The organism is Eubacterium album (genome assembly GCF_025336545.1).
Lineage (GTDB): Bacteria > Bacillota > Clostridia > Lachnospirales > Lachnospiraceae > Eubacterium_U > Eubacterium_U album.
Genome location: NZ_JAODBU010000002.1, coordinates 57,672 through 173,014, shown reverse-complemented (window position 1 = coordinate 173,014; position 115,343 = coordinate 57,672). Strand labels below are relative to the sequence as shown.

Genomic DNA, 115,343 nt, shown 5'->3' with positions numbered 1-115,343 from the left:
TAATATTTCTATTACAGGATGGCAGGCTAATTGGACAGCAGAAAGCGCTGCTCCGGAAGATGCAATTGTATTAAATGATAAAATCTGGGGTGAAAAACCATATCAGATTAAATCAGAAATTAATGCTAAAGTTGTTCCTGGAAATACATATAAATTAAAATTTACAGTTAATAACGGAATGATGGAAGCAGATACAACTACAAAGACAGAAAAGAATATTACAATTACTGTAAATAGTGGTATTGAAGGTGATAATGATAACACAATGTTATTTAAGACAATAACTGTTCCAGCAGGAGCAACAGAAACATACGAATTTGACGTTCCTGTAAGTCCTGATTATTTAAGTAATGATATTAAGGTTCAGTTAGCATATGGTTCATATTATTATTCATATGAATTAACACAGGCAGTTAAGGCTGGAAAAGTTACAGAAGAAGCAGCTAAGGCTTGCAAGTATGCATACGCATATGGAACATCAGAAAATGTAAATGCACATGGAACATTAGCATTCACAGACATTTCTTTAATGGGTGAAAAGTATACACAGAGCGTTATTCCTGAAAGACAGACAACAAAGGCTCCTGAAACAACAAAAAAAGCAACAACAACAACAAAGGTTCCAACAGGTAATACAAATACAGTAGCTCCTACAACAGCAGCTCCTGCAGTAGTAGCAAGCAAACCTGCACAGGTTAAGAAAGTTAAGGCTGTTAACAATGCTAAGAAGTCAGTTAAGGTTACTTGGAAGAAAGCAAAAGGTGCTAAGTCATATCAGGTTAAAGTTGGAAAGAAAAAATACAACACTAAGAAGACTAATGCTAAAATTAAAAAACTTGCAGTAGGTAAGACATACAAAGTTCAGGTTCGTGCTAAGAATGCTGCAGGATTTGGTAAGTGGAGCAAAGCTGTAAAAGTAACAATTAAAAAATAATAAAACAGAACAGCAAATATAATTTTCAAAAGTAAGTATGCGGCAATTATCAAAATATTGCCGCATATTAAACATAAGGACTGTAATTAGGAGGACAAATAAGTGAGATTATTTAAGAAAACTATGGCGGTTGCATTAGCATCTGTTATGACTATAGGAATGGCAGGCGTTGCTTCAGCAGCACCGGTTCCTGCAGGAACAAATGTTTTGGCAGGATTAACACAATGGACATCATTCTCTGTATGTACTAGAGAAGATGGTGGAGTATGGGAAGAAGCTTTAAAAGCCATCCCTCAGACAAAAGGTGTTGATTATGCAACTGAAGGATACATAACAGCAGGTTCAACAGTTTCTAATTTTGATTTCTTTGTCATTAATTCCGGATGGGATGGAGAATACAATAAGTTAACAAATGAATTAGTAAATGATAACCCATGGGGTATGACAGCCACACTTGAAAATGTACCTGTTGAAGCAGGACGTAATTACACAATTTCTTTTGATATTTCCAGCACATTAAAGGCAAATAAAAAAGATGCATTAGGAAATAAGATAGGGGATATTACTACAAAGCATATTTTATTCAAGGCATATAAGCCTGGTAATGGTGATGAAGCTTTAGAGTTAACTTCAACATCTAATATTACATCAGATGGATATATTACATTAGATTCTTCAAAGAAAGAAAGTATGAAGGTTTCAGCGGTAATCAATGTACCAAAGGATTATAAAAAAGGAAATATTGGATTAAAATTCGCTTTAGGTGCATTCTTAAAGACATATGCTGATGAAATTGGTATGGCAGGATATATTCATGTAAACAATTTTGTAGTTACAGCTAATAAACAGTACACTGTTAATTTTGTAAGCCAGAATAAGACAATGTCTACAAAATATGTAAATGAAGGCGAAAAGGTTGATACATTTGCAGCTAAGAGAAAAGGATACACATTAGTAGGTTATACAGCTAATGGTGTTTTATATAACTTTAATTCTCTTGTATCAAGTGATTTAACTCTTGTTGCAAAATGGAAGAAAACAGCTGCACCGGCAAAGGTTAAAATTGCTTCTGTAAAGAGCAAAAGTGCTAAGAAAGCAGTTGTATCACTTAAGAAAGCAAAGAATGTTAAAGGATATGCTGTTCAGTATTCAACAAATTCAAAGTTTAAGGGTGCTAAACAGAAAACATCTAAAAAGACAAAAATTATACTTAAGAAACTTAAATCTGGATCAATTGTATACGTAAGAGCTAAAGCTTATACAACAGATTCAGCAGATAACAAAGTATTTAGTAAAAAATGGTCAGCTAAGAAGTTAGTTGTAGTTAAATAAGTTTAATATTAGAATTAATCTTAAGCAGGTGAAAGGGTGTAGAGATTTTATATGAATATCATATAAGTCTTTGCGCCCTTTTTTTAAACAAAAATCTTAGATGCTATAATTTGATTTTAAATGTAGAAACATTTTATTTAGTTAGAGAGGATAAGAATATGAGAAAAGCAAAGAGAATATTAGCATTTGCATTATCATTAGTTGTTGTATTTTCAGGAATTAATTATGCTGCAATCACAAGCAATGAAGTAGCAGCCGCTACAGTTTCAACAACAGAATGGACTAATAATGGATTGATTAGTCCTGCTAACGGATCATTAATTGGAGCAGGATATATAGATGTAAAGTGGAACAATAACCTAGAAGGAGTTTCATCATATGCAGTTTATGTTGATAATGCTTTAATAGGAACAGTATCTCCAACATCAGCAGAAACTTTATCATGCGAATTTTACACAGTTGATGTATCTGCACATACAGCATACGTTTCAGCTACATTAACAAACGGAACAGTAGTTAATACAAATACAAGTACTTTTTATGTTACAAAGAAAGGAATTTGTATAAATGAAGATATGGGAGTAGGTATAGATGCTTCTTCATTAAATGTTGGTTGGTATTATAATTGGGGCTTTACAGCATATAATGAAAAAAATTTTAAAAACAGATCATTTGATAATATGGACTATGTACCTATGATATGGGGACAGGGAACAGTTAAAGAAGCAGCTTTTGAAAACGCAAAAAAGAATGGATACAAATATATTTTAGGATATAATGAACCAGATTTAACAAATCAGTCTAATATGTCAATTGAAAAAGTAATTAACAGATGGCAGGATTTTTGTAATTCAGGACTTAAAGTTGGCTCACCTGCAACAGCTACAGCACCGTGCTGGTCTGATAAATGGTTTAAACCTTTTATGGAAAAGATATCAGCAAATAGTTCGTTAGATGTTGATTTTATTGCGGTACATTGTTATTGGGGAACAGATTTAGATTCAACTAAAGGCGCATTACAGTTCTTACAGGCAATTGACCAGACATATGCATTATATCATAAGCCAATTTGGATTACTGAATTTGCAGTAGGTGAACAGCATATGAACTTAAGCATGGCTGATCCTACATGCGCAGCAAATACAAGAAACTTTTTAAAGATTGTATTAGAAGGATTAAATGCAAGAAGTTATGTAGAAAGATATGCATGGTTCTCATTCGACCCTGAAGACAATAGCAAATTTACAGACAGTGCTTCAGGTTTGTGGTACAGAAATACCGGAGTGTTAACAGAATTAGGAAAGTTATACGCAGAAATTGGAAATCCTGCAGGATATCCGGCAAAAACTTATGGAGTATATACTCCAAGTGGAGTTGATACATCAGCAGTTGCGTGTGCAGCATCAGTTAAACCTGTTATATATACTGCATTAGCAAATAACAAAAAGAAAACTATTAAATTAAATCTTAAGAGCGTAAATAATGCAGCAGGATATGAAATCAAATATTCAACATATAAGAATATGAAGAAAGCTAAAACAAAGAGTACAACAAAACTTACATATGTACTTAAAAAATTAAAAGCCGGAAAAAAGTATTATGTTCAGTCAAGAGCTTACTTTATTATGGATGGCTCAAAGTTGTATACAGGTTGGAGCAGCAAGAAAGTAGCAAAAATAAAGAAAGTTAAAAAAGTAAAAAAGGCAAAAAAAGCAAAATCAGCTAAAAATAGTAAGAAAAAATAATTGCATAAGTGATTGTTAGACAAAAGAAAAAGGAAATAGGGGTGAGTATCTTACCTATTTATTTTGAAAAGGTAACAGGAGATTATTATATGAGAAAGTTAAGAAAAGTAATTGCAATGGCTTTGATGTCAGCGGTGGTTATTGCCGGAACTCCTGCTTTTAACAATGATGTTAAAGCAGTTACAATAAATAGTGATGCAGGTGCAATAACACAGTGGCAGACAAATGCAATAACAAATCCGGTAGCAGGCAAATTAGCACCTGCAGGCTATGTTGATATAAAGTGGACAAGTGCAAATGATTTAGGAGAAGTAAAAGGTTATAAGTTGTATGTAGATGATGCTTTAGTTAATACAGCAACGTCTAATTCCACACAATTTGAATATTATACGACAGTAGTAAGCCGCCATAAGGTTTATATTATTGCTGAATTTACAGACGGCTCAAGTATAACATCATCTACATTCTATTTCTATGTTACTAAAAAAGGATTGTGCGTAAATAATGAAATGGGGAAAATGTTAATACCTGATGGTATGAATATAGGTTGGTATTATAATTGGGGAGTAAATCCATTTACATATAGTTGTTATACAGATATTGACTATGTTCCTATGATTTGGGGAACAAACTCAGAAAGATATATATCATCAATTGCATCTAAAGGATACAAGTATTTACTTGCATATAATGAACCGGATATGGGAGCAAATGTTGGCGGAAGTAATATAAACGTAAATACAGCGATTAATAATTGGAATAAATTTTTGGGATATAATTTCCATTTAGGTTCACCGGCACCGGCTTTAAGTCCATCATGGGGAATTGATAATAATACAGGTGGCAAATGGTTTAGAACATTTATGAATGGAATAGACCATAGTACAATAGATTTTATACCACTTCATTGTTATTATGGAACATATGGAGGAGTTGAAGCTGCAAATACTTTTCTTACAGATGTAGTAGATAAAACATATGAAATGTATCACAAACCAATATGGATTACAGAATTTGCTCCTAGTGGATGGGGATATAGTAACTCATATGGAAGAAAGCAGTGTAAAGAATTTTTAGAGGCTGTATTAAAAGGATTAGACGAGAGAAGTTATGTAGAAAGATATTCTTGGTTTTCTTTTGATACAACAGATGAAACAAATGGTGCAGCAGCATTATGGACAAATAAAACAGGTGTATTAACTGATTTAGGAAATGCATACGTTGCGAATGGAAATCCTGAAGGATATAGTTATGGAAATTGTACGACAATAGATAATTCTACTATGAATGTTGTGTATGCTTCATTACAGAATGATAATAATAACAATAATAATAATAATAATAATAATAATGCAAATGATGGTTTAGATGGTACTACTGTAAAGAAACTAAGAAAAACAGGTATTATATCTGTAAAGAGTTTAAAGAAGAAAACAGCAAAAATTAAAATCAAGAAGGTTGCAGGAGCGAAAGGATATCAGATAAAATATTCTGACAGCAAAAAGTATAGAGGATATATAACTAAAAATGTAACAAAAAGAACAGTTACAATAAAGAAATTAGACAGAAAAACAAAGTTTTACTTTAAGGTAAGAGCATATACAAAAGTTGGAACTAAAAAAGTATATGGCGCATGGAGCAAGACAAAATCGGTAAAAGTTAAATAATACAGATTTGAGTAAATATTTAAAGTCCAATAATATGTTACAAAGAATAAAACTAAAAGTTTTATAGACAAATTATGAATAAGAATAAAGCCATAAATACATATTGAAATTTATAATTGTATTTATGGCTTAAAAATTGAAGGGATTAAGGTATATTAAGGGAAAATCAATGAAAAATATTAAGAAATTAATTGCTGCAATTATTATGTGCTGTTTTGGAGCGGCAATAGGAATTGTGGGTATATTTGTAAATGATAATAGTAAAAAAGAAGATACACTGATTAAATGGAAAGAAAATGCACTTGTTAATCCAACCCCGGGAAAGATGATAGGCGCGGGAAACATAGACATTACAATTGCAAATTTAGAAGATATATATGAAAACAGTGAAAAATATGGCAAAGTAAACGAATATAATATTTATATAGATGGAGAAAATAAATTTACCATAAAGCCGGATGAATTTGCAAAAGAGGAAAAAGAAGATGAAGGTTTTGTTTCAGGAATGAAGCTGGAAGATATGACAAAAAAAGAAGAATCCATATCAGATATAGCATCTGTTGCTACAGTAGAATTTCACTGCACAAAAACAAATTCTTATGAAATATACATAGAAGCTGATTACGATAACGGAAGTAAAATATATTCAGATGTATTTACAATTTATATTTCAAAAAAAGGTTTATGTGTAAATAAGGATATGTCAAGAGAACTTGCAGCAGATAAGATGAATGCATCATGGTATTACAATTGGGATATTACACCATTTAATTATTATTCATTTGAAAATATGGAGTATATACCTATGATGTGGACTTATGGCTCAACAGAGGCAACTATGATAGAAAGACTAAAAAAAATGGGATATAAATATTTGTTGGCATATAATGAGCCTGATTTTACGGACCAGGCAAATTTAACAGTTGATGAAGTTGTAGATGCATGGCCTGATTTTATGAATAAAGGCATACAGATAAGTTCACCGGCAACAGCATTATGCCCTCCGTGGTCAAAAGACTGGTTTCAGCCGTTTATGGAGCAGATTGATGCAGATGATAATCTTAGTATAGATTTTATTGCGTTACATCATTATTGGAACTGGTATAGTGATGAAGGTGTTCAGGCATTTTTAGATTTGATTGACCAGACATATGAAATGTATCATAAGCCGATTTGGATTACGGAGTTTGCAATATCAGGAGACCCGGGAAAAAATCAGGAGCAGTTAGATGCTGTTATTGGATATATGAAAGGTGTAATACCGGGATTAGAAGAAAGAGATTATGTAGAAAGATATGCATGGTTTTCATTTGGAAGCAAAGATTCAAGAAATGGAGCATCAGCATTGTATGACATTTCAACAGGGGAATTTACTGAACTTGGTAAATTGTATTCAAGTGTAGGTATACCTGCCGGATATCAGGATGATTCCGTAGATGTAATAAAAGAAAATGATATTAAAGATATTTTGATAAAATGATAGACAATATAGCAATATGACCATATTATATAAGGAGGGGAAATATAATTTACCGCTATTTGTAAAGAGGTGAATTAGGTTGACTTATATAATGTGGAGTGCTATTATTGTTTTAAATGATAGTAGAGGTTGCGCTACTTATTAGTAAACTGTATGATGTCCCGGAGGCAGATGATTACAGAGGAAAGGATGTGGCGCCGAAAGGATTCATTCCGGAGATGAATTCTTGGGTATATGGTTAAGAGCCATATAACTGTCATTAGGAAGTACCCTGATGGAGAGCTACTTATAAGCATCGAAGCGATACTTTTAGGGAGCACACCACGTGGTCCCTTTTATTACGCATGTAACTATTAAATTTATTTTACAAAAGATAGTTACGGAGAGATTGTATATAAATAAGTGGTGTAAATAATGGGATTAAGATTATGAAGGAGGACATTAAAATGTCAATTTTTACAGGTGCAGGTGTAGCAATTATTACACCTATGAATGAAGATGGTTCAATTAATTATGATGAATTAGGACGAATAATTGAAAATCAGATTGCCGGAGGCACAGATGCAATTATTATTTGTGGAACAACAGGTGAATCTTCAACAATGAATGATGAAGAACATATTAAATGCATTAAATATGCAGTAGATAAGACAGCTAAGCGTATTCCTGTAATTGCAGGAACAGGTTCTAACTGTACAAGAGAAGCAGTCAACCTTGCTAAACAGGCACAGGAAGTTGGTGCAGACGGATTATTATGTGTTACGCCATATTATAATAAAGCTACTCAGGGTGGATTATATCAGTATTATAAGGATATTTCAGACGCAGTAAATATTCCTATTATTATGTATAATGTACCATCAAGAACAGGAACAAACATCCTTCCTGAAACAGCAGTTAAGATTGCAAAAGAAGTAAAGAATGTAGTTGCAATTAAAGAAGCATCAGGAAATATTTCACAGGTAGCTAAGTTAGCATCACTTGCAGATGGATGTCTTGATATCTATTCAGGAAATGACGACCAGGTTCTTCCATTGTTATCATTAGGCGGAAAGGGTGTTATTTCAGTTTGGTCAAATGTAGCACCTGCTAAAGTTCATGATATGGTAGCATCATATATGGATGGAGATATTGAAAAGGCACAGAAGATTCAGTTAGAAGCAATTGAATTAATTGATGCATTATTCTGTGAAGTTAATCCAATCCCTGTAAAAGCAGCAATGAATATGTTAGGATATAAGGCCGGTTCACTTAGAGCTCCTTTAACAGAAATGACAGATGCTAACAAAGAAAGATTAAGAAAAGCAATGGAGAATTACGGAATTTTATAAAGCTTTCATACGGAGGTAAGGATGACAAACATAATTATGAATGGCTGTAACGGTAGAATGGGAAGAATGATTACTGATATAGCTAATAAAGATACAGACGTACAGATTGTCGCAGGAATTGATGCTTATGACAAAGTGGCAAATGATTATCCTGTTTTCACAAATATTTTTGACTGTAATGTTGATGCAGATGTAATTATTGATTTTTCAACAGCTAGTGCAATAGATGATTTATTAAAGTATGCAGTAGAAAAGAAAATTCCGGTTGTTTTGTGCACAACAGGTCTTACATCAGAACAGTTAGATAATGTTCAGAAGGCAAGTGAAAAAGTTGCTATTTTAAAATCAGCAAATATGTCTTTAGGAATTAACACATTAATGAAGATTTTAAAAGTTGCAACAGAAGTGTTAGCCAACAGAGGATATGATATTGAAATAGTGGAAAAGCATCATAATCAGAAATTAGATGCTCCAAGCGGAACAGCATTAGCACTTGCAGATTGTATTAATCAGGTTTTAAACAACGAATATGATTATACATATGATAGAAGCAGCAGAAGAGAAAAGAGACCTGAAAAGGAAATTGGAATCTCAGCAGTAAGAGGTGGAACAATTGTAGGTGAACATGAAGTTATATATGCAGGAATTGATGAAGTAATTGAAATTAAGCATACAGCTTACTCAAGAGCAGTATTTGCAAAAGGTGCTGTTGATGCAGCTAAATATCTTGCTTCTAAAGAAACAGGAATGTATAACATGGCTGATGTATTAAATTAAATCGAATAAAGTTATGTATAAAAGAATGGAAAATGAAAGTTAAAGTTACTTTGCTAATGCTAAGAACTATGAACTATGAACTTTCGAAATCATGCCATTTTAATATTTTAAAAATAGAAATGATTTTTGCCGAACTCAATTTATATTGATTTCAAATTAAATTATTTCTATTTTTTTATATATTTTTATAATTTTTGTAAAAGTGTTCATAATAAATGATGTAAAAACTTTTATGGAGGTTATTATGAACAATATTAAAAAATACTTAGTAGCATTTGTAATGATGCTTTCAATGGTTGGATTTGTAGGCTGTGGAAATAATGATGCAGCAAACGATGAAATGAATGAATCAATGAATGAAACTGTAGAAACAACAAATGAAATGACAACAGAGACTACAACAAATAGAACAGACAGAAACGAAACAACAAGAAGATCAGGAAACGTAAATAGTTCAACTGATACAAATGGTGACGGAGTTGCAGATGATGTAGTGGATGATGTTATCGATGGTGTTGAAGATGCAGGAGATGACATCATAAACGGTGCAAGAGATAATCAGAACAATAACGAAACAAATGTAAACAAAAAATAAAATATAGGTATTTTTGGTAAGCCATAAGCATACTATATGATAACGAATTTGTTATTAAGGTGTTTATGGCTTATAAAATTATGTTGGACCCGGGACATGGTGGAACAGACCCCGGGGCCGTTTATGAAGGCAGACAGGAGAAAGATGATGCGTTACGACTTGCTACAGCGGTAGGGGAGATTTTAAGAAATAATGGATATGATGTAGAATTTACAAGAACATCAGATGTCTATGATACCCCATTTGAAAAAGCAACTAAGGCAAATAATACAGGAGCAGATTTATTTGTATCATTTCATAGAAATTCTGCGCCTACAGCAAATCAGTATAGTGGAGTGCAGAGTTTAGTATATGATGACAGTGGCTTAAAATCACAACTTGCCAGAAATATTAATGCAAATCTTACAAAGATAGGATTTGAAGATAAAGGAGTCGTTGAAAGACCTAATTTAGTAGTTTTAAAAAGAACAAAGATGCCGGCAGTATTAATAGAAGCAGGCTTCATTAATTCAGATAGTGATAATAAATTATTTGATGAAAAATTCTATGAAATAGCAAATGCAATAGCATGTGCAATAATGGAAACTCTTGAAAATTATGATACGAAGGATGCTGATGGAAACACATATACAGTACAGGTTGGTGCATTTAGAAACAGACAGTTAGCAAATAATATGGCGTATAAATTAAGACAACAGGGGTATCCGGCAGATGTCATATTTGAGAACGGATTGTATAAGGTACAGGTTGGAGTGTTTGATGATATTGATAATGCTGCGATGATGGAAATGAATTTAAGAAATGTAGGATATAACACATTTATTCCAAGAAGATATTAATATAGAGATGTTGGGGTCAAAAGTTTTCGACTTTTTTCCTGACGGATGCGATGCTCGGTTAATATATAGAGTTATTATGAATAGTTTTAAGACTTCTATATTTAATTTTTCATTTAAATAATAACTTATGGAAACGCTCTGATATCAAAAAATAAATTTGATATTAGGCGTTTCTTGTTCTGTTATTTATGACAAAATCATGAATATAACATAAAAAGCATTACGTTGAATGTATATTAAAAAATAGGTATACATTAAGATTATAAAAAATAGGTATATAATTAATTAAAATTGGACATTCATTAAATGTATATCATAAAAAGCAATATAAAAAGAGACAATTTACGTGAAATGTTGACAATAAATTTGACAATGGGGTATCATTAGAGGTAAGCGTGTATTAAAATATTAATTCACGAATATATAACACAGGAGATATGGATTGACATGAATAACGGATTTATAAAGGTTGCGTGCGCAACTCCTAAAATTAAAGTAGGAGATTGTGAATATAACGCTAAAGAGATATGTAAATTAATTGATGAAGTTTATGATAATGGAGCACAGTTTGTTGTATTCCCTGAATTATGTATTACGGGATATACATGCAGCGATTTGTTCTGGCAGCAGCACATGCTAAAAAATGCAAAGAAAAAGTTGGTGGCAATAGCAAAACATTGTGAAGATAAAGAAATTGTAGCTATAGTCGGACTCCCATTGGTATATAATGGCAAGTTATACAATGTTGCGGCAGTTGTTTATGATGGAGAGATACTTGGAATTGTACCTAAGTCATATATACCTAATTATTCCGAGTTTTATGAAGCAAGACATTTTGTATCAGGAAAAGGTGTTGAAGGATATGTTTCATTTGAAGTTACTAAGGATGAATGGAGTTTAGAAGAAAACTGCAAAGAAGGTTTTGATTATAAAATATATATGACAGAGAATGGCAAAGTTGATTTTAAACATAATCAGGATGACTTTGATGAAGACGACTGGGAAGATGATGAAGAAGATGATGAAGAAGATGATGAAGATTGGGATGATGATTATGATGATGAAATCCCATTTGGAACAAACATACTTTTTGACTGTGTAAATATAGAAAACTTTAAATTTGCAATAGAGATATGTGAAGATTTATGGGTGCCAAATCCACCTAGCACAAATTATGCTATGGCAGGAGCAACAGTTATAGCTAATCTTTCAGCAAGTGATGAAGTAACAGGAAAAGATAATTATCGTAAAAATCTTGTGGCAGGACAGTCAGCAAGAACAATATCAGCTTATTTGTATGCTGATGCAGGAGAGGGGGAATCTTCTACTGATTTAGTATTTGCGGCACATAATATGATAGCTGAAAATGGAACAATCTTAGCAGAGGCAAAAAGATTTACAAATGAAACAGTATATGCTGAGATAGATTTGGAAAAATTGGCTGCAGAAAGACAAAGAATGAATACATTTACAGCAGTTAGTGACGACGATTATGAAATATGTGAAATTGATTTAGAATTAGAAGAATTTGAACTTTCAAGAGAAATTGATAATACACCATTTGTACCAAAGGATGAAGAAAAGAGAAATAAGAGATGTGAAGAAATTCTTACAATTCAGACAATGGGACTTAAGAAACGTTTAGAACATACTAATTGTAAAAATGCAGTTATAGGAATATCAGGTGGACTTGATTCCACATTGGCACTGCTTGTTACCGTAAGGGCATTTGATGCACTTAATATTGACAGAAGCAACATAATTGCAGTTACAATGCCGGGATTTGGTACAACTGACAGAACATATAATAATGCAGTTACACTTGTAAAAGAACTTGGATGTGAACTAAAAGAAGTAAATATTGCTGATGCAGTAACACTTCATTTAAAACAGTTAGGACATAGTATAGATAATCACGACATTACTTATGAAAATGCACAGGCAAGACAAAGAACTTATTTGCTTATGGATTTTGCAAATGAATATAATGGAATGGTTATTGGAACAGGAGATATGTCGGAACTTGCATTAGGATGGGCTACTTATAATGGAGACCATATGTCTATGTATGGTGTAAATGCGGGAGTCCCGAAAACGTTGGTAAGACATTTAGTTCATTATTTTGCAGACACATGTGGAGTAAAGAAATTAGCAGACATTTTATTTGATGTGCTAGATACACCTGTAAGTCCTGAATTACTGCCACCTACTAAGAATGGAAAAATAGCACAGAAAACAGAGGATGTAGTTGGACCATATGAATTGCATGACTTTTTCTTATATTATATTTTAAGATTTGGATTTGAACCTAAGAAGGTATTATATTTAGCTGAACACGCATTTGATGGAAAATATGATAAAGAAACTATTTTGAAATGGTTAAAGACATTTTACAGAAGATTCTTTTCGCAGCAGTTTAAACGTTCATGCCTTCCTGACGGACCAAAGGTAGGAAGCGTTGCGGTTTCACCTAGAGGAGATTTGAGAATGCCAAGTGATGCAGTAGTACGTGAGTGGTTAGAAGAATTAGAGTAATTATAGCAAATAATATGTATGCGAAATTATTTGTACATGAATAATTTCCATAAAATAAAATTTTGTATATTAATAATAGAAATAGGATGGAACATAATTGTCTCATCCTATTTTTTATAATTTATTATGCTGATATTTTTATAAATAAGAGTGATATCAGCTTTGCAAAAGTGTTGTTGCAAATTAACTTTAAAGATTTGCAAATTAAAACCTGACACAAAAATATTTTATTGAAATTATTTGGCCGAATTAATTGTATCGCATATTGCATTATATAATACAGAATATGTATATTGGCTTTCGGGATTGTAAGATACGTTTTCTAATGACTGAGTTGATACAATCTGGTTAGCAATATCCTCAAAAGCAGGTTTCACTAAAGGATACATTGTAGCTACGGAATCGTCAATATTTTCAATTGTAATGGAATTTATGTGGTTATCATCTAAAACTACCTGAATTTCCATAGGATTTCCGTTTAACGTGATATAAGAGGAATAAACACCGGCCTTATAAGTGCAATCACTTGCAGGAGCCGAAGTAGTGGTGTCTTTTCTAAACATTAAAACTAAGGTTATTATTAAGGCTATTCCAAGGACAATTAATATAAATGTATATATAAGTTCTTTAAGATGAAAAACCATAAATTTAGGACTTTTACTCATGATGTGTGACCTCCGAAAACTGTATAGGTTTTTATAATTAAATCTATGAGCAAAAACATAAAAGTATGATGAAAAAACAGCAAAAATTATATATAATAATTTAAGAATGCCAGGGTCAAAAGGTGGGAACTTTTGCCCAGGCATCATTTAAGGAAATATAAAGAATGGAGACGGATATGTCATTAACATTTATTGTAGGAAGTGCAGGTTCAGGTAAGTCACATTTATTATATGAAAGACTTACAAATAACGCTTCAAAATATGAAAATAGAAATGAAGATTATATAGCTTTGGTTCCTGAACAGTATTCAATGGAAGCACAGAGAGAAATTTTGCTTGCTTCAGATAGACACGGAAGTTTTAACACTGAGGTAGTAAGTTTTCAGAGACTTGCAGTTGGTATATTTGAAGAACTTGGAATGACAGATATTAAGGTTATGGACGATTTGGGAAAAACTCTCGTTGTCCGTAAAGTATTAGAAAATTGCAAAAAAGACCTTAAGTATTATCATAACAAAGCAAATATGCCGGGATTTGTGGATAGAGCAAAAACTTTAATAACCGAATTAAAGCAATATAATTATAGAACACAAGATTTGGAAAAGATGATTGATGATGTAAAAGGTCATAACATTTTAAGAAATAAATTAATTGATACTAAAACGATTGCGGAAGAATTTGACAATTACATAAATGAAAAAATGATTACGATGGAAGAAGTGTTGAGCATTTTTTGTAATGTAATGGAAAAGTCAGAAAAAATAAGAAAAACACATATTTATATTGACGGTTTTACAGGGTTTACACCTATTCAGTATATGGTTTTAGAAAAATTAATAAAATATGCAAGAGAAGTTACTGTCGCAATAACTCTTCCTGAAAATGAAGCTGATTTTAACGGATATAATGACAGAGAATTATTTGCACTCAGCAAAGAAACAATTGTAAAGTTAAGAGAATTGGCAATAAGAAATAGTGTCGAAATCGAAAATACGGTTATTGTAAATAAAGGAAAAAGACCGATACGAATTGCTGATAATGATGAACTTTGTTATTTAGAAGAAAATATATTTAGAAATAGAGTTTTAAAACCTTATGATAAAGAATGCAAAAATTTAGAAATCCATGTAACATCTAATCCAAAAGAAGAGGCAAGATGGATTGCAAATGAAATTTCTAAGTTGATGATTACAGGAAATTATAAATATAAAGATATCGCTGTAGTAGTTTCTGATATGGAAGGATATTATAGATTTATTCAGGATGAATTTAGAAAATCAGGCATTCCGAATTTTATAGATTATAAGAGAGATATATCTAAAAATCCTTTTATTGACGGTATAGTAGCTGCAATTGAAGTGGTTGAGAAAGATTTTTCATATGAAAGTTTATTTAGGTTTTTAAAATTAGGAATTACGGATATTGACAGAGAAGATATTGATATAATTGAAAATTATGTAATTCAGTCAGGAAGAAGAGGATTTAACAGTTACAACAGAAAATGGGAAAAGCAGTATAAAAATATCAGCGAAGAAGAATTTGAAAATATTAATTTGATAAGAGAAAAAATCATAGAAATGTTTTCTGATTTGAGAAACGGCTTAAAGCTAAAAAACGTAGATATAACTGATTTTACAAAGTGCATTTACAAATTTATTTTAGATAATGACTGGCAGCTTAAGATACAAAAACATAAAGTGGAATGTGATGAAGCAGGCAGACTGGATGAAGCAAAAGAATACGAACAGATTTATGAAACCATTATAAAAATGCTTAATAAGCTTGTGGAATTTTTAGGTGATGAAATTGTGTCGGTAAAAGAGTTCAGACAGATTGTTGAATCCGGATTTGCAAGTCAGAAAGTTGGAATAATTCCTCCCGGTCTTGATACGGTAATGGTTGGTGATTTGGAAAGAACAAGATTAAAAGATATTAAGAAAATTATCTTTTTTGCAGGAGTAAATGACGGCCTTGTGCCTTCTGCAAATAGTGGTAGCGGAATAATTACGGATATGGAAAGAGAATTTTTGCGCTCAGCTAATTATGTATTAGCGCCAACAGCTAAAGAAAATATATATATTGAAAGACTTTATTTGTATGCATTATTTGCAAAGCCTACAGGTAAAATCTACTTTTCATATAGCACATCAGGCACGGATGGTGAAGTTTTAAGAAAATCATATATTCTGTCTCTAATAAAAAGAATGTTTCCATCAATAAAAGAAATAAAGGAAAGTAGTAAGGAAAATGTTCCGGGTGATATTACAAACATCACAGAGGCGTTAGAATTTATAACAAACAGAATGCAGGAAAATAAGAGCCTTGATGGGGATAATGAGACAAAGCAGATGATTGCAAATCTTGTTAAGAACAGGGAAGTAGAAAATGCTGTAAAGATGATAATAGAAGGAATATATTATACATCAAGACATCCAAAATTACTGCCGGAAATTGCGAGAGGACTGTATGGTAACAGACACAACATTGGTATTACAAGACTTGAAAGATATGCTGCATGTGCATATTCACAGTTTTTAGCTAATGGTCTAAGGCTTTCAGAAAGACGAAAATTTGAAATAGCTGCATATGATATTGGCAATTTATATCATTATTCGTTAGAGTTGTTTTGCAGAAAATTAAGAAATAAAAATCTGAATTGGAGAAATTTAACAGACGAAGATATACAAAAATTAGTTGAAGAATGTGTAAATATCGTATTTGAGGAATACGAAAATAATGCTATTTCAAGTGATGCAAGAAATAAATATATTGCAAATAAAATTTTAAAAACAACTATAAATACTACAGAAATATTAAAAAGTCATATCAATGCAGGAAAGTTTGAACCGGTTTATTATGAGTCAGTAGTTGAACATGGAAAAGTAGACAGAGTGGACTTATACGAGGATCCTGACGATGGGAAAGTGTATGTGAAAATTATTGATTATAAATCAGGGTCAAAGAAATTTGAAATCAGTTCTACATTTTTCGGCACACAGATGCAGCTTCTTATTTATTTAGGAGATGTAATAAAAAGAGAACAGGAAAAATATAAGGACAAACAGGTTTTGCCGGCAGGAGCATTTTATTATGAAATTAAAGACCCTTATACTAATGGACTGACAAAAACAGAAAAAAATAAAATTATGAACGATGGTTCATTGACAAAGGAAGAACTAAAAGAAAGACTTGCCTGTGAAATCAATAAGAAAAGATTTAAAGAGTATAAGATGTCAGGTATTTTTACAGACGATATCAACGTGCTAAAAAATATAGATGAAAATATGGAAAAATCTTCGGATATTATTCCTGTGAGAATTAAAAGAGATGAAAGTTATTACGCAGATGTAATGGCGATTGATAATAAGCATTTTGGTGAACTTATTAATTATGTTTCAGATATGGCAGATAAGTTTAAAGAAGAAATTTGCGAGGGAAATATTGATGTTAATCCTATAGAAAAGGCATGTACATATTGCCCATATGCAGGTATGTGTAGTTTTGATGTAAATGCAGGAGATAAGTATACGGAGGTTCCCGGATATAAATTGCCTGAAGTAATTTCTAAGTTAGATGAGATGTATGAAGATTCGGAAGGAGAAAAATAAATATGCCAAATTGGACTCCAAAACAAAAAGAAGTAATAGATGCAAGAGACCAAAACATATTAGTATCTGCGGCAGCCGGTTCGGGAAAAACCGCAGTTTTGGTAGAGCGAATTATAAATTTATTGACAGATGAAAATAATCCGGTAGATATCGATAATCTTTTAGTCGTTACATTTACAAAGGCAGCAGCTTCTGAGATGAAGGAAAGAGTAAGAAATGCATTAGATGATATTATTACTAATCATCCTGAAAATGAACACATACAAAAACAGATTAATTTGATAAATACGGCACAGATTACAACGATTGATAGTTTTTGCTCGTTTGTTGTGAGAGAAAATTTTGAAAAAATAGATTTAGATCCTGATTATAAAATCGGAGATGAAGGTGAAATTGAACTTTTAAAAGCAGATGTTTTAGAAGAAATACTTACAAAAAGATATGAAGAAGCTGAGCCTGAATTTATGAAATTTATCGAGCAGTATAAAGCGTCTAAGGCAGATGACAGTGTTACAAACCTGATAATGGAACTTTACACTGCATCTGAAAGTCATGTAAATCCTGAAAAATGGGTTAAGTCATGTATTGATAATTATATTGTTTCAGATGAAGAAGATTTAAATAGCAAGTCGTGGATGGTAAAAAATATTAATGACATTAAAAATATTATGCCTGACATATGTAAAAAACTTGAAAATGCCATAAATATATGTGAACAGCCGGACGGTCCCGTAAATTATATAAAGGCTTTAACAGATATGTATGGAACATGTAAACTTGCAATGGAAAAACAATCCTACAGAGCATTAAAAAATTCATTAGGAGATTATAAAATTCCAAGACTTCCAGGCAAACCAGAAGCCTTAAATCCTGAAAAAGCAGAACAGGTTAAGGCAATAAAAAGTGAAGTTGGAACAAAAATAAATAAACTGGTGGCTGATTATTTGTCATACGATATTGATGAAATTTTAGAAGAAATAAATGTAATGAAGGATCAGGTCCGGGTTATAATTGATCTTACGTTAGAATTTATGAATAGGCTAAAAGAGGTAAAGCAAGAAAATGCCATAATGGATTTTTCAGATTTAGAACATTATGCATTAAATATTTTAACATATGAAAATGAAAACGGAGAAATAGTTCCGTCAGATGTAGCTATAAGTATGTCAAAACAGTATAAAGAAATAATGATTGACGAATATCAGGATAGTAATACAGTGCAGGAAGCGATACTTACAAGCATTTCAAATGGAGCTGGAATTAATAATGTTTTTATGGTAGGAGATGTTAAGCAGAGTATTTACAGATTCAGACTGGCTAATCCAAATTTATTTTTAGAAAAATATGATACTTACAGTGAAGAAACGGATGCATCAAAGCGTAAAATAATTCTTGATAAAAACTTTAGAAGCCGAAAAGAGGTCATTGATAGTGTAAACTATATATTTGATACAATCATGTGCAGACATACAGGTGGAATTGAATATATAGACAACAACAGATTAGTATGCGGTGCATCTTTTAAAGAACTGCCTGATATACAGGATAATGCAACAGATATTGTTTTAATCGAAGGGGACAAAGAATATGAAATAGAACAAATCGCAAAGAAGATTAAAAAGATTGTAGACCCTGATTTTGGAATGAAGGTTCAGGATAAAGATGGAAATTTAAGAAATGCAAAGTATAGTGATATAGTTATTCTTTTAAGAGGTATAAAAGGAATTTCAAGTCAGTATGTTGATGTTTTAGAAAAATATGGAATACCGGCATACACTGAAACAAAAACGGGATTTTATGATGCAAAAGAAGTATTAACAGTACTAAATTTCTTAAATGTCTTAGATAATTCAAGACAGGATATTCCACTTGCAGGCATAATGCTATCACAAATGTTTAATTTTTCTGAAAGTGAATTGGCACAAATCCGCATTAATGATGAAGAAAGCGGTTTATATGATGAATTAAAGTCATACTTATATGATGGAGATGACGAGAAACTTGTTGATAAGATTACAAATTTTATGAATATTATTAATAACTTGAGAAAAGAAATTCCGTATATAACAGTATATGATCTTATTGATAAAGTACTTAAAATAAACGGATATGATAATTATATTATGGCACTTCCTTCAGGATTAAGAAGAATAAAAAATATTGAGCAATTGAAAGAAAAGGCAGTTGCTTATGAAAATTCCAGTTATACAGGACTTTTTAATTTTATCAGATACATTGAGAAAGTTAAGGTTGTAAGAGAAGAAGGAGAAGCTTTGTCAGTAGATGAAAGTGATAATATTGTAAGAATAATGTCAATTCATAAAAGTAAAGGGTTACAGTTTCCTATTGTATTTTTAGCAAATGCAACGTCAAAATTCAGACCTGAAAAAGATGCGATTGCGATTCATGAAGAATATGGAATCGGAATGGATTATGTTAATCATGAGTTGAAAATAAAAGATAGTTCACTTGTAAAAACTGTTATAAGAAACGCAATCACAAAAGAAAATAAAGCTGAATTACTTCGACTTTTATATGTTGCAATGACTAGAGCACAGGAAAAACTTATTATAACCGGTTCAGTAAAAGAAATTGAAAAAGAAGTTGAAAAAATTAACGGATACAGGAGAAATCCATATTTACAGGCAACAGGAAGTGAAATAACAGACATTAACAATTTTATGGACTGGATTTTGCTTGCTACGTCAAGAAATAAAGGCGCAGATGAATTATTGAAGCACAATGATAGTTTTACAGAGGCACAAAATGAAGAATTGTACAATATTGATGCAAGTGTAAACATAACAGCAATTTGTGGTGAAACAGAAGATGATAAACTAAAAGAGTATATTGAGTTAAATGATGATAATACTAAGAAACAGGAATTGCTTCAAATTGATGGTAAAAAAACATATGATAAGATAACAGAGGAGATTCTTAATAAAAACTTAAATTGGGAGTATCAGTATTATGAGGATGTAAATATAAGTGCAAAGGCAAGTGTTACTGAAATCAAGAGACAGGCATTACATGAATATGATGAGCAGCAGGATGGTACGGAAATGTTTAAAGAAGATTTGCCGGATATAATTCCTGATTTTGCAAAATCGGACGAACAGCTTCATGAAAAGCTAACAGGTGCAAACAGAGGAACAGCTTATCATAGGATATTTGAACTTATGGATTTAAATTTGCCTGAATATACAGTAGAGTCTGTTAATGAAATGATTAATGGTTATGTTAAGAGAGGTCTGATAGATAAGGCAGGAGCAGATTGTATAAATGAAAATGATGTTATTGCTTTTAGTAAAACAGACTTATTTAAAAGAATGAAACAGGCACATTCGAGAGGAGAGCTGTTTAGAGAACAGAAATTTCTTCTTGGAAAGAAGGCTTGTGAAGTGAATCCAAATACCGATTCAGAGGAACTTGTTGTAATTCAGGGAATTATTGACGTATGTTTTATTGAAAATGGAAGGTATTATGTAGTAGACTATAAAACTGACAAAGTAAGAAAAATGGAACAATTGTATGATAAATACAGTGTTCAGTTAGATTACTATAAAGAAGCAATTGAGCAGATTACAGGTAAAAAAGTTGAAGATGAAATAATATACTCTGTAACGCTTGGCGATGAAATAAGTTTTACTGAGCATAGACAAAGGAGACAATAATGATTTTTCCAAAGTATATAAAGAAAAATGACACTATAGCTGTTACGGCCCCGTCAAATGGAATAACAGATGAAATTAAAATAAAAAGATTTAACAAAGGGGTAGAGCAACTTAAAAACAGAGGATATAATGTTGAATTTACTGACAGTGTTTTTAAGACTGATAAAAGAGGCGTAAGCAATACCGCAAAAATTAGAGCAGAAGAATTTAACAGATTATTTGATAAAAATGAAGTTACAGGAATAATTTCTGCCGCAGGTGGGGATTATTTAATGGAGATGCTTGAATATGTGGATTTTGAAAAAATTAAGGCAAATCCAAAATGGGTTCAGGGATATTCAGATAATACAGGATTAGTATTTCCTATTATGACAAAATGTGATGTGGCATCTGTTTATGGATGTAATTTTGGAGATTTTGGTATGGAACCATGGCAAAATACAGTAAGCAATGCATTAGGTGTGTTAGAGGGAAATGTAAGAAGCCAGAAATCATTTGATTATTATGAATCCGACCGCCATGAATATGAAACAGGTTTTGAAGGATACTATAAAGATAAAGAAGTATGCTGGATAAACGGACGTGGTGAAGAGAAGATTGAAATGTCAGGAAGATTAATAGGTGGATGCCTTGATGTTATCTGCTTTTTAATCGGAACAAAGTATGACGGAACAGAAGAATTTATTCATAAATATAAAGATGATGGTATTATATGGTTCTTAGAAAGCTTTGATTTTAGCGATACTACGTTAATAACACATTTATGGCAAATGAAACAGATGGGATATTTTAAATATGTAAAGGGATTTGTATTTGGAAGGCCATTGATGTATAATACGTGGATAGAACAGTCATATAAAGAGGCAGTTATGTCTATTTTAGGTGATTTAGACGTTCCGGTTATATTTGATGCGGATATCGGACATAAAGGACCTCAGTTCTCAATGATAAACGGGGCAATTGCAAAAGTCAGCAGTGCCAATGGAAAAGGAGTTATACAATATGCTTGAGTTAAGAGACGTGAAGTTTAGCGTAAACGATGAAAATGGCAGTGTGAAAAATATAATAAACGGCATCAGTATGAATATTGATGAAAGCAAATTTGTAGCCATTACAGGACCAAATGGAAGTGGAAAGTCTACTTTGGCAAAATTAATCGTAGGAATTAATCAGCCAACAGAAGGAAGGATTTTATATAATGGCACAGATATTACAAATATGTCTATTACGGAAAGAGCAAAATTGGGAATTAGTTTTGCGTTCCAGCAACCTGTAAGATTTAAAGGAATCACAGTTATTGACTTACTTAGAATAGCGGCAGGAAAGCAGCTTACAATTAGTGAAGCCTGCGAATATCTTTCAGAAGTAGGACTTTGCGCAAGAGACTATATTAACCGTGAAGTGGATGCAAGTCTTTCAGGTGGTGAGTTAAAGAGAATAGAAATAGCGACAATTATTGCAAGAGGAACAGAACTTTCAGTATTTGATGAACCAGAGGCAGGAATTGATTTGTGGAGTTTTAACAGCCTTATTAAAGTATTTGAAAAAATGCAGAAAAATAATAAAAACTCAATTTTAATTATTTCTCATCAGGAAAGAATTCTTGATATTGCAGATGAAATTGTTTTGTTAGCAGACGGAGTTATCAAGGCACACGGAAGTAAAGAAGAAATTCTTCCGATGGTTCTTGGAGCAGAAAATAATGGCCCATGTGCCAAATTACAGTCATAAGGAGGAAAATCATGGACAAAATTCAGATGGAATTATTTGAACAGCTTACTGGATTACATGAAATTCCGGCAGGCGCATACAACATAAGGGCGAACAGCAAAAAAGACAGCAGAAATACAACTGCAAATATTGATATTGTAACAAAAGAAGATAAAGATGGCATTGATATTTATGTTAAACCGGGAACAAAAAACGAAAGTGTTCATATTCCGGTTGTTATTAGTAAGACAGGATTAGAAGAATGTGTATACAATGACTTCCATATTGGCGAAGGAGCAGATGTGCTTATCGTTGCAGGATGTGGAATACATAATGGCGGTGATAAAAAGTCACGTCATGATGGAATACACACGTTCTATATTGGAAAAAATGCCAGAGTAAAATATGTTGAAAAACATTATGGAAAAGGTGATGGCAACGGTGAAAATGTAATGAATCCTACTACAATTGTTAATATTGAAGAGGGTGGTTACATGGAAATGGAAACAGTTCAGATTAAAGGAATTGATTCAACAAACCGTATCACCGAAGCTAAATTAGACAAAGATGCAAAGATTGTTATTACAGAAAGAATTATGACGCATGGAAATCAGTTTGCAGAAACTCATTTCAATGTAGATATGAATGGAGATGGTTCAAGTGCAAATGTTATTTCACGTTCAGTTGCAAAAGGAAATTCAAAACAGGCATTTTATTCTGTAATTAACGGAAATGCAAAATGCACAGGACATTCAGAGTGTGACGCTATTATAATGGATAATGCTAAGATTACAGCTTTACCTGAAATTACAGCTAATGACTTAGATGCATCATTAATTCATGAAGCCGCTATTGGTAAAATTGCAGGCGAACAGTTAATCAAGTTACAGACATTAGGCCTTAGCGAAGAAGAAGCAGAAGAACAGATTGTTAATGGATTTCTTAAGTAATATGTTTATATGATTGGTAGGATTGCGGAAGTGCGTAGCACGGAACAATCCGTAGGCATCAAAGTTGGGGCCTTTTGCCCCAACATCTTTTTATAGCACAATTACAATTATGCATAAATAACTTCGACATAATAAATATGATAGTAACAATGATACTCTCTTTGCCGGATAAAACGGCAGAGGGAGTATTTTTATGTAGGACAAGTTTATGTTTATAGAACCAAATTAAAAAATAAAGTTAAAAAGCAAATAAATACGATGCAAAAGACAAATAATAGAGAAAACTTTTGTTGATATAAAGATAAATAAAACAACTTGACACATACCCTACAGGGGTATAAAATGCAAATGTAAAAATGAAAGACTAATATAATTAAAGATGTATGAAAGGAGTCGCTTTGGAAGAGAATAAAAAAGAAGTGCAGGCAACAGCAAGTGGAAAATGCAGTAAATGTTGTACAGTCGAAGACCACAATTGTTGTAGTCATAAAACAAAAGAAAGAACAGAAAAAGAATATAAAGATTTAATAAACAGACTTAACCGAATTGAAGGACAGGTAAGAGGTGTTAAAAATATGATTGAAAATGATGCATATTGCACAGATGTGTTAGTGCAGGTATCAGCAATCAGATCAGCATTAAATAGCTTTAGCAAAGTACTATTAACTAATCATATTAAAACGTGTGTGGTTGATAATTTAAAACAGGGAAATGATGAAGTAGTAGATGAATTAGTAGCTACACTACAGAAATTAATGAAATAAATATGTTAAGCTAAATTAAATAAGTAAATTAAGTTGAATAAGTGAATTTAGGAAACTAAATAAAACAATTGATTTGACGAAGTCAATTATAATAAATAGCAATCGAGGTGATAAACGTTGAAAAAATATTCAGTATATGGAATGAGCTGCGCCGCTTGCAGTAGCAGGGTGGAAAAAGCTGTTTCCAAAGTAGATGGGGTAGATTCTGTAGCGGTGAATTTACTTACGAATTCAATGATAGTTGAGGGTGATGTCAATCCTAAAGTAATAATGAAGGCAGTAGAGGATGCGGGATATAAGGCAAAACCACAGGAGAATGAAAAAACAAAATCAGAGAATGACCAGATAAAAGAACTTGATAATTCTGATGAAACAAAGAAAATACGAAACAGATTTATATGGTCATTAATATTTCTTGTTCCACTTATGTACGTTTCGATGGGTGTCACAATGTGGGGATTCCCGGTTCCGGATGCATTTGAAAAGAATCACATTGCCATGGGTCTTACGGAGATGTTATTTACAATTATAATAATGATTATAAATAAAAAATTTTTTGTTAGTGGATTGAAAGGATTGATAAATAAAGCTCCTAATATGGATACTTTAGTAGCACTTGGTTCAGGAGCTTCGTTTGGATACAGTTTGTATGTGCTGTATGCAATGACATTTGCACAGGTTGATGGAAATATGGAACTTGTACATCATTATATGCATGAGTTTTATTTTGAATCAGCAGCAATGATTCTTACATTAATTACACTAGGTAAGATGCTTGAATCATTTTCTAAAGGAAAAACAACAGATGCACTAAAAGGACTTATGAAGCTTGCACCAAAAACGGCTACAATAATTGATGCAAATGGAATTGAAAAAGTTGTGGATATTTCAAAGGTGACAATAGGAGATGTTTTTGTTGTAAGACCAGGTGAAAGTATTCCTACAGACGGAATCATAATAGAAGGAAGCAGTGCTATTGACGAGTCAGCCCTTACAGGAGAAAGTGTTCCAAAAGATGTAACGGTGGATAACGAAGTATTTGGTTCAACAATTAACAAATCAGGATTTATTAAATGCAGGGCAACAAGAGTAGGAGAAGATACGACATTATCACAAATAATTCATATGGTAAGTGATGCTGCGGCAACAAAAGCACCAATAGCAAAAGCTGCAGATAAAGTATCGGGAGTGTTTGTTCCTGTTGTAATTGTGATAGCACTAATAACCATAGTTGTATGGCTTGTCGCAGGAAAAGAAGTAGGTTTTGCACTTGCCAGAGGAATATCAGTATTGGTAATAAGTTGTCCTTGCGCGTTAGGACTTGCAACACCTGTAGCAATTATGGTTGGTAATGGAAAAGCAGCAAGAAATAATATTTTATTTAAAAACGCAGTTGCACTTGAAAATACAGGAAAAACACAGATAGTTGCTTTGGATAAGACAGGAACAATTACAAGTGGAAAACCGGTTGTAACAGATATTGTTGGAAAAGATAAGGATGAACTTTTAAGGATTGCTTATGCTTTAGAAAGTAAAAGCGAACATCCTTTAGCATCAGCAATAGTTGAATATGGAAAAAATAATAATATTAAAAAACAGAAAATTAGTGAATTCTCAATTGATGCAGGATATGGATTAAAAGGTGAATATGAAGGAAATAATATAGCAGGTGGTAATTTTGCATATATAAATAAATTTGCAAATATAAATGATGAACTTAAAAAGAAGGCAGACGAATTTGCAAAAGAAGGAAAAACCCCATTGTATTTTTGTAAAGACAAAGAGGTGCTTGGCATTATTGCAGTAGCGGATGTTATAAAAGAAGAAAGCATTGTAGCCGTGAAAAATCTTAAGAACATGGGAATTAAGGTTGTCATGATTACAGGTGATAATGAGCAGACAGCACAGGCGATAGGAAAGAAAGCAGGCGTGGATGAAATCTATGCAGGAGTTTTACCACAGGGAAAAGAAGAAATAATCCGCAAACTTTCAGAAACTGGAAAGACAGCTATGGTTGGCGATGGTATAAATGATGCACCGGCATTAACAAGAGCAGACATCGGTATAGCAATTGGAGCAGGAACAGACGTTGCAATTGATGCGGCAAGTGTTGTCTTAATGAAAAGTGATTTAAGAGATGTATCTGGAGCAATAAGATTAAGTAAAGGTGTATTGAGAAATATTCACGAAAATCTATTCTGGGCATTTTTCTATAATGTAATAGGAATACCTCTTGCGGCAGGCGTATGGTTTCCGTTATTTGGATTAAAATTGAATCCAATGTTTGGAGCAGCTGCAATGAGTCTGTCAAGTGTATGTGTAGTTACAAATGCATTACGATTGAATTTATTTAAAGTTCATAAAAAAGATGAAATGAACGTAAAGAATAAAGAGAGTTTTGAAAAAATAAGTGATAATAATGTAATGATAAATTCAAATAAAAAATGTCAGTCAGGTTGTAATATTAAAGATAATAATATAAATTCAAATGTAAAGGAGACAAGTAAAATGGAAAAAGTAATGACAATTGAAGGAATGATGTGTGGACATTGTGAAAAGGCAGTTAAAACAGCCTTAGAAGCAATAGATGGAGTAGAAAGTGCTGTTGCAGATCATGAAAAAAATGAAGCTGTTGTTAAATTAACTAAGGATGTGGATAACAATGTTTTAAAGGAAACAGTTGAAAAACTTGAGTATAAAGTTACAGAAATTAAATAATTGTTTGAATGTAACAAAATGATAACATGAAAACAGTAAACTTTGTACAAAACATTTAAAAAACGTTTTAATTTTATAAAGAATTTAATATACTCTTAAATAGTAAAATTGAACGGGTAAAAATTAAATAAGAAATTTACATCAAAAAAGACAAATAGTTATTCTTCGGATAAAACAAACTTTAAGGTTAAAGGCTTAAAACCTAATAAAAAGTATTACGTAAGAGCAAGAGCATATAGCATATATAAAGGTACAACTGTATATTGTAAATGGTCTAAGCGTAAGGTTATTATTAGAAAAAATAAATAAATATAAGTTAGTTAAAAATGAGACTGTAACACTAACTAAGTGATACAGTCTCATTTTTATGATAGAATACTTAATAGATTACAAAGTATAATTGTGCATAACATAAAATTAATATTAACAGTTATTATTTAATGCAATATATTAATATGAGAAAGGAAATAATATGAACGTATTTATAGGTTTAATCATACCATTTATAGGAACAACATTAGGAGCAATGTGCGTGTTTTTAGTTAAAAACAAATTAAATGACAAAGTGCAAAAAAGTTTATTAGGCTTTGCATCAGGAGTTATGGTGGCAGCGTCAGTATGGTCATTATTAATACCATCATTAGATATGGCATCAGAAATGGGAATGCTGTCATTCATACCGGCGTGTGTAGGATTTATGCTTGGAATCCTGTTTTTACTTGGAATGGATATGCTAGTTCCTCATTTGCATGCCGGAAGTGATAAACCCGAAGGACCAAAGAAATCATTAAAGAAAACAACGATGTTAATTTTGGCAGTGACAATTCATAATATACCAGAAGGAATGGCAGTAGGAGTTGTGTTTGCCGGAATGATGGCAAATAACACGGGGATAACATTAGCTGGAGCCATGGCGCTTTCAATTGGAATAGCAATTCAAAATTTCCCTGAAGGAGCAATAATCTCCTTGCCGTTAGTGTCAGCAGGAAATACAAAAAAGAAATCCTTTGTTTACGGTATGTTATCAGGAATAGTTGAACCGATTGCGGCAGCAATAACAATAATGCTTACAGGAATAATTTTACCGTTGCTTCCATATTTATTGTCATTTGCGGCAGGGGCTATGATATATGTTGTTGTAGAAGAATTATTGCCTGAATCCGTGGAAGGTGAACATTCTAATATTACAACAATTGGATTTGCATTAGGATTTATGATAATGATGATATTAGATGTGGCACTAGGATAATTTGAAAATAAATAATATAAAAAATACGGCTTAAACATAAAAATGAGTAAGCCGTATTTTTTGTGACAAACATAAAGCTTGTCTGTTTATGGACTGATATACGAATTATAACTTAATTACTTTTTTTACACGGTCAGATATAATGAATGCAACTGCGAGTTTAACTAAATCAGGAATAACGAAAGGTGTTACGCACCATCCAAGAACAGTTGCAAGACCAATTGTACCCGTTGATTTCATGTATACAACCATGTACCATGCTGTACCAAATGCATAGCATACAACAAGTCCTAATAAAAGAGCTATAAGTTTAACAATGAATTTATTACCTAATAAAGATGTGAATAACCAGTAAATCAAAGCGGTACATAAGAAGCCTATAAGGTATCCGCCTGTTGTTCCTAAAAGTACGGCAACACCACTTTTAAATCCTGCAAATACAGGAACTCCGATAGCTCCTAATAATAGGAAAACTAAAATTGAAAGTGTTCCACGTTTTCCACCTATAATTTCTAAAGTTACAAATACAGCAAATGTTTGAAGTGTAAATGGAACTGTCAATGGAATGGAAATCCAAGAACAAATTGCCATTAATGCTGCAAATAAAGCGATTAAAGTGATATCGATTGCTTTGCCTGATGATTTTGTTGCTGTTAAATTTTCTGTTGTTGACATTGTTTTCTCCTTTTTTCATAAAAATAATCACGTATAGATATTCTGAAATTTGACAGATATCCGAATATGTATTTATTGTTGATTTCAATTGTTGTATTGAATCAATTTTTATCATACATATGACAATATAAATGGTAAAAGATGAATTGTCAACCTATATCGCAAAATAGTTGACAACTAAAATCCCAATATTAGTGATAACACTAATTAATGCACATACTAATTACTAACAATTTAAAATTGATATGATTTAAAGCAGAGTTAAAATTAAAAAATATAGTACATAGTAAAAAACGATGCTATAATGTACAGGATAATACATAATGGCAAATGCAATTTGGGATAAGTAATATATCAATATGAATTAATTATTAGAGTATATAGTTAAAGTATCCTTAATTGCAAAAGAGAGGTACATATGAAACTTTCAGAATTAAAGCAAAGCCAATCGGGAATTATTTCTGTGGTCGGTGGAGAAGGAAATTTAAGAGGTCATTTTCTGGATATGGGAATAATTCCGGGAACAAAAATCACTTATGTTAAAGCTGCTCCAATGGGAGATCCCATTGAGTACCGTATCTGGGGATATGAATTGACTCTTAGATTAGAGGATGCACAAAAAATAGAAATAAATATGTGCAATGAAAATGATAACAGGTTTTTGGATGACAAAGAGGAAAATCTACATAAAAATTACACTGAATCAGGGAAAGAAAAATTATCACATCATCCGGGCCTTGGAGAAATGGGAATATACCATGTTAAGCAACGTGGCGAAGAATTAAAAGATGATGAATTAATAACATTTGGTCTTGCGGGTAATCAGAACTGTGGAAAGACAACATTATTTAATCAGCTGACAGGCTCAAATCAGCATGTTGGTAATTTCCCAGGAGTTACAGTCGATAGAAAAGATGGACAGATTAGAAAACATGAGAATACTTTGGTTACTGATTTACCTGGAATATACTCAATGTCGCCTTATACAAGTGAGGAGATTGTAACAAGAGACTTTTTCTTAAATGACAGACCAAGAGGAATTATCAATATTGTAGATGCAACGAATTTTGAACGAAATATGTATTTGACAATGCAGTTAATTGAACTTAATATTCCGATGGTATTGGCGTTAAATATGATGGATGAGGTTCATAAAAACGGCGGAACTATTAAGATAAATGAATTAGAAGAAGCATTGGGAATACCGGTAGTTCCTATATCTGCCGCTAAAAATGAAGGTATAGATGAACTTATCGACCATGCGATACACGTTGCAAAGTATAGAGAACGTCCGGGAAGAATGGATTTTTGTGATGCGAATGGTGAAGATAGCGGAGCAATGCACAGGTGTCTTCATTCTATAATGCATTTGATTGAGGATCATGCACATAAAAAAGAGATTCCTACAAGATTTGCAGCAAGTAAATTAGTAGAGGGCGATGACGAAGTGCTTAAAAAACTTGAACTTGATCAAAATGAAAAAGAAACGCTTGAACACATCATTTTGCAGATGGAAAATGAAAGCGGATTAGACAGAGTGGCTGCTCTTGCAAAAATGAGATTTACATTTATTGACAAAATTTGCAAGGCTACAGTTGTTGAACCAAAGCAAAGCGTTGAACATATACGAAGTCAGAAAATAGATAAAGTGCTTACAGGAAAATACACAGCGATACCTTCGTTTGTTGCTATAATGGCATTTATATTTTGGATGACTTTTGGAGTGGTAGGAGCATGGCTTTCTAATCTTATGGAAATAGCTATTGATTTTGTTACAAATGCTTGTGATAAAGCACTTATTAGCATACAGGTTAATGAAGTGCTGAGATCGCTTGTGGTTGATGGAATATTGACAGGTGTTGGAAGTGTATTGAATTTCTTACCAATTATAGTTATTTTATTCTTCTTTCTATCATTGCTTGAAGATAGTGGATATATGGCAAGAGTAGCATTTGTAATGGACAAATTATTAAGAAAAATAGGTCTGTCAGGGAGAAGCTTTGTTCCAATGATAATCGGTTTTGGGTGTTCAGTTCCGGCTATAATGGCTACAAGAACATTGCCATCTGAAAGAGACAGAAAAATGACAATAATGCTTACTCCTTTTATGAGTTGCTCGGCAAAATTGCCTATTTATGCAATGTTTACCGCAGCATTTTTCCCTAGATATGGAGCATTGGTTATGACTGCTTTATATTTTACGGGAATTATAGTTGCAATAATTTACGCGCTAATATTAAATCATACGAAATTTAAGGGAGAGCCTGTTCCTTTTGTTATGGAACTTCCAAATTACAGACTTCCGGGAATAAAAAATGTAGGAAGATTGATATGGGATAAGGCAAAAGACTTTATTACAAGAGCATTTACAATTATATTCTTAGCTTCTATTATAATATGGTTCCTTCAGACTTTTGATTTGAAATTAAATGTTGTTGAGGATTCTAAAGACAGCATTTTGGCTTTAGTTGGAAGTATTATTTCTCCGATATTTAAACCATTAGGTTTTGGAAATTGGAAAATATCAACAGCACTTATTACAGGATTTACAGCAAAAGAAAGCGTTGTAAGTACATTGACAGTTCTTTTCGGTGGAACAAATATAGCACTTTATACAGCATTTGATACAACTACCGCTATAGTTTTTCTTGTATTTACATTATTATATACACCTTGCGTAGCTGCAATTGCATCTGTAAAAAGAGAATTAGGTGGAAACTGGGCAGCAATGATAGTGGTGTTACAGTGTGTAGTTGCATGGATTGTAGCGTTTATTGTTAAAATGTTATTGACTGTTATTGTTTAGTAGAACAGAAATTTAGTGATGAATTTCTTAAAGAAAAGAAAAAAATTTTGACCAATTAGGCTTATGATAGTTAAGTATTTGTGTCAGAAGTTACATAAAACTTATAGAACTAAAAAAATAATATATATATCAGATAAAACCCCATTATTGCTATTGAAATGTTTCAAAAGTAATAATGGGGTTTTATTAAAAATGTATAAAAACAATATGAAATGTTAATGAAAACAAGAAAAAATATAGTATAAAACATACAATAATGACAAAAAAAATATAAAAAAGTTTTTTTAGTTTTTTTGATTTTAAATATGAATTATAATATTAATTAGAAGGAAATTAATAAAATTAGGAAGAGGTAAGGGAAATGATGAATAGGTTACTTAAGAGGGGAGTATCATTAATACTTTCAGCAGCAATGGTTTTTACATTGTGTCCACAGACACAACTATTTAGTATTAAAGCTGCAGAAAGCGATGATACTCCTTATGTAATTTCAAAGGGGAGACCAGTTTATGCAAGCTCACAGAATGGTGATGGAAGTGGACCTGAAAAAGCAGTTGATGATGACATAACTACAAGATGGCAGGCAGCACAGAGTGATAAAGATGAATGGTTTTATGTTGATTTAGGAAAGAAAACGGATATTGACCATATTTATATTCAGTGGGAAGCTGCGTATGCTAAAAGGTATGAAATACAGTTATCAGATGATGAAGAAAACTGGACAACTGTATATGAAAAAGGTACTAAGCCGGGTGCATTTGTAAATATGGCAGTGTCATATGAAATTAAGTATGATGATAATAATAAGTGCTTTTATGCAGCAGCTAATTGGACTAGTGTGGATAATGCAGTATACAGAGTAACAGAGAATGATGAAATTGCCTCAGCTCCTGATAATTACAAATTCACAGGACATGGAGTTGCAGGAGGACAAATAAAACTTGATGAGGGAAAGCATACAATAAAGGTTACGGCATTATCTAAAGATGATGGAAAAGAACTTGGATCAGGAACATGCGAAATTGATGTGTCTATTGGAAATAAAGGAAACAATGGAGTAGAGGTTGATTCTTCAGCAAATCTTAAACAGACTATTAATAAAGAAGATATGAGTGCAACATCTGCAAGATATGTAAAGATGCTTTGTACAGAGAGAGCAACTAACTATGGAGTTTCAATGTTTGAATTTCAGGTATATGGAACAGATGGTGTTGTAAAAAGACCAGTAAATTACGGAGAAAACATCGCACTTAATAAAGAAACAAAAACATCAGGCCTAAAAGATGAATGGTGGATGTATGATAAAGAAGGAAATTTATTACAAAAGGAACTTGATAAAGTAGTTGGAAAGAATGCAGTAGATGGTGATATGAATACATCATTCTCATCTAAAAATGATATTAATCAGTGGTTGAGTGTAGATTTAGGTGACAGTTATGATATAGGTCGTATATCTGTTACATGGACGGGTGATGCAGGAAAAGTATATGATTATCAGGTATCAAATGACGATAAAAATTGGACAAGCATATATAGAAATGTTAAAGGAACACCTAATTCTACGGATAATAGACAGGTATATGCACAGAATGTAAGATATGTTCGTGTCTTAGCGTATAGTAAAGTTGAAAAGGGAAGTGGAATAGGGATTTCAGAATTAGAAGTATATAAATATAAAGAAGGTGATGAAAAACCTGCAATTAATTTACCTGAATTACCAAAGACAAAGACAAAGACAGCAGGTAAAGCAACGTATATTTCTAATGATATGTATTTGGAACAGGCAAAAGTTCCGTATTATAAGACAGATAATGTAAAGGCACCTATAGAAAGTAATGACTGGTGGCAGTCAATGCTTATAAAGAAGTTTGGCAATACAATTTGTACAATGCCTTTTAAAGTTAGATTTTCAACAAAAGGATTAAGTGTTCTTACAGCTACAGACGGATGGCTTCAGGATCATGCAGCTACAGCTGTAAATTTATCTGTTATTTCAGAAACAACACCTGACTTTTATATTTTGCCGGAAAATTTAGACACAGATACAGCTTGTGATAAAGTAGCCGGTTATAGTGATTTTTCAGTTACGGCACAGTTAGCTGATGATGATCATGTAGCAATGACAAGTACATTTGTAAAAGGTTCGCCTTATATATATAATGAATTTGGTGATACTTTAGCATTTACAATTACATCGTCTTCTATAACATCTATATTTAATGGAAATGGTGAAGAAATACTTGATAAAGGTTCAGTTACTACAGACCATATCGGACTGGAAATAACAGATAATGATAACAAGGCTAAAACAAATACATCAAAGAGTTATTATTGTTTATCAGTTCCTGAAGGAACAGTATTCAAAAAAGTTGGAAATAATATTAAGGTAGAATTTACAGGTAAAAATGGATACATGTCAATTGGAACAATGACATCAAAGAATCAGATCGAAAAATTCTACAAGCATGGTTATGCATTTGTTGATAAAACTTCTGTAACATATAACTATGATGATGATTTGGCAAAAATGACATCAGTTTATAAGGTTTCAACAACCGTAAAAAGAGAAGGATTTGATGATACAACATTTATGTGTATGATGCCACATCAGTGGAAATATTCATCAAAGAACGGAAGTGAATTTGCAATATATCCATCAGTAAGAGGAGATATGAAAGCCATTCAGAGTAATGAATTTACTACAGTATCTGATTTCTCAGGCTTGATAGCTATATTTGCTAAGCCAAATGGAGAAAAAGATGCAGATGGAACAGCTACATTTGATACAGACGCGGTAGCGAGATATCTTAAGGATTTGGAAAATTCAACAAAGAATATTACACCTGCTGCAGATGCTTATTGGGAAGGTAAGAATTTACATCCTCTTGCAATGGGTGTAATAATGGCAGACCAGATTGGAAATATTGAATTAAAAGAAGTTTTCTTACAAAGACTGAAAGCAAGATTAGTAGACTGGTTTACATACGATGGAAAAAATGACATAAGTTATTTTGTCTATAATGAAGCATGGGGAACTATTTATTATAAAGAAAGTGAATTTGGTGCTAATGCAGCTATCTGTGACCATCATTTCACATATGGATATTTTGTATTTAGCGCAACGGTATTGGCTACATACGATAAAGAATTCTACAATGATTATAAGGATATGATTGAGATTCTTATAAGAGATTATGCAAATCCTACAGCAGACAGTGAATATTGCAGATTCAGAGATTACGATTTGTATGAAGGACATTCATGGGCAGGTGGATATGCAGATAATGATTCAGGTAATAATCAGGAGTCAGCATCAGAATCATTATTCAGCTGGATTGGAATGTATCTATGGGGAGTTCTTACAGAACAGAATTCTTACAGAGATGCAGGTATATTTGGATTTACAAATGAAATGGAAACAGTAAAGCAATACTGGTTTGATTATGACAGAACAACAGATAATAATGGAAATGTTATAAATAGTAACTGGGTTTCGGATTATCCGTATCAGGTAGTTGCTCAGGTTTATGGTGCAATTAATTTTTATGGAACGTTCTTTGGTGGACAACCATTGTATTGTTATGGTATTCATTGGTTACCAATTTCTGAATATTTAACATACTATGGAACAAACCATACAAGATGTGCACAAATATATCAGGGATTGTTAGATGACACTGATAAGGCAATTGAATATGCAGTAATAGATGCTAAAGCAGAAGGTAAATCTGAAGAAGAAATTGAAAAAATTAAAAATGATTATACAAGAGCTGATACAGGTTGGCAGCATATTACATGGCCATATCTGGCTCTTACAAATCCAACTTTAGCAATTGATAAATTCTTAAAGAATGATACTAAAGTACAGAAAACAGATACTGCATTAACATATTGGTATATTAATGCGCTTAAGGAAATAGGTGTAAGAAGTTCAGATTACAAGATTACAGGAATAGGAATAGCCGGAACAGTATATTATAAAGACAGTGAAAAGAAATACACTGCTGAAGTTTATAATCCTACAGGAGAAAGAAAAACAGCATCTGTAAGGGATAATAAAGGAAAAGAAGTAGGAACTGTTGAAGTGGGAGCTAATTCACTTATAAGTTTTGAAATTAAAGGTAAAGGATTTAGCTATAAGCAGATGTCAGCACCTACTATTAAAGCTACATCATTAGCATCTAAGAATGTTACTGAAAATATTTCAGGAACAAAAGAATTTGATGATACACAGTTAGTAGAGTTAGAGTGTGCAGATGAAGGAGCAACTATTTACTATACAACAGATGGTAAAGCACCAAGTAATGAATCTACTAAGTATACAAAAGGTGATAAAATACTTGTATCAAGTGATACAACTCTTAAGGCTGTTGCAGTAAAGGATGGCTGCATTGATTCATCATATTCGACAGCAACATTTAAAATCAAAGGAGAAACAATTCAGGATGATACAAATGTTGCATTGAACAAAACTGTTACTGCAAGTACAGAAGATGGTGGTAATAAAGCGGTAAATTCAGTTGATGGTAAAGAAGATACAAGATGGCAGGCAAAAGCAGATGATTCAAATGAATGGATTCAGGTTGATTTAGGCAGAGTCAGAGTAGTTAACACTGTAAAGGCAAAATGGGAAGCAGCTTATGCAGCAACATATGAGGTTCAGACATCAGTTGATGGAAAAACATGGAACATAGTCGCTACTGAAAATGGTGGAACAGGTTATATAACAACTACATTTGCAGCAACAAATGCCAGATATGTAAAAATACAGACAACGTCAAGAGCAACAGATTATGGATGTTCTATTTTCGAATTTGAAGTTTATGGTGCACGTCAGACTAATAAACCTACATTATCAATTGAGAGTGGAACATATGATGATGCACAGCAGGTTACTATGGAAACAGATGTAAAGGGTGCAGAAATCAAATATACATTAGATGGAAGCGAACCTACGGAAGATTCACAGACATACATTGAACCTATTACAATAAGTGAATCTTCTTACATTAAAGCTGTAACTTACAGAAAAGGAATGACTTTATCTGATGCAGCAGAAGCAGAAGTAATTATAAAGGGAACTTTAGGAATTAATAAGAAAGAAGCGTCAATTCCAAGAGATGGACAATTACAGTTGAATGGATTAAGCGATGAAAAGATAACATGGGAATCATCTGATAGTAAAATTGCAACTGTAGATAAAGATGGACTTGTAAAAGGTGTTTCTGTAGGTGATGTAGAAATAATTGCATCAATTGAAAATGGTAAAACAAAAACATGTAAGGTTACTGTAGTTGAACCAATTCCAATTACAAAGATAACTTTATCTGAAACAGAAGTAACACTTAAGAAAAAAGAGCAGGTTTCATTAGAAGCAGAGATAGAGCCTGAAAATACTACTGATAGTAAAGCTCTTACATGGACTTCAGAGAATGATAACATTGCTTCTGTAGATGATAAAGGAAAAGTAACTGCAAATGCAGTAGGAACTACAAAAATAACAGCCAAAGCAGGAAAAGTATTTGCAGAATGTACAATAACTGTAAGAGATGTTACAACAGAAGAAATGCTTGTAGATGAAAACTTTAACCTCGCTTTACATAAGAATGTTGAAGTATCTTCTCTATATACTAAAGAGGGAAGTCAGACAACAGATATCCTTACAAATGGAGTCCTTACAGATAATATATCATATGAAACAGACTGGGATAAAACAAGAACATATGAATATGTTCTTGTTGATTTAGGAAAGAATTATACAATAGAAGCATTAAATAAGGTCGCAATTAAATTTAGTGCTGAAAATACTGCAGCTGAGAATATGTCAGTTCAGTTCTCAAATAATGGCGTTGATTATGTAACAGCATATGAAAATACTGCGCTTAAGTATAGTGATTCAAAAGAAGGATTATTTACATTTGACACAAATGTAAATACAAGTGAAATGTCTAGTGTAAGATATGTTAAGTTCTATATGAAGGGACATAAAGACTGGGGATTCCAGATGAAAGAAGTTGCGGTCTTTAGTACAGAACAGAATGCTAAAGAAGTTGAATTTGGTACATGTACTCCTCCGACAGATTTCGCAGTAACAACACAAGATTTTTCTCAGATTACATATACTATTACACCGGCAGAAGGACAGGAAGATTACACATACGCAATTTGGATTGATGGAGTACGTATGGGAGAACCTGTAAAAGCAGGAACGTATACATTAGATGGAATAACAGATGGAGAACATGTAGTTGAAGTGCACTCATATTGTAAATTTAAGGATAATGACTACATTGCTTCAAAAGAAGGAATTTCAAGAACAATATCAATTGATGATGGAACTTTGTATAAACGTTTAAATACAAAAAGAAATATTGCAAAAGGTTGTAGTATTTCATTAGATTCAGTTTATTCAGGAGAGGGAAGTCAGGATACAAGTGTCTTAACAGATGGAGAAATATCACAGGCATTGGATAAGGTAGTTGAATCGGTATGGGGCGAAAAAACAGCTGTTATAAATCTTGATTTAGGAAAAGATTACAAAAAAGACCAGATAGACGGAGTACTTTTAGCATTCAAAAATGGAGATACTTATGGTAAAAAATACACTGTAGAATTTTCAGAAGATGGCAAAAACTTTGAACAGGTGGCAACTATTGAAAATAGTGAATTTAAAAATTATTTTGAAAATAAGTTGGATATGTCATTATATAGTCATAGTAAGGTAAGATATGTTAGATTTAATTTACTTGAAGGAGCTACAGGTTGGGGATATCAGATATCTGAAGTAGCTGTATTTGATAAAGGATTCTACAAAGTAACAATTGATGGAAATGTTAAAAAAGTAAAGAATGGAGAAACAATTACCTTACCTGGTGTAAATTCTGAGGGTACAAATAAACTTGGATATTATGATGTTGAAAATGATGAGACAGCAGCACCCGGAGCTACATATCTTGTAACAAAAGATGCTAAATTTGAAACAATTAATATGACAGTTAATTTGTTAAATGGAGCAAGCATGAGATTTTCGGAACCGTCAGGTTTAAGATTCCAGGCAAAAGTTACAACAGATAATGATGGACTTCTTGAACAGAACGCAGATGGTATAGGAAAACTTGTTACAACAGGAACTCTTATAAGTACAAGAGACTTGTATAATGATAACGGTGAGAAAATTGAACTAGATAGTAAATATACTAAGATTAACATTGTAAATACAGGCTGGTATGATGCTAATAAGAATAAGGATTATACTGATGATGTCGGAAATTACTGTGGTTCAATTATAAAGATTGCTAAATCAAATTATAAGAGAGAATTTATTGCAAAAGCTTATGCTACTATAAATTATACTTATTATAATTCAGATAATGGTAACAGTAGCATAACAGTATATTCAACTACAACTGATAAGAATGGAAATGAGATTGATGTAGTTGGAAGAACAATAAATTATGTTGCAACAGCTATAAAGAATTCAATAACATATTATAATTCATTACCTGAAAATGCCAGAAAATACGTTGATATGTATTTAGATGTTTCAGAAGAAAATACAAGCGAAGAATAATGTTTAAAAACTGGTTATAATTTTGGGCTACCCACATATTTGACAAACAACCAAAAAACTCTCCTACAAAATGAACTCATAATGTAGGAGAGTTTTGAATTTATTGCTTTTTCATTCTACATATCGATGATATTATCATCTGGAATTACTAAAGCACATATAATATAAATTATTATACCTGAGCCATAGAAGAGTGAGAGAATAGCCCATATAAGACGTACAACTGTAACGTCAATATTAAGATATTCAGCAAGTCCTCCACATACTCCGGCAAGCTTTTTATTTTTTGATGATTTGTATAATTTACGCTTCATAACTACCTCCGTATAAAGCAATTTTAAAGTAAATAATTAGTAAACCATAGCTTCTTCTTCACCTGTAACAACTCTTAATGCACCCTGAGCAAGAGCTAGTAACTCATCTTCACCAGGATAAATTGTAACTGGAGCAATCCATTCAACAGCAGCCTTCATATCTTCCTGAGTTTTAGCGTTGTAAGCAATACCGCCTGTTAAGATAATCTGATCAACTTTTCCACCAAGAACTACAGACATAGCACCGATTTCTTTGCATAACTGATAATGGAATGCATCAACTACAGCCTTTGCTGTTTCGTTACCTTCTGCAATCATTTTCATTAAATCTCTCATGTCATTTGAACCGACATAAGCGTTGAAACCACCATTACCATTAATCATCTTTCCAACTTCTGCCTGAGTGTATTTTCCACTAAAGCAAGCCTTCATCAATGAACCTGAAGGAAGTCCGCCTGAACGTTCAGGTGAGAATGGGCCGTCACCATCTAATGCATTTGCAACATCAACAACTTTACCATTCTTATGAGCACCAACTGATACTCCGCCACCCATATGAACAACGATTAAATTTAAATCTTCGTATTTCTTACCAACTTCTTTTGCATATCTCTTAGCAACAGCTTTCTGGTTTAATGCATGGAAGATTGAAATTCTAGGGAATAATGGATGTCCTGATAATCTTGCAACATCAGCTAATTCATCAACTACAACAGGATCAACGATATATGATGGAACGTTAATCTGTGCTGCAATTTCATGAGCAAGAATACCACCAAGGTTTGATGCATGCTGTCCCTGCTTACCAATCTTTAAATCTTCAAGTAATTCAGGAGTAGTAGCATATGTACCACCTGGAATTGGTTTTAATAAACCACCACGACCTACAACAACATCAATAGTTGAAAGGTCAACATTCTTTTCTTCTAAGACTTTTAAAATAACTTCTTTACGGAAGTCCTTCTGATCATAAATTGTTGCGTACTGCGCAATTTCTTCAGTTGAATGTCTTAAAGTTTCTTCCATAAGCTGTGTTTCATCTTCGTAAACACCGATTTTAGTAGAAGTAGAACCCGGGTTGATAATTAATATTTTGTATGACATTTTGATACCTCCAAATTATTACATTGCTTCAGCAACTACAGCTGCTAATGCGATTGAATTTACTTTAACTTCAAATTCATCAGAACGTGATGTTAAAATAACAGGGGCCTTTGTACCTGTTAATATGTTGCCATTTTTAACATCTGCTGTATGAACTAAACATTTATATGTGATGTTACCTGCCTGAATATCAGGGAATAATAATACATCAGCATCACCAACAATTTTTCTGTTAGTTGTTCCTTTGTGGAATGCAGCTTCAGGTTCGATGGCAAGATCAAGTGAAAGTGGTCCGTCAACGATACATCCTGTGATTTCTCCATTTTCATTCATCTTAGTAAGTGCTTCAGCATCTACTGTACATGGCATTTTAGGATTTACAACTTCAACAGCTGCAAGAGGAGCTACCTTAGGACATTCAATTCCACATGCATGAGCAATTTCAACTGTGTTCTTAATAATCTGAGCCTTTGTATCAAGGTCAGGATAAGGAACGAATGCAACATCTGATAAGAATAACAAATGATCAATACCCTTAACATCAAATACGCAAACATGTGATAATGTTTTGTCAGTTCTAAGACCAACTTCTTTATCTAATACACTCTTAAGGAATGATTTTGTATCTATAAGACCTTTCATGTACATATCAGCTTTTCCGTCATGAACTAATTTAACAGCTGTTCTTGCTGCTTCGATTGGATCAACAACATTGATGATTTCAAATTCATCTGCATTCATCTTTAAAACACTGGCAATTGTACGAATTTTTTCTTCATCACCAACTAAAATAGCTTCAGCAATATTTCTGTCTTTTGCTGCCTTAACTGCTTCTAAAACTGCATCATCCTGTGCACAGGCAACAGCAACCTTTTTCATAGGGCATTCTGCAACCTTTGCAAGTAAATCGTCAAAACTTTTTGTCATTTTGTTTACCTCTTCAATATTTATAAATTTTTTCAGGAGTATATCCTGCGTTTAACCACTTTAAATAGTAGCACGGTCTATTTGACAGGTCAAGAAATAGAAAGAAAAATAAAGAAAACTTACTTATGTTTATGTGTAAAAATAGAAAAAGGATACTAGGATAAAATATTTGTACTTGTTTCCGGATATAAATTTATACTATAAATAGTATGGAAGTCAAAATAAGGTAGCGGGAAAGTAGTATTTTGTATAACTATTTATGATATGAGGGAACAGTAGAAGGACAGGAGAGTGTTATGAGAAAAAAATTAAGTAAGGTAATGGCATTAATATGCGTTGCTACAATTACAGTAACAAGTATGCCTTATTTGTCTGATTCGACTAAAGGTGCAACTATGGACTTTAGTGCTGAAAACAGTTCAGTAATGGTAGACAAAGGCGGATATAAGAAAGAAGTCTATGGTGTTGGTACAGACGACTGGGGAGTAACATGGACAGATAGAAAAAACAATTTACCTACAAGAACAACATATTTAACAGATAATTACAAAGAAACAGTTGGAACAGTACCTACAAATGATTGGGCGAGCTCAGTTGTATTTGACAAATATTCAGAATCATTGTACGCACATCCACTTGCATACCGCGCAGCAAGTAATGGAATGCAGATGGCATCACCGGCGGTTACTAGTGGTACATCATATGTAGATGGAGAACCTACAGTAGAAAGTCTTTTAGAAGATAATACGGTAGAACTTGTTGTTGGTGGCAATAACTTTAGTGCAAAGGATGCAAAAGTTGATAAAACTACAGACTGGACATACGATATATTGATGGAGAACAATGCTTCAACATCAAGCATAATGGCGACAATCGGAAAAGGAACACCATATGCTTATTACAATTTTAAAAATGTAGAACCTACCATTTCACTTGGAGCAGGTGGAACAGATCTTGCGATATATAAAAATTCAACATCTTCAAATATTTTAGGGGTAAGTCTTAAGAACAGGAAAGACGGAAAGACACATTACTACTTAATCAGTGCACCAAGTGGTACAACATGGGTTAATGCGGGTGGAAAACTCACTGCAAAAATGCCTGAAGGAAAAAACTACATGTCAGTTGCAATATTACCTAACGGAAGTGACAATGCATTTGAATTATACAAAAAATATGCATTTAACTTTATTACAGATACAAAAGTTGAATGGAAATATCTTAAAAATTCATCAAAGGTAGTTACAAAATATAACGTGGTTACAAAGAACATGGAAACAGGAGCAAACGGTGGAGACACAATTATTGCTTTATATCCTCATCAGTGGAGATATGCAAACAGTAAATTTACAGGATATACATACGACACAATAAGAGGGACAATGAAAACAGTTGTTGGAACAAGCTATTCTACAACAATGCAGTATAATGGAATTTTATCATCACTTCCTGTAACAAAAGATGAAGATACAGTAGGAAAAATAAAGGATCAGTTAGGGTATTTATACTCTTATAGAAAATCAAAAGATGATCCAAAGTGGATTTGTTTCTTAGAAGGTCAGTATGGCGGATATGATACATACTGGGTAGGAAAAAATCTTAACACATTATCAGATGCAATATGGCTTGCAGACCAGTTTAAAGATAACGACATGAAGACTATGACAAATGACATGGTTGAAGGTGTTGAAGATTATCTGGAATTTTGGTTTGACCCATATCGGGCATATATAGACGGTCAGCATGTAGATGATTATTTTTATTATGATAAAGAGTATGGAACACTTATTGGCTATCCTACATCATATGATTCAGATAAGCAGGTAAATGACCATCATTTCCATTACGGATACTGGATAAAGGCAGCTGCGGCAGTTGCAATGAAAGACCCACAGTGGGCAAAAGAGTGGGGCGGAATGGTTTATGAAATGATAGGCGATATAGCAAATGCAAATAGAGATGGTAGCAGCTATAACAAAAACAGCGAGACAAGATATCCGTTTTTAAGAAATTTTGATATATACGAAGGTCATTCATGGGCATCAGGAGTTGCAAACTATGAATTTGATGAAAATGGTCAAATGGTGGACAAAAAAGGTGGACTTTCAGGTGGTAACAACCAGGAATCATCATCAGAGTCAGTAAATGCATGGTCTTCACTTATTCTTTGGGGAGAAGCTGTTGGCGATGAAAGAATCAGAGACCTTGGAATCTACATGTACACAACAGAAATAGCAGCAATTGAAGACTATTACTATGATGTACATAATGAGATTTTTACTAAAGAATATAAAGATAGTAATAATTATAATATCCAGACAGTAACAAGATTGTTTGGCGGAAGATATGATCATACAGCATGGTGGACAGAAAATCCAATAGAAGTTACTACAATTACAATGCTTCCAATATCAGGGGCAACACTTTATATGGGAAAATACAAAGACAAGGTAAAGAATGTAGTTGACAGCATAGGAGAAAACAGTAAGCAGTGGAGTAATTTTGTGAACAATAAGGAACAGATTTGTACAAATTACGGAAAAAAAGATATGCTTACTGATCCTAAGACAAATCAGGACGTGGTTGCTGAATACTATGCATACTATGACCCGGATGCAGCACTTGCAAAAGTTGATTTAAGTGATAGCGGAAAAGTTGAAAATGGTGAATCAAGAGCACATACATTAGCTTACATTACAAGTTTGAAAGAATATGGAAACCAGAATTTTGATATAACAGGAAGTACTCCATTTTCAGTTGTATTAGAGAAAAATGGAGTTAAGACTTACGTTGTAGAAAATCACACAGATAAGACACAAAGAACATATTTCTCAGATAAGACATATGTTGATGTACCGGCAAATTCAGTTTATGCAGGTGGAAAGAGCGGAGATGGAGAAAATCCAAATAAAGATGATTCACAGGAAATAACAAAGCCTGAAGCAACTACAGCAAAACCGGAGGCAACAACACAGAAGCCACAGGAGACAACAAAGCCTGAAGCAACTACAGTTAAGCCAGAGACAACAACACAGAAACATGAGGTTACAACAAAACAAGAAACAACAACAAAGCCTGCGACTGATGATTCAAAATATGCATCATTAAATTACATTGACATAGGAAATAACAAAAATAATGAATTTGACCAGAGCGTATCAGGATGTAAATATGCAGTAGTAAACGGAACAATAAATGTATGCCAGTTCCAGAATACAGGATTTGGCGAGCTTTATATGGCAGTAGGCGGAATATCAGCAGCAAACTTTACAGCGACAATTAACGGGCAAAAAGTTACAAGAACAGAAGGAACAGGATTGTTTATAAATCCAGTAGTGGATTACATTACATACAAATACAATGTAGTTGAAATAACAGCAGATGATGGAACAGCCACAGTAATTATAATGAATCCGAATAAAACAGGAACTTATAATGAGTCATCAATAATAGAAACAACTACAGAAAAACAGAGTGAAACTACAACAAAGGAAGAGACAACAAGTAAAGTAGAAACAACTACAGAAAAGCAGAATGAAACTACAACTAAAGAAGAGGCAACAACAAAAGAAGAGGCAACAACAAAAGAAGAGACAACAACTAAAAAACAGGAAGAGACAGTAAGTAAAGAACAAACAACAACTGACAAGTTGCATGAATCTACAACAGAGCAGATACAAGTTACAACAAAAGACGAAATTAAAGAAAATCAGTCAACAAAAGATAATAACCATTCAGATGTGACAACAACTGCGAATAGTGAAAACTTAAATAAAGAAGGCCTTAGTACAGGTGGAGTAGGTAATGGTGAAAAATATCAGGCACCTGGTAAAGTTAAAAAACTTAAAGTAAAGAAGAAAAGCCTTAAGAAGATTCGCCTAAGTTGGAAAAAAGTAAGTGGTGCAAACGGATATCAGGTTTCTGTAAAAGTTAGAAAGAAAGGCAAATTTAAAGTTGTAAAGACAATAAGAAAAAATAAGAATAAATATATTAGACGCAAATATAGAAATAAAATTATTTATGTTAAGGTAAGAGCGTACAAAATAGTTGCCGGAAATAAAATTTATGGAAAATATTCTGCTACAAGAAAATATAAAAATAAATAAGATGTTGGGCAGGTTCAAAGGTCTTTCATCCACACATGAGCAAGCTCATGTGGGTTTAAACATTTTGACTCTGGCATCATAAAGAAGATAAAGCAAAGCCATCATTAAGAAAATAGATTTTAATGGTGGCTTTTAATTGGAAAAATAAAAATAAGTTGACTTTTTTCCTGCAATTTGATAGCATTACGTGGTACACTTTAGTTTGATAAAGTAGTAAAACGATAAATGAAAGAAAACATCTTTAATTTAGGAGGAAATTATGAGAAAATTAGTAGCATTAGCTTTATCATGTGCAATGGTATTTTCAATGACTGCATGTGGAAGCAAGGATAATGGAAGTAAAGATAATGGTAGCAAGAGTGATAGTGGAAAAACAACTTTTACAGTAGGATTTGATGCTGAATATCCACCTTACGGATACATGGATGATAGTGGTGAATATACAGGATTTGACCTTGAACTTGCACAGGCTGTATGTGATATTGAAGGATGGGAACTTGTAAAGACTCCTATCGACTGGGATTCAAAGGACTTAGAGTTAAATAATGGAAACATTGATTGTATTTGGAATGGATTTACAATGAATGGAAGAGAAGATGATTATACATGGTCAGACCCATATGTAAATAATGAACAGGTTATGATTGTTGCTAAAGATTCAGGAATTAAGAAGTTAGCTGACCTTAAAGATAAATATGTAGGTGTTCAGGCAGGAAGTGCAGCACTTGGTTTATTAAAAGAAGGTGGGGATCAGGAAGATTTAGCTAAGACATTTGCAGATTTACAGGAATATGCAGATTACAATACAGCATTTGCTGAATTACAGGCAGGAACAGTAGATGCAGTTGCAATGGATATAGGTGTTGCTAAGTATCAGATTGAATCAAGAGATGATGGATATGAAATCCTTGATGAGAAATTGAATTCTGAACAGTATGCAATTGGATTTAAGAAAGGTAATACTGAACTTAGAGATAAGGTGAATGCAGATATTAAGAAGTTGTATGAAGACGGAACAGTAACAAAACTTGCTGAAAAATATGGAATTGATGATATGATTTGCTTAGGAGAATAATCTAAGATAATCTGGAGGAAATAATGACTTTACAAACAGGAATGATGTTGTTAGCAGCAAAAATGCCATTGGATATGATGATATCTAAGATGTCAGAAGGTATGGTAGAAACATTAAAAATATTTTTTCTAACCCTTCTGTTTTCATTACCGCTTGGTTTGGTTATTGCATTTGGCAGAATGGCAAAAAACAGAATATTAAGATATATAGTAACAGTGTACATAGCAATAATGAGAGGAACTCCATTGATGTTGCAGGTAATGGCAATTTATTTTGGACCTAATTATTTACTTCATATTCGTATACCAAGAAGTTACAGATTTATTGCCATAATAGTTGCATTTGCCTTAAATTATGCAGCTTATTTTGCAGAAATATATCGTTCAGGTATTGAATCGATGCCTGTTGGACAATATGAGGCAGCAAGATTACTTGGATATAATAAGGCACAGACATTCTTTAAAATAATTTTACCGCAGGTTATTAAAAGAATTCTTCCATCAATTACAAATGAAGTAATATGTCTTGTAAAGGATACTTCACTTGCATTCTCAATTGCTTATTTGGAAATGTTTACAGTAGCAAAGCAGATTGCATCATCTAATACAAGTTTTACACCATTTATTATTGCAGGTGTGTTCTATTTTATTTTTAATAGTGTAGTTGCATGGGTAATGAACTTTGCAGAAAAGAAATTAAATTATTACAAATAGGAGGGGAATATGAGCGTTTTAGAAATGAATAATATTCAGAAACACTTTGGTGATTTAGAAGTGTTAAAAGACATTTCCCTTTCAGTTAATAAAGGTGAAGTATTGTCTATCATTGGACCGTCAGGTTCAGGAAAGTCAACATTATTAAGATGTGCAGTTAATTTGGAAAAAATTGATGGTGGAAAAATAACATATAATAATGATGTGATGGCTGATACACATAATGGCAAAGTAATGTATGCAAAGAAAAATGAATTAAAGAAAATCAGAGATTCATTTGGGCTTGTATTTCAGAATTTCAATCTTTTTCCACATTATTCAGTATGGAAAAATGTTATTGATGCACCAATTCATGTACAAAAAAGAGATAGGGCAGAAGTTGAAAAGACTGCGATGGAATTGCTTGAAAAAATGGGTATAGCAGATAAGAAAGATTCTTATCCATGTCAGTTATCAGGTGGTCAGCAGCAAAGAGTTTCTATTGTAAGAGCACTTGCAATGAAACCGGATATTTTGTTTTTTGATGAACCAACATCAGCTCTTGATCCCGAGTTGACGCAGGAAATTCTTAAAGTTATAAAAGAATTGGCAGATGAACATATGACAATGGTTATAGTTACTCATGAAATGTCATTTGCAAAAGAAGTTTCAAATAGAATTATATTTATGGAACATGGCGTTATTGTAGAAGATGGAACACCGCAAGAGGTATTTGCATCAGAAAATCAGAGAACAAAAGAGTTTCTTGGTAAATACAGAAATTTGTAAATTTAATAAATATAAAAGTTATAGCGTAGTGGTTTAGACCAAACCTAAAAAGTTAGACAAAAATCTGACAATTGTAGGTTGGAACAACAGCTACGCTTTTATTATTGTTATAGAAACTGTGAATTATATAATTACATTAAATTAGAGTTGCGAGTTTTTAGTTATAATACATTTAACAAATGATTGCATTTTTTAGAAAAAAACTGAAAAATTTTATTCCTGGTTATTTTGTATCACATAATATGTAGTTGACATACAATACTATACGACATATAATATAAAAAAAGAAATAATATGGAGGAGTATCTATGATATTTAATACAGGAGCTGCTTTATTGGATGCAATAGTATTAGCCGTTGTATCGAAGGAAAAGGATGGAACTTATGGATATAAGATAACCCAGGATGTTAGAAGTGTTCTTAGTGTATCTGAATCAACGTTGTATCCGGTGCTTAGACGATTACAAAAAGAAGGTTATTTTGAATTGTATGATAAAGCCATAGATGGAAGAAATAGAAGATATTACAAGATTACTGAAACCGGAAGAGAAAAGTTAAATATGTATGTGAAGGAATGGGGTAATTATTCTAAGAAAATAACAGATTTATTTGAATATAGAGAAATAGGAGGAAATGAAAATGACTAGAAAAGTTTTTATGGAAATATTAGAAAAAATGTTATCAGATGTTTCTTTTAATGATAGATATGATGCTTTAAGTTATTATAAAGAATATTTTGATGATGCAGGAATCACGGAAGATATGGTTGTACCTGAAAGTGTAGGAACACCTGAACAGATAGCGATGAGATTAAAGAAAAGCATTAATAGCGGAGAGAATATAACCAGTGAAAATATTAATGTAGGTGGAACTTATAATAGAGATAATACAAGTGGTTCATACAATACAAATCAAAATACCGGCAATAGCTATAATAATAGTCAAAATGCAGGACAGTATTCATATAATAATTCTCAAAATACAGCACAATATGAATATAATAATGCAGGACAATACAATAAGAAAAATGATGAAAGAGCAATTAAAATAATTGTTGCTATCATAATTGCGGCAGTTACATTCCCAATATGGAGTGGAATAATTCTTGGAATTTTAGGAACTATCATTGGCATTGTGTGTGGACTTGGTGGTACTATAATTGGATTAGGAGTAGCAGGAATCTCATTAATTATAGTTGCAATAGTTTCAGGGTATGGATTTGCAACATCAGTATTGCTTATGGGAATAGGATTAATTTTATTTGGTGTAGCAATATTGTTAGTAATACCGGAAGCGTTGTTTTGTATTAAATTTTTGCCATGGTTATTTAAACAGGTTGCAGAATTAATTCATAAAATAACAGGCAGAAAGGAGTTTAATGTATGAAAAAATTAATAAAAATAATAACAATCGTAGGAGTGATTGCTGTTGTAATGGGAATAGCATGTACGGTAGTGGGTGTTTCAAGAGGCGGATCGAAGAATTTTAAAGAGGAAATTGGAAAAACATTTGCAAAGACAAAAGTCAAGTTCGATAAGAAAAATACAAAAGGAATGACAAAATTACAAAACAACAGTGATACAATTGACATGTTATCAGTTAATAATTTAAGACTTGATTTATCAACAGCGTCATATGATATTGAAGAATGGGACAAAGAACAGATAGGATTTTCTTATGATGCAGATATAATGGAAGTTTATTATTTAAATGAAGGAGATTCACTAAATGTTTTAATACAATACAAGAAAAAATGGAAAAAAGGTGAACGAGATGTAACAGTTTACTTGCCAAGAGGAAAATCATATAGCAATTTTAATTATAGTCTTTCAGCAGGAGAAGCAGATATTGAAAATATATCAGCTGTATATGCAACAATTAATAATGATGCAGGAAGTACATCAATTGATAGCCTGCAATCAGCATCTACAGACATTACTGTGAATATGGGAGAATTATCAATTGACAACTTATCAACAGATACGATGAATACAGATATATCTATGGGAGATTTTGATGTGGAGGGACAGATAAATGGTGCTGCGAAGATTGACTGCTCTATGGGAGATGTTTCAATGACATTGAATGATGGACCTGAGGCATATAATTATCAGTGGGATATAAATATGGCTGATTTGTATGTTGAAAATTGTATAGACAAATCTGATTTTTCAAGTGATGGAAATAAAGATAATGGTGCAGAAAAGATGATAAGTATAGAATGTGATATGGGAAGCGTTGAAATTGATTAACATTTTTCTACTATAATGTGATAAAATGCTATGGCAGGTGTGCAAATAAGTATACCTGCCATAATATTTTTACATAATAAGAATAGCATTTAAAAAATGGGAGAAATTTAAATGAAAAGTTTATTAAAGTATTTAAAGAATTATAAGAAAGAATCAGTGTTTGCTCCCCTCTTTAAGATGTTAGAAGCATCGTTTGAATTATTTGTGCCTTTAGTAGTAGCGAAAATAATAGATAATGGTATTGCTAAAGGGGATAATATTTATGTTCTGAAAATGGGAGGAGCTTTACTTTTACTTGCTATAATTGGACTTACATGCTCTTTAACGGCACAGTATTTCGCAGCAAAGGCAGCGGCAGGATTTGGAACAGAAGTAAGACATGCATTGTTTAAACACATTCAGACATTTTCCTATGATGAGATTGACAGATTAGGCTCATCTACACTTATTACAAGATTGACAAGTGATTTGAATCAGGTTCAGTCTCAGGTTAATATGTTTTTAAGATTGTTCCTAAGGTCTCCGTTTATTGTGTTTGGCGCAACAATTATGGCATTTACGGTAGATGTTAAGGCAGCACTTGTATTTGTTGTAGCGATTCCCATTCTTGCAGTAATTGTATTTGGAATTATGCTTGCAACAATCCCAATGTATAAAAAAGTTCAGAATGGTTTGGATAAAATTTTATCTGAAACAAGGGAAAATCTATCCGGAACAAGAGTAATCAGAGCATTTAATAAAGAACAGAATGAAATTGATAGTTACAATGAAAGTAATGATGCATTAAATAAATTTCAGATTTTTGTTGGAAAAATATCCGCAGTTATGAATCCACTCACATTCGTGGTAGTAAATTTTGCCATGATTGGAATTATTTATGTAGGGGGAATAAGAGTAGATGCCGGATATCTTACACAGGGAATGGTTGTAGCACTTATCAATTATATGTCACAGATTTTAATAGAATTGATAAAACTTGCAAATCTTATTATTAATCTGACGAAAGCGTTTGCCTGTGCAAATAGAATTGAAGATGTTATGAAAGTTGAATCTTCAATGAAATTTGGAAATGAAACAGAAGGAAAGAATAAAGAAATTGCAGTCGAATTTAAAGATGTTTCACTTATGTATGCAGGTTCTAGTGAAAATACGATAGAAGGACTTAATTTAAAGGTTTTAAAAGGACAGACTATAGGTGTAATAGGCGGAACAGGCTCAGGTAAAACGTCTCTTATAAATATGATTCCAAGATTTTATGATGCAACTAATGGTGAAGTCTTTGTAAATGGAACAAATGTTAAGGAATACACTGAAGAAGGTCTTAGAAATAAAATAGGAATTGTTCCACAAAAAGCAGTTTTATTTAAAGGAACAATTAGAAGTAATCTTTTATGGGGAAATGAGAGTGCAACAGAAAATGATTTGATGGAAGCGTTAAAGCAGGCACAAAGCTATGATTTTGTTATGCAGAAAGAAAATGGAATAGATTCTGTTGTAGAACAAAATGGACGAAATTTCTCAGGTGGACAGAGACAGAGACTTACAATTGCAAGGGCTTTAGTAAGAAAGCCGGAAATTCTTATATTAGATGACAGTTCATCAGCACTTGATTATACAACTGACGCTAATTTGAGAAAAGAGATAGCAAAGCTAAAAGATATGACAGTATTTATCGTATCTCAAAGAACAGCATCAATTATGGATGCAGATCAGATTGTTGTGCTTGATGATGGAAATATTATGGGAATTGGAACCCATAAGGAATTATTAGAAAATTGTGAGGTATATAAGGAAATATATGAATCACAATTTAAAAAGCCGGAAAAGGAGGAAATGTAAGATGAAAGAAAAGACATTGACTCAAAAGCAGGCTTTGGAAAAAGTAATAAAGCATATAAAAAAATATTGGTATTTACTTGGCGGTTCACTATTTTTTGCACTAGTGTATGTTGCTCTTTCATTGTATGTACCAATTCAGTTAGGAAATGCTACAGACCTTATTTTAGGTAGGGGAAAGGTAGACTTTACAGAGATTGGACTTATAGCTGTTAAAATAGCCGCGTTTACTTTAATAGCTGCATTTGCACAGTGGATAATGAATAACTGTAATAATAAAATTACTTATAATGTAGTAAGAGATATTAGAGAAGAAACATTTGAACACTTACAGAAATTGCCACTTAAATATATTGATAGTCATTCTAATGGAGAAACAGTAAGTAAAATAATCACAGATGTAGATCAGTTAGCAGATGGCTTGCTTATGGGATTTTCTCAGTTATTTACAGGTATTGTTACAATTCTATTGACGTTAGTATTTATGCTCACAATAAGTATTAAAATTACATTGGTTGTAGTTTTAGTAACACCTGTTTCTTTATTTGTAGCTAAATTTATTGCAACAAGAACTTATTCAATGTTTAAAAAACAGTCAGAAACAAGAGCTAAGCAGACGGCATTGATAGATGAAGTGATTGGAAATGGAAAAGGAAAAGTTGTAAAGGCTTTTGGAAGAGAAGATGAAGTTGTAGAACAGTTTGATGAAATTAATGAGGATTTAAGAAAATATTATTTAAAGGGTACATTTTTCTCATCAATTACAAATCCGTCAACAAGATTTGTTAACAGTCTTGTATATGCAGGAGTAGCAATTTCAGGTGGTATTATTGCAATAACAGGAGGAATTACAGTAGGTAATTTACAATGTATTTTAAGTTATGCAAATCAATATACTAAACCATTTAATGAAATTTCAGGCGTTGTTACGGAACTTCAAAATGCGATTGCCTGTGCAGGAAGAGTATTTGTCCTTCTTGAAGAAGAACCGGAAATCGAAAATAAAAATGCAATAGATATTGAAAATGCATCAGGAAGTGTTGAATTAGACCATGTTAATTTCTCATATACACCTGATAAGAAATTAATTGAAGATTTAAATTTATGTGTCGAACCGGGTAAAATGATTGCCATTGTAGGACCGACAGGATGTGGAAAGACAACTATAATTAATCTTTTAATGAGATTCTACGACGTTAACAGTGGAAAAATCACGATGGATAGCCATAATATAAAAGATATAACAAGAAAAAGTCTTAGAAAATCTTACGGAATGGTGTTGCAGGAAACATGGCTTAAAAATGGTACGATAAGAGATAATATAGCAATGGGAAAAGAGGATGCAACATTAGAAGAGGTAATAGAAGCAGCCAAGTTATCCCATGCACATAGTTTTATTAAGAGGCTCCCAAATGGATATGATACTGTAATTGGTGATGATGGCGGAAATCTTTCACAGGGACAGAAACAGTTACTGTGTATAGCAAGAGTTATGCTTTGCCTTCCACCAATGCTTATTTTAGATGAAGCTACATCATCTATTGATACAAGAACGGAAATACGAATCCAGAAAGCATTTGCTAAGATGATGAAAGGAAGAACAACTTTTATTGTTGCACATAGACTTTCAACTATCAAAGAAGCAGATACAATACTTGTTATGAATGATGGAAAGATTATAGAGCAGGGAAATCATAATCAGCTGCTTGCAAATAAAGGATTTTATTATGAACTTTACAACAATCAGTTTAGTTCAGTAAATTCTTAAACTTTTGCCATTGTTTATAGGCAAATGAAAAAAATATAAGGCTAATAATTATTGCACACAAAAATTGCGAGCCATAATTAAAAATTAAAGAGTGGGAAGTTGATGAACCACTAAAAATATGTATAAAAATATAACCTGTTGTCAGGCTTAAGGTTAGCCAGATGACAGGTTTTATTATGTTTGCAACAGGAGAAAAATTAACAGCAACTTCTTTAGAAATATAGCGTAAATGAAGTGAAACAGTTATCAATTCGCTTAAGAGCATTCCCCAGAAATAAGCTTTTATTCCATAAAAAGGAACAAGTAGAAGTAAAAATAATAATCTTATAATTATGGCGGCCATATTATGAATAAACGCAGCAGTAGTTTTTCCAAGACCATGCAAAATAGAGCCAAAAGATATGGACATATACATTAAAGGACATAACCAGGACAGCGTTTTAATATATGAACCGGCACTTGCATGACCAAATATGTCTTTCCCAATAAAATCTCCGAAAAAAATAAAAAAGCCAATACAAAAAATACCTGTAACTAAAGAAAACCATATTGTGAAATTTGTTGTAATTTTTATTTTTTCTTTGTTCCCTGAAACATTTGCGTCAGCAATTGTAGGCATAATCATCATTGCAATAGAATTGCTAATAGCTGATGGAAATGTAATTACAGGCAAAGTTATTCCAGCAAGAATCCCATATAAAGTAAGGGCTGAATTAGAACTTAGGCCGTATTTGACAAGCATAAACGGAATTAGTATAGCTTCCGCACTTTGAAAGAAAGTCAGTAAAATTTTATTAAGAGTAAGAACATAAGAAACGTTAAAAAGCATTTTCATTTTTGAAAAAATGTTTGAAAAATTATCTTTTGAAAAGAACGAAATCCCATAATTTGAGACAACCAATATGCAGTAAACGGTTCCTGCAATTTCAGATAAAATAAGAGAAAAGACAGCAACTTTAGGTGTTAGGGCATACCCTTTAGATGTAAAAATAACATAAAAAATAAACAAGGAAGCTAATTTGAATACCTGTTCTAAAACCTGAGCTATTGATGGGATAAGAGGTTTTTTTAATCCAAGATAAAAACCTACGGTACAGGCATGGAGAACAGTCATAGGTATAGTGTAAGAAGCGTATTTTAAGAGTACGGCACAATTTGGTTCGCCTAAAAAAGAAGCCAAAACATTAGAAAAAAAATACATAATAAACGAGGCGATAACAGCAAGAAATTCAGACATGATAATACTTGCCGTAAATATTGAAAAACTCTTTTTTAAATCTTTACTTTCAGCAACAAATCTTGATACAGCAGTTTGTATTCCACCGCATGAAAGAGAAATAAAGAAAGCAAGTACGGGAAAAATCATTTGAAAAAGGCCAAGCCCTTTAGCACCAATTAAGTTAGATAAGAATATTCTATATAAGAAACCAATAACTCTGCTTGCAATCCCGGAAAATGTAAGCATAATGGTTCCTAAAATAATAGTAGTCTGTTTTGACATAAAATTCTCCATTCTGCTTTTTACTATAAAGAAAAATAAAGCAGAAAATTTATTAGTTCATAATATGATGCAAAGTACTTAAAAATGATTAATGAGAGGGTGAAATTTTGATATATTTAGATAACGCTGCAACTACGGCAGTATGTAAAGAAGCAAAAGAAGCGATGGTTCCGCTTTTAGAAGATGAGTATGGAAATCCATCTGCAAATTATCCTTTTGGAGATAGGGCAGGAAGTATCGTCGAAAGAGCAAGAATAAGGATGGCAGGAATGATTAATGCAAATCCTGAAAATATCATATTTACATCAGGAGGAACTGAATCAGATAATAGTGCTGTGCTTAAAATAAAGGATATTGAAAATTCGCATATTATTACAACAAAAATTGAACATCATGCAATATTAAATACCTGTGAATACGCTAGAAAAAAAGGTGCAGAAGTAACTTACCTAAATGTAAATCCGGATGGAGAAATAAATATTGATGAATTAGAAAAATCTATAAAGGAAAATACAAGGCTTATATCGGTCATGTTTGCAAATAATGAAATAGGAACAATAGAACCGATAGCAAAGATAGGGCGTTTAGCAAGAGCATATGGAATAACTTTTCATACAGATGCCGTACAGGCATTTGGGCATGTTCCGATAAATGTTGCAAGGATGAATATTGACATGATGAGCGTAAGTGCACACAAATTTAACGGACCTAAAGGTGTTGGGTTTCTCTATGTAAGAAATATAGATGATTTTGAACCACTTATATGGGGTGGTGGACAGGAAAATGGAAAGCGTTCAGGAACTGAAAATGTAGCAGGAATTGCTGGAATGGAGCAGGCAGCAATTCAGTCGATTAAGAACATGAGTTATAGAATGCAAAAAGAACAGTATTTGCGTAATTATCTCATAAATCGTGTTATGAATGAAATTGATGATGTAAAACTTAACGGACATAAATTTAAAAGGCTTCCCGGAAACGCAAATTTTAGTTTTAAAAATATAAACGCTGCTAAATTGGTTGAAGATATGGGAAATGAAGGCATTTGTATTTCAGCAGGCTCGGCCTGTGCGGCGGCAGGAGGAAAACCGTCGCAGGTTATTATGGCTATAAATGTTCAGAAAGAGTATGCTTATGGAACAGTAAGAATAACTATATCACATGAAAATACAAGAGATGAAATTGACAGGACAGTAGAAATAATGAAAAAGTTAATAAAACTGCAAAGAGAACAGTAGAAAACTAATGAATTATATAAAAGTAAAAGCATCCGCATAAACATCATTGTTATAAAATAAGTTTGTGTGGATGTTTTTATATGTATTCAATAATCTTTGAATTTCAACAGTAAAATTATGAAATAAAACAGTAAAACTATATCATAAAATATCAAATAAATATAATGAAACAGAGAAAAATGTAATAACTTTGTTACCTAAATATTACATAAGTCCGAAATTTATTAAATAAAGATTAACTTTGTCAAAATCTGTTGTTTTTTGTTGTTTATATGATAGAATGGCTATGGCTATTACGAAAATTATTGGCCTTAAATAACATTACTTAAAGAAAAGTCAGATTACAATAATGCTGGTTAGTAAGAGGAAAGATAATATGAAAATGATGAATAATAAGAAAAACAATAGGACAAGTATAGTTTTAGGCACGATAATGATTGCTATCATAGCAGCTATTATTATTTGTGTAGAAGGAGCAGGATTTGGGCTTGAATCTAAAATGATTAAATCATTAGCAGATAATATACATGAAAATGTACCTGAGGCACAAACTTACAAAAGTAAGTATAGAAAAGCAAACAGACATGATAGTGAAAATGAAACTACAAGAACAAAAAGAGAATATGGAAAATATTTGTTTGTAGGAGATTCCAGATATAAGGGAATGGAAAAAGCAAATGCGACAGATGAAGATGTGTTTATTTGTGAAGTTGGTGAAGGATACGACTATTTGATAAACCAGATGAATAATATAAAGTATGAGATTGATGATAATACAGCATTAATTATAGGATTAGGAGTTAATGACTTAGTAAACATCGACAAATACGTAGATAAAATAAATGAAATGTCACAGACATTTGATTGTCAGATTTATTATATGCTTGTAAATCCTGTAGATGAAGAACAGGAGACATATAGTGGTTATCACATTAAGAATGATGACATAGATTATTTTAATCAGGAAATCATAGACAGATTAGATGAAAATGTCATTGTAATAGACACAAACAGTTATTTGAATGCCATCGGATTTGAAACTCAGGATGGACTTCATTATACAGAAGAAACTTACGAAAATATTTATAATTATATAAAGTCACAGTTATAAAATAATTGTGTATGACACAGGCGGAGGAAGAGATGTTATTTTGCAGTAATCAGTTTATATTTTATTTTTTACCGATAGTGATATTGATATATTTTTTAGTACCAATGAAGTTTAAAAATATATGTTTATTTATCGCAAGCTTAATATTTTATGCAGTCGGTGAAATGAAATATGTTCCATTAATTTTATTATCGCTGACAGTAAATTATTTTGCAGCTATTTTTATCAGAAAATTTCAATATGATAATCAGATACTTGAACATAATGGAGAAGAAAAAAATAATTATGACAAAATAACATTAATCGTAGCTTTAGTATATAACTTCCTGTTTTTATTTGTGTTTAAATATTTTACTTTTTTTACGGGAATAGAAACAAGTCTTACATTACCACTTGGAATTAGTTTTTACACATTCCAGATAGCATCTTATGTTATTGATGTTTATACAAAGAAAACAAAAGCAGAAAAGAACTATATTAACTTAGGAGTTTATCTTTGTATGTTTCCGCAACTTATCGCAGGACCGATTGTTGTATATAAGGACATTGCTAAACAGATAAGAAAAAGAAAAGTATCATTACTTTTATTGCAGGATGGAATAAGAATTTTTATTATGGGTCTTGCATCAAAAATGCTTTTGGCAAATATAATGGGAATGTGCTGGGAGTCAATCAAGACTTACGGAATTGCAAGCATATCAACTCCAATGGCATGGATTGCGATGTTTGCATATACATTCCAGATTTACTTTGATTTTTATGGATATTCACTTATGGCAATAGGTCTTGGAAAAATGTTGGGATTTAAAATTCCAAGAAACTTTAACAATCCATATATATCAACATCCGTTACTGAATTTTGGAGAAGATGGCATATTACTCTTGGAAGCTGGTTTAGAGATTATGTTTATATTCCGCTTGGTGGTAATAGAAAAGGATTTGCAAGAACAATATTTAATATGTTTGTGGTATGGGGACTTACGGGATTGTGGCATGGAGCAAGCTGGAATTTCGTATGTTGGGGATTGTTGTTCTTTGTATTATTGACAATAGAAAAGCTTGGATTAAAAAATATATTAGATAAATATCCTGCACTTGGACATTTATATATAATATTTATAATTCCGATGAGCTGGATGATATTTGCACTTGATAAAATGGGAGACATAAAATTATATTTTGCAAAATTATTCCCAATGATTTCACATGTAAGCACAGAATTTGTAAATAAATTAGATTATGTTGATGCAATAAAACATTACGGAATATTCTTTGTATTTGCAGTTATCTTTAGTTTAAGTATTCCAATGAAGATATTTGAAAAATATAGAAGAACAAAAGTAGCGTCAGTAATTTTGATTATAATATTCTGGGTATGTGTGTATAGAATGAGTACAGCGGCAAGCAATCCGTTTTTGTACTTTAGATTTTAAAAATGATAATAACCTCTTAGTGGATTAAGGTTTAAGTTAATATTTATATTTTAACAGGAGAAAACAGATGGATAAAAAGGCTATATTTGATAAATATGGATTCTTGATTGTGATGGTTGTATCTGTTGTGATTTTTGGAATATTTCTGGGAACAAAAGACATAATAAAATACAACGAAACTAAAAAGATAGTGGAACAGGAAAGTAAAGAGAATAAAGGGAAAAAAGTAATCCAAAATGATACCGGAGAAATCCAGATAGTTACGGATGAATCGGGAGAAACTCAGACAGAAACCGTTACAGAGGAAAAAGCACATCGTGATTTTGTAACTGTAGACGAATCTTATCTGGATGGGGCATTATTTATAGGTGATTCACGAACACAGACAATATCGTTATATGCAAATTGGGACAAAACAGTATTTTATGCAGAACAGGGTGTGTCCGTATGGAAGATTTTAGATGAAAAAATCGTTAAATCAGGAAAGAAAAAAATAACTGTAAAAAAAGCCCTTGAAAAAAATAAATTTGAAAAAATTTATATAATGCTTGGAATAAATGAAATTGGAACAGGAACAGCAGATACATTTGCTGAGCAATATGGTAAAGTAATAAATACTATTAGAGAAAAACAGCCTGATGCAATAATATTTATTCAAAGTATTATGCATGTGACAAAAAAGAAAGACAAAGAAGAAACTTATATAAAAAATAAGGAAATAGATAAAAGAAATAAGAAACTTAAGGAACTTACAAACGGATACGATATAATATGGCTTGATGAAAATGAAGTGTTTGATAAAAAAGATACAGGAGCTCTTGATCCTAAGTACACAAGTGATGGGGTTCATCTTATGCCTTCATGTGTGCCAAGATGGAAACAGTTTTTCCTTGAACATGGAATAGTGAAATAGGATAAATTAATCTTTATAATAAAAATGAAAAAACTACAAAACTTCAGATTGTTAAATGAAGTTTTGTAGTTTTTTTAGTTATTCATTAATATTTTTAAAATTAAAATGTTCTATAAGTTGTGCGGCTTTGTCAAAACCAAATCCTATATTACCGGCAATATGGGCATCGGAGCCTACAGCCACAAGTTTTCCACCAAGATCTTTATAAAATGAAAGCATATCAAAGTGGGGATTTGCAAAATCCATTCCTTTTGCAAGTGCACCGGTATTAATTTCTAAAGCAATATTTTTATGAATTATTTCTTTAAATATCTGTTCGACAATGTTGAAATAATCACTACAATTATAGTTTTTATCTTTATTTGGCGCATATCTGACTATGTAGTCTAAATGGCCTAATGTATTGAATGAATTAAACAATTTTAATGCATCAAGTAAAGTTGAAAAATAAGTCCTAAAAGCATCAGCTTCATTACGATTTTCCCAAAATTCAGAATAATATGGGTCCATGTTGTCTACAATATGACAGGAGCCAATGACATATTCAAATGGATATGATTTTAAAAAATCAGCATTTTTTTTGTAGTTGTCGCATGTAATGCCAAGCTCAACTCCAATATGAAGATTGATTTTTGAAGAGTATTTATCTTTTAATATGTTTAATTCATTAAAATATGAATCAGTATCTATATCAAATGATTCACCCGGGACAGGCCAGTACCAGTCCTGGTGGTCAGTGATGCAAATATCTTTCATATTTAAACTTATGGCTTTGTTTATTATATTTTCCAAATTCTCATCTGAATCAGCAGAAAATTTAGAATGTACATGAAAATCAGATAACATAACGTATATTCTCCTTATGTAATATGTATTGCAACTTGTTAATGTTTCAGATTCAGGTATAAATATATATTCCAAACACGTTGTTTTTCTTATTTTGCTGCGCCGTTTATAATAAATAAAAAAGTAAAACTCGCCTAAAGGCTCAAACATTACTTTTTTATTTACACTATGCTCGCAAAATTGCGAAAAACTTCCTATCGTTTGTTATATATATTTATACCTGAATCTGAAATAATTACAAATTAGCAAAGAAAAAAATTATGAGTAGAATATAACAAATTTTGCTGAAAATTACTATATTAATGAGAAGATAAAAGTAAAAACGTTTTATTTGTCAAAAAATTAACAAAATATGAGAAAAATGCAAAAAACTTCTTGATATTTGGAAAGTATTTATGTAGAATAATCAATAGGTTAATATTAATTAACAAAATATATCTTATTTAATAGGAGGACAATTAAATGTCAGTTAAAGTTGCAATTAACGGTTTTGGACGTATCGGACGTCTTGCTTTCAGACAGATGTTTGGAGCAGAAGGTTATGAAGTAGTAGCTATCAATGACTTAACAAGTCCTAAGATGTTAGCTCACTTATTAAAGTATGATTCATCACAGGGTAAATATGACAAGGCTGAAACAGTTTCAGCTACAGATGATTCAATCATCGTTGATGGAAAAGAAATCAAGATTTACGCAGAAGCTGATGCTTCAAAGTGTCCTTGGGGCGAATTAAAAGTAGACGTAGTATTAGAATGTACAGGTTTCTATACATCTAAGGCTAAAGCACAGGCTCATATCGATGCTGGTGCTCGTAAGGTTGTTATTTCAGCTCCAGCTGGAAACGATCTTCCAACAATCGTTTACAATACAAACCACGAAACATTAAAGGCAGATGATACAATCATTTCAGCTGCTTCATGTACAACAAACTGCTTAGCACCTATGGCTGATGCACTTAACAAGTACGCTCCAATCCAGAGTGGTATCATGTTAACAATTCATGCTTACACAGGTGACCAGATGACTCTTGACGGACCACAGAGAAAAGGTGATTTAAGAAGATCAAGAGCTGCAGCAGTTAATATCGTACCTAACTCAACAGGTGCTGCTAAAGCTATCGGATTAGTTATTCCAGAATTAAACGGAAAATTAATCGGTTCTGCACAGAGAGTTCCAGTTCCAACAGGTTCTACAACAGTTCTTACAGCTGTAGTTAAAGGAAAAGATATCACAGTTGAAGGTATCAATGCAGCTATGAAGGCAGCTTCAAACGAATCTTACGGATACAATGAAGACGAAATCGTATCAAGCGATATCGTTGGAATGAGATATGGTTCATTATTTGATGCTACACAGACAATGGTATCAAAGGTTGATGATGATACTTATGAAGTACAGGTTGTTTCATGGTATGACAATGAAAACTCATACACAAGCCAGATGGTTAGAACAATCAAATACTTCTCAGAATTAGCATAATAAATAAGAAATCTTTAAATAAGATCCATAAGGGTCCGGTCTTAATTGGACCGGACCCTTTTATATTGCGCTGATAATATGAATGTCACATCTATATGGATGTACATTTCATGGGCGCATATAATCTTGGAATAAAGTTTATACTGATTCCGGGATTTATGAGACTACGCGTATGACGCGCTTAAATGAAAGGAGCACATATAATGCTTAATAAGAAATCAGTAGATGATATCAATGTAAAAGGACAGAGAGTGTTAGTTCGTTGTGACTTCAACGTACCATTACAGGATGGAAAAATCACAGACGAAAACCGTTTAGTAGCAGCTTTGCCAACAATAAAGAAATTAATAGCTGATGGTGGAAAGGTAATCCTTTGCTCACATCTTGGAAAGCCAAAGGGAGAACCAAAGCCGGAATTATCATTAGCACCAGTTGCAGTAAGACTTTCAGAATTATTAGGACAGGAAGTTAAATTCGCAGCAGATCCTGAAGTAGTAGGACCAAATGCTAAGGCTGCAGTTGAAGCAATGAAAGACGGAGAGGTTATTCTTCTTGAAAACACACGTTATCGTGCAGAAGAAACAAAGAACGGAGAAGAATTCAGCAAGGAATTAGCTTCACTTTGTGATGTATTTGTAAATGATGCGTTCGGAACAGCTCACAGAGCACATTGTTCAAACGTTGGTGTAACAAAATTTGTTGACACAGCAGTTGTAGGATACTTAATGCAGAAGGAAATCGATTTCCTTGGAAACGCAGTTAACAATCCGGAAAGACCATTCGTAGCTATCCTTGGTGGAGCAAAAGTTTCATCAAAGATTTCAGTTATTGAAAACCTTCTTGAAAAGGTTGATACATTAATCATCGGTGGTGGTATGGCATACACATTCATGGCTGGTCTTGGTGAAGAAGTAGGTAAATCACTTCTTGAAGAAGATTACAAAGAATATGCTGTAAACATGATGAAGAAAGCTGAAGAAAAGGGTGTTAAGTTATTAATCCCTGTCGATACAGTAGTTGGAGATAACTTCTCAAATGACTGCAACTTCAAGGTTGTAGGACGTGGAGAAATCCCAGCTGATATGGAAGGTTTAGATATCGGACCAAAGACAGCAGAATTATTTGCTAATGCTATTAAAGGAGCTAAGACAGTTGTATGGAACGGACCAATGGGATGTTTCGAAATGCCTAACTTTGCTAATGGTACAATTGCAATTGCTAAAGCTATGGCAGATCTTAAAGATGCTACAACAATCATCGGTGGTGGTGATTCAGCAGCGGCAGCTAACCAGTTAGGATTTGGTGATAAGATGTCACATATTTCAACAGGTGGTGGAGCTTCTCTTGAATTCCTCGAAGGTAAGGAATTACCAGGTGTTGCAGCAGCAAACGATAAGTAGGATATACAATATTATATAAGGCATCATCAGCAGTTAAAGGCTTAATATGCTTTTAACTGATATGTCTTAAATATAGAGGAGATTATATAATTATGAGAAAGAAAATTATCGCAGGTAACTGGAAAATGAACAAAACTCCTAGTGAGGCAGTTGCTTTAATCAATGAATTAAAACCTTTAGTAGCTAATGAAGATGTAGATGTAGTATTTTGTGTACCAGCTATTTCAATAGTACCGGCTATGGAAGCAGCAAAGGGTTCAAACATCAACATCGGTGCTGAAAATATGTATTTTGAAGAAAGTGGTGCATATACAGGAGAAATAGCTCCTAACATGTTAACAGATGTTGGAGTTAAGTATGTTATCATCGGACATTCAGAAAGAAGAGAATATTTCGCAGAAACAGATGCAACAGTAAATAAGAAAGTATTAAAAGCTTTTGAACATGGTATTACACCTATTATTTGCTGTGGTGAAACTCTTGAACAGAGAGAACAGGGTGTTGCAGTTGATTTCATCCGTCAGCAGATTAAGATTGCATTCTTAAATGTAACAGCAGACCAGGCTAAGGAAGCAGTTATCGCTTACGAACCAATCTGGGCTATTGGAACAGGTAAGACAGCTACATCTGATCAGGCAGAAGAAATTTGTGCAGCAATCAGAGAATGTATCGCAGAAGTATATGATGATGCAACAGCAGCAGCTATCAGAATTCAGTATGGTGGTTCAATGAACGCTGGAAATGCAGCAGAATTACTTGCTAAACCTGACATAGATGGTGGTTTAGTTGGTGGTGCAAGCCTTAAAGCAGAATTTGGAAAGATTGTCAACTATAATAAATAAGATTTTAAATAAGGGTTGTTGCAACAAAATTGCATCAGCCCTTTATTGAAGAACAGATTGAGTATTTAATAACAATTAACTATTATCAGATATTAAATTTAAGGAGTAAGTTTTAAAATTAAAATTCTTTTGTTTAATATCAAACAAAAAATTCGTTAGGAATATGAATATGAAGAAAAGAAATAAAATAATTATAAGATTAGTGTCTACATTGGCAGTTATGCTATGTGTAACAGGAGTAACCCATATACAGGCAAAGAATGTATATGCTAAGAAAACAATAACAATGACAACAAAGTCAATTCCTTCAGAAATAAAAAAGTATTCTAATTATAACAAATATACGAAGTATACAGTAGCTTTTAATTATTATATGAAGCAATTAGAAAAAGCAGGCGGTGGTAAATTTATTATAAAAAAAGGCACATACGAAATGTCTAATTCTGTATATATTCCATCAAATGTTCAGGTTGTGTTGAAGAATGGAGTTGTATTAAAAAATATATATCAAACTGGTGGAGCAGGATATCCACCATCAAATAATGTATTTTCATTATGTCCACCATCAAAAAGCAAGATAAAAGGGTCATGTAAAAAAGTAAGTGGTGCAAAGAACATTTCAATAACAGGTAAAGGGAATGCTACAATTGACAATAATTTTGTTGAAGGTGGAGGAACAATTGTAATATCCCACAATAAAAATGTAAAAGTTTCAGGAATAACATTTAAAAATCAGAATGGAGGACATTTCCTTGAAATAACAGGTGTAGAGAATGTTGTTATTGAAAATTGTACATTTAAAGGTTCTAAAGCAAGTACAAGGGCTAAAAATTATATGAAAGAGGCTATTAATCTTGATACTCCGGACCCTGAAACACATGGCCTTAATGCAGTGTGGGTTGCACAGGATAGAACAGATAATAAAAATATAACAATAACAAACAATGTATTTGATGGAGTTACACGTGGTGTTGGTACACATAAGTATTCACAGAAGAATGGTGAAAATGTTTATCACGAAAATGTAGTAATAACTAATAATACATTTAAAAATATTTTTGACAATGGTGTATTTATACTTAACTGGAAGAATGCAACCATTGAAAATAATACTTTTAACAAAATTGGATTAAAGAGTAAGAAAGCTTATAGTAGTGGAGCACATGCTATTTCAGGTGGCGGAATAGAAGGCATACATGTAAAAAATAATACATTCTCTAATGTTAAGAGAAATCCAATATATTTTTGTGTGCAGCAGAATGTAGGCTCTGCAAGCAGCTACTCAAAAGTAAAGACTAATATTACAAAAGAACAGACTGAGGAAATGTTAACCAACACAGTTAGTAACTGTGGTTATGATATGAATGTTATTTTCAAAGGATACGATATTTTGTATTTCAGAGGAAATAGCGAAAGAACCCGTGAGAATGCAGTGGCAATTAATTTGAAGAAGCAGGAAATTTCATGGGGAATAGAAAAATAAAGTTTAATTTAAGGAGAGAAAAATGAGCAAAAAACCAACAGTTTTAATGATTTTAGACGGATATGGATTAAATGAAAATGCAAAAGCAAATGCTGTTGCAGAAGCTAAAAAGCCTGTAATGGACAAGCTTATGGCAGAATATCCTTTTGTAAAAGGTTATGCAAGTGGAATGGCAGTAGGCCTTCCTGACGGACAGATGGGAAATTCTGAAGTAGGTCATTTAAATATGGGTGCAGGAAGAATTGTATACCAGGAATTAACAAGAATCACAAAAGAAATTCAGGATGGAGATTTCTTTAAGAATGAAGAGTTAGTTAAGGCAATGGAAAATTGCAAGAAAAACAACAGTGCATTACACATCTTTGGATTATTATCAGACGGTGGTGTACACAGCCATAATACACATATTTATGGAACAATTGAAATGGCTAAGAAATTTGGTCTTGAAAAGGTATATGTACATGCATTCTTAGATGGTAGAGATACACCTCCTGCATCAGGAAAAGATTATGTTCAGGAATTAGTAGATAAGATGGCTGAAATTGGTGTTGGAAAGATTGCTTCAATTTCAGGACGTTACTATGCAATGGATAGAGATAATAACTGGGATAGAGTTGTTAAGGCATATGATGCTATTACAAAGGGAGAAGGAAATAAAGCTACAGACCCTGTACAGGCAGTTGCAGATTCATACGCAGTAGATAAGACAGATGAATTTGTTATTCCTACAGTAATTATGGAAAATGATGCTCCTGTAGCAACAGTAAATGACAAAGATTCTGTTATTTTCTGTAACTTCAGACCAGACAGAGCACGTCAGATTACAAGAGCATTCTGTGCAGATGATTTTGATGGATTTGATAGAGGAAAAAGATTAGATTTAGTATTTGTATGCTTTACAGAATATGATGTTACAATTCCTAACAAATTAATCGCATTTAAGAAAGTTGAAATTAGAAATACATTTGGTGAATATTTAGCTGCACATAACATGACTCAGGCTAGAATTGCTGAAACAGAAAAATATGCTCATGTTACATTCTTCTTTAATGGTGGTGTAGAAGAACCAAATAAGGGAGAAGATAGAATTTTAGTAAATTCACCTAAAGAAGTAGCAACATATGACCTTAAGCCTGAAATGAGTGCTTATGAAGTATGTGATAAGCTTGTAGACGCAATTAAAGGACAGAAATATGATGTTATTATCATTAACTTTGCAAATCCTGACATGGTAGGACACACAGGTGTTGAATCAGCAGCTATCAAGGCTATTGAAGCAGTAGATGAATGTGTAGGCAGAGCAGTAGAAGCTATTAAGGAAGTTGATGGACAGATGTTTATCTGTGCTGACCACGGAAATGCTGAGCAGTTAGTTGACTATGAAACAGGCGAACCATTTACAGCTCACACAACAAATCCTGTACCTTTTATCTTAGTAAATGCTGATCCTAAGTATAAATTAAGAGAAGGTGGATGCTTAGCAGACATCGTTCCTACATTAATCGAATTAATGGGAATGGAACAGCCAAAAGAAATGACAGGAAAATCATTACTTGTAAAATAATAAATAGAGAGGTCAATGTAGAACTCTTTGACTTAATTGAATAAAAATAAGTAACAGGGAAACACTAGTAAAATAGTGTTTCCCTGTTTATGTATAAAGAATGTATATAACAGTGTTTTATACAAAGAACTTATATAAATTTGTTTTATATAAAAGACATATATACCGTTATCTAAATAGTAAGAACTTAGTGAAAATAGTGAGGCATAGTATATTGAAAAATCTTTATATATTAACGGAACATTAAATAATATAGGAGAAATTGGGTGCTAAAAATGCATCTGATAGAGAATATGGAACAATATTTAAAGATTGTAAATGTAAAAGCAAGAGAAATTTTAGATTCACGTGGAAATCCTACAGTTGAAGCAGAAGTTACGGTTAGAGGGGAAAATCCAAAAACTGATTTGATTACAGGAAGAGCAACCGTACCGTCCGGTGCATCAACAGGAAAATTTGAAGCAGCGGAGATTAGAGATGGTGAAGATAGATATTTAGGAGCCGGTGTAAAAAAAGCTGTAACAAACGTAAATACAATAATAAATGAAATGCTTATAGGACAAAATGCACTTAATCAAAGAAGAATTGACAGAATGATGTTAAGTGAAGACGGAACAGATAATAAATCAAAATTAGGTGCAAATGCAATATTGGCTGTTTCGATGGCTAATTTAAATGCATGTGCAAAAGCATTAAATATTTTTACTTACAAATTTACAGGAGGCATAAGTGCGTGCAAAATGCCTATGCCCATGATGAATATTTTAAACGGAGGTGCTCATTCATCTAATAATATAGACGTGCAGGAATTTATGATTTTACCTGTTGGAGCGACAACATTTAAAGAAGGATTGAGATGGTGTGCAGAAGTTTACCATGCACTGAAAAAATTATTAAAAGACAAAAATTTATCTGTTGCAGTTGGTGATGAAGGTGGATTTGCACCGGATTTAAATAACGAAATGGAAGTACTTGATTTAATTATTGAAGCAGTTAAAAAGGCAGGATATATTCCTGAAAAAGACTTTAAAATATCTTTGGATGTAGCAGCTTCAGAATGGAAAGCAGAAGTTACAGGAAAATACAAATTACCTAAAAAAGGAATCGAATTGACAACAGATGAATTAATAGATATGTGGAGTGATATTGTTGACAGATATCCGATATTTTCAATAGAAGACCCATTAGATGAAGAAGATTGGGATGGATGGAAAAAGATTACTGAGAAATTAGGTAGAAAAATCCACTTAGTCGGTGATGATTTATTTGTTACAAATGTAGAGAGATTAAAAAAGGGAATAAAAGAGAAATGTGCAAATGCAATATTGATAAAACCAAATCAGATAGGAAGTATAACAGAAACGATTAAAGCTGTGCAAATGGCACAAAGTCATGGATATATAGCTATCATGTCACATCGTTCAGGAGAAACAGAAGATACAACTATTGCAGATTTGGCGGTAGGGCTTAATACAGGTTTTATAAAAACAGGGGCACCATGTAGAAGTGAAAGAACAGCAAAATATAACCAGTTATTGAGAATTGAAGAAAAATTATAAATAAAAGTAGAAATAAAGTTGACAAACGATGAGAAAAACAATACAATACCTACTAAACAAATGGGAAAAATGGGAAATAAACAAAAGATAAAATAAAAAGGAGGAAACAACTACTGCAGTCAGTGTGGCAGTAAACAAACAGAATGAAATAAAAATACAGAGAGTAATGTAGTGACGAATGAAAAAAGTGCTTCTGTAAGTACAGGTACAGCAAAATCAAAAAGTAAAAGTATAAATTCAAGTATAAGTAAAAAAGCAAGTGACGACTCAAAAAATAAAAAGACTGATAAAAAGAAGAAAAATGCAGATAGCAAACAAAATGAAACAGAAGATGTAACTATTCAGGAAACAACGATAGAGACTACCAAGTCTGATGAAACAGAATCCATAGAAGAACAACAAAATACAGAGATAGTACAAAGCAAAAGTGAAAATATAGAAATAGAAACTGAAATCAGTAATTTACAGGAATTAATGAATGAAGGCAATCAGCAATAGGAAGAAATTTAGATGATAAAATTAGAAAAGATTGGAATAATTACTTGATAATAGCATACAAATATGATAATATTTATGTATTCGCGTTTGAATAGGTATAGAAGGAAACGAAATGAATGAAGTTCATTTTCAATAAATGTTTCCGACGACTAGCCGCTGACCCAAGGGAGGGGCAATACATACTAATAGGAGGTTCGAAATGATTACATTATTAAGAGTATTATCAGTGATATACATTATCATCTGTGTAGTTATAACAGTAGTAATACTACTTCAGGAAGGAAAGCAGGCTGGACTTACAGGAGCAATCAGTGGTGCAGCAGAATCATACTGGGGAAAGAATAAAGGACGTTCAATGGAAGGAAAATTAGAAAAGATTACAAAGGTTATGATTGTTTTATTCTTTGTACTTTCAATTGTTCTTAATATGAAGTTCTTAAATTTTTAGGATAATTATGATTTTTAAAGTGTTCCTTTTAGGAACACTTTCTTTTTATTATAAAAAGAAAAAATGGCTAAAATAATTATAGAAATAAATTTGAAATGAAGAGATTTCATTTGAAAAATAAATGCATAAATAGAAAGTATTTTACAAATTTATAATAATAGAGTAAGGAGAAATCATGGAATTAATTAATGAAAGAAAGAAAATCATATTAGATTTAATGAATGATAAAAACTATGTTCCTATGAAAATAAAAGAATTAGCAATAATATTAAATGTAAAAAAGGAAGATAGAGGATTATTAGAAATAGTCTTAAATGAATTAATAAATGAAGGAAAGATATCTGTTTCAAAAAGAGGAAAGTATTCGATAGCAAAAGAAACATTAGTTACAGGTATATTTACTGCACATGAAAAAGGATACGGATTTGTTACTGTAGAGGGTGAAGAAGAGGATTATTTTATTCCGGCTGCGAATGTTAATAATGCTTTTCACCATGATACGGTTTTAGTTGCAGTATTACCTGAAGACAAAACTAAGAATGATGGAACAAGAAAAAGAAGAAAAGAAGGTAAAATTGTAAAAATCATATCCCATGAAATAACAGAAGTTGTTGGATTATTTGAAAAAAGCAAAAACTTTGGATATGTATTACCGGATAATCAAAAAATTGTAAAAGATATATATATTCCACTCAAAGCATCTATGGGGGCTGTTAACGGACATAAAGTAGTTGCCAAGATTACTGATTATGGAAAGGAAGGAAGAAAGCCGGAAGGAAAAATAGTTGAAATTATAGGTCATGTAAATGACCCGGGAGTAGATATTTTATCTATCGTTAAAGCTTATGATATACCTACAGAGTTTCCGGAAGATGTAATGGAACAGATAGAGAACATACCTGATTATGTAAGAGAAGAAGAAAAGAACGGAAGAAAAGATATTAGAAACTGGCAGACTGTAACAATAGATGGAGAAGATGCTAAAGATTTAGATGATGCTATCACAATCTCTAAGAAAAATGGAGTTTATACTTTAGGAGTTCATATTGCGGACGTAAGTAATTATGTTACGGAAAATTCTCCATTAGATAAAGAAGCTAGAAAAAGGGCCACAAGTGTTTATTTAGTAGACAGGGTAATACCAATGCTTCCACATAAATTGTCTAATGGTATTTGCTCATTAAATCAGGGAGAAGACAGACTTGCACTTAGTTGTATTATGGAAATCGATGAAAATGGGAATATTATAAGTCATGAAATAGTGGAAACATTAATTAATGTAGACAGAAGAATGTCTTATACGCAGGTAAGAGATGTACTTATAGGTGAAAAAGAGGCATGCGAAAAACATAAAGATTTCATCTCAATGTTTAAGTTAATGAAAGAATTGTCTGATATTTTGCGAAAGAAAAGATATGGAAGAGGTGCAATTAATTTTGAATTCCCTGAATGTAAAATTAAATTAGACGATAAAGGAAGAGTTATTTCCATTGAACCCTATGAGAGAAATTCAGCAACTAAAATTATAGAAGATTTTATGCTTATGGCAAATGAAACGGTTGCAGAAGAGTATTATTGGCAGGAACTCCCATTTGTATATAGAAATCATGATAAGCCGGATGTCGAGAAAATGACACAACTTGCTACATTTATAAATAACTTTGGATATCATATAAAGATGATGGGAGATGAAATTCATCCAAAAGAACTTCAGAAGTTATTAGAAAGTGTGGAAGGAACAAGTGAAGAAGCTTTGATAAGCAGAATTACTTTGCGTTCAATGAAGAGAGCAGAATATACTCCGGAATGTAAAGGACATTTTGGATTATCAGCAAAATATTACTGCCATTTTACATCTCCAATACGAAGATATCCTGATTTGCAGATACACAGAATTATTAAAGAAAATATTCATGGCAAGTTAAATGAAAAATATATAAGACATTACAATACAATTTTGCCTGATATAACTAAGAATTGTAGTATAAACGAAAGACGTGCTGATGATGCAGAAAGGGATACTGAGAAATTAAAGAAAGTTGAATATATGAGAAGTTATATCGGAGAAGAATTTGAAGGTGTAATTTCAAGTGTTACCGGCTGGGGAATGTATGTTGAGTTGCCTAATACAATAGAAGGAATGGTTCACGTAAGCAATATGGAGGATGACCATTATATATATGATGAACCAACATATTCTCTTGTAGGTGAACATACAAAAAAGACATACAAATTAGGACAATCTGTAAAGGTAAGAGTTGTTCATACAGATAAGATGACAAAAACAATAGATTTTGTACTGGCATAATCAAATATATACAAATTTATAGTGAAATTAGTAATAAAATGATGTAAAATTGTATGGAAAAAGTTGTAAAGTTAATATGGAAAGGTGAAGATATGGCAAAGGCAGCGAATAGATTAATTGCAAATAATAAAAAGGCCCGCCATGACTATTTTATTGAAGATACTTATGAGACCGGAATTGTACTTCATGGTACTGAAGTTAAGTCTTTAAGGCAGGGAAAATGTAGCATTAAAGAGTCATTTATCCGTATTGAAGACGGAGAACTGATTATTTATGGAATGCACATAAGCCCATATGAAAAGGGAAATATCTTCAATAAAGATCCGCTTAGACCAAAGAAATTAATGATGCATAAATATGAAATAAATAAACTTGTTGGTAAAATTAAAGAAAAAGGTTTGACATTAGTACCTTTGCAGGTTTATTTTAAAGGAAGTCTGGTAAAAGTGGAAATTGGTTTGGCAAGAGGTAAAAAATTATACGATAAGAGAGACGACATTGCAAAACGAGACCAGAAACGTGAGCATGAGCGTGAATTTAAAATACAGAATTTGTAAATGATGCATGACTATAAAAATAATCTGTAAGATATATTTTGGTACTGACAGCATAAAAATACAAAATTAATTTTAAAGGAGAAGAGATATGTTTGTAGAAGATATGGTACATTTAGGAAAAGTTCGTTCAGAAATAAGAGAAATATTTGAATATGGAAATAAACGTAAACAGGAAATTGGTGCAGAAAATGTATTTGATTTCAGTATTGGTAATCCAAGTGTTCCTGCTCCGGAAAGTGTAAAGAAAGCAATTATTGATATTGTTGAAAATGGCGATCCGGTAGCTACACATGGTTACACATCAGCACAGGGGGATGCCCATGTAAGAGATACAATTGCTAATTATATAAATAAAAAATTTGGAACAGATATAACAAAAGATAATATCTATATGACTTGTGGTGCAGCAGCATCTCTTACAATCGTATTGAATGCAATAATGGAAAAGGATGAAGAATGTATCGTATTTACGCCGTTCTTCCCTGAATATACTATTTTTATTAAGGAGTCAGGTGCTAAGGTTGTACAGGTTCCGGGAGAAGAAGGAACATTTCAGATTGACATGGAAAAATTTGAAGCAGCAGTAAATGAAAAGACTAAAGCAGTTATTGTTAATTCACCTAACAACCCGTCAGGTGTTGTGTATTCAGAAGAAACAATAGTTAAAATGTGTGATATCCTTAGAAAAAAAGAAAAAGAATATGGACATCCTATTTTCTTAATTACTGATGAACCATATCGTGAATTAGTATATGATGATATTGATGTACCATATATGATTAATTATTATGATAATACATTTGTATGTTATTCATACAGTAAAGCATTATCATTACCTGGAGAAAGAATTGGTTACATAGTTGTGTCAAACAAAATGGTTGACAGCAAGGATGCATATGCAGCTGTATGTGGAGCAGGAAGAGTATTAGGATATGTATGTGCACCAAGTTTATTCCAAAAGGTTATTGAAAGATGTATTGATGACACAGCAGATATTTCGATATATAAAACTAACAGAGATTTATTATATAACAGTCTTACGGAAATGGGATTTGAATGCGTATATCCCGATGGAGCTTTCTATTTATTTGTAAAAGCCATGGAAGATGATGCAAAGGCATTCTGTGAAAAGGCAAAAGAACAGGAATTGTTGCTTGTTCCTGCAGATAGTTTTGGTACACCGGGATATGTGAGAGTATCATATTGTGTACAGACAGAGCAGATTGAAAAAGCATTGCCTGCATTTAAAAAGTTAGCAGATAGTTATAAGTAAAAATAAATCGATTAGTACTATAGGAGTTGCAAATATAATTGGCAACTCCTATAGTATGTAAGAAAAACATAGATATAAACGGTTATGGGAAAGCAGTATTACCAAAGATAAATATTGTGGGATATTTTGATAAAGAATAAAGAGTGATACATTGACTAATGTCAACATAATTATATTTAAAATTAGGAGGAAAAGATGGGTCAGTATAGTTGTGAATTTTGTAGCAATTATGTGTATGATGAAGAATATGAGGAATATGGATGCGTTGTAAGCATGGATGAAGATGACTATGCAAGGCAGTTACAGAATCCAACGGCAAGTTGTCCGTATTTTTCTTATGGTGATGAATATAGAATTGCAAGAAAGCAATAAGGTGATTTATGACAGAAAATGATTATATAAAAATAAGCGACAGAATAAGAAAATATAAATATGGAGAGCAGATAGTAAGAAAACTTAATTTATTTTCAACTTCTGTTGTTTATATTATTTATATTTTAGTTGTTGTATTTATGATTATAACTAAGGAATGTGATGTTATAAGGATTGTTGCTGTCACGGCAGTTTCATTTATAGGTGTATCTTATTTTAGAAAAAAATTTGATTCACCGCGCCCTTATACGGTATATAATTATGATCCAATAATAAAAAAGGAAAAAGAAGGGAATTCATTTCCAAGCAGACACGTATTTTCAGCTTTTGTTATAGCAACTACATTCATATATGCTAACTTAGAATTAGGCATATGTTTATTTGTTATAAGTTGTATGATAGCTGTGCTGCGTGTTATCGGAGGTGTTCATTTTCCAAAGGATGTAATCGTAGGAGCGATTACAGGAAGTATATGTGGGGTTTTAGGAAGTCTGTTATTTATAGCTATTAGATAAAATCAGACTATAACTATTAAATGGTTAAAATTATATATAAAGAATCAGAGTTTTATATGTAAAATACAATGAATAAAACGGAATTTTATTTTAGAAGATTAGCCGCCCGGCAAATGAAGGGGCAATACATATTAGACGAGGAGAAACTATGGAAAATAAAAGAGTTAAGGATATGACAAAGGGAAACCCTGCAAAATTACTTCTTCAGTTTACAATTCCTTTGTTAATAGGTAATGTATTTCAGCAACTTTACAATATGGTAGATTCTATTGTTGTAGGAAACTTTGTTGGTGAAAATGCTTTAGGAGCTATTGGTACAACTAATTCATTACAGTTCTTTTTCTTTTCGCTTGTTTTAGGATTATCAGTAGGAATTGGGATTGTAGTTTCACAATACTTTGGTTCATCAGATGAAGAAAACGTAAAAAATACAATAGGTAACGCAATATGGGCAATTTCGATTTGCTCAGTATTAATGTCGTTAGTAGGATTCTTCCTTGCAAGACCGGCACTTGTATTAATGAATACTGATCCGGCAATATTAGAAGATGCAGTTATATATTTAAAAGTTACTGCAATTGGTTTTATTTGTGTAGGAATGTATAATGGTGTATCAAGTATTTTAAGAGCACTTGGAGATACTAAGACACCACTTACATTTTTAATTGTAGCCAGTTTGATAAATGTAGCATTAGATTTGCTTTTTGTACTCCAATTTAAATGGGGTGTTGTTGGCGTTGCAGTAGCTACGGCATTTGCACAATTGATATCAGCAGTGGCATGTATTATATATGCAGTTAAATGTACAACATTTTTCAGACTTACAAAAGAAAACTTAAAGATAAAAAAAGCAATATTATATAAATGCTTACAGTTAGGAATTCCGGTTGCATTGCAAAATGCATTGATAGCTGTTTCACTTATTGTTTTACAGGGAGTAGTAAATGGATTTGGTGCAACATTTACAACGGCATTTACAGTTGTTGCAAGAATTGAACAGTTAGTTCAGCAGCCATTTATGTCATTAGGTTCAGCCATTTCTACATTTACAGGACAGAATATGGGAGCAGGAAATGTAAAGCGTGTAAAACAGGGATTTTTCTCTGGTACAATTATAAGTACAGTATTTGCATTGGCTGTATTACCAATATTCTGGGGATTTGCACCACAGATAATATCTATATTCGGAAAGAGCCCGGATGTAATTGCAATAGGTACTGTAGGTCTTAGAATAGATAGTTGCTTTTTAGCATTTTTAGGATTAATTTATACTACTAGAAATGTCTTGAATGGAGCAGGAGATGCAATGTTCTCATTAATGACAGGAATAGTAGAAATGTGCGGAAGAATATTCCTTGCAAGACCACTTACGATGGTGCCTATGTTTGGAAGATATGGTGTATTTTTTGCAACAGGACTTACATGGTTCTTAAACGGAACAATAAGTTTAGTAAGATATAAACGTGGCAAATGGAAAAAATTAAATGTAATTTCAAAGATAAGTGAGAACTAACAATAAAACGAGGTGATGTATTTGGCAAAATTAATTGAAAATAAAGAAGAAATTGAAAAAGTTATTCTTGTGGCTGTATCATTAGATGATAGCAATGATGCGGATGAATCATTAGATGAGTTAGAAGAACTTGTAAACACTGCAGGTGCACAGGTAGTTGGAAGAACAATTCAAAATAGAGAGGCAGTTCATCCGGGAACTTATGTAGGTAAGGGAAAAGTCGAAGAATTAAAAGATTTGATATGGGAGACACAGGCAACAGCCATTGTATGTGATGATGAACTAACCCCTGCCCAATACAAAAATTTAGAAGACGAACTTAACGTAAAAGTTATGGACAGAACATTGATTATATTAGACATTTTTGCAGGCAGGGCAAAGACTGCAGAAGGAAAAATACAGGTAGAACTTGCTCAGCTTAGATACAGATCCTCAAGACTTATAGGTATGAAAAATCTGTCAAGACAGGGTGGTGGAATCGGAACAAGAGGTCCCGGAGAAAAGAAACTTGAAGTTGACAGAAGATTGATAAGGGACAGAATTTCCCAATTAAAAGCAGAAGTTAAGGATATGGAAGCTCACAGAAATGTTACAAGAGCTAAAAGATCTCAGAATCCTGTACCGGTAGCAGCAATCGTTGGTTATACAAATGCAGGTAAATCTACACTCTTAAATACTCTTACGGATGCAAAAGTTTTAGAGGAAGATAAGTTATTTGCTACGCTTGATCCTACAACAAGAAATTATAAACTTCCTGACGGACAGGAGATTTTGTTGACAGATACAGTTGGATTTATCCGAAAACTTCCACATCATTTAATAGATGCATTTAGAAGTACATTAGAGGAAGCAAAATATTCAGATATTATTATACATGTAATTGATAGTTCAAATCCACAGATGGATAAACATATACATGCTGTGTATGAAACATTAGAACAGTTAGACGTAAAAGATAAAATTATAATTACAGTATTTAACAAGCAGGACAGACTTGAAAATAAGCCGATTTTAAGAGATTTTAAGGCTGATTATATTGTTAAAGCTGCAATAAAAAATAAAGTTGGTATTGAGGAGTTAAACGATGCCATAAGCAAAGCTCTTAAATCGATGAGAGTTCATATTGAAAAAGTGTTTTCATATGCTGATGCCGGTAAGCCCGGTCTTATAAGAAAATATGGACAATTATTGAAAGAAGAATATAGAGATGATGGAATTTATGTTGAGGCATATGTTCCGTCAGAAATGATGGACAGACTATAAATTTACAAAGGAGACAATAAAATGGTAAAGAAAATTAAAAACAATGATTTTAGCGAAGTAGAAGCAAGTAAAATAGCGATAGTTAATTTTTCAGTTACAGGAAATGAATCATGCCAGATAATGGAACAGATAATTAATGAAACAGCTGATGAATATGCAGGAAAAGTTGATTTTTATAGAGCTAATATTGCAATAAATCAGGAATCACCTAAAAAATACGATGTTGAAAATATTCCGGCTGTAACAATGTTCATCAATGGTAAGATAGATGCTACAAGAACAGGATTCCAGCCAAAGGAAATAATAGAAGCCTGGATTGAAAGCAAATTATAATATTAAAAAATTAAATTCATTTGTGATATATTAAAAAAGTTTATTTCAATAGCGAAAGATAAAAATATGAGTTTATTTTAATAGTTAAAGTTTAAGCTGCTCATTATTAAAATAATAAAAAAAATAAAATAATAAAAAGATAGATTTTTGAATTAACGTATCGCTTATTAATCGTTTAATTAAATACGAAACGAAGCGATATGAAATTTCCAAATCTATCTTTTTTATTATTGAATTAAATTAATTACAATAGCGTTGATTTAAAAACTGATTCCGATTCCAACAGCTCCGGGACCAGTATGACATGCAATACTTGCAGATAAAGGCCCATAGAATACTTTCGCATTTGGAAAAGCTTCTTTTACCATTCCAAGCCAGTTTTCAATTTCTTCTTCTGATAATCCGGCACCTGCGGCACCAACTTTTAACCTGGATATATCATTATGTGAAAAACGACCGGCAATTTCGCTTTTTAAAGCTTCAAGCATCTTATCCTGACACTTTTTCATACTTCTTGCCTTTGCAAATGAATCAAGCTTTTCACCCTGTATTGTTAAGATAGGCTTAATATTAAGCATTGTTCCAATCATTGCAGCAGCAGGAGTGATACGGCCACCTTTCTTTAAAAATTCCAACGTATTAACTGAAATATATATACTTGAGTTATAAGCATCATCTTCTAAAGCCTTTTTAATTTCAGCACCTGATTTGCCTTCGTCAGCAAGTTCTTTTGCTGATAAAACAGATTCTCTCATTGTAACGGAAATTCTGTGATTATCTGCTACAAATACTTTATCTTCATATTCAAGAGCAAGTCCCATAGCGGCAGAACATGAATTGCTTAATCCGCTTGACATAGGAATATATACAACCTGATCATAATCTCCACTTTCAAGGATAGAGTCCCACATATCCATTACTTCTCCGGGAGAAGGCTGAGATGTGGAAAGATTTTTACCACCGGTTAAAGCTTCATAGAATTCCTTCTCAGTTATATTTATACCTTCATAATAAACTTTATCATCAATAATTATCGGCATAGGAATGACAAAAATTCCTAAAGATTTTCCTTCTTCAGTTGTAATACCACTATTGGTATCAGTCATAATAGCTGTGCGCATTTGATTCTCCTTGTAAAAATTAATTTATAACTACGAATTGAAAAACAATTTCTTACTTAGTACATTTAGGCACTAGTTAAATAATTTTAACATTAAATGTGCAATTTTTCAATATTTATAAATTATAAATCACAATTAATTATAGCCACATCTGATACAATAACAAATGAAAATAGTTATTTTTAATAAATATCAAGGTCAGATGTATAGTCAGAAATATAGGAATCTGACGAATCAAAATCTGAAGAGTCGTAGTCCGATATATCAAAGTCAGAAGTATTATAATCAGATGCATCAAAATCAGAGAAATTATAATCAGATGCATTATAGTCATTCTTTAAAGATGAATAATAACCTAAAGTGTCTGATACTATATCTGAGTATGAAATATCAAGATTTGCTCTTGAAGCAAAATCATTAATAAATGATTCAATGTTAAAATTAGAAATATAGTTATCTAGCGCATTTGAGTCAGAAACATCGATAAATGTTGAATTAGTATCAGGAAAATCGATATCAGCTTTGTTTGTAGATTCCTGTTTAAGTGTTAATATACCACAACTGTTTTCTTTATCTAGGGCTTCAACTTTAACCAAACTGCTTAAAAGAGATGTTTTTACTGATAAATTCAATTTATAGTCTTCTAAATCTTTGTAAGTAGTAGTAAGAGTTATATCACCATTAAATGTTCCATCTAACAATTTAGAAACATCACCATTAGATACTGTTGCGTTTATTGTTACCTCTTCAGTTGGGAAAGTAATTACAAAATCTCCACTAAATTCAGTTAATGTAGATGAACCTTTTCCTTTAACTAAAAATACTACCTTATCGCCTTCTTTAATAGTTGACTCAATTCCTAAAGAAGTTGCTTTTATAGCACGTTTATATTCTATGGTGTATGTTTTATCAGCTGTAATAGTTATTGTACGTCCAATAATATTTCCTTTGTTATCAACATAAACAAACATATCTAATAAGTCTTCATATTTTGTAAATTCATCTTTTGATTCTTCAAGTTCCTGTATAAGTGAATCAATATCTTCATAATATGATTTAGAAGTGACATCATTTAAGTCTGAAGAAGAATCAATTGATTTAATGTAATCAATCATATCATCAATGATAGATTGTATATCTTTATCATCTTTAGCAGTTTCTAATATAGTATGAATAGAATCATAAAGTTCCTGACCACTCATTTTAACGGTAAGTCCTACACAATCCTGAGTTATACTATTTGCAGTTATAGTTGTTTTAGTTTTTTCTACATTACTAACTGAGTTGACAAAAAGAGTTGAATATTTTTTTAATATAGATTCGAGTTTTTCAGGTTCAGGGTATAAATCAGAAAAAGAACCAAGTGATTTTAATGAATCAATATTAACATCATATTCCTCAGAGTTAAGATATGAAGAAAAATCTAAATAAGAGTCAGAAATTTCAGGAATCTGACCATATATTTTTGCATTGTCAAAATCAATAAAACCATTACCTGAAACAAGGTTAGCATCATTGATTTTTGCAGCTAAGGTAACAACTTCTTTTGAATTGTCAAATGAAGATTTGTAAGTCAATTCTGCTGAATTAATCTGATTTAATTTAGAATTTATTTTTACTAATTGATCTTTTAATTCGTCACTAAAATCTAAATGTATAGATGCAGTTGATGAGTATTTTTTTGAAGTTATTAATTTATAAGCAGTAGAGTAGGATTTAATACTGTTATCAATGTCATTGTTAATATTATTGTTTTCAACTCTGTGATAATAATCTTCAGGTTTAGCAAATTTTTCCTGAAAGATATTAGAAATAACGCTTCTTGAAGCGTAAACAGAACCACCAATTATGGCGACAAGTATAACTGCAATAATAATTACAGGTATAAATTTCTTTTTCTTTGGTTGTGTAGATGTTTCAAATTCGTTCATAAGCCCTCCATTTTTTTTAATGTATTAATATAATATACATCACATAGATAATTTGTTACCTCTAAACTATAAAAGATATTAACAGTTATGTCAATATATGTTGAAAAATGAGAAAATAGAAGTTAAAATTTGAAATGAATTAAGTATAGCACGGAACAATCTGTTGGAATCAAAGTTTGGGGCTTTTGCTCCTGGCATCATTGTATTTAAATATGAATGATAGATAATTAATTAAAAAGTGGAATGAAAAAATGAACGGTTACAAAATATTAGAAAATAATCTTATAGATATAATAAAAGAAGAACAGGCAAAACTTGGATATCGAAAGGAAAAAATCAGATTGTATTATCCTTTAAGTTCACTTAATAATATCTTTTCAAGTCAAGATAATGTTTATGAAATGGATGAAAGATTAAAAAAGCTGTCAGAATATACGAATGAAACATTAGGAGAAGTAATTGTATCAAATAAGGACGATAGATTTTGTTTCTATATAAATGAACAGGGTGCAGAATATGTACATGAAAATACTAAGGAAGATGAGTTCATTAAAAGATTAATTGAATTGGTTGGAAAGCATGAAACAAAGATGCAGGATATAGAAAATTTATTCCTTTCTAAAGCATCAAAAGTCCATATAGAAAAGATGGAAGATAATGAGTTTGATACACTTATATATTTTGAAGAGGACAGTGAAGATACGTATTATTATTGCTTTAAAGATGAAGGATTCCATATAATATATCATAGATTTTTGCCAGATGATTATAAGGATATATATCAATAAAAATAAAATAAACTTAACATGAAAACTTCCCGTAAAATTTGATATTTTTTTTGGATATTTAATGAAGAAAAATATATCAAATTTCACAGGAAGTTTTTGTATTTAAGCATATTATATAGTGTAGAGTACAGATTATTATAAATAACACGACCATATAAATTTTTATATGAGTTCGTTAGCCAAAGCTTCGAGAGAAACGATGTCTGTATCTTTTAAAGTTGATTTGATTGTTACCATATTTTCACAATAGGTTAAATCTTTCATTCCGTCTAGAATAGATTTCATAGACTTTCCAGCCATTGGAGCCCATGAACCGTTTTCAATGATTCCAATTTTACGCTTTTGATAATTCTTGTGAGCAAGTCTGTTAAGAAAATCTTCCATAGGTGGAAATACACCACCATCATATGTAGCAGCAGCTAAAACTAACTTATCATATCTAAAAGCATCTTCAATTGCTTCAGCCATATCATCTCTTGCTAAGTCAGTAAATGCAACTTTTTTGCACCCCTTTTCTTTTAAAATATCTGCGAGTTTTTCAGCAACCATTTTTGTGTTACCATGAATTGATGCACAGGCGATAAGAACACCTTCATCTTCAGGTTCATAACTGCTCCATGTAAGATATTTTCCAATATAATAATCTAAATTTTCATTAAGTATTGGACCGTGTAAAGGACAAATGGTTTTAATGTCAAGAGTAGAAGCTTTTTTTAGTAATGTCTGAACGGGTGCACCGTATTTGCCGACAATATTAAAATAGTATCTTCTTGCTTCACAGGCCCAGTCTTCATCAGCAGATAAAGCACCAAATTTGCCGAATCCATCAGCAGAGAAAAGAATCTTCTCGCTTACTTCGTATTCAACCATAACTTCAGGCCAGTGAACCATTGGAGCCATAATAAATTTTAATTTATGAGAACCTAAATCAAGTTCATCTCCGTCTTTAACAACTAAACAACGGTCAGAGAGATTTTCAATGTCAAAAAACTGAGGCAACATAGCAAAAGCTTTAGCACTAAGAACTAATTTGACATTAGGATATTTGTCTATAAGATTTTTTATATTAGAAGAATGGTCGGGTTCTAAATGTGAAATAATAAGATAATCGACGTTTCTTCCAGCTAATTGAGAGTTAAGATTAGAAAACCATTCATCAGTTTTTCTCGCATCGACAGTGTCCATAACAGCAGTTTTTTCATCAAGAATTAAATAAGAATTGTAAGAAACACCGTTAGGTACAATGTATTGACTTTCAAATAAATCAATATCAATATCATCAACTCCGATATATTTTATTGAATCTGAAATATAAGTGTTGTTCATTATAAATTCCTCCTGTATTGTATTGCTCCGTTTTTTTACGGTGGCTGTTAGTAGGAAACATTGGTAAAATATGAATTTTATAAATATTGTTTCCAAATATAAATATAGACATATTATAACACTTATAATATAGAATGAGAATACAAACACGCATCAAAAAAACGTCGTGTTTGTAATGGAATTATAACTTGTGTAATCAGTAATGCCGTGACCAATATTTGGATGAAAATTTGAATAAATGACATCACTTAAACAAATGACAAATAAAATTCCAAATATGATAGAAATATAACGTAGTCGTATTTTGGCAAGCATGTTGTCTAAAATAGGGGCAATAAAATATACGATTGCAAGCCCACCAATTCCAAACATAAGTAATCCTTCTGCACTAATTCTGCCTTGTAAATTTAAAAAGTAGCAGTGTTGTGTAAAATTAGAATTAAGTAAAAAAAATAAAATGTTTAGAAATTAGCACAAAAAATAATATCAATGGTTGTTCATTTGCAAAATAAATAGTAAAATACGTGGTGGAATAATGAAAAAGTGACAGATTTTTACAATTAAGTTACTTTATTTTACATAATAAATTAAGTTAGAGGAGATAACAAATGCCGGTATTTGATTTTAGCAGCGCACCTGTAGATAAGAAAGAAGCAATATGTACATACACAACATTTCAATCGAACAATTCAGTTCCAACAGGTGATAAACCTATAATGGTGCTTGATAATAGTAAGAAGAAATGGAACCATCATTCAAGTGGAATTTTTACAAATCCATGTAAAAGAACTTCATTTGAATTTAACGAAGATGATGGTATTGTAAGTGCTGATATTCTAAAGATAGATTCAAGATTTGTAAGCTTGCTTAAATGGTTAGGAGAAAATCATATTAATGTTCGTCTTTCAGGAGAAAATAATGAAGAAGGATATGCAGTATATAAGATTAGAGAAACTTTATCAGGCAGCGGAACGAAACTTTCAGCAGAAGATGGATTCCTTCAGTTTATGATTGAGAGATTATTAGCTAGTAATGCACCTTCAGAAGAAGTCATTGATGACGATAGAGAGGAAGAAGGAGACAGCATGAAGCTTACAAGCATTCAGAGCATCACTGATTTTATGAATTGCGCCGGAAGAACATTACCTGATAATATCAGATTATGGGCAAGAAGAAATCTTGCAGTTGCACGCTCAAGCGAGGTATCTCAGGAAGAAAGACATCATGCACAAAGAGCACTTTCAATAATGATGAATATTCAATGGAAGAATAATTATTTTGAAGCAATTGATCCTGATGAAGCACGTAGAATATTAGATGAAGAGTTATATGGTATGGAACGTGTAAAACAGAGAATTATGGAAACAATAATTCAGATTAATCGTACACATACGCTTCCTGCATATGGACTTTTATTAGTAGGACCTGCCGGAACAGGAAAATCACAGATTGCATATGCAGTTGCAAGAATATTAAGACTTCCATGGACAACACTTGATATGAGCTCAATTAATGATCCGGAACAGTTAACAGGAAGTTCACGTATATATTCAAATGCGAAACCGGGAATTATTATGGATGCATTTTCAATGGCAGGTGAGTCAAATCTTGTATTTATTATTAATGAGTTAGATAAGGCATCATCAGGAAAAGGAAATGGAAATCCGGCAGATGTATTGCTTACGCTTCTTGACAATTTAGGCTTCACAGACAATTACATGGAATGCATGATTCCTACAGTAGGTGTTTATCCTATTGCTACAGCAAATGAAAAGGATCAGATTAGCGCACCATTAATGTCAAGATTTGCAGTTATAGATATTCCTGACTATACATCAGAAGAAAAGAAGATTATTTTTTCTAAATTTGCACTTCCAAAAGTATTGAAACGTATGAGTCTTAAGGAAAATGAATGCATTATGACGGATGAAGCATTAGACGAAGTTATTGAAATTTATAAGAATACAAGTGGTATAAGAGATTTAGAGCAGGCAGCAGAACATATAGCTGCAAACGCTTTATATCAGATAGAAGTAAATGACGTGGATTCAGTTGAATTTAACGCAAAGATGATAAGAGAATTGCTTGTATAAATTTAAGTGGGCATTCTATGAATGCCGCGAGCTTAAAGATTGCAGAGCAATCATTAAGAAATGTATGCATGAATGAATGGCATTCCCGGAGTTGTTTGGGGATGCCTTTTTTCTGACAATTAGGAAGAAGGTCTATGAAGAGGCAAGGAAAAGTCATTCGAAGCGATGGCAAAAAAAAGAGAATGAATTACAGTGGTAGATAAATGCAAAAAGATGATAGAAGAAGGAGAAAGATAAAAATGAATGACAAAAAAATATTTGATTTAGCTAATAGTAAATTCTTATCAAAAGAATTGTCGTTAATAGAATCAGATGTGTCGGAAAGGTGTATTTGTGCAAGCTTAAAAGGATATTTGGAAAAAGAAATTGAAAAGTATTCAAAGTATAAGAAGTATCATGTTGATGTTGAATATAATAGAAATGCAGGACATGTTAAGACTATTATAAATAGTGATTTTAAAGTAATACAAGTCACGTGTGATTTGATAATACATAGCAGAGGCGAAGATGAAAAAAATGATAATTTGATTGCATTAGAAATGAAAAAATCATATCAGTCAGAAGAAAAAAAGAATGCTGATAGAGAAAGATTGATAGCCCTGACTAGATCAGAAAAAAACAATGATGTTTGGTCTTTTGACGGAAAAACATTTCCAAGATATGTTTGTGGTTATAAACTAGGTATATATTATGAAATAGATTTACCCAATAGGATTATTTTAATTGAATATTATAGAGGTGGAAATCTGGTAGGAAAAGATATAAAAAGATTGAAAAATTAATTCTGTACAGCAAAAAGACAATAATTTATGAGTTCTCATAATTTATTGCCTTTTTTATTGCTATTACAATATCTTTATGTTACTATAATAGAAAGTATGTTCGAATGGAGAAAGACATGAGTATAAGTTACAAAAAACTTTGGAAATTATTAATTGACAGAGATATGATGAAAAAAGATTTAGCTCAAAAGGCAAATATAAGTTCAGCTTCAATTGCAAAACTTGGAAGAAATGAAAATGTAAATACAGATATAATATTGAAAATATGTACAGCACTTGAATGTGATTTTTCTGACATAATGGAAATTGTTGATGAAGATAAATAAAAGAGGTTAGACAATGGATCGTTTAACAAAAGAACAACGTCATAGGAATATGAGCAATATCAAGAATAAAGATACAAGTATTGAGCTTAAATTAAGAAAAGCTTTATGGAAAAAAGGATATCGATACAGGAAGAATTATAATAAACTTCCGGGAAAACCAGACATTGTTCTTACTAAATATAGAATTGCAATATTTTGCGATAGTGAATTTTTTCATGGAAAGGATTGGGAGAAATTAAAGTTACAATTAGAAAAAGGAAAAAATTCTGAATTTTGGATTAATAAGATATCTAAAAACATAGAACGGGATGAAAAGATTGAAAAAGAACTGAACTTTATGGGATGGACAGTTCTGAGATTTTGGGGAAAAGATATAAATAAAAATGTAGACGAATGTGTTAAAGCTGTCGAGGAAAAAATATTTGATAATATGACGGCTGATGAATCGTTATATGACAGAGAGGAATAATAAAATGAAATATAAAGCAATTGACTTGTTTGCAGGAATAGGTGGAATAAGAAAAGGATTTGACAATGCTTTCGGAAAAAATATAGAAACAGTATTCGTAAGTGAATGGGATGAATATGCTCAAAAAACATATAGAGCAAATTACAAAGATAACTTTCAGATTGCCGGAGACATAACGAAAATTGATGAGAAAGATATACCTGAATTTGATATATGTTTAGCAGGTTTCCCATGTCAGGCATTTTCACTAGCAGGAAAAAGAATGGGCTTTGATGATGATTATAAGGGAATGTGCAGAGGCACATTGTTTCAGGATGTTGTGAGAATATGCGAGTATCATAAACCAAAAGTTATTTTTTGTGAAAATGTGAAAGGACTTACCATACATGACAGAGGAAGGACTTTTAAAGTTATAAAAAATGCCTTTGAACAGATAGGATATGCTGTATATGATAAGGTTTTGAACAGTAAGGATTTTGGTGTTCCACAGAATAGAGAGAGAATTTATATAGTTGCATTCAGAAAAGATATCAACTCGGAAAATTTTGAATTCCCAATAGGAAATAAGCCGGATACCTGTATACGTGACATTATGGAAGAACAGGAAGTAAGTGTTAAATATTATCTTTCTACAACATACATAGAAACATTAAAGAGACACAAAGCAAGACATGCAGCCAAAGGAAACGGATTCGGCTACGAAATCAGAGACTTGGACGGAAAAGCAGGAGCTATTGTCTGCGGTGGTATGGGTAGAGAAAGAAATCTTATTATTGATAAGAGACTTACAAACTTTATACCTGTTACACACATTAAAGGTGAGGTTAACAGAGAAGGAATTCGTAAAATGACACCTAGGGAATGGGCAAGACTGCAGGGATTCCCTGATGATTTTAAACTAGAACTGGCAGACACACATTTGTACAAACAGTTTGGTAACAGTGTAACTGTTAATGTTATTGAAGCAATAGCGGATAAAATAGAAGAAATTCTTAGTGCAGATGAAAAAGCAAAGGCAGTTATTAAGGCAGAAAATATTAAAAAGATAAACAAAGAACGTGCTGTAGGATAAAAGGGGAGGTATATTAATATGATAAAGGGAAATAAAGGCGAATGGAGTGAATTATATGTTTTGTTAAGACTTTTGGCATATGGAAAGATTTATGCGGCAGACGATCAGGTCAAAAAGATTGAAAATGTATACTTTCCGATTCTTAAAATAATTCGAGAAGAGGTAAAAGGAAAAAGACTTGAATACAAGATAGGTGAAAACGAGGATGTGGACATTTATAGCAATGATGTTAAGATTAAAAGTATAAGTAAGGAACGTCTCAAGAAGGAAGCAGATTATTTATATAATGAAATAGTTAATATGAAGAGCAGATCATTTGAAATTGAGCAAACAGAAAAGTTTGCTAATGAAATTGAGTGCTATCGTTTGTCTGCACCTTCTACTGATAAAACAGATATTAAAATTCAAATTCATGATATACATACAGGATTTGAACCTGTATGTGGTTTTAGTATCAAATCAGAATTGGGAAGCGCTCCAACACTTTTGAACGCATCAGGTGCAACTAATTTTGTATTTGAGGTTGACGGAATCAGCGATGAACAGATGGAAAATATAAATGCGCTTAGTAATCCTAAAAGTAAAATAATGGATAGAATGGAGCAGATTTTTTCAAATGGAAAGGTTACATATTCAAAAGCAGCTAATGAGAAATTTGCTAATAATTTAATGTTGATAGATAGTCGTATGGAAGAAATAATAGCACAGGTGTTATTATGTTATTATCGGGATAACATAAGCGACTGTAGAGAAATAATAAATAAATTGGAGGAAGAAAATCCATTGGGATTCCCAAAGAAAGGGTTTTACGAGTTTAAATTTAAAAAATTTCTGTGTTCAGTAGCATTAGGTATGATGCCTTCAAAAGAATGGGATGGATACGATGAAGCAAATGGTGGATATATAATTGTGTCTGCAGATGGAGAAGTATTGGTATATCACATTTATAATAGAGATTATTTTGAAAAATATTTATTGGATAATACTAAATTGGAAAGAGGTTCAACAAGTAGACATGGATTTGCATCTTTGTATAAGGAAGATGAAAAGATGTATATGAATTTAAATTTGCAGGTTAGGTTTAAGTAGAAGTGATTTGTGTAATGATAAAATGCTATTGTAAGCGTATTTGATATGTTTATATTTGAAGTGATTATAGTAAAAAGAAAAAAATGATTATAAAAGTATATGATAAATTTTGAGAGTATATATCATTAAGGATAAGAGAAAATTTATGTTATTAATAGGATATATAATAGTTGGGGGTATATTGCTTGCGTGGTATAAAATGATATTTTATAGAGAACTATATCAGAAAAATATTTTGAGAAGAAGCTTAAAAGTTTTAGTGAATAATATAAAAATTATAATTAAGAATATATTTCTTTTTTATGAAGTAGATGAAAAGCAACAGAAAGAATTAGACTATATAAAAAATAAATTGTTTGATGTATTTACAATGATAATTTATATTAGTGGTTGGTGTTTGATATCTCCAATTATTTTAGAAAACATAATGAAAATAATAGAAGTAATATCTATCAGATATGCACTGTTTGTAATTTTTACAGTCGAGATTATAGTGTCGAAATTGAAAGAAATAACCCAAGAGTGTGTCCAATTGGTTAATGAATATATAAAAGGTATTTTATTGCCAATAGAGCATAATCCAGAATTGATAAAAAAAGATGAGTCAAAAAGGATAAAAATAAAATGGACATTAAATAAGGTAGTTAAGTTTATAGTATATATATGCGCGTTGGGGGGATTTATTCTTGTGCAATATTTTATAGAATTAAATCATCAAATTGGAAGTATTGTATGTGGGACTGTAATAGTAATATTAGTATTAAGAACTTTATTTGAAAAAATAAAATCAAAGGCTGTTGTTGAGAAAAAAGAAGAAAGCATAGATATAGATCAGGTTACTTTAGGTGCAATTGAACCAGATGTGGTAAATATGTGTAAAAAATTGAAAGTTTCAAATGTAAAGATAGATATATTGAAAGATAGAAGTATTAAAATTGAAACGTACATGGATGAATGTGGAATACCACATATAGGAGTATCCTATCAATTTATTGAAATACTTAGGTCAGAAGATAATGCTAAAGATATTTTATTATATACAATTGGACATGAACTGGCCCACATTTATTATAAAGATTTTAATAATATTAAAAGAAGAAGAAAAATTTCGTGTTTTGTTCATTTGGTTAGTTATCTTTTTTGTATATTACTTTTTTTTGTTGTCATTAAATTTTCTGTAGGAATAGAAGTAATTTTATATTTGGTATTATGCCTTTTGATTTTTCAGAAGTTATTTTTTGAGGTTTTTTGTGATCAAAGATACTGGTATCAAATTGCAGAATTAAGGGCCGATAGATTGGCTACACAGATTTATACTGGAGAAAGAATGGCATTTATAAATTTTTGGAAGACATATGATGAAAAAATAAGAAGTGTAGAAAATAAAGAAAATTTAATTTACAGTTATTATAAAAAATATATAAAAGTTGAGGCACATCCTTCAATGATTGTAAGAATGAAATTGATTGAAAAAAGAAGTAAATGGTATAGATGGGAATATATTGAACATATACTACGTATATGGAAATGGAGAGTGACAAATAAGGGGTGGAATGGTTATGATAAATAATTTAGGAACACGAATTTTTTATATTTAAAAGGGTATAGGGAAGATGAAGATATTATGAAGGCTATTGAGAAAAGAAGAATTTGAGCACATGAAGAAATAATATGGATTTAGAGAAGAGAGGGCACATATGGAAAAAGAGGCATCTATAGAACAGTGAAAAAATTATATGAGGCAGCGTCATGCATTAAGGAATTGAAACCGTGGGAGAAGTTTTGGGATTTGGATTTGATTGGCATACGATATGGTGAAAAAGAAAAAACGGTTTTTTTTAGTATATTGGGAAGAGGCGGCAATTGTTATGGAATAGTTGTCTATGAAGGTTATGAGGGGGTAAATAGCTTTTTGATGCTTAACATGCAGGAGAGTCTGAATCTTTCGCCAGAATATGTTTTGATAGGTTTTATTTTTCGATTTGGAGCACCAAAAGAAATAAGGGTGTCAAATATAATTGTGGAAGCAGGAATTGAGCAGATATGCGATGTATGTGGAATTAAACTTCGCAGAATAAAAAGATTAAAAGGATTGGAAGAGTACAAAGATAGTTATACAATAGAAAAATATTATTTTGAAAACAGAGAGCAAAAATTAGGCGAAATATGGGGATATTTTCTGATTGACACATATACTAAATTATGATAAATTTTTTATAACAGAGAGGGAGTAGTTGCATGCAATGCATGTTCTGATTTTCGTCAGTACGTTCTATAAGAACCGGAGGTCAGAGAACTATTTTTGATTTATAAGATTATCATTTGATAATTAATTAAATTTAAGTAAGTTAAACGAGACTTTTTGTGCAATGTTTATGCACAAAAGGTCTCTTTTTTATTATCAGGAGGTTGCTATGAAAGAAGTGTATCAAAAAACAAAAGAAGAATTATTTAATGAGTATGGAAATTCGAAGGGACTAAATGATGAAAAAGCAAGTGAATATCTTGAAAAGTATGGTGAAAACATATTAATCTCAAAAAAGAAAAAAAGTGTTGCAAGAGTGTTTTTAGAACAATTTGCGGATTTGCTTGTAATTATTCTTATTATAGCCGCCGTAGTGTCTATGATGACAGGAAATTCAGAAAGTACAGTTGTAATAATAGTAGTTATAGTTATGAATGCAATATTAGGGACTGTTCAGTATGTAAAAGCTGAGAAATCATTAGATTCTTTGAAAGAATTATCAGCACCTAAAACAAAAGTCCTTAGAAATGGAATAAAACAGGAATTAGAATCTAAGTATGTTGTTCCCGGGGATATTTTAATTTTAGAAACTGGAGATATGATTGTAGCCGATGGAAGAATAATTGAAAATTATTCATTGCAGGTAAATGAAAGCTCGCTTACGGGAGAGTCAACGAATGTTGATAAATTTGATAAAAATATTCAAAGTGAAGTATCATTAGCTGACAGATGCAATATGGTTTATTCAGGAAGTCTTGTTACTTATGGAAGGGCAAATGTTTTAGTAACTGCTACAGGAATGAATACTGAAATGGGAAAAATCGCTGATTTAATGAATATGACTCAGGATAAAAAGACTCCTTTGCAGATAAGCCTTGATAATTTTAGTAAAAAACTTGCATTAATAATTATGGGAATAAGTGTTGTTGTGTTTGGCCTTTCATTGTGGCAGGGAAATAAAATACTCGATTCACTTATGTTTGCAGTTGCATTAGCTGTAGCAGCAATTCCTGAGGCGTTAAGTTCAATAGTAACAATTGTTCAGGCTATGGGAACGAGAAAAATGGCAAAGGATAATGCAATTATAAAGGAATTAAAGGCAGTGGAAAGTTTAGGTTGCGTTTCTGTAATATGCTCGGATAAAACAGGAACACTAACACAGAATAAAATGACTGTACAGCAGATTTATATAGATGGCCAATGCATTATTCCCGAAGAATTGGATGTTAATAATCAGTTACACAGGTATTTGCTATATGATGCAATTTTAAATAATGATTCATCAATCCAGGGCGGAAATAATATTGGAGATCCTACAGAGACTTGTTTGCTTGAAATGGTTAAGAAAACAGATTTGCATAAAATGGGAATTTCAGATGAAGATATACGAATTTTGATGCCAAGATTAGAAGAAATTCCATTTGACTCAGAAAGAAAACTTATGAGTAGCAAATATGAAATTCATAAGGTACCAACGATTCTTACAAAAGGGGCAGTAGATGTTTTAATTGATAGAATCGAAAATATTTCGACAAGCAATGGAGTCAGAAAAATAACAAAAGAAGACAAAGAAAAGATTATAAAACAAAATCAAATTTTTTCGGAGAATGGACTTAGGGTTCTTGCATTTGTATATAAGGAATGTGAAGAGTGCCATTGCTTATCAACAAAAAGCGAGCATGGTTATACTTTTATAGGTTTAGTTTCAATGATAGACCCGCCGAGAGAAGAATCAATGGAGGCAGTAAAGAAAGCAAAAGAAGCAGGAATTAAGCCTATAATGATTACAGGTGACCATAAAGTAACAGCCACTGCCATAGCAAAATCTATAGGAATATATAAAGAAGGAGATGTGGCACTTACAGGTAAAGAAGTTGATGAAATGACGGATGATGAGCTTGAAAATGTATTAGATAAGGTGTCTGTATATGCGAGAGTATCACCTGAAAACAAAATAAGAATAGTCGATGCATGGCAACACAAAGGAAATGTAGTTGCAATGACAGGAGATGGTGTAAATGATGCGCCGGCTTTAAAGAAAGCGGATATAGGAATAGCTATGGGAATAACAGGAACAGAGGTTTCAAAAGACGCTGCTGATATGATTTTAGCAGATGATAATTTTGCAACTATTATTAAAGCAGTTTTAAATGGAAGGAATGTATATAGAAATATTTTGAACGCAATATTGTTTTTATTATCCGGAAATTTGGCAGCTATTTTAGTAGTACTTTATTGTTCATTAATGGCATTAGACGTTCCATTTAAACCGGTTCATTTGCTATTTATTAATTTACTTACTGATTCTTTGCCGGCACTTGCAATTGGGATGGAGCCATCTGATAACTTATTATTAAAGAAGAAACCAAGAAATCCTAAGAAAGGCATTTTTACAAGAAATATATCTATAAAGTTAATAGTTTACGGTATATTAATAGGAACTGTAACATTAAGTGCTTTTTATATAGGGGATAAGATTAATCCGCTTACTGCAAGTACAATGGCATTTGCAACATTAACACTTGCCAGATTATTTCATGGATTTAATTGTAGAAGTGAAAGTTCTATTTTTAAAATTGGAATTAAAAGTAATTTATGGAGTGTAGCAGCATTTGTTATCGGAACTTTAATGCTTGGATTTGTAATTTTTGTAAAATTTATGCATTCAATGTTTATGATTGCTCCGTTAACGGGTATTCAGATTATTGAAATAATTGCATTAGCATTTGTGCCAACCGTTATAATTCAGGTAGTCAAAGTAGTAGTTGAAAAAATAAATTAAAACAGTTATTTAATTTTTTGATATTTTTAATTTTGAAAGGGGATAGTTTATTTAGTAATGTGATAAGTAAATTTAGTAAAAAAAGTATGAAAAATTAGTGACAATTAAAAAATATGATGTTATAGTACCGCCTAACGAAATAAATAACAAACAAGGACGTTTGGATTTGCACATTGTGTAATGAAAAACGTCTTATTTTTTTCGTTATTAAATCATGAAAGAAACAAATGTAAATGAAGTTTATTTTAAAATGTTTCCCATGATTAGCCGCTGACCAAAGTGATGCGACAATACATATTATACAAGGAGAAAAAAGCCTATGAGAAAAGAAATGTTAAAGAAAAGTATTGGAACAATTGTGATGACAATTGCTTTAGTAGGAACATCAATACCCGGCGTTATTGTTAGTCCTGTTAAAGTAAATGCAGATGTTGCAACTACAGTAAGTGTATCATCAAATGAAGTAGGAAAACTTGAAAGTATTTTCACTACAATTGATTTAATGGATGCTTCCATTAGTGAATTGGAAACGGCAATGGAAAAAGGAGAACTTACTGCAGAGCAGTTAGTACAGATGTATATAGACAGAATAAATGCATACGATAAATCGCTTAATTTAAATTCCATTATTACAATTAATTCAAAAGCTTTGGATGAGGCAAAAGAATTAGATAAGGAAAGAGCGGCAGGAAAAATAAAAGGAAAACTTTATGGTATCCCAATTATTGTAAAAGATAATTACGATGTTGAAGGTATGCCGACAAGTGCAGGATGTAAGGCATTGAAAGATTCAATTGCACCTGATGACTCTTATGCGGTTAAAAAATTAAAAGAAGAAGGCGCAATTATATTAGCAAAGGCAAATATGTCTGAGTTTGCATCAAGTGGTTCAAATTCCCGTTCAACATTAGGAGGAGCTGTTCATAATGCATACGATACAGAAAGAACAGCAGCAGGTTCTTCAGGAGGTACAGCAGTTGCCATAACATCAAATTTTGCAACAGCAGGTTTAGGAACAGATACAGGTTCATCAATTAGACGTCCGTCATCATTCTCTAATTTGTATGGCTTAAGACCTTCAAAAGGATTAACATCAATTGATGGCGTTGTTCCGCTTAATGGAGATAGAGATGTAACAGGACCTATTTGTAGAAGTGCAGAAGATTTGGCAACAATAATGACAGCAATTGCGGGAACAGATGCTAATGACAGTTATACAGTTGATGCAAATGCAGATTCATTAAAACCTGCAAACGGATATGAATCAGGACTTAAAGCAGATGGCTTAAAAGGAAAGAAAATAGGTTATTTGTCAAATTCATTTGGATATTATGTGGCAAATGATGATTCTGATGCGGGTGAAAGAACTACAGAATTAGACAGTAAAATTAGTGACATGGTTGAGAAAGCAAAGGAAAATTTGGAAGCAGGAGGCGCTGAATTAGTAGATATTTCACAGTATATTCCTGAATCACTTATTACTTCTCTTAGACAGGCAGCACCTTATGCAAATGTATTTGAATGGGATTTAGATACATACTTTGCATCGCTTGGACCTGTAGCACCTATTAAAACTGCATATGAATTAATCAATAATTATAAATATGGAGAAGATTATACTAATGTAAGTATTAGAAATCCAATTGAAGATTTTTCGACAATGACAAATCCAAGAACTACAGAAAACTGGCAGTCATGCTGGAATGGAATGGTTAATTTCAGAAAAACAATTTCTAACATTTTGAAAGAACAAGATATTGATGCAGTTGCATATGTATCACAGACAGATGTGGCAGATATTGAAACAACTTCTAACAACAAAAATAATGCAGCTTCATATATAAATTACTTTGGACCTGTAGCAGGATTACCTGATATGATGATTCCAATGGGATTTGCTAAAGCTGACCCGGATAATGGATATGAAACAGAAATGCCACTTGGTATGTCATTATTTACAAGTTATGGAAATGAAGAAAAGCTTATTGAAATTGCATATTCTTATGAACAGACAGCAGGAGAGAGCATAAGAAAACAGCCATCTACAGTTCCTGCATTAGAGGATAAGAACGTTGATAAATTCTTAGATGAATTAATTGATAAAACTGATAGCATTGATTTTAGCGAGTACACAGTTTATCCAAATGGTAAGGTAAATGTATTGTTAAATAAATATGCAGAGGCTACAGAAGTTGACAGAAGCGATGTATATGAAACATATGAAGCTACATATGATTTGGCAAAGGCTTACGATTCATTAATGAATAAATTACTTGCAAATAAAAAAGTAACAACACCTGTAACAGACAAAACACCTACAGCAAATACATCTACTGTAACAACACCTACAACAGAAACTGTAAGTGCACCGGCAAAAGCAAAGATTTCAAATATTAAAAAAGCAAAGAAGTCTATGAAGATTGCCATTAGAAAACAGTCCGGTGTCAAAGGATATCAGATTAAATATTCAACATCAAAGAAATTTGCAACTAAGAAAACAAAGACAATAACTACATCAAAAGCTACAGTGACAGTAAAAAAATTAAATGTTAAAAAGACATATTATGTTAAGGTAAGAGCTTATAAACTTATTGATGGTAAAGTGACATACGGTGCTTATTCAAAAGTAAAGAAAGTAAGTTAATAAATGATTACTAATAAATAGTTTTAATAAAATGTAATTAGTTATTAAAAATAAAATATTATGTAAAAGATATAATTACAAATTAATAAAAATACGGATATTCAGATTTCAACTGATATGTGCAAAAACTTAGAACACATATCATAAACTTAGAATATCCGTATTTTTTATATATGCGTATATTGGGAATACATAGGATTTACAATTACATATTTAGAATATTTTTTGCCATCATAGAACATTGTATAAGTGTTTTGCCAAAAGAAAACTTTGATGTGTAAAAAATATTTAAATATAATGGTAAACTTTTCTTTTTCTAATTAAACATGTAACAGTTACGCATAATGTTAATAATTCTGCAATTGCTACTGAAATCCATATACCATTTATTCCCAAAATCATAGGAAGAATAAGTACTACAGATAATTGGAATACAAGCGTTCTTAAAAACGAAATTGCAGCAGATATTAAACCGTTATTTAAAGCAGTAAAGAATGATGAACCAAATATATTAAAGCCATTAATTAAAAAAGCAAAGCAAAATATTTGGAAACCATGTTTAGTCATGAGAAATAGGTCAGCGTTATAACCGACAAACAATTTGGCAAGAGGTCCTGCAATTAATTGTGCGATTACAAATAACATAATACCCCATGAGCCAATAAGACTAATGCTTTTCTTAAATAAATTCTTTAGTTCATTATCATTTTTAGCTCCATAGTGAAAACTTATTATAGGAGCACTTCCAATAGAATAGCCTAGGAATATTGCAATAAATATAAAATTAACATACATAATGGTTCCATATGCTGCAACACCGTTTTCTCCGGCAAATTTCATCAACTGATAATTGTAGATAGAATTAACAATTGAGCTTGATAAATTTGTCATTAACTCAGAAGAACCATTTGTGCAGGTCTTAATCAATATTTTTAAATTAAAATGTGTTTTTCCTAATTTTAATTTACTGCTGTTGTTTCTTGAAAAATAAAAAATAGGGATAAGTCCACCGATGCATTCACCACAAACAGTAGCAAGAGCTGCACCTGCGAGACCAAAATTAAGAACAGCAATAAATAAAAAGTCAAGAATCATATTTGTTACACCCGCAGCTATAATAACAAATAAACCTAACTTTGGTTTCTCAGCAGTAACGAAAAAACTTTGAAAAACATTTTGCAACATAAAAAACGTTAATGATGCAAAACTGATTCTTGCATATAAAACACAATTATTAAGTAATTCACCTTCGGCACCAAGGGCGGTTACAAGAGGTTTAACGAAAAAGAAACCTGAAAGTGAGAATAGTAAACCACCAATTAATGTAGCGTAAACGAGAAATGAAAAGTATTCATTTGCCTTTTCGGGTTCATTTTCACCAAGAGTTTTTGCAACAATGGCGCTACCTCCGGTACCTATCATAAAACCAATGGCACTAAGTCCCATTAAAAGAGGCATAACAAGATTAATTGCTGCAAAAGCAGTTCGCCCAACAAAATTTGAAACAAATAAACCATCTACAACACCATAAATGGATGTAAAAATCATCATTATTATTGATGGTAGAACAAATTTTAATAATTTATTTAATGTAAAATGATCTGATAATTGTATTTGCATTATAATCTCCTTATAGTTTTGACAATTCTTTTCTTAAAGCAGAATTGTATTTTCGATATAATTTAAGCATTAATTCACATTCCTCATTTTTAAGAGAAGAAAAAGCGTTGTTTTCCATTTCTATGACGGGATATATTTTTTCAGAAACAAATTGCTTCCCGGTTTCAGTTAAATAAATATACATTCCACGACCTTTTCCGGGTGTTAATGTAAGATAGCCCTGTTGTTCAAGTTTTCTGATTGATGAATTAACAGTTTGCTTAGGAAGGCATGAAGAACGGCAAATATCACGCTGCATACAACCGTCGCCGGCTTCGCAAAGATAATAAAATATATCAAAAATGCTGTCTGACATATTAAGCTTAATTGCTAAATCATGATAAATATCATTAAAATCTTTATAGATATGATTAAATTCGATGAGTGCAGGACTCATATTTGGATAATTATCTGTTTTCATTATTTACCATCCTCTTCTTTAAATTTAAGTCTGATTTCGTACTCGTAGAAGTATAGTCCGATTACGGACTCGTGTCAAGAGGAAAATTTAAGAAGGAGTTTAGCAATTGAAATTAATGAAAGTGTGTTATAATGAGCATAAAAATGTATAAGTATTGGATAATTGTTAGAACTTTGTTGATTGAAGAGATGACAAATAAAAACAAGGAGTTTATTACAAATAAAAGTAATGCTTGTAATTATGAATATATGGTGGAGGATAAAATGGTAATAGAATACTTACCTATCTTAGAACAAAAAGACAATAAAATATTAACAATAGGAAAAATAGATAGAACAAAGGCACACACAAATCCGCCTGTTTTACATGCTACTTCAATTATTGTAGCTGTACTTCCTGATGGGAAAATTATTTTAACTGATAAAACAGAAAAACAAATAAAAAAAGGAAGGAATGTCAAAAAGAATAGTCATATATATGATACTTTCGGAGGCCATATGACATATGAAAGTGTTCCAAAAGATGAATTTGACACAGGATTAAGTATAGATACTTATATAAAATGTGCCTATAAAGAATTATCAGAAGAACTTTTAAGATTAGATAAAGATGGTAAAAGGAAAAAGTTTATACCTAAAATAGAGAGGTTTAAATTTGTAGGATTATATGGAATTGAAAATGACCATAACAAAGAAATTTCAGGAGTATTTGCATATTTTTTAGAGGACTATGGTCCGTATGCATCTGAAGATACATTAATAACAAATGGAGAAGAAGAAAATATCATACAACCGATATGTGTAGTTGATTGGGAGAAACTAAACGCAATGTATACCAAAGGAAAAGAAAGAAATATATTCATTTCTGATGGAATAGGAAGAGTATTAGAAAAAGATAATGGAGAGATTTTGAAAAAATGTATTTATGATAATTTGAAAATTTAATTATAAGTGAAATCGTGACATAATTAAAGAAAGAACGCTCTCGCTGCTTGCCACTCGCAACAGTCCTGAATTTTCAAAGATATTTTACTATTATAAGTTCCACTTCTAAAGTAAAATATCTTTGGAAATTTGGACCGGCGGTGACAAATGCACTTTTTTTAATTATGTCACGATTTTACAATAATAAAAATAAATATAGTTAGTAATTTTAGGAGAAAACAAAATGAACGAAGTTCATTTTATATAAATGTTTCCGACGAATAGCCGCCGACCGAAGGGCGGGGGCTATACATATTTTACAGGAGAATAAAATGATTAGAACAGTAAGATTAGATGATGTGGAAGAACTATTAAGAATATATTCATATTATGTAGAAAATACAGCAATTACATTTGAATATGATGTACCAACGGTAGATGAATTTAGAAAAAGAATAGAAACAATAACAGAAAAATACCCATATTTTGTATATGAAGAAAATGGAAAAATAATCGGATATGCATATGCAAATACATTTAAAGATAGAGCAGCTTATGACTGGGCAGTTGAGATGACAATATATATGGATAAAGATTCAAGACATAAGGGTAGTGGCAAAAAATTATACGAAACACTTGAAAAGGAACTTAAAAAGCAAAATATTACTAATTTATATGCATGTATCGGATATCCTGAAGTTGAAGATGAATATCTTACTAAAAACAGTGTAGGCTATCATGAACATTTAGGATATAGATTTGTTGGAGAGTTTAAAAAATGTGGTTATAAGTTTAACAGATGGTATAATATGGTTTGGATGGAAAAAATAATCGGAGAGCATAAAGAAAATGCAAAGCCGGTATTAATATTTAAAGAAATTGAAAAATAAATTTAGGCTAAAAGTAATTAAGTTTTTATGTATTGATTAATGCTAATTATTTTAGAACTAAATAGTATTACACATTAAAATTTGAAGAAAACAGGAATTTTATTATATGAAACGAATAGATTTTGAAAATGGGAAAATAACAAGTAATATATTAAATGCAGCAATTCCGATGCTGGTTGCACAAATATTAAGCCTTTTATACAATATTGTTGATAGAATTTATATTGCAAGAATCCCTGAAATAGGAACAACGGCTTTAGGTGCAGTCGGATTATGCTTTCCAATTATTATAATAATTACAGCTTTTAGTAATTTGTTTGGAAGTGGAGGAGCACCTATTTTTTCAATCAAAAGAGGAATGAAGGAAAATGTAAAAGCAGGAATTATAATGAATACTTCATTTTCAATGGTTTGCGTGGGTGGAATGATTTTAATGGTTGTAGGAATTATATTTGCAAAGCCGATATTATATCTTTTCGGAGCATCTGATAATGCGATTACATATGCATATCCATATATGATAATTTATCTGATAGGAACAATTCCATCTATGATTTCAACCGGGATGAATCCCTTTATTAATGCACAGGGATATGCAACTACGGGAATGATATCGGTTGCCATAGGAGCGATTGCAAATATAGTGCTTGATCCTATATTTATATTTGCTTTAAATATGGGAATTGAAGGGGCAGCAATTGCAACAGTTGTTTCACAGTTTATGTCTGCAGTTTTTGTGCTTTATATATTAAGAAAGAAAACTGAATATAAAGTCAGATTTATTCGAAAAACAGAAATTAAAAAGTGCATTTATTTTGCAAAAAATATTGTAAGCCTTGGAACGGCAGGATTTATTATGCAGTTAACAAATAGTCTTGTTTCTATTTGCTGTAATAATGTTTTGGCAGTTACGGGAGGAGACGTATATGTGTCCGTGATGACAATTATATCAAGTGCAAGACAAATGATAGAAACACCTATTTATGCAATAAATGAAGGAGCATCACCTATATTAAGTTTTAATTATGGTGCAGGAAAACCTGACAATGTAAAAAAATCTATTAAGGTAATGATGTGTTTAGTACTAGCTTATACAGCTGTTATGTGGGGAATAATTATAACAAAACCTGAATTTATAATTGGAATTTTTAGTTCAGATAAGACTTTGTTTAAAGATGCAGTTCCGGCACTTAATATATATTTTGCAGCATTTATATTTATGGACTTACAGTACATAGGACAGACTGTATTTAAATCATTAAATAAAAAGAAACAGGCAATATTTTTCTCATTACTTAGAAAGGTAATAATTGTAGTACCACTTACATATGCACTTCCTTATGTGTTTAATATGGGAACAGATGGTGTGTTTATGGCTGAGCCAATATCGAATGTTGTTGGCGGTAGTATGTGCTTTATTACAATGCTTGCAACAGTAATGCCTGAATTGAAAAGAATGAAGAATAATAGAAGATAGCTAATGATTAATAAATATTAGAATAAAGATTTGTGTGAATCAATGGAATACAAAATGTGACTAAAAAAATTTGCAAATTAAGGAGCAAAGAAAAATGAAATCCGAAAATAAAATTGGCCTACAGAAAGATAAAAACGAAGTCGAAATAAAAATAATACTGGTATTTAAGTACATAATAATGGCTATAATTGTAGGGATAGTTGTAGGAATAATTGATACAATTTTTGGAAGAGGATTGATAGAAATATCTGATTTTAGAAATAAAAATTATAAGTTTTTACTTCCTTTTTTACCAATTGCCGGATTATTTATTACATGGATGTATCATAAGTTTAATGAACTTAGTTTAAAAGGAATGACCCTTGTGTTTGAAACAAGGCAGCAAAAGAGAAATTCTATTCCGTTAGCACTTGTACCACTTGTAATGGTTGGAACATGGATAACACATTTGTTTGGCGGAAGTGCCGGAAGAGAAGGTGTGGCAGTACAGATAGGAGCAACATTATCACATGCTTTTGGAAAAAAATTAAAAATGCCTGATAATAGTAAAGTAATGCTTATAACAGGTATGGCAGCAGGATTTGGTGGACTTTTTCAGACACCGCTTACAGCTGTGTTCTTTGCAATTGAAGTAATAGTTGCAGGCTATATGGATTACGAAGCTATACTTCCTGCAATGATAGGGGCATTTGTCGCTTCTTTCACATCGCATACTTTAGGACTTGAAAAGTTTGAAGTCAATTTAAATCAGACAATTAATATGACGGATGCAAAAAATGGAATTGCTATAATTGTTTTAGGAATTGCATTTGGAATTGCAGGACGATTATTTTCAGTATTATTACAGAAAGCAAAGGTATTTATGAGTAAAAAAATTGAAAATCCATATATACGAATTGGTGTAATTTCTATTCCACTTGCATTATGCCTTTTATTTATCCTTTCAGGAAGATATACAGGACTTGGTACAAATCTTATATCAGAGGCATTAGGTGGAAATGAAGTATATTATTATGATTGGATTTTAAAATTGCTATTTACAATTGTAACCTTAGCAATAGGATTTCAGGGTGGTGAAGTAACACCGCTGTTTTCAATAGGAGCAACATTAGGAGTGGTTTTAGGCAGTTTATTGGGAATATCTCCTATAGTTTGTGGTGCACTTGGTTATGCAGCGGTATTTGGAAGTGCGACAAATACTTTAATTGCTCCGATAATGATAGGAATAGAAGTATTTGGAGGAACAAATATGCTCCCATTTGTTATCGTATGCGTAATTGCGTACATAGTTAATGGAAATGTTTCAATTTATTCTGCACAGCAGAAATCAATAATGTAAACTGTAAATCATTATTAAGAAAAGAATACGTTAATTCTAAGTAAATATTTAATCTGTGGTTGAATTTATCAAAATCCGGTGCTAGAATATCGGAGAAAAAGAAAGTAAATGGAGGTGAGTTTCATGGATAGTTGCGATAGTACAGGGCGAAGTTATATATGCAGTGAAAAACGATGGCATATAAATATGTGGCTATCTATGAGACTTATTTAGCTACATAATATAGATATACGCCTTTAATAACACTGCATCAGATTTATGCCTTTACGTCACAGCAATGTAACTAAACGGTCTACTTAAGAGAAATCTGGAGTAGTGTTTTTTGTATGCTTAAATTAAGCAGGTAAAGAGGAGGCTGACATGGAAAAGACAGTTGTAAGAAATAATTATGTAGAAGAACTTGTAAATTTAATAAGAAGTGATTTAGATAAAGAAGAATTACTTGAACAAATATCTAATTATCATGAAAATGATATTGCAGATGCGTTGGAAAAATTATCGGAAGATGAAAGAAAAAAATTATATCCGATTTTAGGTGCAAAAAGAATTTCTGAAATATTTAGCTATTTAGAAGAAAATACCAGACAATATTTTGATGAGTTATCAGTGGAGAGTGCGGCTAAGGTAATTTCCCTTATGGATTCTGATGATGCTGTAGATGTACTTGAGCATTTAGAGGATTCAAAGAGAAAAGAGATTGTAAAAAAGTTAGATGGAGATGCAGTTGCTGATGTAAGAATGATTTTATCATTTGATGATAGCGAAATCGGTAGTTGTATGACAACTAACTTTGTATGTATAAGCAATAATCTCACAATCCGTCAGGCAATGAGCGAATTGGTAAAACAGGCAGGAGAGAATGATAACATTACAACAATATATGTGATGGATGAAAATAAAAAATTTTTTGGAGCAATAGATTTAAAGGATTTAATTATTGCCAGAGAATATGATAAGTTAGATGATTTGATTAGTCATTCGTATCCGTTTGTATATGGACATGAGAAAATTGAAGATTGCATAGATAGAATAGTTGAATACGCTGAGGATTCCATTCCGGTTTTATCAGCAGACAGATTTATAATTGGTGTAATTACGTCAGAAGATATTGTAGAAATGGTAGATGATGAGATGGGAGATGATTATGCTAAGTTAGCCGGTTTAACAGAAGAGGATGACTTGCAGGAAAGTGTAATTAAAAGTACAAAAAAGAGACTTCCATGGCTTATAGCTTTGCTTTTCCTCGGAATGGCAGTATCTTCAGTTGTTGGAATGTTTGAATCTGTTGTAGCAATACTTCCAATAGTAATATGTTTTCAGTCTTTGGTATTAGATATGGCGGGAAATGTAGGAACACAGTCTCTTGCAGTTACAATTCGTGTTTTAATGGACGAAAACCTAACGGGAAAACAGAAGATAGGATTACTAAGCAAAGAAATAAAAATAGGGCTATTAAATGGAGTACTGTTGGCAATAATGGCACTTACATTTCTTGGAGTATACATACATTTATTTAAGAACTATGGATGGTTAAATTCATTTATGATTTCAGGTTGTGTAGGAGCAGCTTTAATCGTTGCAATGGTTATTTCAAGTATGGTTGGAACGGTTATACCAATGTTTTTCCACAAAATAAAAATTGACCCGGCAGTAGCTTCAGGACCTCTAATTACTACGGTAAATGATTTAGTAGCTGTAGTAACATATTATGGTCTTTCAATGATGTTTTTAATTGATATTTTCAAAATAGCATAAGGGCTTGACGTATGCTTATAAGATATCTATAATCGTGTTTGGTAAAAATTAAAAATTTTTTATTTAAATACCATATAAGAAAATAAAATAAACAAATTAGATTTTAACGGATTTATTCAAAAAACATCAAATAAATGTGATGAAAATACAATTATAGGAGTGATTGAAATGAATAAGACTAGGCAAATGTCAGAAACAATAAGACTTGGAATGCTTCTTGCTGTGTCAGGTGGATTTATGGATGCATACTCATACATAGAAAGAGATCAGGTATTTGCTAATGCACAGACAGGAAATATGTTGCTATTTGGTGTAAATTTATCTGAGGGAAATTTTTCAGTGGCAATGAGATATTTCCTCCCGGTATTAGCTTTCGCATTAGGGATTGCATTAGCTGAGATTGTGCATAAAAAAGATTTGAATTTACTTCATTGGAGACAGGCAGCAGTTTTGGTAGAAGCACTTATATTACTTGGAGTAGCATTCTTTCCACAAAATATGAATCTGCTTGCGAATTCTTTAACATCATTTGCATGTGGAATACAGGTTGAGAGTTTTAGAAAAATAAGAGGAAACGGAATCGCCACGACAATGTGCATTGGAAATATGAGAAGTGGAACTCAGAATCTTTGCAATTATTTACAGGATAGAGATATTGAAAATTTAAAGAAAGCATTATTATATTATGGAATTATTATCTGTTTTATATGTGGAGCTATAATAGGAAATTTCTTTATAAAAATATTTGCAGAGAGAGCAATATTATGCTGCTCAGCACTTTTATTTTTTGCATTTATACTAATGTTTATAGATTATGAAAGAGAAAAAGAAGAGTAAAAAAATTATAATAAATAAGCTGTCTATTTACAGGTTTGATTGGTAAGTAGGCAGCTTTTAGTTTATAATAAAACACAAAGAATATAACAAGATTAAAATTTAAATGATAAAAATAGAATTAAAAATAAAAAGACAAGGTGGATAATTTTATGAATGAAAAGATTAGAAAACATATATTTTTTTATGGAAGAGTTCAAGGTGTAGGATTTAGATATTATTCAGTTTATAAAGCAAGGCAATTAGGACTTACAGGCTGGGTGAAAAATCTATATGATGGTTCTGTTGAAATGGAAGTACAGGGAGATGAAAGAAGTATAGACGAACTGATAATGTTTTTAGAAAATCAGAGATTTATTCTAATAGAAAGAATGGATGCTAAGTCAATTAAATTAGAAGACGATTATGATTTTTATGAGAGATAAAAAGACAGGCGTTTATGCTAATGGTAAAAAAATGATATAAAAATGAAAATTTGTAATAGAACAATACTTGCAAGGGTGTACAAAGGGAACATAATAAAAAACTTAATAATGGACTGCCAATTTTACACAAAGTACCACCCAAACGAGACTATGGGTGGTATTTTTGTATCGTGGTGGAGAAAGGAGCCGCTGTTGTAAAAATGTGGTCAAACCAAGAAAAACCTGTGCGAAAGCAAGTGAAAAATCTCTGTGAAGTAGTGGCATACGCCATGCACAGCTCGGGAAAGACTTCCCTCGCTGTATGGCTGTCGCCCTATAAAATAGCAAAAATAGACGCCCTTGCAAGTAAACTTGCAGGGCGTTATTTTCACTATTTTGCATGGCTCGTAGCGTTCACAAAATCTTCACAAAAAAATTAGCACTCACCTCTTGACAGTGCTAACAAAACGAGTTATAACGTAATCAGAACAAAGGAAGAGAGTTAAAAGATAAGGATTTAAAGATTGATGAATGATAATTCAAGTAATGGTTTTTAGTGAATGATGATTCAGCAATCAGTAAAAATCCAAGTGTTTAACGAAAACCTTAGTTTACAATATAAAAACTACACCTCGGATTTCTCCGATAGTGCAAATATAATTTTTATATCTGATTTGAAAGGAGATATGACTTATGATGATGCCTAGTATTTTTGGAGAAAACTTATTTGATGATTTTATGAATGATTTTACAGATGATTTTGCATTCCCGGCATTTGCTGATGCAGGAAAAGAGTTGTATGGTAAACATGCAAAGAATTTGATGAAAACAGATGTAAAAGATACTGAAAACGGATATGAGGTAGATATAGACCTTCCGGGATTTAAGAAGGATGAAATCCAGATGAAACTGGAAGATGGTATGTTAACAATCAGCGCCGCTAAAGGTCTTGATAAGGATGAGAAAGATAAGAAGGGTAAATATGTAAGACGTGAACGTTATGCAGGAAGTTTGAGCAGAAGCTTTTATGTAGGTGATAACGTAACAGTCGAAGATATTCATCCTAAATATGAAAATGGTATTTTATCATTTAATGTTCCAAAAGAACAGGAGAAGATAGAACCAAAAAGTAAATACATTGCTATCGAAGGATAAAATAGCATAAGATGAATCATCAGATGATGATTTGAATAAAACTCCCTTTGCCGATGCGTGAAGGGAGTTTTTATATGCCATAAATTAGTTATACGTAGAGTGAAAATATTAAACTTTCAAATAGTAGCTTTCAATGGAAATATCCATTATGGTATAGCAAAAATATTAATGCAAAAGGCGATTATTTTGCAATGAACAGTAAAAATATGAAAATAAATGATTTCAATTTAATAGAAGAGTATGTAAGATAATATAGTTTATATCGAATAATATGGAAGAAATTAGGATAAACATTTAGAAGCGTAATTATTTAAATACGCATAGTATATATGCTGTCTTTTATGTATAATAGATATATTGACGAAGATGTAAAACTTAAGGAATACAAAAATTGTTCCGTTTTGATAACTGTTTTTAATAATAGTCATGAATAAAAATAAATATATTATAAAAAGAGGAAAAAAGAATGAACCAATATGTGTTAGAAGTATGCGTGGATTCTGTAGAATCAGCTATTGCGGCAACTAATGGAGGGGCAACCAGAATTGAATTATGTTCAAATATTATTATAGGAGGAACAACGCCTGATTTAGAGTTATTTAAAATAATAAGAAATAAAATTCAAATTCCAATAAATGTTATGATAAGACCAAGATTTGGAGATTTTTGCTATACAGAATCGGAATTTGAGATAATGTGCAGACAAAGTGAAAAATTTGCAAGAGAAGGAGCAAATGCCATTGTTATAGGTTGTCTTAATCCTGATGGAAGTTTGAATGAGGCATATATGAAGGAAATTATGAATATGGCAACAGGATGCAGAGTTACTCTTCATAGAGCATATGATATGTGCAAAAATCCATTTGAAGCATTTGAGACCGCTAGAAAATTAGGTGTAGATACAATATTGACTTCAGGACAAAAAAATAGTTGTATTGAAGGTGTAAAGTTAATTAAAAAACTAGTTGAAAGATCAAGTGGTATAGAGATTTTAGTTGGTGCAGGTGTAAATTCAGATAATATTAAGGAAATAGCTAAAATAACCGGGGCAAAAAGCTTTCATATGACAGGTAAGGTTGTAGAAAACAGCAAAATGGAATATCGAAATGATGATGTTAATATGGGAATTCCCGGGTTAAGTGAATATGAAATTTATAGAACAGACGAAAAAAATATAAGAAAAACAGCTGAAATATTAAAATTATTAAAATAATGCTTAATATAATTATACAAATAATTTGGACATAGTTTAAATAATTAAATTGTAGAAAAATAATAAATTTATTGTTGCATGATTTAACAATAAGTGATAAAACAGAATTTGTAAAAAGTAATAGTTAGTTGCGTAGAAAGGGATACATTGCAATAAAGTGTCTTGATTACAGAGAACCGAGGTAGCTGAGAATCGGAAGAAAAGAATTGTTGTAACATCACCCTGGAGCATCTCTCCCAAAACTTAACATAGTGAGTAGGCAGAGACGTAGTCTTCACGTTACAGAAGAAGCTGTTGGATGTGACAGTGATAAGTGGTTTTAATTAGTAATAATTATTTCAAACAAAGTGGTACCACGAAATTGATATTTTCGCCTTTGTTGTCGTAAGACAATGAAGGCTTTTTCTTTTGTAATAAAAGAATAAACTAGCTAAATAATAACAAAAGAGAGGTAATACAAATGAATGGAATCTTAATGATGGTAATTGCGATTGTAGTACTTGGAGGAGCGTATCTTCTTTATGGTCGTTACCTTCAAAACAAATGGGGCATTGACCCTAATGCAAAAACTCCGGCATATGAATTACAGGATGGAGTTGATTATGTACCGGCGGATACAAATGTAGTATTTGGACATCAGTTTGCATCAATAGCAGGTGCGGGTCCTATTAATGGACCTATTCAGGCAGCAGTTTTTGGTTGGCTTCCTGTTTTATTATGGTTGCTTGTAGGTGGTGTGTTCTTCGGAGCTGTTCAGGATTTTGCATCAATGTATGCATCAGTTAAGAACAAAGGTCGTACAATTGGTTACATAATTGAAGAATATATTGGAAAATTAGGAAAGAAATTATTCTTACTTTTCTGTTGGTTATTCTGTATTTTAGTAGTTGCAGCATTTGCAGATGTTGTAGCTGGAACATTTAACGGATTTACAGTACCTGAAGTTGCAGGACAGGCAGTAGAAAAAATCTCAGCAAACGGTGCAGTAGCAATGACTTCAATTTTATTTATTTTTGAAGCAGTAGCACTTGGAATGATTTTAAGATATGCAAAATTAAATAAATGGGTAAATACAGTAATAGCAATTGCAATGTTAGTAGTAGCAGTAGTAATTGGTTTAAACTTCCCTGTTTATTTAACAAGAGAAACATGGCATCTTTTTATATTCGCTTATATATTTATTGCCAGTGTAGTTCCTGTATGGGCATTATTGCAGCCTAGAGATTATTTAAACAGTTATTTATTAATTTTTATGATTGTAGGTGCAGTTGTAGGTATATTTGTTTCAAATCCTTCATGTAACTTACAGGCATTTACAAGTTTCAACGTAGATGGACAGTATATGTTCCCAATTTTATTTGTAACAATAGCATGTGGTGCCGTATCAGGTTTCCATTCACTTGTTTCATCAGGAACAGCTTCAAAGCAAATTAAAAATGAAAAGAATATGTTACCTGTATCATTTGGTGCAATGCTTATGGAAAGTATGCTTGGTGTAATCGCATTAATCGCAGTTGCTTCATTTGCAAAAGGAGAAGCAGCAGCACAGGGCTTAACAACACAGCCACAGATTTTTGCAGGTGCAATTGCAAACTTCTTATCAGCAGTTGGTTTACCACATAATTTAGTATTTACATTAATTAACCTTGCTGTTTCAGCTTTTGCTTTAACATCACTTGACTCAGTTGCAAGAATTGGTCGTCTTTCATTCCAGGAATTCTTCTTAGATGAAGGAGTAACTGATGATAATATGACACCATTCCAGAAGGTAGTAACAAATAAGTATTTTGCTACAGTTATTACATTAGTTCTTGCATTCTTACTTGCAAAAGTTGGTTATGCAGAAATCTGGCCATTATTTGGTTCAGCAAACCAGTTGTTATCAGTACTTGCTTTAGTAGCTTGTGCAGTATTCTTAAAGAAAACAAAACGTCAGGGTTGGATGTTATGGGTACCAATGTTCTTTATGATGGCAGTTACATTTACAGCCCTTGGAATGACAATTTACAAATTAAGTGGAGCATTTGCTACAACAGGATTATCACTTGGAAATACATTACAGTTAATCTTTGCAGTATTACTTTTAATCCTTGGTGTAATTGTTGCCGTACAGGGTGTAAAGAAGTTATTTGAAAAAAATGAAGAAAAAGAAGTTGCATAAAATGAGACGTAAGTAAGTTATAAAGACTGTCGTATTAAAATGATAGAATGATATGCTACCCTCATATAGGACAATAAAATATAAAAGTCCTATATGGGGGTATTTTTATGTCCAGAAAAAGCAAAATAGATCCAATAGTAAAAGTAAAAATAGTTGAGCAATATCTTGATGGAGAGATTGGACTGAGTCAGGCAAGTAAAAAACTTGGAGTTGCCTCCCAAAGTATTAGAAAATGGATTTCTATATACCAATGCAATGGACCAGCAGGTTTACTTAATCAGCCCAAAAACAAGAGTTACTCAAAAACACTAAAAATATCTGCGGTAAATGATTATCTTAATGGAGCAGGTTCTCTTGATGATATTTGCTCAAAATATGGAATCCGTTCACATACACAACTTTTAAAGTGGATTAAGGTGTATAATTCTGGTGGAATATTAAAAACATCCACTGGAGGTGCTTGCATGAAAAAAGCAAAATCAACGACTCTTGATGAGCGATTAAAAATAGTTATGGAATGCCTGCAAATGATAAGAATTATGGAGCAATGGCTTTGAAATATCAATGTTCTTGTCAATAAGTTCGTAACTGGGTAAAACGGTACGAAAAAATGGAAAGTAAAGGTCTGGAAGACCGCCGTGGTAGACGAGTCGGATCATTACCAAGTCGTACACCTGAGGAAGAATTACGTGATAGAATCGCTGAACTCGAAAGAAAAAATCTTGATTTACAAATGGAAAATAATCTGTTAAAAAAAGTCAGAGAACTGGAAAGGAGGGACCGTTATCTTTAGTTCACCGTTTAGCTGCATATAAGGCAATCAAAGAATTATCCTCTGACAAGAGATATCCTATAGATAAACTTTGTAAGTATCTTAATATTACACGCTCTGCATACTATAACTGGCTAAAGCATCCGGAAAGCAATAATGAATTGCAGAATGAAACGTTATCTGTTGAAATTCAAAAGATACATAAAGAACATCCGGATATGGGATATCGTAGAATCCGAGATGAATTAGATGGACACAAAGGAATTCATGTGAATGATAAACGAGTTCTCCGCATCTGTAGAAAATATGATATAAAGTCAAATATTAAATGGAAACCCAAAAGCTGTACCAGAGGAGACCGGAATCCCGATCACATTGCAAAAAACTATTTGCATCGAGATTTTCATGCGGATAAGCCGAACGAGAAATGGCTCACTGATGTGTCCGAGTTTAAATATTACATTGGAAATGAAGTCCACAAGATATATTTGAGTGCCATTTTAGATTTATACGATCGAAGAATTGTAACTTTTAAAATAAGTGACCATAATGATAATCCATTAGTTATGGATACTTTTGATGAAGCAGTTCGCTTGGAACCTGATGCACATCCACTCTTCCACTCTGATCGTGGATTTCAATATACAAGTGCGCAGTTCCGTACCAGATTAAAGAAACATCATATGAAACAAAGCATGTCAAGAGTCGCCCATTGTATTGATAATGGACCGATGGAAGGATTTTGGGGGATTCTAAAGCGAGAGATGTATTACTGCCAACATTTCAATGATAGAACTGCCTTAATTGCAGCTATAACCGATTACATTAATTACTACAATAACCAACGATTACAAAGAAAGTTAAATGTGATGACACCAATGGAATATCATAATCAATATATAAAAGTAGCTTAAAAATATCGCCAGCCGTAAATCGGCTGACGATACAAAAATTTATTATTTTTTATTGTCCTATTGACAGGTAGCACACCATTTCTTTTAATTTCTTGCCAATAGAATCGAAATCAATATCCTTCATGAAATCACCTCATATTATATGATATATAATTGTAATATTTTTATAGCTGTAGTATAATAATCCAAAACTATAAAAAAGTTTAGCCACAGAGTAAAAACAAGCAGAAAGGAGAGAAGATAGGGGTTATAGAAGCAATTATTTTGATAAAAATGATGCATATGATAACAACAATGGTTGGTATAAATGTATTAAGTGTGGACGTAGTTTCAGAAAAGGTGATATGGATATTGACCACATTATTCCACAGAAATATGGTGGAAGAGATTCCGTATTAAATTTACAATGTATTTGTAAGCATTGTAATCGTTCTAAGCAAGCTAGTTTAAGAGATACCCCAAAAGATTTGTTTGGAGCAACTAAAAGGAAAGAAAAAGTTATTATAATAATTAAAACGTTTTTATAAAATTTGAATGTCACATAAAAATACAGACCATTTAAAGAAAAAATGAATATTCATATAATTAAAAGGCAGTATAGCGAGATTATTTCCGTAAGGGAAAAGAAAGGAAGTATTATGAAAGAATTTTTTAGTATGGGAAAAACTATGAAAAAATTAATTTCTGTTGTAATGTCTCTGGCATTGTTGCTTACTTCAGCAGGAGTAATTTTTTCAGGTAGTGATGTAAAGGGAGCAGCGGCAGAAGTTGTTTCATCAATGGATTATTATTCAACAAATGATGGACCAACAATTACACATTCAGGAGTTGGTACAGTCAGCTATGGATTTGTAATGCCAAAGTTTAACGGAAAAGCCAGTAGTGAACTTTCCATTGCAGATGTGGAAAAAGACATTCAGGTTTATGTTAAACAGGAAAACGGAACAAATGGTGAATGGAAGAAAATTGAAGATGTAAGTTACTTCAAGTGGAATGACACTTGGGCATGGGAATATCAGTCATGGGGTGGCTGGGTTTGCTGGATGAAACTTACAGAAACAACATATTTCCGTTTCCATGGAAAAACAAATAACATAAATCTTGATTACAAATTGGAACTTAACAAACTTTCAAAGTATAAGCTTACAAGTATTTCTACAACAGAAACAAATATTCAGGCAGATACAACAGGTGGTTCAGCTACACATTGGGGAGCATGGACATTTAATGGAGACAAGAGTATCAAGTATGAACAGATTCAGGATGATGTTAACATTACAGTAGACAACAATGACGGAAAAGGATTTGTTCAGTTTTTAGGCAATGCAGCATCAGGATTTCTGTGGGATCAGAACTTTGGATATTACTCAGATGGTGATGGTGGATATTGGTTTACAAATATCAGTTGGTCATTTACATTAAGATTTGCATCAAAGTCAAATCCAAATGTACATCAGGATGTAAAAGTTACATATACAAAGCCAACCAGATCAAATTACAAAATCACAGCATATAATGGCACATCATACGATGCAAGCACAAGTGGTACAGCATCAGTTGGTATTCCACTTCCAAAAATTGGTGGAACAGAAGCTATAAAAGATGATTTGGATTTATTTAAATACGAAGTTAAGGTAGATGGAAAGTGGATTCCACTTACAGATGTTGCAGCCTGTGGATGGGTATATGAAGGAAGTGGTTACAACAAATATTCACTAAGCAGTCAGTGGGGTTATTTTGTTGATCATGTTTATGGACTTTGGCTCCAGCCTGTAAGACAGGATACAGAAATAAAAGTCACATATCCTATTGATGGTAAAAAAGG

At 32.0% G+C, this 115,343-nt stretch carries 90 protein-coding genes and 1 riboswitch (2 of these 91 cut by a window edge); of the genes, 77 read left to right on the top strand and 13 right to left on the bottom strand.

The genetic code is table 11. The features are described 5' to 3' along the window. The 10 genes from N5B56_RS00915 to N5B56_RS00870 all read left to right on the top strand — a co-directional run. Window positions 1-934, top strand: partial view of a fibronectin type III domain-containing protein gene (locus tag N5B56_RS00915; protein WP_260978106.1) — the 3' portion only. Its footprint begins 218 nt before the window's first position; only the last 934 of its 1,152 coding nucleotides appear in the window; its start codon lies beyond the left edge, outside the window; it ends in the stop codon at window positions 932-934. A gap of 102 nt (window positions 935-1,036) precedes the next feature. Beyond that, window positions 1,037-2,266, top strand: coding sequence for an InlB B-repeat-containing protein (locus N5B56_RS00910; protein ID WP_260978105.1), 1,230 nt, complete (start codon window positions 1,037-1,039; stop codon window positions 2,264-2,266). Window positions 2,267-2,424: 158 nt separating this feature from the next. Next, a complete protein-coding gene (locus tag N5B56_RS00905; RefSeq protein ID WP_260978104.1) occupies window positions 2,425-4,011 on the top strand; it encodes a glycosyl hydrolase in 1,587 nt (528 codons plus the stop codon). An 89-nt stretch (window positions 4,012-4,100) separates the two neighbouring features. Further along, window positions 4,101-5,678, top strand: coding sequence for a glycosyl hydrolase (locus tag N5B56_RS00900; RefSeq protein WP_260978103.1), 1,578 nt, complete (start codon window positions 4,101-4,103; stop codon window positions 5,676-5,678). Window positions 5,679-5,847: 169 nt separating this feature from the next. Continuing rightward, complete coding sequence (locus N5B56_RS00895) at window positions 5,848-7,158, top strand: glycoside hydrolase family protein (RefSeq protein WP_260978102.1); 1,311 nt, start codon at window positions 5,848-5,850, stop codon at window positions 7,156-7,158. Between the two features lie 115 nt (window positions 7,159-7,273). Continuing rightward, window positions 7,274-7,451: riboswitch (Lysine riboswitch) on the top strand. A 153-nt stretch (window positions 7,452-7,604) separates the two neighbouring features. After that, entirely contained in the window at window positions 7,605-8,489 is an 885-nt protein-coding gene (dapA, locus tag N5B56_RS00890) for a 4-hydroxy-tetrahydrodipicolinate synthase (protein ID WP_117910664.1), read from the top strand. Between the two features lie 21 nt (window positions 8,490-8,510). Further along, a complete protein-coding gene (gene dapB, locus N5B56_RS00885; RefSeq protein ID WP_117910665.1) occupies window positions 8,511-9,266 on the top strand; it encodes a 4-hydroxy-tetrahydrodipicolinate reductase in 756 nt (251 codons plus the stop codon). Window positions 9,267-9,510: 244 nt separating this feature from the next. Then, window positions 9,511-9,861, top strand: a complete 351-nt coding sequence (locus tag N5B56_RS00880) for a hypothetical protein (RefSeq protein ID WP_117910666.1) — start codon at window positions 9,511-9,513, stop codon at window positions 9,859-9,861. A gap of 65 nt (window positions 9,862-9,926) precedes the next feature. Next, the gene (locus N5B56_RS00875; RefSeq protein ID WP_117910667.1) at window positions 9,927-10,700 is read left to right on the top strand and encodes an N-acetylmuramoyl-L-alanine amidase; all 774 of its coding nucleotides are present in this window, start codon (window positions 9,927-9,929) and stop codon (window positions 10,698-10,700) included. A 447-nt stretch (window positions 10,701-11,147) separates the two neighbouring features. Then, a complete protein-coding gene (locus N5B56_RS00870) occupies window positions 11,148-13,235 on the top strand; it encodes an NAD(+) synthase (protein WP_118565520.1) in 2,088 nt (695 codons plus the stop codon). A gap of 236 nt (window positions 13,236-13,471) precedes the next feature. Here N5B56_RS00870 and N5B56_RS00865 read toward each other — a convergent pair whose 3' ends face one another. Beyond that, window positions 13,472-13,900, bottom strand: a complete 429-nt coding sequence (locus tag N5B56_RS00865) for a hypothetical protein (protein ID WP_022088178.1) — start codon at window positions 13,898-13,900, stop codon at window positions 13,472-13,474. 176 nt (window positions 13,901-14,076) lie between these two features. On the opposite strand from N5B56_RS00865, the gene N5B56_RS00860 reads away from it, so the two are divergent. The 8 genes from N5B56_RS00860 to N5B56_RS00825 all read left to right on the top strand — a co-directional run bounded on the left by N5B56_RS00860 (window position 14,077) and on the right by N5B56_RS00825 (window position 28,573). Then, window positions 14,077-17,508: a PD-(D/E)XK nuclease family protein gene (locus tag N5B56_RS00860; RefSeq protein WP_260978101.1), complete on the top strand. Its 3,432-nt coding sequence runs from the start codon at window positions 14,077-14,079 to the stop codon at window positions 17,506-17,508. Between the two features lie 2 nt (window positions 17,509-17,510). Further along, window positions 17,511-21,182 carry a helicase-exonuclease AddAB subunit AddA gene (addA, locus tag N5B56_RS00855; protein WP_260978100.1) on the top strand — a complete coding sequence of 1,224 codons (3,672 nt, stop codon included), beginning with the start codon at window positions 17,511-17,513 and terminating at the stop codon, window positions 21,180-21,182. Then, entirely contained in the window at window positions 21,182-22,192 is a 1,011-nt protein-coding gene (locus N5B56_RS00850) for a S66 family peptidase (protein WP_260978099.1), read from the top strand. Before addA ends, N5B56_RS00850 begins: the two co-directional genes overlap by 1 nt. Continuing rightward, window positions 22,185-22,913: an ABC transporter ATP-binding protein gene (locus N5B56_RS00845; RefSeq protein WP_022088174.1), complete on the top strand. Its 729-nt coding sequence runs from the start codon at window positions 22,185-22,187 to the stop codon at window positions 22,911-22,913. The genes N5B56_RS00850 and N5B56_RS00845 overlap by 8 nt, the downstream gene beginning before the upstream one ends. A gap of 11 nt (window positions 22,914-22,924) precedes the next feature. Continuing rightward, on the top strand, window positions 22,925-23,842 hold the full coding sequence (locus N5B56_RS00840) for a SufB/SufD family protein (RefSeq protein WP_117910672.1): 918 nt from the start codon (window positions 22,925-22,927) through the stop codon (window positions 23,840-23,842). Window positions 23,843-24,261: 419 nt separating this feature from the next. After that, on the top strand, window positions 24,262-24,606 hold the full coding sequence (locus N5B56_RS00835; RefSeq protein WP_260978326.1) for a metal-sensing transcriptional repressor: 345 nt from the start codon (window positions 24,262-24,264) through the stop codon (window positions 24,604-24,606). A 117-nt stretch (window positions 24,607-24,723) separates the two neighbouring features. Then, window positions 24,724-27,324 carry a heavy metal translocating P-type ATPase gene (locus tag N5B56_RS00830; protein ID WP_260978098.1) on the top strand — a complete coding sequence of 867 codons (2,601 nt, stop codon included), beginning with the start codon at window positions 24,724-24,726 and terminating at the stop codon, window positions 27,322-27,324. Window positions 27,325-27,796: 472 nt separating this feature from the next. Further along, complete coding sequence (locus N5B56_RS00825; RefSeq protein WP_260978097.1) at window positions 27,797-28,573, top strand: ZIP family metal transporter; 777 nt, start codon at window positions 27,797-27,799, stop codon at window positions 28,571-28,573. Window positions 28,574-28,678: 105 nt separating this feature from the next. Here the strand turns inward: N5B56_RS00825 and N5B56_RS00820 are convergent, their stop codons facing one another. After that, on the bottom strand, window positions 28,679-29,248 hold the full coding sequence (locus N5B56_RS00820; protein WP_178514766.1) for a biotin transporter BioY: 570 nt from the start codon (window positions 29,246-29,248) through the stop codon (window positions 28,679-28,681). 418 nt (window positions 29,249-29,666) lie between these two features. Between N5B56_RS00820 and feoB the strand changes: the two genes are divergently transcribed. Then, entirely contained in the window at window positions 29,667-32,054 is a 2,388-nt protein-coding gene (gene feoB / locus N5B56_RS00815; RefSeq protein WP_260978096.1) for a ferrous iron transport protein B, read from the top strand. Window positions 32,055-32,415: 361 nt separating this feature from the next. Next, a complete protein-coding gene (locus N5B56_RS00810) occupies window positions 32,416-39,624 on the top strand; it encodes a discoidin domain-containing protein (protein WP_260978095.1) in 7,209 nt (2,402 codons plus the stop codon). 116 nt (window positions 39,625-39,740) lie between these two features. On the opposite strand, the gene N5B56_RS00805 is transcribed toward N5B56_RS00810, so the two are convergent. Genes N5B56_RS00805 through ptb form a run of 3 tightly spaced genes read right to left on the bottom strand, consistent with a single transcriptional unit; the run spans window position 39,741 to window position 41,969 of the window. Further along, the gene (locus N5B56_RS00805) at window positions 39,741-39,938 is read right to left on the bottom strand and encodes a PspC domain-containing protein (RefSeq protein WP_022088165.1); all 198 of its coding nucleotides are present in this window, start codon (window positions 39,936-39,938) and stop codon (window positions 39,741-39,743) included. A 36-nt stretch (window positions 39,939-39,974) separates the two neighbouring features. Continuing rightward, window positions 39,975-41,042, bottom strand: a complete 1,068-nt coding sequence (gene buk, locus N5B56_RS00800; protein ID WP_022088164.1) for a butyrate kinase — start codon at window positions 41,040-41,042, stop codon at window positions 39,975-39,977. Between the two features lie 18 nt (window positions 41,043-41,060). Next, window positions 41,061-41,969: a phosphate butyryltransferase gene (gene ptb / locus N5B56_RS00795; RefSeq protein ID WP_260978094.1), complete on the bottom strand. Its 909-nt coding sequence runs from the start codon at window positions 41,967-41,969 to the stop codon at window positions 41,061-41,063. Between the two features lie 296 nt (window positions 41,970-42,265). On the opposite strand from ptb, the gene N5B56_RS00790 reads away from it, so the two are divergent. The 9 genes from N5B56_RS00790 to N5B56_RS00750 all read left to right on the top strand — a co-directional run bounded on the left by N5B56_RS00790 (window position 42,266) and on the right by N5B56_RS00750 (window position 54,487). After that, a complete protein-coding gene (locus tag N5B56_RS00790; RefSeq protein ID WP_260978093.1) occupies window positions 42,266-46,075 on the top strand; it encodes a glycosyl hydrolase in 3,810 nt (1,269 codons plus the stop codon). Window positions 46,076-46,334: 259 nt separating this feature from the next. Further along, window positions 46,335-47,150: an amino acid ABC transporter substrate-binding protein gene (locus N5B56_RS00785; protein WP_147585725.1), complete on the top strand. Its 816-nt coding sequence runs from the start codon at window positions 46,335-46,337 to the stop codon at window positions 47,148-47,150. A 62-nt stretch (window positions 47,151-47,212) separates the two neighbouring features. Beyond that, entirely contained in the window at window positions 47,213-47,863 is a 651-nt protein-coding gene (locus N5B56_RS00780) for an amino acid ABC transporter permease (protein ID WP_346432182.1), read from the top strand. A gap of 9 nt (window positions 47,864-47,872) precedes the next feature. Then, a complete protein-coding gene (locus N5B56_RS00775) occupies window positions 47,873-48,631 on the top strand; it encodes an amino acid ABC transporter ATP-binding protein (RefSeq protein ID WP_260978091.1) in 759 nt (252 codons plus the stop codon). A 308-nt stretch (window positions 48,632-48,939) separates the two neighbouring features. Further along, the gene (locus N5B56_RS00770; RefSeq protein ID WP_260978090.1) at window positions 48,940-49,278 is read left to right on the top strand and encodes a PadR family transcriptional regulator; all 339 of its coding nucleotides are present in this window, start codon (window positions 48,940-48,942) and stop codon (window positions 49,276-49,278) included. Then, window positions 49,271-50,017: a DUF1700 domain-containing protein gene (locus N5B56_RS00765; RefSeq protein WP_260978089.1), complete on the top strand. Its 747-nt coding sequence runs from the start codon at window positions 49,271-49,273 to the stop codon at window positions 50,015-50,017. The genes N5B56_RS00770 and N5B56_RS00765 overlap by 8 nt, the downstream gene beginning before the upstream one ends. Then, window positions 50,014-50,883 carry a DUF4097 domain-containing protein gene (locus N5B56_RS00760; protein WP_260978088.1) on the top strand — a complete coding sequence of 290 codons (870 nt, stop codon included), beginning with the start codon at window positions 50,014-50,016 and terminating at the stop codon, window positions 50,881-50,883. The genes N5B56_RS00765 and N5B56_RS00760 overlap by 4 nt, the downstream gene beginning before the upstream one ends. A gap of 111 nt (window positions 50,884-50,994) precedes the next feature. After that, on the top strand, window positions 50,995-52,722 hold the full coding sequence (locus tag N5B56_RS00755) for an ABC transporter ATP-binding protein (RefSeq protein WP_022089279.1): 1,728 nt from the start codon (window positions 50,995-50,997) through the stop codon (window positions 52,720-52,722). 1 nt (window position 52,723) lies between these two features. Continuing rightward, on the top strand, window positions 52,724-54,487 hold the full coding sequence (locus N5B56_RS00750) for an ABC transporter ATP-binding protein (protein WP_260978087.1): 1,764 nt from the start codon (window positions 52,724-52,726) through the stop codon (window positions 54,485-54,487). On the opposite strand, the gene N5B56_RS00745 is transcribed toward N5B56_RS00750, so the two are convergent. Continuing rightward, complete coding sequence (locus N5B56_RS00745) at window positions 54,468-55,988, bottom strand: oligosaccharide flippase family protein (RefSeq protein WP_260978086.1); 1,521 nt, start codon at window positions 55,986-55,988, stop codon at window positions 54,468-54,470. The genes N5B56_RS00750 and N5B56_RS00745 overlap by 20 nt on opposite strands. Before the next feature lie 107 nt (window positions 55,989-56,095). Here N5B56_RS00745 and N5B56_RS00740 point away from each other — a divergent pair, with 107 nt between their 5' ends. From N5B56_RS00740 to N5B56_RS00725, 4 genes are all read left to right on the top strand, one after another. Beyond that, window positions 56,096-57,223, top strand: coding sequence for a cysteine desulfurase family protein (locus N5B56_RS00740; RefSeq protein ID WP_147585732.1), 1,128 nt, complete (start codon window positions 56,096-56,098; stop codon window positions 57,221-57,223). A gap of 376 nt (window positions 57,224-57,599) precedes the next feature. Further along, window positions 57,600-58,334: an SGNH/GDSL hydrolase family protein gene (locus N5B56_RS00735; RefSeq protein WP_158574536.1), complete on the top strand. Its 735-nt coding sequence runs from the start codon at window positions 57,600-57,602 to the stop codon at window positions 58,332-58,334. Window positions 58,335-58,366: 32 nt separating this feature from the next. Continuing rightward, the gene (locus tag N5B56_RS00730) at window positions 58,367-59,767 is read left to right on the top strand and encodes an MBOAT family O-acyltransferase (RefSeq protein WP_022089284.1); all 1,401 of its coding nucleotides are present in this window, start codon (window positions 58,367-58,369) and stop codon (window positions 59,765-59,767) included. Window positions 59,768-59,834: 67 nt separating this feature from the next. Beyond that, window positions 59,835-60,680, top strand: a complete 846-nt coding sequence (locus N5B56_RS00725; protein ID WP_260978085.1) for a GDSL-type esterase/lipase family protein — start codon at window positions 59,835-59,837, stop codon at window positions 60,678-60,680. Between the two features lie 78 nt (window positions 60,681-60,758). Here the strand turns inward: N5B56_RS00725 and N5B56_RS00720 are convergent, their stop codons facing one another. Continuing rightward, the gene (locus tag N5B56_RS00720; protein ID WP_260978084.1) at window positions 60,759-61,526 is read right to left on the bottom strand and encodes a histidinol-phosphatase HisJ family protein; all 768 of its coding nucleotides are present in this window, start codon (window positions 61,524-61,526) and stop codon (window positions 60,759-60,761) included. 462 nt (window positions 61,527-61,988) lie between these two features. On the opposite strand from N5B56_RS00720, the gene gap reads away from it, so the two are divergent. The 16 genes from gap (at window position 61,989) to N5B56_RS00640 (ending at window position 78,933) form a co-directional block, all read left to right on the top strand. After that, window positions 61,989-63,005: a type I glyceraldehyde-3-phosphate dehydrogenase gene (gene gap, locus N5B56_RS00715; protein ID WP_022089287.1), complete on the top strand. Its 1,017-nt coding sequence runs from the start codon at window positions 61,989-61,991 to the stop codon at window positions 63,003-63,005. Between the two features lie 203 nt (window positions 63,006-63,208). Further along, complete coding sequence (locus N5B56_RS00710) at window positions 63,209-64,405, top strand: phosphoglycerate kinase (protein WP_022089288.1); 1,197 nt, start codon at window positions 63,209-63,211, stop codon at window positions 64,403-64,405. An 89-nt stretch (window positions 64,406-64,494) separates the two neighbouring features. After that, entirely contained in the window at window positions 64,495-65,247 is a 753-nt protein-coding gene (gene tpiA, locus N5B56_RS00705; RefSeq protein ID WP_118565794.1) for a triose-phosphate isomerase, read from the top strand. A gap of 169 nt (window positions 65,248-65,416) precedes the next feature. Next, window positions 65,417-66,730, top strand: coding sequence for a right-handed parallel beta-helix repeat-containing protein (locus tag N5B56_RS00700; protein ID WP_022089290.1), 1,314 nt, complete (start codon window positions 65,417-65,419; stop codon window positions 66,728-66,730). Between the two features lie 22 nt (window positions 66,731-66,752). Continuing rightward, window positions 66,753-68,294, top strand: a complete 1,542-nt coding sequence (gene gpmI / locus N5B56_RS00695; protein WP_022089291.1) for a 2,3-bisphosphoglycerate-independent phosphoglycerate mutase — start codon at window positions 66,753-66,755, stop codon at window positions 68,292-68,294. A 275-nt stretch (window positions 68,295-68,569) separates the two neighbouring features. Then, window positions 68,570-69,853, top strand: coding sequence for a phosphopyruvate hydratase (eno, locus tag N5B56_RS00690; protein WP_243003020.1), 1,284 nt, complete (start codon window positions 68,570-68,572; stop codon window positions 69,851-69,853). A 171-nt stretch (window positions 69,854-70,024) separates the two neighbouring features. Beyond that, on the top strand, window positions 70,025-70,351 hold the full coding sequence (locus N5B56_RS00685; RefSeq protein ID WP_022089293.1) for a hypothetical protein: 327 nt from the start codon (window positions 70,025-70,027) through the stop codon (window positions 70,349-70,351). A 199-nt stretch (window positions 70,352-70,550) separates the two neighbouring features. After that, entirely contained in the window at window positions 70,551-70,799 is a 249-nt protein-coding gene (secG, locus tag N5B56_RS00680) for a preprotein translocase subunit SecG (RefSeq protein ID WP_022089294.1), read from the top strand. 175 nt (window positions 70,800-70,974) lie between these two features. Further along, window positions 70,975-73,107 carry a ribonuclease R gene (rnr, locus tag N5B56_RS00675; RefSeq protein ID WP_022089295.1) on the top strand — a complete coding sequence of 711 codons (2,133 nt, stop codon included), beginning with the start codon at window positions 70,975-70,977 and terminating at the stop codon, window positions 73,105-73,107. 92 nt (window positions 73,108-73,199) lie between these two features. Next, entirely contained in the window at window positions 73,200-73,664 is a 465-nt protein-coding gene (gene smpB / locus N5B56_RS00670) for an SsrA-binding protein SmpB (RefSeq protein ID WP_117909504.1), read from the top strand. Between the two features lie 88 nt (window positions 73,665-73,752). Then, on the top strand, window positions 73,753-74,937 hold the full coding sequence (locus N5B56_RS00665; protein ID WP_022089297.1) for a pyridoxal phosphate-dependent aminotransferase: 1,185 nt from the start codon (window positions 73,753-73,755) through the stop codon (window positions 74,935-74,937). Between the two features lie 195 nt (window positions 74,938-75,132). Next, complete coding sequence (locus N5B56_RS00660) at window positions 75,133-75,309, top strand: DUF6472 family protein (RefSeq protein ID WP_022089298.1); 177 nt, start codon at window positions 75,133-75,135, stop codon at window positions 75,307-75,309. A gap of 8 nt (window positions 75,310-75,317) precedes the next feature. Next, entirely contained in the window at window positions 75,318-75,824 is a 507-nt protein-coding gene (locus N5B56_RS00655) for a phosphatase PAP2 family protein (RefSeq protein WP_260978083.1), read from the top strand. 148 nt (window positions 75,825-75,972) lie between these two features. Continuing rightward, a complete protein-coding gene (locus tag N5B56_RS00650; RefSeq protein WP_260978082.1) occupies window positions 75,973-77,337 on the top strand; it encodes an MATE family efflux transporter in 1,365 nt (454 codons plus the stop codon). Window positions 77,338-77,358: 21 nt separating this feature from the next. Continuing rightward, complete coding sequence (gene hflX / locus N5B56_RS00645; protein ID WP_346432178.1) at window positions 77,359-78,600, top strand: GTPase HflX; 1,242 nt, start codon at window positions 77,359-77,361, stop codon at window positions 78,598-78,600. Window positions 78,601-78,621: 21 nt separating this feature from the next. Next, window positions 78,622-78,933: a thioredoxin family protein gene (locus N5B56_RS00640; RefSeq protein WP_022089302.1), complete on the top strand. Its 312-nt coding sequence runs from the start codon at window positions 78,622-78,624 to the stop codon at window positions 78,931-78,933. Between the two features lie 260 nt (window positions 78,934-79,193). Here the strand turns inward: N5B56_RS00640 and N5B56_RS00635 are convergent, their stop codons facing one another. Then, complete coding sequence (locus tag N5B56_RS00635) at window positions 79,194-80,054, bottom strand: DegV family protein (RefSeq protein ID WP_022089303.1); 861 nt, start codon at window positions 80,052-80,054, stop codon at window positions 79,194-79,196. Window positions 80,055-80,236: 182 nt separating this feature from the next. Next, window positions 80,237-81,985 carry a DUF6583 family protein gene (locus N5B56_RS00630; RefSeq protein ID WP_260978080.1) on the bottom strand — a complete coding sequence of 583 codons (1,749 nt, stop codon included), beginning with the start codon at window positions 81,983-81,985 and terminating at the stop codon, window positions 80,237-80,239. 251 nt (window positions 81,986-82,236) lie between these two features. Between N5B56_RS00630 and N5B56_RS00625 the strand changes: the two genes are divergently transcribed. Further along, window positions 82,237-82,773, top strand: a complete 537-nt coding sequence (locus tag N5B56_RS00625) for a DUF3877 family protein (RefSeq protein ID WP_260978079.1) — start codon at window positions 82,237-82,239, stop codon at window positions 82,771-82,773. 162 nt (window positions 82,774-82,935) lie between these two features. Here the strand turns inward: N5B56_RS00625 and N5B56_RS00620 are convergent, their stop codons facing one another. Together N5B56_RS00620 and N5B56_RS13475 are read right to left on the bottom strand one after the other, a co-directional pair. Next, window positions 82,936-84,099 carry an FprA family A-type flavoprotein gene (locus N5B56_RS00620; RefSeq protein ID WP_260978078.1) on the bottom strand — a complete coding sequence of 388 codons (1,164 nt, stop codon included), beginning with the start codon at window positions 84,097-84,099 and terminating at the stop codon, window positions 82,936-82,938. 153 nt (window positions 84,100-84,252) lie between these two features. Continuing rightward, the gene (locus tag N5B56_RS13475) at window positions 84,253-84,471 is read right to left on the bottom strand and encodes a hypothetical protein (protein ID WP_412385851.1); all 219 of its coding nucleotides are present in this window, start codon (window positions 84,469-84,471) and stop codon (window positions 84,253-84,255) included. A 236-nt stretch (window positions 84,472-84,707) separates the two neighbouring features. On the opposite strand from N5B56_RS13475, the gene N5B56_RS00615 reads away from it, so the two are divergent. The 10 genes from N5B56_RS00615 (at window position 84,708) to N5B56_RS00570 (ending at window position 97,601) form a co-directional block, all read left to right on the top strand. Beyond that, on the top strand, window positions 84,708-86,192 hold the full coding sequence (locus N5B56_RS00615; protein WP_260978077.1) for an AAA family ATPase: 1,485 nt from the start codon (window positions 84,708-84,710) through the stop codon (window positions 86,190-86,192). Between the two features lie 239 nt (window positions 86,193-86,431). Further along, the gene (locus tag N5B56_RS00610) at window positions 86,432-86,974 is read left to right on the top strand and encodes a hypothetical protein (RefSeq protein WP_260978076.1); all 543 of its coding nucleotides are present in this window, start codon (window positions 86,432-86,434) and stop codon (window positions 86,972-86,974) included. Window positions 86,975-87,090: 116 nt separating this feature from the next. Continuing rightward, entirely contained in the window at window positions 87,091-87,300 is a 210-nt protein-coding gene (locus N5B56_RS00605; protein WP_260978075.1) for a helix-turn-helix domain-containing protein, read from the top strand. Window positions 87,301-87,313: 13 nt separating this feature from the next. Further along, the gene (locus tag N5B56_RS00600; protein WP_260978074.1) at window positions 87,314-87,769 is read left to right on the top strand and encodes a very short patch repair endonuclease; all 456 of its coding nucleotides are present in this window, start codon (window positions 87,314-87,316) and stop codon (window positions 87,767-87,769) included. Between the two features lie 4 nt (window positions 87,770-87,773). Next, window positions 87,774-88,841 (top strand): DNA cytosine methyltransferase, encoded by a 1,068-nt coding sequence (locus tag N5B56_RS00595; RefSeq protein ID WP_260978073.1) that lies wholly within the window; start codon window positions 87,774-87,776, stop codon window positions 88,839-88,841. An 18-nt stretch (window positions 88,842-88,859) separates the two neighbouring features. Then, window positions 88,860-89,930, top strand: coding sequence for an HpaII family restriction endonuclease (locus tag N5B56_RS00590; protein WP_260978072.1), 1,071 nt, complete (start codon window positions 88,860-88,862; stop codon window positions 89,928-89,930). Window positions 89,931-90,075: 145 nt separating this feature from the next. Further along, the gene (locus tag N5B56_RS00585) at window positions 90,076-91,500 is read left to right on the top strand and encodes a M48 family metalloprotease (protein WP_260978071.1); all 1,425 of its coding nucleotides are present in this window, start codon (window positions 90,076-90,078) and stop codon (window positions 91,498-91,500) included. 153 nt (window positions 91,501-91,653) lie between these two features. After that, window positions 91,654-92,136, top strand: a complete 483-nt coding sequence (locus N5B56_RS00580; RefSeq protein ID WP_260978070.1) for a DUF7309 domain-containing protein — start codon at window positions 91,654-91,656, stop codon at window positions 92,134-92,136. Between the two features lie 208 nt (window positions 92,137-92,344). Beyond that, complete coding sequence (locus N5B56_RS00575) at window positions 92,345-94,957, top strand: cation-translocating P-type ATPase (RefSeq protein WP_260978069.1); 2,613 nt, start codon at window positions 92,345-92,347, stop codon at window positions 94,955-94,957. Window positions 94,958-95,276: 319 nt separating this feature from the next. Further along, on the top strand, window positions 95,277-97,601 hold the full coding sequence (locus tag N5B56_RS00570) for an amidase (RefSeq protein WP_260978068.1): 2,325 nt from the start codon (window positions 95,277-95,279) through the stop codon (window positions 97,599-97,601). A 288-nt stretch (window positions 97,602-97,889) separates the two neighbouring features. Here N5B56_RS00570 and N5B56_RS00565 read toward each other — a convergent pair whose 3' ends face one another. Both N5B56_RS00565 and N5B56_RS00560 read right to left on the bottom strand, forming a co-directional pair. Continuing rightward, entirely contained in the window at window positions 97,890-99,221 is a 1,332-nt protein-coding gene (locus N5B56_RS00565) for an MATE family efflux transporter (protein WP_118565814.1), read from the bottom strand. 10 nt (window positions 99,222-99,231) lie between these two features. Continuing rightward, a complete protein-coding gene (locus tag N5B56_RS00560) occupies window positions 99,232-99,681 on the bottom strand; it encodes a MarR family winged helix-turn-helix transcriptional regulator (protein WP_022089503.1) in 450 nt (149 codons plus the stop codon). A 188-nt stretch (window positions 99,682-99,869) separates the two neighbouring features. Here N5B56_RS00560 and N5B56_RS00555 point away from each other — a divergent pair, with 188 nt between their 5' ends. From N5B56_RS00555 to N5B56_RS00475, 17 genes are all read left to right on the top strand, one after another. Further along, window positions 99,870-100,625 (top strand): hypothetical protein, encoded by a 756-nt coding sequence (locus N5B56_RS00555; protein ID WP_260978067.1) that lies wholly within the window; start codon window positions 99,870-99,872, stop codon window positions 100,623-100,625. 311 nt (window positions 100,626-100,936) lie between these two features. Then, entirely contained in the window at window positions 100,937-101,494 is a 558-nt protein-coding gene (locus N5B56_RS00550; protein WP_260978066.1) for a GNAT family N-acetyltransferase, read from the top strand. Window positions 101,495-101,600: 106 nt separating this feature from the next. After that, a complete protein-coding gene (locus N5B56_RS00545) occupies window positions 101,601-102,971 on the top strand; it encodes an MATE family efflux transporter (protein ID WP_260978065.1) in 1,371 nt (456 codons plus the stop codon). A 94-nt stretch (window positions 102,972-103,065) separates the two neighbouring features. Then, complete coding sequence (locus tag N5B56_RS00540; RefSeq protein ID WP_260978064.1) at window positions 103,066-104,310, top strand: chloride channel protein; 1,245 nt, start codon at window positions 103,066-103,068, stop codon at window positions 104,308-104,310. 360 nt (window positions 104,311-104,670) lie between these two features. Then, window positions 104,671-106,065 (top strand): magnesium transporter, encoded by a 1,395-nt coding sequence (gene mgtE / locus N5B56_RS00535; protein ID WP_260978063.1) that lies wholly within the window; start codon window positions 104,671-104,673, stop codon window positions 106,063-106,065. A gap of 168 nt (window positions 106,066-106,233) precedes the next feature. Further along, window positions 106,234-106,902, top strand: coding sequence for a YoaK family protein (locus tag N5B56_RS00530; RefSeq protein WP_260978062.1), 669 nt, complete (start codon window positions 106,234-106,236; stop codon window positions 106,900-106,902). A 149-nt stretch (window positions 106,903-107,051) separates the two neighbouring features. Beyond that, window positions 107,052-107,324, top strand: a complete 273-nt coding sequence (locus N5B56_RS00525) for an acylphosphatase (protein ID WP_260978061.1) — start codon at window positions 107,052-107,054, stop codon at window positions 107,322-107,324. A gap of 170 nt (window positions 107,325-107,494) precedes the next feature. Continuing rightward, on the top strand, window positions 107,495-107,743 hold the full coding sequence (locus N5B56_RS00520) for a hypothetical protein (protein ID WP_260978060.1): 249 nt from the start codon (window positions 107,495-107,497) through the stop codon (window positions 107,741-107,743). 256 nt (window positions 107,744-107,999) lie between these two features. After that, complete coding sequence (locus tag N5B56_RS00515) at window positions 108,000-108,458, top strand: Hsp20/alpha crystallin family protein (protein WP_428979572.1); 459 nt, start codon at window positions 108,000-108,002, stop codon at window positions 108,456-108,458. Between the two features lie 107 nt (window positions 108,459-108,565). Continuing rightward, window positions 108,566-108,709: a DUF3737 family protein gene (locus N5B56_RS13470; RefSeq protein WP_260978325.1), complete on the top strand. Its 144-nt coding sequence runs from the start codon at window positions 108,566-108,568 to the stop codon at window positions 108,707-108,709. Window positions 108,710-108,924: 215 nt separating this feature from the next. Continuing rightward, a complete protein-coding gene (locus tag N5B56_RS00505; RefSeq protein WP_260978059.1) occupies window positions 108,925-109,671 on the top strand; it encodes a copper homeostasis protein CutC in 747 nt (248 codons plus the stop codon). 460 nt (window positions 109,672-110,131) lie between these two features. Beyond that, entirely contained in the window at window positions 110,132-111,832 is a 1,701-nt protein-coding gene (locus tag N5B56_RS00500) for a carbon starvation CstA family protein (protein WP_260978058.1), read from the top strand. A 107-nt stretch (window positions 111,833-111,939) separates the two neighbouring features. Further along, a complete protein-coding gene (locus tag N5B56_RS00495) occupies window positions 111,940-112,389 on the top strand; it encodes a helix-turn-helix domain-containing protein (RefSeq protein WP_022089484.1) in 450 nt (149 codons plus the stop codon). A 262-nt stretch (window positions 112,390-112,651) separates the two neighbouring features. Then, on the top strand, window positions 112,652-113,518 hold the full coding sequence (locus N5B56_RS00490; protein WP_260978324.1) for an IS3 family transposase: 867 nt from the start codon (window positions 112,652-112,654) through the stop codon (window positions 113,516-113,518). Between the two features lie 264 nt (window positions 113,519-113,782). After that, window positions 113,783-113,917 (top strand): hypothetical protein, encoded by a 135-nt coding sequence (locus tag N5B56_RS00485; RefSeq protein ID WP_260978328.1) that lies wholly within the window; start codon window positions 113,783-113,785, stop codon window positions 113,915-113,917. Continuing rightward, window positions 113,863-114,045 (top strand): HNH endonuclease, encoded by a 183-nt coding sequence (locus tag N5B56_RS00480; RefSeq protein ID WP_260978057.1) that lies wholly within the window; start codon window positions 113,863-113,865, stop codon window positions 114,043-114,045. Before N5B56_RS00485 ends, N5B56_RS00480 begins: the two co-directional genes overlap by 55 nt. 111 nt (window positions 114,046-114,156) lie before the next feature. Then, window positions 114,157-115,343, top strand: the beginning of a protein-coding gene (locus tag N5B56_RS00475) for a glycoside hydrolase family 16 protein (protein ID WP_260978056.1). It continues 1,477 nt past the right edge of the window; only the first 1,187 of its 2,664 coding nucleotides appear in the window; its start codon is at window positions 114,157-114,159; its stop codon lies beyond the right edge, outside the window.

Excerpts from the sequence above, each read along its gene's own strand:
- N5B56_RS00590 (WP_260978072.1), top strand. The coding sequence starts at position 88,860 with ATGATAAAGGGAAATAAAGGCGAATGGAGTGAATTATATGTTTTGTTA.
- N5B56_RS00515 (WP_428979572.1), top strand. The coding sequence starts at position 108,000 with ATGATGCCTAGTATTTTTGGAGAAAACTTATTTGATGATTTTATGAAT.
- N5B56_RS00820 (WP_178514766.1), bottom strand. The coding sequence starts at position 29,248 with ATGTCAACAACAGAAAATTTAACAGCAACAAAATCATCAGGCAAAGCA.
- N5B56_RS00525 (WP_260978061.1), top strand. The coding sequence starts at position 107,052 with ATGAATGAAAAGATTAGAAAACATATATTTTTTTATGGAAGAGTTCAA.
- N5B56_RS00745 (WP_260978086.1), bottom strand. The coding sequence starts at position 55,988 with ATGTCAAAACAGACTACTATTATTTTAGGAACCATTATGCTTACATTT.
- N5B56_RS00730 (WP_022089284.1), top strand. The coding sequence starts at position 58,367 with ATGTTATTTTGCAGTAATCAGTTTATATTTTATTTTTTACCGATAGTG.
- N5B56_RS00840 (WP_117910672.1), top strand. The coding sequence starts at position 22,925 with ATGGACAAAATTCAGATGGAATTATTTGAACAGCTTACTGGATTACAT.
- N5B56_RS00895 (WP_260978102.1), top strand. The coding sequence starts at position 5,848 with ATGAAAAATATTAAGAAATTAATTGCTGCAATTATTATGTGCTGTTTT.
- eno (WP_243003020.1), top strand. The coding sequence starts at position 68,570 with ATGCATCTGATAGAGAATATGGAACAATATTTAAAGATTGTAAATGTA.
- N5B56_RS00505 (WP_260978059.1), top strand. The coding sequence starts at position 108,925 with ATGAACCAATATGTGTTAGAAGTATGCGTGGATTCTGTAGAATCAGCT.
- N5B56_RS00710 (WP_022089288.1), top strand. The coding sequence starts at position 63,209 with ATGCTTAATAAGAAATCAGTAGATGATATCAATGTAAAAGGACAGAGA.
- feoB (WP_260978096.1), top strand. The coding sequence starts at position 29,667 with ATGAAACTTTCAGAATTAAAGCAAAGCCAATCGGGAATTATTTCTGTG.
- N5B56_RS00500 (WP_260978058.1), top strand. The coding sequence starts at position 110,132 with ATGAATGGAATCTTAATGATGGTAATTGCGATTGTAGTACTTGGAGGA.
- N5B56_RS00790 (WP_260978093.1), top strand. The coding sequence starts at position 42,266 with ATGAGAAAAAAATTAAGTAAGGTAATGGCATTAATATGCGTTGCTACA.
- smpB (WP_117909504.1), top strand. The coding sequence starts at position 73,200 with ATGGCAAAGGCAGCGAATAGATTAATTGCAAATAATAAAAAGGCCCGC.
- rnr (WP_022089295.1), top strand. The coding sequence starts at position 70,975 with ATGGAATTAATTAATGAAAGAAAGAAAATCATATTAGATTTAATGAAT.
- N5B56_RS00620 (WP_260978078.1), bottom strand. The coding sequence starts at position 84,099 with ATGAACAACACTTATATTTCAGATTCAATAAAATATATCGGAGTTGAT.
- N5B56_RS00610 (WP_260978076.1), top strand. The coding sequence starts at position 86,432 with ATGAATGACAAAAAAATATTTGATTTAGCTAATAGTAAATTCTTATCA.
- N5B56_RS00630 (WP_260978080.1), bottom strand. The coding sequence starts at position 81,985 with ATGAACGAATTTGAAACATCTACACAACCAAAGAAAAAGAAATTTATA.
- mgtE (WP_260978063.1), top strand. The coding sequence starts at position 104,671 with ATGGAAAAGACAGTTGTAAGAAATAATTATGTAGAAGAACTTGTAAAT.
- N5B56_RS00595 (WP_260978073.1), top strand. The coding sequence starts at position 87,774 with ATGAAATATAAAGCAATTGACTTGTTTGCAGGAATAGGTGGAATAAGA.
- N5B56_RS00770 (WP_260978090.1), top strand. The coding sequence starts at position 48,940 with ATGATATTTAATACAGGAGCTGCTTTATTGGATGCAATAGTATTAGCC.
- N5B56_RS00700 (WP_022089290.1), top strand. The coding sequence starts at position 65,417 with ATGAAGAAAAGAAATAAAATAATTATAAGATTAGTGTCTACATTGGCA.
- N5B56_RS00860 (WP_260978101.1), top strand. The coding sequence starts at position 14,077 with ATGTCATTAACATTTATTGTAGGAAGTGCAGGTTCAGGTAAGTCACAT.
- dapB (WP_117910665.1), top strand. The coding sequence starts at position 8,511 with ATGACAAACATAATTATGAATGGCTGTAACGGTAGAATGGGAAGAATG.
- N5B56_RS00635 (WP_022089303.1), bottom strand. The coding sequence starts at position 80,054 with ATGCGCACAGCTATTATGACTGATACCAATAGTGGTATTACAACTGAA.
- N5B56_RS00650 (WP_260978082.1), top strand. The coding sequence starts at position 75,973 with ATGGAAAATAAAAGAGTTAAGGATATGACAAAGGGAAACCCTGCAAAA.
- N5B56_RS00480 (WP_260978057.1), top strand. The coding sequence starts at position 113,863 with ATGGATATTGACCACATTATTCCACAGAAATATGGTGGAAGAGATTCC.
- N5B56_RS00600 (WP_260978074.1), top strand. The coding sequence starts at position 87,314 with ATGGATCGTTTAACAAAAGAACAACGTCATAGGAATATGAGCAATATC.
- addA (WP_260978100.1), top strand. The coding sequence starts at position 17,511 with ATGCCAAATTGGACTCCAAAACAAAAAGAAGTAATAGATGCAAGAGAC.
- N5B56_RS00850 (WP_260978099.1), top strand. The coding sequence starts at position 21,182 with ATGATTTTTCCAAAGTATATAAAGAAAAATGACACTATAGCTGTTACG.
- N5B56_RS00585 (WP_260978071.1), top strand. The coding sequence starts at position 90,076 with ATGTTATTAATAGGATATATAATAGTTGGGGGTATATTGCTTGCGTGG.
- N5B56_RS00575 (WP_260978069.1), top strand. The coding sequence starts at position 92,345 with ATGAAAGAAGTGTATCAAAAAACAAAAGAAGAATTATTTAATGAGTAT.
- N5B56_RS00555 (WP_260978067.1), top strand. The coding sequence starts at position 99,870 with ATGACAAATAAAAACAAGGAGTTTATTACAAATAAAAGTAATGCTTGT.
- N5B56_RS00775 (WP_260978091.1), top strand. The coding sequence starts at position 47,873 with ATGAGCGTTTTAGAAATGAATAATATTCAGAAACACTTTGGTGATTTA.
- N5B56_RS00570 (WP_260978068.1), top strand. The coding sequence starts at position 95,277 with ATGAGAAAAGAAATGTTAAAGAAAAGTATTGGAACAATTGTGATGACA.
- N5B56_RS00725 (WP_260978085.1), top strand. The coding sequence starts at position 59,835 with ATGGATAAAAAGGCTATATTTGATAAATATGGATTCTTGATTGTGATG.
- ptb (WP_260978094.1), bottom strand. The coding sequence starts at position 41,969 with ATGACAAAAAGTTTTGACGATTTACTTGCAAAGGTTGCAGAATGCCCT.
- N5B56_RS00785 (WP_147585725.1), top strand. The coding sequence starts at position 46,335 with ATGAGAAAATTAGTAGCATTAGCTTTATCATGTGCAATGGTATTTTCA.
- N5B56_RS00560 (WP_022089503.1), bottom strand. The coding sequence starts at position 99,681 with ATGAAAACAGATAATTATCCAAATATGAGTCCTGCACTCATCGAATTT.
- N5B56_RS00900 (WP_260978103.1), top strand. The coding sequence starts at position 4,101 with ATGAGAAAGTTAAGAAAAGTAATTGCAATGGCTTTGATGTCAGCGGTG.
- N5B56_RS00780 (WP_346432182.1), top strand. The coding sequence starts at position 47,213 with ATGCCATTGGATATGATGATATCTAAGATGTCAGAAGGTATGGTAGAA.
- N5B56_RS00665 (WP_022089297.1), top strand. The coding sequence starts at position 73,753 with ATGTTTGTAGAAGATATGGTACATTTAGGAAAAGTTCGTTCAGAAATA.
- N5B56_RS00825 (WP_260978097.1), top strand. The coding sequence starts at position 27,797 with ATGAACGTATTTATAGGTTTAATCATACCATTTATAGGAACAACATTA.
- dapA (WP_117910664.1), top strand. The coding sequence starts at position 7,605 with ATGTCAATTTTTACAGGTGCAGGTGTAGCAATTATTACACCTATGAAT.
- N5B56_RS00880 (WP_117910666.1), top strand. The coding sequence starts at position 9,511 with ATGAACAATATTAAAAAATACTTAGTAGCATTTGTAATGATGCTTTCA.
- N5B56_RS00875 (WP_117910667.1), top strand. The coding sequence starts at position 9,927 with ATGGCTTATAAAATTATGTTGGACCCGGGACATGGTGGAACAGACCCC.
- N5B56_RS00765 (WP_260978089.1), top strand. The coding sequence starts at position 49,271 with ATGACTAGAAAAGTTTTTATGGAAATATTAGAAAAAATGTTATCAGAT.
- N5B56_RS00530 (WP_260978062.1), top strand. The coding sequence starts at position 106,234 with ATGAATAAGACTAGGCAAATGTCAGAAACAATAAGACTTGGAATGCTT.
- N5B56_RS00750 (WP_260978087.1), top strand. The coding sequence starts at position 52,724 with ATGAAAGAAAAGACATTGACTCAAAAGCAGGCTTTGGAAAAAGTAATA.
- N5B56_RS00495 (WP_022089484.1), top strand. The coding sequence starts at position 111,940 with ATGTCCAGAAAAAGCAAAATAGATCCAATAGTAAAAGTAAAAATAGTT.
- N5B56_RS00870 (WP_118565520.1), top strand. The coding sequence starts at position 11,148 with ATGAATAACGGATTTATAAAGGTTGCGTGCGCAACTCCTAAAATTAAA.
- N5B56_RS00805 (WP_022088165.1), bottom strand. The coding sequence starts at position 39,938 with ATGAAGCGTAAATTATACAAATCATCAAAAAATAAAAAGCTTGCCGGA.
- gpmI (WP_022089291.1), top strand. The coding sequence starts at position 66,753 with ATGAGCAAAAAACCAACAGTTTTAATGATTTTAGACGGATATGGATTA.
- N5B56_RS00565 (WP_118565814.1), bottom strand. The coding sequence starts at position 99,221 with ATGCAAATACAATTATCAGATCATTTTACATTAAATAAATTATTAAAA.
- N5B56_RS00760 (WP_260978088.1), top strand. The coding sequence starts at position 50,014 with ATGAAAAAATTAATAAAAATAATAACAATCGTAGGAGTGATTGCTGTT.
- secG (WP_022089294.1), top strand. The coding sequence starts at position 70,551 with ATGATTACATTATTAAGAGTATTATCAGTGATATACATTATCATCTGT.
- N5B56_RS00755 (WP_022089279.1), top strand. The coding sequence starts at position 50,995 with ATGAAAAGTTTATTAAAGTATTTAAAGAATTATAAGAAAGAATCAGTG.
- N5B56_RS00625 (WP_260978079.1), top strand. The coding sequence starts at position 82,237 with ATGAACGGTTACAAAATATTAGAAAATAATCTTATAGATATAATAAAA.
- N5B56_RS00605 (WP_260978075.1), top strand. The coding sequence starts at position 87,091 with ATGAGTATAAGTTACAAAAAACTTTGGAAATTATTAATTGACAGAGAT.
- N5B56_RS00660 (WP_022089298.1), top strand. The coding sequence starts at position 75,133 with ATGGGTCAGTATAGTTGTGAATTTTGTAGCAATTATGTGTATGATGAA.
- gap (WP_022089287.1), top strand. The coding sequence starts at position 61,989 with ATGTCAGTTAAAGTTGCAATTAACGGTTTTGGACGTATCGGACGTCTT.
- N5B56_RS00865 (WP_022088178.1), bottom strand. The coding sequence starts at position 13,900 with ATGAGTAAAAGTCCTAAATTTATGGTTTTTCATCTTAAAGAACTTATA.
- N5B56_RS00545 (WP_260978065.1), top strand. The coding sequence starts at position 101,601 with ATGAAACGAATAGATTTTGAAAATGGGAAAATAACAAGTAATATATTA.
- N5B56_RS00810 (WP_260978095.1), top strand. The coding sequence starts at position 32,416 with ATGATGAATAGGTTACTTAAGAGGGGAGTATCATTAATACTTTCAGCA.
- N5B56_RS00735 (WP_158574536.1), top strand. The coding sequence starts at position 57,600 with ATGAAAATGATGAATAATAAGAAAAACAATAGGACAAGTATAGTTTTA.
- N5B56_RS00550 (WP_260978066.1), top strand. The coding sequence starts at position 100,937 with ATGATTAGAACAGTAAGATTAGATGATGTGGAAGAACTATTAAGAATA.
- N5B56_RS00615 (WP_260978077.1), top strand. The coding sequence starts at position 84,708 with ATGCCGGTATTTGATTTTAGCAGCGCACCTGTAGATAAGAAAGAAGCA.
- N5B56_RS13475 (WP_412385851.1), bottom strand. The coding sequence starts at position 84,471 with ATGTTTGGAATTGGTGGGCTTGCAATCGTATATTTTATTGCCCCTATT.
- N5B56_RS00845 (WP_022088174.1), top strand. The coding sequence starts at position 22,185 with ATGCTTGAGTTAAGAGACGTGAAGTTTAGCGTAAACGATGAAAATGGC.
- N5B56_RS00540 (WP_260978064.1), top strand. The coding sequence starts at position 103,066 with ATGAAATCCGAAAATAAAATTGGCCTACAGAAAGATAAAAACGAAGTC.
- buk (WP_022088164.1), bottom strand. The coding sequence starts at position 41,042 with ATGTCATACAAAATATTAATTATCAACCCGGGTTCTACTTCTACTAAA.
- N5B56_RS00720 (WP_260978084.1), bottom strand. The coding sequence starts at position 61,526 with ATGTTATCTGATTTTCATGTACATTCTAAATTTTCTGCTGATTCAGAT.
- N5B56_RS00905 (WP_260978104.1), top strand. The coding sequence starts at position 2,425 with ATGAGAAAAGCAAAGAGAATATTAGCATTTGCATTATCATTAGTTGTT.
- N5B56_RS00655 (WP_260978083.1), top strand. The coding sequence starts at position 75,318 with ATGACAGAAAATGATTATATAAAAATAAGCGACAGAATAAGAAAATAT.
- N5B56_RS00640 (WP_022089302.1), top strand. The coding sequence starts at position 78,622 with ATGGTAAAGAAAATTAAAAACAATGATTTTAGCGAAGTAGAAGCAAGT.